Genomic DNA, 114,007 nt, shown 5'->3' on the forward strand with positions numbered 1-114,007 from the left:
GTGTGGCAAGCGCCTGCTGCTCCTTCGACAGCGTGACGCCGAGAACCTCGACATCTTCGAGCTGGGCGAGATAGAGCGCCAGATCGCCCCAGCCGCAGCCGATGTCGAGCACCTTCATGCCCGGGCGCAGGCAGAGTTTGGAGGCCAGCAGCCGTAGCTTGTTGCGCTGCGCCTGTTCCAGCGTCTCGTCCGGATCGCGGAAATAGGCGCAGGAATAGAGCATGTTGTCATCGAGAAACAGCTTATAGAATTCGTTGCCGAGATCGTAGTGGTGGGCGACGTTGCGCTGCGCCTCGCCCTTGACGTTGGACTGCTGGCGGTTGCGAAAGCGCATCTTGATGGCGCGCAGCACCTTCTGGATCGGATAGGAGCCGAGCGACAGACGGTTGATCGAGAACAGCGTCAGGAAATCCTTGAGCGTCGAGCCGTTCTCGAACAGCAGCGTGCCGTCCATATAGGCCTCTCCGGCGGCCAGTTCGGAATTGAAGACGAGCGTGCGGTAGAGTTTAGGGTCCGTCAGCCGCATGGTGACTTCCGGGCCGGGTTCGCCGGAGAAGACATGCGATTTGCCATCCGCGTCAATGACCGTCAGTTGGCCCTTGCGGATGAAGGCTTTCATCATATGCGACAGTGGAAACATGCACACCTCGAATTGAAAAGCGACGCTTGCGAAGCGGCACTCTATCACCGGGTTTTCAAAATGCGCGTCCCAATTTCGTGAAAGTTCAACGACCGGTGGCAGTCGCTCCGGCACTCGCCGCGACCACGAGCAGGGTGCCGGCGACCTGCAGCGCCGTCATCGGCTGGCTGAGCACAATGAAGCCGGCAAGGGCGCCGAGCGCGGGCTCGAGGCTCATCAGGATGCCGAAGGAGGACGTGCTCATGCGGCGCAGGGCGATCATCTCCAGGGCATACGGAATGAGCGGCACAAGCAGCGCCAGCCAGGCAACGGTGAAGACGCCTTCGATCGTCATGCGTTGGACGTCGAAAAGCCCGAAGGGCGTGGCGACGATGGCGGCGACGATCAGTGACATCGACAGGCCCTGCAGCCCCTCGAAGGCGCTGCCAGCCTTCTTCATAAGGATGATATAGAGGCCCCAGCCGGTCGCCGCGCCAAAGGCGAAGAGAATGCCGGTGGGATCACCGATCCAGCCATTGCCGTCATGGGCGAGCAACAGGACGCCAGCCCCGGCGATCAGCGGCCAGACGAGCCGCCAGCCGAGGCCGAAGGCGAAGGTGGCAACAGTGAGCGGACCGAGAAAATCGATGGCCACGGCAAGGCCGAGCGGAATGCGCTCGATGGCCGCGAAAAAACACAGCGTCATGCCGGCCATTGATGCCCCGAGCACGCCGGCGGTCTGCCACTGCGCTCGCGTATAGCGCAGGATCGGCGGTCGCACGACGATGGCAAGCAGCGCCGCCGCCCACAACAGCCGCAACCAGGTGGTGCCGGATGGTCCATAGGCGGCGATCGCCGGCGCCGAGAAGGCTGAGCCGAACTGCACGCTGGACATGGACAGAAGACACATCAGGCCGCCGCTCAGCGCCGCAGCTGTTCCCGTCGTCAAAGGCGCCGTTGCCGCCGGCACCGTCGTGTTTGCTGACTGATCCATGATGTCGTCCTCCGGGCAGCGATGTGCGTCGCTTCCTTGGCTCTAGCGAACAGCGGCCAGCCGTTCAAATTCATATTTATGGGGTGAGCATAAGGTCATTTGATGCTGGAACGCTCGTGGACCGGAGCAGGCACCGGGAACATTCCGCCCTTCCGCTCGTTATGCATGCCAACAAAGGTGAAATTTCAAGCGAGGACAAGACATGGACGTGAATGGCGTTGGCTGGATTGCAGCGATCATCATCGGCGGGTTAGCCGGATGGCTGGCGGAACAGTTCATGAAGTCCAATATGGGCGTGTTCATGAACATCATTCTCGGCATTATCGGCGCGGTCGTGCTCAATGCCATCCTCGCATTTGCCGGCATGGGCTTCACCGGCTGGCTCGCCTACCTGATCATCGGCTTCATCGGAGCCTGTATCCTGATCGCCATCGGGCGCGCGGTGCGCCGTTAGCCCTTGAAGGAGAGAACCGATGCTGACATTCGCAGCCGAAGGCAATGGACAGGGGCAGTTGGAGATCAACGGCCAGTCGCAGCCGGTGTCCTACGAGTTGGTTGAAGCGCGCGAGGAGGATGACAGCCGGCAGGTTCGCATTCGTCTTCATGCGCCGCGCGACTGGCTGATGAAGCAGGGTTTCAACGGTGAAGCGGTGCTGGTACGCAACAATGGTTCAAGGATCGCCGTGCGTCGTGAAGGCGGGGTCGGTGTTGACGACACGGTCGCGGTGACGCTGGAAGGATATGACGACAGCCGTCTGGATGCGGACGACGTGGCCGACGCCTACCCGGAATTGAAACACTAGCTTTTAAAGTTTGCGGCGGAAACGGAAACGGGCGCGATGCGAGGTCGCGCCCGTTTTCATGTATCCGGAGAAACCATCCCCAAGGGACGAAATCAATCCTTGGCGCGTTCGACGTAGGACGCGTCTTCCGTCAGGATGACGATACGGGTACCAGCGCCGATATGCGGCGGTACCATGGTGCGCACGCCATTCGTCAAGATGGCCGGCTTGTAGGACGACGACGCCGTCTGGCCCTTGACGACCGGCTCGGTTTCGGCGACTTCCAGCGTCATGCGGGTCGGAAGCTCGATGGCAAGGCAAATGCCCTCGAACATCTTCAGCTGAACGGACATGCCTTCCTGGAGGTAAGCCTTATCGTCACCGATGACGTCGGGCGAAACCGCGACCTGATCGTAGCTTTCCGGGTTCATGAAATGGAAGCCTTCGCCATCTTCGTAGAGGAAGGTATGGTCGCGATCCTCAACGAAAGCGCGCTCGACCTGTTCCGTCGTGCGCCAACGCTCCGACACCTTGACGCCGTCGGAAATGCGGCGCATGTCGACCTGGGTGACAGGCGTGCCCTTGCCGGGGTGGAAGTTCGCGGCGGTCAGAACGGCATAGAGCTTGCCGTCGACTTCGAGGACGTTGCCCTTGCGGACGGAGGAGGCGATTACCTTGACCATAAGTCTTCCTTGTAACTGAGCTTGATGCGTCGTAGAGGAGCGCGGAAATGCGCGTCAAAGACGCCAGAATGCGTTTTCGGGCCGCACCTATCCTATATCCGGGCAAATTGCCAGTGTGACGGTGGATCGAGCCGGAAGAAACCGTACAATTGCCGTAAAAATCAAGCCTGACCGAGAAGATGGAACCACTCTCCATGCCAGCCGCATCCCCCTGGTGGACGCCCGATGTTCATGCCGATCGGCGCGGCTTTCTTCTCGGCCGCAACCGGATTCAGGCGGCGTTGCGCGGATTTTTCGCCGCGCGCGACTTCGTCGAAGTCGATACGGCGACCCTGCAGGTCTCGCCCGGCAATGAGGCGCATCTACACGCCTTCGCCACGTCCGCCATCAATCATGATGGCAGCACGGCGCCGCTCTATCTGCACACCTCGCCGGAATTTGCCTGCAAGAAGCTGCTGGCGGCCGGCGAAGAGCGCATTGCCTGTTTCGCCCATGTCTACCGCAACCGCGAACGCGGACCGTTGCACCATCCAGAATTCACCATGCTCGAATGGTACCGGGCAGGCGAAAATTACGAGACACTAATGGCCGACTGCGCCGCGATCCTGGCGCTTGCGGCCGAGACGGGCGGCGCGAAACAGCTGACTTATCGCGACCGGCAGGCTGATCCGTTCGCGGAGCCTGAGCGCATCACGGTCGCGGAAGCCTTCGACCGCTTTGCCGGCATCGATCTTCTGGCCTCGATCGACAGGACGGGGGACACCGACCGCGACCGGTTGGCCGACGCACTGCGTTCCGCCGGGTTGCGGGTGGCGGAGGACGACACCTGGGCGGATCTGTTCAGCCGGGTTATCGTCGAAAAGGTCGAGCCCAATCTCGGCCATGGCCGCGCGACGATCCTCTATGAATATCCCATTGCCGAGGCAGCACTGGCGCGCCCCACACGACATGATCCGCGCGTTGCCGAGCGGTTCGAACTCTATGCCTGCGGTGTCGAGCTTGCCAATGCCTTCGGCGAACTCACCGATCCCACCGAGCAGCGCCGCCGTTTTCAGATGGAAATGACCGAGAAGACCCGCGTCTATGGCGAAACCTATCCGCTCGACGAGGATTTCCTCGCCGCACTTGCCATCATGCCGCAGGCGAGTGGCAGTGCGCTGGGCTTCGACCGGCTGGTGATGCTGGCAACGGGCGCACCGCGTATCGACCACGTCATCTGGGCGCCGGTCGCCGAGACGGACCCTCATGATGGAGGGCGTGCATGACGGCGCTTCGCTCGCTGAAAACCATTGCCGACCTGGAAGAGGCAGGACTGGTTTCCGCCGAACAACGGCCCGGGCTGGAGGCTGTTGCCGAGCACTATGCCGTCGCCGTGACGCCGGCCATCGCCGCGCTGATCGATCGGAACGATGAGAACGACCCCATCGCCCGCCAGTTCGTGCCCGACGCCGCCGAACTTCTGCGCCTGCCGGAAGAGCGCGAGGACCCGATCGGCGACGCGGCCCACAGCCCGGTCGAAGGCATCGTGCATCGTTATCCGGATCGCGTTTTGCTGAAAGCCGTGCATGTCTGCCCGGTCTATTGCCGCTTCTGCTTCCGCCGCGAAATGGTCGGTCCGCAAGGGCTCGGCACACTTGCATCGCAGGCGATGGATACGGCCTTCGCCTATATCGCTGCCCATCCGGAAATCTGGGAAGTCATCCTGACGGGTGGCGACCCGCTGGTGCTTTCACCCCGGCGGCTGGCAGCGATCATGGAACGGCTGGCGTCGATCGATCACGTCAAGATCGTTCGCTTCCACACCCGCGTGCCGGTGGTCGAGCCGGAGCGGGTCGATGCAGCGCTAATCGATGCATTGAAAGCCAGCAGCAAGACGACCTATCTCGCCCTGCACGCCAATCATCCCCGTGAACTGACAGCGTCGGCGAAGGCCGCCTGCGCACGTCTGGTGGACAGTGGCGTGGTGATGGTCAGCCAGTCGGTGCTATTGAAGGGCGTCAACGACGATGCCGAGACGTTGGCTTCACTGATGCGGACCTTTGTCGAAAACCGGATCAAGCCCTATTACCTGCATCATCCGGATTTGGCGCCCGGCACGAGCCATTTCCGCCTGTCGATCGAAGAAGGCCAGGCGCTCGTCGCAGCATTGCGTGGCCGCGTCTCCGGCCTTTGCCAGCCGACCTATATCCTTGACATCCCCGGCGGCCACGGCAAGGCCGTGATCAGTGCCTCGACAATCGAAGATAATGGCGGCGGGTGCTTCTCCGTGACCGATTTCAGGGGCGAGGGACACGATTACGTGTCGAAGTGATTGGGCCGCCTCTTCTTCCCAGCGGGGAGAAGTGCCGAGCGGATACGAGGCGATGAGGGGGCGACGGCGTTAGCCGGCGCGAGCGGCACACTCAAATGGTGGCCTTCGGCCCCCTCATCCGGCCCTTCGGGCCACCTTCTCCCCGCTGGGGAGAAGAGGGAATGCGCCGCTGGGTCGCGCCATTACATACTCAAAACCGCGATCAGCCTTCCTTGATCGGGGCGATCGAGATTTCGACGCGGCGGTTCTGGGCGCGGCCAGCCGGGCTGGCATTCGATGCGATCGGACGATCCGGGCCATAGCCAACGGCGGACATGCGACGCTGGTCGACGCCGCGCGAACCGAGATAGTTGGCGACCGTGATGGCGCGGCGTTCCGAAAGGCCCTGGTTGTGGCTGGCACTGCCGGTCGAATCGGTGTGGCCGTCTACGTCGATCAGAGTCTTGTTGAACTTGCGCAGGACGATGGCGACGGAATCGAGCGTCGGATAGGCATTCGGATTCAACTGGTCCTGGTCGGTGCCGAAGGTGATGTTTTCCGGCATGTTAAGGACGATGCGATCGCCGACGCGGGTGACCGAGACGCCGGTGCTCTGCAGTTGGGCGCGCAGTTCGGATTCCTGGCTGTCCATGTAATTGCCGATCAGGCCGCCGCCGAGTGCGCCGATACCGGCGCCAACCAGCGCCGCATCACGCCGGCCGGCCGCACTGCCGCCAACCAAAAGGCCGGTCGCGGCGCCAAGGCCCGCGCCGATCAGCGCGCCGCCAGCGGTGTTCGACATCTTCTGCTGGCCCGTATACGGGTCGGTGGTGGTGCAGCCGGACAAATAAACCGCGGCAATGGCCAGGACGGCGAATTTCTTGATCATGGAATCAGAGGTCCCCAATGGTGTTGTTCCGTTTCATACTAACGATTGCGGCAGGAAGATGAAGAGGGCGTGTCGGTTTGCTGCACTTTCAGAGGCTGGCATGTCTCCGAATATCTGTCAGGTATGTTTCAAGGCTCTACAAACAGGTCCGGGATGACGGGCTTCCGTGATTTTCCATACCAGAATGCGCACAATTTCGAAGGAGACCCGCGCCTCCTCACCACTTATCGATGCAAATGGTATAGCTTGTTGACGATTACCCAGCGGCCGTCGATCTTGAGCAATGACAGGTAATCGGTGAACCGCATGCCGGCGAACTCATCGGCGACCTTCACGAAGGCGGCGTCGCCTTCGATGTCGGTGATTTCGATGTCCATCAGCGGCTGGGTTCCGGGCGGTGCCGGCGGTTCGGCGAGGATGGCAGCGATGAAATCGTCGCGCGACATCCATTCGACGGCACCCTCGTAATTGCCGATGATCTTGGCATCGGGATGAAAGGCTTTGCGCAGCGCCGCCTCGTTGCAGAACGCCATGCCATCGACATAGAGATGGACGACCGCGCCAATGGACTGAATGTCGGACATTCGCGAACCTCTCTTGCTGTGCCGGGAAGTCTATCATGGTAGCGAGAGGTAGCAAGGATCGAGCGCCCGAAGAATGTTCACGAAACGGGTGGCGTGGACGGCTGCCGGGACCTAATCTTCCTGAAAAAGGAGGAGCCTGATGAAGAAGCCGGGATCGATGCGGGCGCTGGAGGATATGGGGCGGGCGCGGCTGTCGGAGAGTTTCTTCCTGCGCGATTTCCTGCATTCGGAAATCGCCGACTTCTACGGCATGCCGAACATTCCCGACGATCCGGAGCTTGCGATCGAGGCCGGCACGAAGCTCTGCGGCGAACTGCTGGAGCCCCTGCAGCGCACGTTCGGGCGGCTACATATCCGCTCCGGCTATCGATCGCGCTCGGTCAACGATTTCGGCAACAGGAACAAACTGAACTGCTCGACCAATGGGGCAACCGCCGCCGACCATATCTGGGACATGCGCGACGCCGACGGTTGCATGGGGGCGACCGCCTGCATCGTCGTTCCCTGGATCTGGGACCGGCGCGAGACCCTTGTGGGCTGGCAGTCGCTTGCCTGGTGGATTCATGACCACCTGCCCTATGCCTCGCTCTGCTTCTTTCCGAAACTCTGGGCGTTCAACATCCAGTGGCATGAGCGACCGCTGCGGCGCATCAGCAGCTATGTCGCGCCAGGCGGCGTGCTGACCAAGGCCGGCATGGCCAACCAGACCGGCAGCCATGCGGAATTTTACCAGAGCCTTCCTGATCCGAAACCTTAAAAGCTCATGCGGTAGCGGACGTGACCGTCGGCCTCGGTATATTGGTCATACAGCTTGCGGGCGGTCTCGTTGCCCTCGTCGGTATGCCAGTAGAGCCGCGCCCAGCCGCTTGTCCTGGCCTTCTCGACGAGATCGTCCAGCAGCGCCTTGCCGATACCCCTGCCGCGCGCCGCCTCGTCGAGGAACAGGTCTTCCAGGTAGCACACCGGCTCCTTCACCCAGGTCGCCTCGTGCAGCAGGCAGATGGCAAAGCCGACGACATCGCCATCGAGCACCGCGACGCGCATGAACAACGGCGTGGTTGGATCGATGATCCGCGCCCAGGTGGTCGATGTCACCTCGAGCGACACCGCCACGCGGTAGAAGGCGACATAACCGGCCCAGAGGCGCCGCCAGTCTGCTTCGTCTCCCGGCTGAGCGTCACGAATTTCAACGGTCATTCCCGATCCTCCCGCCACTCATTCGCTGGCTTCGTTGAGCAGCCGGCATGCCTCATCCGACAGGTTGACAGTGGCGGATTTCACCAGGCTTTCAAGCTGGGTGAGGCTGGTGGCGCTGGCGATCGGCGCCGTCACGCCCTTGCGCGCCATGACCCAAGCGAGTGCGATCTCGGCCTGCGTATTGCCGGTCGCCGCCGCCACCTCGTCCAGCGCGCCGAGGATGCGCATGCCGCGCCCATCGAGATACTTGCCGACGCCACCGCCACGCACCGAGCCCTCAAGATCCTTGTGCGACCGGTACTTGCCCGACAGGAAGCCGGAGGCGAGGCTGTAGTAGGTAATGACGCCGATCTCCTCGGCGATGCAGAGATTGCGCAGCGCACCGTCGAAGGAGGCGCGGTCGTAGAGATTATATTCCGGTTGCAGCACGTCGTAGCGCGACAGGCCGTTGGCGGCCGACACATCCAGTGCCGCGCGCAGTTGCGATGCATTGAGGTTGGAGGCGCCGACATGGCGGACCTTGCCCTGGCTCAGCAGCTTGTCATAGGCACCGAGCGTCTCGTCATACGGCGTGTCCGCATCCGGCCAGTGCGACAGGTAGAGATCGATGTGATCGGTCTCAAGCCGCCGCAGCGAATCCTCTACCGCCTGCAGGATCCAGCGCTCCGACAGGCCTTTGCGCCCCTCGCCCATGTCCGAGCCGACCTTGGTGATGATGACCACCTCGTCGCGGGCACGGCCCGACTGTTTCAGCCATTTGCCGACGATGGTCTCGGATTCGCCGCCCGAATTGTCCGGCGCCCAGGAAGAATAGACATCCGCGGTATCGATGGCATTGAAACCCGCGCCGACGAAACCGTCGAGCAACTGGAAAGAGGTCTTCTCATCCGCGGTCCAGCCGAAGACATTGCCGCCGAAAACCAGTGGCGCGATGGACAGGCCGGTGCGGCCGAGGGTTCGCTTTTCCATGGGGTCGCTCCAAGATGGTGGGAGATTGCTGCAAAGGGAGGGTAAAGTCTGCCCCATCGACATAGGCGCCGTACAGCGTTTTTACATGGTCGCGGAAACTTTATTCGCGAGCCGCGGCTTGATGGGCACGTACCTCATCGCTAGTGTGCGGCCAGCAAAACGGGAGGACACATCATGTTGCGTTTCGGTATTCTGTCGACGGCCAAGATCGGCCGCGAACTTGTCGTTCCCGCCATTCAGGACGCGGAAAACTGCGTCGTGACGGCGATTGCCAGCCGCGATCTCGACAAGGCCCGCGCCATGGCCGACCGTTTCTCGGTACCGCATGCCTTCGGCTCCTACGAGGACATGCTGGCCTCCGACGTCATCGACGCCGTCTATATTCCGCTGCCGACCTCGCAGCATGTGGAATGGACCATCAAGGCCGCCAATGCCGGCAAGCATGTGCTCTGCGAAAAACCGATTGCGTTGAAGGCGTCGGAAATCGGAGCGTTGATCGAGGCGCGCGATCGCAACAAGGTGCTGGTGTCGGAAGCCTATATGGTCACCTACAGCCCTGTCTGGCGGAAAGTCCGCTCGCTGCTGCAGGAAGGCGCGATCGGCAAGCTGCGCCATGTGCAGGGCGCCTTCACCTATTACAACCGCGACGCCGGCAATATGCGCAACATGCCGGAACTCGGCGGCGGCGGCCTGCCCGATATCGGCGTCTATCCGACGATCTCGACCCGTTTCGTCACCGGCAAGGAGCCGATCCGCGTCCAGGCCAATACTGATCGCGACCCGGAATTCGGCACCGACATCTATTCGAGCGTCCGCGCGGATTTCGGCGATTTCGAACTGAGCTTCTATATCTCCACCCAGCTTGCCGCCCGACAGGTTATGGTCTTCCACGGCGAACAGGGCTTCATCGAGGTCAAGTCTCCGTTCAACGCCGATCGATATGGCGCGGAGGAACTGGAACTGACCAACCAGAACCATTCACAATCGCAACTCTTCCGCTTCCAGGACGCGCGCCAGTACAAGCTGGAGGCAGAGGCGTTTTCACGCGCGGCAAAGGGCGAGGCGGAAGAAGTCGTGACGCTGGAAAGCTCGGTGAACAACCAGAAACTGATCGATGCGATCTACCGCGCCAGCGAGAAGGACGGCTGGGAACCGGTCTGAACCGGTTCAAGCCAAAGGAACCCGCCGGTTAACCTCGGCGGGTTGCAATCTGCGGAAAACTCCAGCGGATTACATGGATCGGCGCGCTGTTGTCGCGAGGGCCGCGACCATGGTCGCCGCGATGCCGGCATTATAACCAAGCAAAGCCAGACCAAGTGCGGTCAACGACACCGAGCCGACCAGCGCCGCCAGCGCAAAGGCTGCGATGATCAGGCAGCCCGCCAAGACATAACACGCCACCGACCGTGCGGCGCTCGACAGAAGCCCGATTGCAAATGCGGTCAAGATAATCATCCGACCCCTTTCAGTGATCAACCTAATACCGAAATATTGCACCAGGCTCGCTAAATTTCGTTTAATCCTCTGGAAATTTAAAATGGAGACAACCCGCGAAAAGTTGCATGCATCGATCTCACATTCGCGTGAGATGAGATCAACTTGGTTCTCCGCCCGTCAGGTGTAGACGATCGCCCTCGCCTGGATCGATGCGTTCGTGGCACGAAACGGCCAGATCACCAGGCTGTCGTAACGGCCGGATGCGGCAAAGCCTGCCTGATTGCGCCCGAGATAGACCTGCCCCGTTACGGTCGGAACAATCGCATCGGAATTGACAGCCGCGCCGTTATAACTGCCGCTTCGTCCCGTGCCGCTCCATCCCAGACCGGTACCGCAGGCCGGTAAGGGTGTCGTGACCGCCGCCAGGACCAGCGTGTTGCCGCTCAGAATGCTCGTCTGCGCCGTGTTGAGCCGGATCAGCTCATCACCGGAACCGGCACCGACCAGACGGCCAAGAGATCCTGAAAGCCCCTGCGTCTTCACGACGAGTGTCGCGGCACTGCGCTGGACCAGTGCCTCGCCGATGGCGGAAAGCCGGCAGCTGTCGGCGCTTCGCGTCGCCGCCGCCCCGGCTGTCTGCACGAAGGAACTGGCGACCGCGCCGGTTTCCACCTGCGCGCGGCTGAGCGTGCCGGAGGCGGTCAGCGTCAGGCTGGTCGTCGATGCGGTGAAGGTCAATGCCGAGGCCTGCGTCACCGTTCCCGTCGCGGCACCCGACAAAGCCAGCGAACCACTGCCACGGCAGGAGACAGTGTACTGGCTGCCATTGGTGACCGCGACGGTCTGGGTTGCCGGAGCGAAGGAATTGAGAAACAGGTTCGTCGCCGCGCCTTCCAGCAGAAGCTGCCGCTGGCCGTTTCGATAGTCGAAGCGCGGCGTATCGACTGCCGCCTGCTGCGCCATGCCCGCCGCGTCGAGATATTCTGCCACGGAAGCCCGCGTGAAGGAAAACAGGTCGGTGAAAGCCACCGACTGCGGCACGATCAGGGCATCGACCGTTGCGGCCGCGATATTGCCCAGCGCGACGGGGGTCAGGGCATACCGATCCCGGCGAAAATCCGCGATGAAGGCCGGCGCTTTCGACACGCTGTCGGTAGCATCCACAATAGTGAAGACAGAGCCGGAGAACCACGCATTCGCGGACGCCGCGAGACCGATGCCGGAATTGAAGCCGAACGATCCCATCAGACGAGCCCCACGATGCTGCCGGCGGTGGTGCCGGTGGCCAGAACCCGATCTGCGCGCAGTGGCAGGATGCTGCCGGCCGAAACGCCGGCGAAGGTCACCGTCTGGCCGGACAGCAGCCGTACGGCGAGCGTCCCGCCCGCGCCGACATAGATTGCCCGTGTTACCTCGGAGAGATCGAGCGTGTCGTTGGGCGTGACGGAAAAACCATGCGTGGCAGGGCTGGTCAGGGAGGGAATGTTGCTGGCGAAACGGTCGGGCATCGGCTTGTCCTGTGCGTTGGTTGACGTTGCCGACATGATGCGCACGGTTTGGCGTGGCGGGGACGAACGGGGATGATGAAAGGCCTGTTGAGGGCCGATACGACGTCTGGCCATTCGCGGCGCGGCGCTGCAAAATGACCTCATGAGCTCGTTCTTCGAATCCGATTCGCCTTCCAATCTCGCCGAATATTCGGTCTCGGAACTGTCCGGCTCCATCAAGCGGACGGTCGAGCAGGCTTTCGACCAGGTGCGCGTGCGCGGTGAAATTTCCGGTTATCGCGGCCCGCATTCCTCGGGCCATGCCTATTTTTCCCTCAAGGACGACAAGGCGCGGATCGACGCGGTCATCTGGAAGGGGACGATGGGCAGGCTGAAGTTTCGCCCTGAGGAAGGCATGGAGGTCATCGCCACCGGCAAGGTGACGACTTTCCCCGGGTCCTCCAAATACCAGATCGTCATCGAGACGCTGGAACCGGCCGGCGCCGGGGCGCTGATGGCGCTAATGGAGGAGCGCAAGCGCAAGCTGGCGGCCGAGGGCTTGTTCGATCAGGCACGCAAGCGCCCCCTGCCCTACATGCCGCGCGTGATTGGCGTCGTCACCTCGCCGACCGGCGCCGTCATCCGCGATATTTTGCACCGGATTTCCGATCGCTTCCCCGTCCATGTCATCGTCTGGCCCGTACGGGTGCAGGGCGAGGGATCAGGCAACGAGGTCGCGGCGGCCATCGAAGGTTTCAACGCGTTTCCCGCCGGCGGGCCGATCGCCCGGCCGGACGTGCTGATCGTTGCGCGCGGCGGCGGCAGTCTGGAGGATCTCTGGAGCTTCAACGACGAGGCCGTGGTGCGGGCCGCCGCGAATTCACAAATCCCGCTGATCTCCGCCGTTGGCCATGAAACCGACTGGACGCTGATCGACCATGCCAGCGACCAGCGTGCACCCACCCCGACCGGCGCCGCCGAAATGGCCGTGCCGGTGAAGGCCGATCTCGAAGCCAGCATTGCCACCCTTTCCGCCCGGTTGAAATCCGCGGTGGGACGGCAGATGGACAACCGGCGCCAGAGCGTGCGCGCCCTCACACGCGCCTTGCCCTCGCTCGACCAGCTTCTCGCACTGCCACGCCGCCGTTTCGACGAAGCGGCCGGCGGATTGGGACGCGGACTGCAGATGAACACCGCCAACAAGCGCCGCCTATTCGAGCGCGCGGCGGCACATCTTCGACCGGACGTACTATCGAACCGCATCAACGAGCGGCGGCAGAAGCTTTCCGAGCGCATGATCCGCGCCGAGCGCATCGTCGAGCGGTTGATCCAGCGCTCTGGATCTCGCGTCTCTTCCGCCGACGCCGCCCTGCGCACGCTGCCGGCGCGATTGCTGAGCCAGATTCACCGTTCGCAGGACCGGCTGAGCGGCCTTGCGGGCCGGGCCGATAGCGCGCTGATAGCCGATCTCAGGCGTCGACGCAGTACGGTCGCAGCGCAGGATCGTATTCTTCAATCGCTGTCTTATCGCAATGTGCTGAAGCGCGGCTATGCACTGGTTCGCGACGATGCCGGCCTGCCGGTCAAATCCGCCGCCGCCCTGTCGCTAAACCAGACAATCGCGCTCGAATTCGCCGATGGGTCGATCAATGCGGTAACGACCGAGGGCGGGGCTTCCCCACTTCCTCAGCCCGCGAAGAAACGGCCCGAGAAACCCGCTCCGGCAACTCCGCCCCGACAGGGCAGTCTGTTCTAGGATGCGCATCCTCCTCGTTCTCGCCCATCCCCTTTCCGACAGTTTCGCGGCAGCCGTCGCCGACACGGCCAAGGCCGCGCTGGAAGCGAACGGCCATGCCGTCGATCTGCTCGACCTCTACCACGAGGATTTCGATCCTCGCCTGAGCGAAGCCGAGCGGCGCGGCTATTTCGACACGCCCTATGACACGAGTGCCGTCGAGGATATCGTTGCGCGGCTCAGGGCCGCCGACGGACTGATCCTCGTCTTTCCGCAATGGTGGTTCAATTTCCCGGCGATCCTCAAAGGTTTCTTCGACCGGGTCTTCGCGCCCGGCGTCGCCTTCGATCACGACAAGGCCGGCGGACGCATCATCCCGCGCCTGACGAATATCAAGCTCCTCTGGGCGCTGACCACAACGGGTTCGCCCTGGTGGATCGTCAGGCTTTACATGGGTAATCCAGTCCAGCGCCTCCTCAAACGCGGCATCGCCGCCTTCTGCGCCAAGGACGTCAAATTCCGTATGCTGTCCCTGCACGACATGGACCGTGCGACACCGACCCGGCGCACGGCACATCTGGAGCGCGTGAAAAAGGCTGTCTCCAGGATTTGAGGCTGCACCGAAAGAAACGGTTCCGTAACAATCTCGGCGCTAAAATGCGCTTGGATTGAACCGAGGGCCTCCGATGCCGGTCGAACTATCAGCGTCGCAAGCCTTGAGCCTCTGGCACAGCGTCTCGCTCGAACAGGTGCGGATCGACAACCGCGACCTGACGCTTCGTCAGATTTCCATTCTGCTGCATATCTACCTCGTGCCTCCGCCGCACACCGTGCGCGGACTGGCCGCCATCCTCGGAGTGACAAAGCCCGTCATCACCCGCGCACTGGACACGATGGGCGATATCGGCCTCGTCAACAGGACGCGCGACGAGCGTGATCGGCGCAACGTGATCATCAAACGCACCGTCGAGGGTGCGCTTTATCTTGAAAAACTTGGCGATCTGATCATTGATCAGGGGCGCAAACTATCTATCTGAGAACCGATGTCTGATCTTCCCGACCGCCGGCTGAATGCCTATCGTCCCGATCTCGCCGAAGAGCGCCTGCGCGGCTTCGTTGAAGCGCCGCATTATGTCTCAGGCTCCGCGGGCGTGATCTGCGTGCCCGTCGTGCAGATGCGCGCGCGCCCCGAACTCGAATGCGGCACCGATACCGAGCTTCTTTTGGGCGAGACCGTGCGCGTGCTCGACACTAGCGGCGGTTGGGCCTGGGTGAAGGCGGATTTCGATGGCTATGTAGGTTATATCCCCGACTATGCGGTATCGCCGGTGCTGCGCAGCCTGACCCATATCGTCACCGCGCCGCGCACCTTCATTTATACCGGACCCGACCTGAAATTTCCGACCGTCCAGGCCCTATCGATGGGCAACCGTATCGCCGTCATCGACGAACGCGAAACACGGGGAACGCGCTATTTCCTGCTGGAGGGCGGACAGGCCGTCATTGCCGGTCATTGTGCCGAAGTCGGAAAGCCGCTTTCCGGCGATTATGTGGATATTGCCGCGCGGTTTCTCGAAACACCCTACCTCTGGGGCGGACGCTCCGGGTTCGGGATCGATTGCTCTGGCCTGGTGCAACTGTCGATGATGATGACCGGTCGGACCGCGCCGCGTGATACCGACATGCAGGCGAAACAGCTCGGCACCGAGATCGCGCGCGAGGAGCTGCGCCGGGGCGACCTCGTCTTCTGGAAGGGTCATGTAGCGATCATGGAAGACGACAGGACCCTGTTGCACGCCAACGGTCATACGATGACCGTGTCGCACGAGGGGCTGGAAGAATCGATCCAACGGATCGGCTGGCTCTACAACAGACCGACGGGCTATCGCCGGCCCTGATCAGTAGCCGGCTGTGCGATCGACCGTATGCTCAAGCGGCAGGCCGTTTTCGAAGCGTTCGATCTGGCGTTCGACAGCGACGAACAGGGCCTTGACGTCCGAGGATGCCGCCACGTGCGGCGTCACATAGACGTTTTCCATACCCCAGAACGGGCTGTCCTTGGCGAGCGGCTCCTGCTCGAACACATCGAGCGAGGCGCCGCCGAGGGTGCCGGACCTAAGCGCCGTCAGCACATCGGCCTCGACCTGGCTGCCGCCACGTCCGCCATTGATGAAGACCGGCGCGCCGATCACGCCTTTGCGGCTGAGCCTCGAAAACAGAGAGGCATTGAAGATGCCCTTCGTTTCCGGCGTCAGCGGTAGCAGGCCGACCAGAAAATCGGTCTTGCCGAGGAAGGCATCAAGTTGAGCTTCATCGAAAGTTTCGACGCCGTCGGTCACCTTCTTCGAGCGCGACCAGCCGATCGTCTTGAAGCCCATGACGCGCAACTTGGCGATCGCATCCTGGCCGAGCACGCCGAGACCCATGACGCCGACGGTGATCTCGGCGGCTTCCGGCTGGCTGAGGTCTTCCCAGACATGTGCTTTCGCACGCGCCTCATAGGCATGGTGCTGGCGCAGGTGCAGGAGGCAGTTCATCACCACCCATTCGCTCATCCGCGTCGTCAGACTGCGATCGACGAAACGGACCAGCGGCACATTGGGCAACCCCGGAAGCTTCAGCACATGATCGACACCGGCGCCGCCGGAAAACACGACCTTCAGGTCGGTGGCGCGCGAAAACAGGTCCGGATCGGACTTCCAGACGACGGCATAATCGATGCCGCTGAGATCGCGGCCCTCGTGAATGGGATCGGCGAGATTGATGACTTCGCGGCCGGAGAACGCCCCCTTCAGCCCGTCCTCTACTTCTTTCGGGATGAATTTCAGGTCGACGATGACGGGGCTCTTGGTGGGCATGATCGAAACTCTACTGGTGAACGGCGGGCACGTTGACGGCCTTCATGTCGAAAGCGGCAGCCATCAGCGCCTTGGTATAATCTTGCTGCGGCGCGGTGAAGATGCGTTCCGACGGTCCCTGCTCCACCACCTTGCCCTGGCGCATGACGATCATGTCATTGGCAAGCGCCCGGACAACCTTGAGGTCATGGCTGATGAAGAGATAGGCGAGCGCATGTTTCGCCTGCAGGTCACGCAGCAGATCGACCACCTGCGCCTGCACGCTCATATCCAGAGCGGACGTTGGCTCGTCCAGCATGACGAATTGCGGCTTCAGCACCATGGCACGCGCAATGGCGATGCGCTGGCGCTGGCCACCGGAAAATTCATGCGGATACCGCCAGCGGGTAGAAGCATCCAGCCCGACCTCCTCGAGCGCTGCCGCTACGCGGGCATCGCGTTCCTTTTCGGACAGCGACGGCTCGTGAACCTTCAATCCCTCCGCGACGATGTCGCTGACGGCCATGCGGGGGCTGAGAGAGCCGAACGGATCCTGGAAGACGATCTGCATCCGGTTGCGCAACGGGCGCATCTGCTTGAACGAATAGTCCTCTATGTGATTGCCGATGAAGCTGACGCGGCCCTGGGACGAGATCAGCCGGGTGAGCGCCAGGCCGAGCGTCGTCTTGCCCGAGCCCGACTCGCCGACGACGCCGAGCGTCTGGCCAGCCCTGAGCGTCAGGTCGATGCCATCGACGGCTTTGACATGATCAACGACCTTGCGCAGGAAACCCGCCTTGATCGGGAACCAGACCTTCATGTCCTTGGCCTCGATCACCACCGGCTTCGACGGATCGGAAACGGGTGGGGCGCCCCTGGGCTCGGACGCCAGCAGATGACGCGTATACTCGTGCTGCGGATTGGCGAAAATCTCGGATGTCGGTCCGGTCTCTACGATCTTGCCTTTGGTCATGACGCAGACCCTGTCGGCGATCTTGCGGACGATGCCGAGGTCATGGGTGATGAACAGCATCGACATGCCGTGCTCGTCCTTGAGCGTCTTCAAAAGCTCGAGGATCTGCGCCTGGACGGTGACGTCGAGCGCCGTCGTCGGTTCGTCGGCGATGAGCAGTTCCGGCCGGTTGGCAAGCGCCATGGCGATCATCACGCGCTGGCGCTGGCCGCCGGACAGTTCGTGCGGATAGGCGGCGAGACGCTTTTCCGGCTCGCGAATGCCGACCTGATTGAGCAGTTCGAGCACACGGGCTCGGGCAGCGGCCCCGGTGATGCCCTGATGCAGATCGAGAATTTCGGCGATCTGCCGCTCGATCGAATGCAGCGGGTTGAGCGATGTCATCGGCTCCTGGAAGATCATCGTGATGTCGTTGCCGCGCACATGGCGCAGTTCCGCGTCCGACGCCTTCATCAGGTCCTTGCCGTTGAAGACGATCTCGCCGCCGGGATGACTAGCGGCCGGATAGGGCAAGAGCTTCAGGATGGAATTGGCCGATACCGATTTTCCCGAGCCGGACTCGCCAACCAGCGCGACGACCTCGCCGCGCTTGATATCGAAGGAGATACTATCCACCGCCATCGATGTCTTGCCCCCCTGATGGAAGGCGACGGAGAGGTTGCGCACGGAGAGGAGTGTGTCTGTCATGAGGTCAGGCTTTGTAGGAGAGAGGTGAGTGTCGGCTCATCGGGCCGGATGACGTGAATGGATGGAGCTTTTCTTGCTGATGCGGGTCGCCAATTAATGATCTCGATCTGGCCGGACAATCCCTCGTCTGCGGTGAGAAAATGCGAACATCCTGCCGCCATCGCTGCCGAAAGGTGGATGGCGTCCGGCAGCTTGAGGTTCCTGTAGCGTGCCCGCAGTTCGGCGGCATTCAAGAGGACAAGTCGCGAAATCGCCAGAACGTCGAGCCACTCGCTCGTCACGACGAAGCTTTCATATTGCTCGATGGCGATATCATCGGCATGCCTGTAGGGCTTCACAAGAAGCTCCGAAAGGACGAGTTCGCTGGTAACAAGCCATGAATTAGCAGCAGATGCGCCGGCGAAGATCGCCGAAAGGAGATCGCTTCGAGGCCCCTTCTCCTCAAAAGCATAGATGAAGATGTTCGTATCGAGATAAATCCTCGCAAACGACGTCATTCATCGTCCCATTCGTCACGCAATTTTCGAATTCGCGATACGGCCTCATCGGGATCGACGGAGGGGCGGCCCAGCGCCTTGTAGCGCCGTATTGCTTCGACCGCTTCCTGTGCGGTCATAGGCACCCGCTCCGGCAACTCGAAACCAACGAAACCCGAAAAGTGCTCTTTGTCCTGCTCCGGTTCTGCCACTTCAATGACGATGCGAACCTCGGCGTCCAGGGACAAGCCTTCCCGCAAATCATCTGGAAGACTTGAGACCGGATAATGTTCGCGCACGATCTTGTTCATGGCCGCAGTTCCTGTTCACGGTCGCCTTCGCCGCGACTGTAATGCAGACCGGCCCGAATTGCGAGTTCAGCGCACCTCACCGGAACGTCTTCCTTGGATCGAACGCGTCGCGGGCCGCTTCGCCGATGAAGATCAGGAGGGACAGCATGACCGACATGACGACGAAGGCGGTGAGGCCGAGCCAGGGCGCCTGCAGGTTGGACTTGCCCTGGGCGATCAGTTCGCCGAGCGAGGCGGAGCCCGGCGGCATGCCGAAGCCGAGAAAATCCAGCGAAGTCAGCGTGGTGATCGAGCCCGACAGGATGAATGGCAGGAAGGTCAGCGTCGCCACCATGGCATTGGGCAGGAGATGGCGGAACATGATCGTCCGGTTGTTGACGCCGAGAGCCCGGGCCGCGCGCACATATTCGAAATTCCGGGCACGCAGGAATTCGGCCCGCACGATACCGACGAAGCCGACCCAGGAGAACAAAAGCATGATGCCGAGCAGCACGAAGAAGCCCGGCGGCAGGATCGCCGCGATGATCAGCAGAATGTAGAGAACCGGCATGGATGACCAGATTTCGATGAAGCGCTGCATAAGCAGATCCGTCCAGCCACCAAAATAACCCTGAACGGCGCCGGCGCTCACACCGACGATCGCCGATGCGATGGTGAGCGCCAGACCGAACAGGACGGAGATACGGAAACCGTAGATCATGCGCGCAGTCACGTCGCGGGCTTGGTCGTCAGTCCCCAGCCAGTTGAGATTGCCCAGTGTACAGGCGGGATCGTCGGCCCCTTGCGGATAACCGGAGCAGCGCTCCTGGCTGTCCATCAGCCAGAAGGGCGCCGTCGGCGCGGAATGCGGGATGTTGGAATTGGCCGTCTGGTAGGAATAGCGGATCGGTGGCCAGATCATCCAGCCATTGGCCTCGATCTCGTCACGGATGAAATCGGACCTATAGTCGGTCTGGGCCAGGAAGCCGCCGAATTTTTCCTCCGGATAATCAATCAGCACCGGCACGAGGATTTCGCCCTTGTAAGACGCAAGAACCGGCTTGTCGTTGGCGATGAATTCCGCGCAAAGGCTCAGGCCGAACAGCACCAGGAAGATCCAGAAGGACCAGTAGCCCCGGCGGTTGGCCTTGAAGTTTTCCCAGCGGCGGCGGTTGACCGGAGATAGACGGCCGGGCGTACCGGTGACGATGGCCGGGTTGGCGGTCATGTCGGCCATCAGACATCCCTCCGGTCGAAATCGATGCGCGGATCGACCCAGGTATAGATCAGATCCGACAGGAGACCGACCAGCAGGCCCATCAGCGAAAAGATGTAGAGGGTCGCGAACACGATTGGATAGTCCCGCTTGACAATGGCGTCATAACCGAGCCGGCCGAGGCCATCGAGCGAGAAGATATATTCGGTCAACAGCGACCCGGTGAAGAAGGCGGTAATGAAGGCTGCCGGAAAGCCGGCAATGATGATCAGCATGGCATTGCGGAACACATGGCCGTAAAGCACCTGCCGTTCATTCAGGCCCTTGGCCCTTGCCGTCGTGACATATTGCTTCTTGATCTCGTCGATAAAGGAATTCTTGGTCAAAAGCGTCGTGGTCGCGAAGGCCGACAACAGCAGCGTGATCAGCGGCAGCGTCATGTGCCAGAAATAATCGAGGATCTTCTGCCACCAGTTCAGCTGGTAGAAATTGTCGGAAACGATGCCGCGCAACGGAAACCAGTCGAAGAAGGAACCGCCGGCGAACAGCACGATCAAGAGGATCCCGAACAGGAAACCCGGCACTGCATAGCCGACGATGATGATGCCCGAGGTCCAGACATCGAAGGTCGAGCCGTCCGATATGGCCTTCTTGATGCCGAGCGGAATGGAAATGGCGTAGGAGAACAATAGTATCCAGAGTCCGAGCGAAATCGACACCGGCAGCTTGTCGAGGATGAGATCGACGACCGAGGTATTACGGAAGAAGCTTTCACCGAAATCAAAGCGGATATAGTTCCACATCATCTGGCCGAAGCGCTCCAGCGGCGGCTTGTCGAAGCCGAACTGCTTTTCCAGCTTCTTGATGAAATCCGGATCGAGACCCTGGGCACCGCGATATTTTCCCGACGATTCCTCGCCACCGAACTGCTGTCCGGCCAGATCGCTGCCGCCGCCTGAGAGACGGTCGCCACCCTGGTTCTGGCCCGTCAGATCGGCGATCACCTGCTCGACCGGGCCGCCGGGCGCGAACTGGATGACGGCGAAGGAAATGGCCATGATCCCGACGATCGTCGGGATCATCAGCAGCAGCCGGCGCAGGATATAGGCGCCCATCAGATTTGCTCCCCGGTCTGCCCTGTCATCCGATCCGATCCGCTGTTAGCGGCAACCCGCCTCATCGTCGTCAATCCGCTGATCTCCTTCAGGGCGCCAGCTGAAACCGGCACCCGCATTGATTCGCATAACCGCATTTGGAGTACGCAGTGAGCCCTGTGCAAGGCTTTCATTGCGCCGCAGCGTCTTTCGACCACCAGATGGTTGGGAAACCGACCGCATATTTCGGCAAGTCGGCAGGGCGGATGAGATTGGCCGAATAGGCAATTCTGGAATATCGGCCGGTGTAGCTAGGGATGACATAATGATGCGCCAGAAGCACTCGGTCGAGCACCTTGGTGGTCGCAATCAGTTCGTCCCGATCCTTGGCGAAGATGATCCGGCGAATAAGCGCGTCAATGCCCGGATCGCTGATACCCGCATAATTCTGCGAACCGTCACGCTTAGCTGAATCCGACCCCCAATATTCCGCCTGCTCGTTGCCGGGATTGAGCGATTGCCCCCAGCCTAGGTAGATCATGTCGAAATCGCGCGAGCGCCAGCGGTTGGTGTATTGCGAGGAATCGACCGTCCGCACGGTCGCGGTGACGCCGATCTTCTTCAGGTTCTGCGCGAAGGGCAGTGCAACGATCTCGATCGTCGGGCCATCCAGCAGGATTTCGAAGCTGAACGGCTCGCCGGTCTTCGAATTGACCATGCGATTGCCCTTGAGTTCGTAACCGGCTTCCTTGAACAGGACGATGGCCTTGCGCAAATTGTCGCGCTGCTTCGTCTGGTCGCCGCCAACCGGATTCTTGTATTCGGTGGTAAAGACCGCCGACGGCACCTGGTCTTTCAGTTCATTGAGGATTTCGAGTTCTCGACCCTGCGGCAAGCCGCTGGAAGCAAGCTCCGACCCGAAGAAGTAGCTGTTGATGCGGTCATACTGATTGTAGAAAATCGTCCGCTTCAACTCCTCGAAATCGAATGCATAATTCAGGGCTTCGCGGACCCGCTCGTCCTGAAATTTCTCGCGTCGGAGGTTGGGAATGAAGCCAACCAGGATCCCGCTGTTGCGATAGTCGTTGTCGAGCACTTCCCGCTTGATGCGGCCATCATTGACCGCCGGGAAATCATAGGACGTCGCCCAGCGCTTGGCGGAATTCTCCCACCAGTAATCGGCATTGCCGGAACGGAACGCCTCGAAGGACACGCCGAGGTCGGCATAATAGGCGTAATTGATCGACACGAAATTGTTCTGGCCGATGTTTACGTTGAGGTTCTTGCCCCAATAATCATCCCGCAACTCATAACGGATGGTCGCGCCAGGCGTCATGGACGTGATCTTGTAGGGACCTGATCCCATTGGAATTTCCAACGAGGTTTTCGAAATATCGCGCTGGACGCCCTTGGGGTCCTTGCCTTCCCACCAATGCTTCGGGACGATCACCAGCTCTCCGACGATCTTGGGGAGTTCGCGATTGTTCTTCTCGTCGAAGGAAAAGGTTACCTCCCGATCACCGGTCTTCTCGGCCTTTGTGACTTGCTTGTAATAGAATTCCTTCTGGGGATCGTTGGCTTTCACCTTGTCGAAACTGAAGACGACGTCCTCTGGCGTGACAGGCTGGCCATCCTCCCATTTCGCCTCCGGCCGCAGCCGGAATTTGACATAGGCAAAATCATCTGGATAGGCGATGGATTCGGCGAGGAGGCCGTAATCGGAGGCGATCTCGTCCATGGACGGTTTCATCAGTGTTTCGAACGCCAATGCCGCCACGCCTGCGCCCTGCTCTCCCTTGGCAAGGAGCGGGTTAAGCGTATCGAATGTCCCGGATGCAGTCAGATTGATATTGCCGCCCTTGGGCGCATCCGGATTGACGTAATCGAAGCGGGAAAAGCCGTCCTTGTATTTCAGTTCGCCCACCGTTGCCGTGCCCTGATGCCATACCAGTTGCTCCTGTGCGATCGACGGCAGTGGAGACAATGACGCAAGCGCCAATGTCGCCATGGCCAGCGCGTTTCTGAAATTCATGCCAATACCCCGCATACCGTTTTCGCTTTTGTCTTGCTTGGCGGACAGAATAGGCAAAATCCGGGCAATTGACAGAAGCGGCCTCAAATCGGGCATTTTTTTTGAATCACGGTCGCGTGTCCCACAAGGCTGACACAAAGAGAGTGTGTCAATGCCGAGGGTACCCGGTGTTTCGGCTTTGCCGCAGGCCCGGCATGCTTTGATCATCGGGAATGGACGGATAATGGCGGGAATGCAGGCAGGTTTCATTCGGCATCTGGGAACGATGGCGCTTGCCGCGCTCTGTGGCTTCAGCCTCATCGCCGGCGACGCGGCAGCGGCCGACGCCACCCCCGCCAAGCAGATTTTCGGCAAGGTCAAGCTGCCGAGCCTCGCAGCCGCCAGCCCCTTCGGATTCTATGCCAAGGGCTGCATGGCCGGCGCCGTGGCGATCCCGACCGATGGGCCGACATGGCAGGCGATGCGCCTGTCGCGCAACCGCCGCTGGGGCAACCCGGCCATGATCCAGCTTCTGGAAACATTTTCACACGATGCCGTCCGTCTAGGCTGGGGCTCCGGCATCCTCATCGGCGATATTTCGCAACCACGCGGCGGACCGATGCTGACAGGTCACGCCTCCCACCAGATCGGGCTCGACGCGGATATCTGGTTCCAGTCGAAGCCTTCGCAACCGTTGACCGCACAGGCCCGCGAGGACATGCCGTTCGTGTCCATGCTCGACAAGAGCAAGTTCCTGACGGTCAATCCGGCCCGCTGGACGCCCACCCATGCGAACCTCGTTATGCAGGCGGCGAGCTATCCTGAGGTCGAGCGCGTCTTCGTCAATCCGGCGATCAAGAAGAAGCTGTGCGACACCTGGACCGGCGACCGCGACCTGCTCGGCAAGGTGCGCCCGGTCTATGGCCATGACGAACATTTCCACATCCGCATGCATTGCCCGCCGGGCGCTGCCGGCTGCAAGGCGCAGGCACCGGTGGCAAGGGGCGACGGCTGCGATAAGTCACTCGCCTGGTGGTTCACCAAGGAGCCTTGGGCGAAGCCGAAGAAGGACCCGAACGCCAAGCCCGTGAAGCCGAAATTCACCATGCTGTCTGATCTGCCCAAGGCCTGCACGGCCGTTCTGGCTGCTCCCGCGAATTCGGAGCAATCGGCGACCTATGGCAACGCCTATGTCGCGCCCGAGCAGCAACCCGGCAATACGGCGATCGAACAGGTGATCAATGCCGCCGGCGAACTGCCCGACAGTGAAATACCCGTGCCGCTGGCCCGCCCGGTCCAATAACGCGTCACGCCTCGCGTCCCGCCGGTCTTTTCAAGTGTCGGCCTCTCCTGTAGAGGAAATCAAATCGATTTAAAATCGACGCTGACCGAGGCGGGGTGGGACGAATGGCGAAATGCGTGGCGCTGATTGCGCATGACCAGAAGAAAGACGATCTGGCGACTTTTGCGCAGGCCAATGAGGCCGTGCTTGCCAACTGGAAGATCGTCGCGACCGGAACCACTGGCGGTCGGGTTCAGGAGGCCTGTCCGAGCCTCGACGTCATTCGCCTGAAGAGCGGACCGCTCGGCGGAGACCAGCAGATCGGCGCGATGATCGCCACCGGCGATGTCCACATGCTCATCTTTTTTACAGACCCCCTGACCGCCATGCCGCACGATGTCGATGTCAAGGCACTGATGCGGCTTGCCACCGTCTACGATATTCCGATGGCACTCAACCGGGCGACCGCTGAACGGTTGATCGATTTCAACCATCCCTGATAAAGCTTTCCCATCAAGCCTCACGTCCGCGCGATCACAACGGAACATCCCATGCCCTCGTTCACCGATACCGACAGCAACCTGACGTTCCCGATCCTGATCGGCGATATCGGCGGAACCAATGCGCGCTTCGGCCTGCTGACCGACGCCTTCGCCGAGCCGAAGATGTTTCCGATCATCCCGACGACGCGCTATGCCAGCATCGAGGAGGCGTTGCAGACCAGCATCCTCGACAAGACTTCGGTGCAGCCGCGCTCCGCCATCATCGCGGTCGCAGGCCCCGTCAAGGGTGACGACATTCCGCTCACCAATGCCGGCTGGGTGATCAAGCCGAAAGACATGCTGAAGGCGCTGTCGCTGGAAGACGTGATCATCATCAACGATTTCGAGGCGCAGGCGCTCGCCATCGCCTCGATCGGCGAAGAAGGCCGTGAACAGATCGGCCCCGGTTCCATTCTCGAATCCGCCTCCTGCGCCGTTCTCGGCCCCGGCACCGGCCTTGGCGTTGCCGGGCTCGTCCATGCCCAGCACGCCTGGATTCCGGTTCCCGGCGAAGGCGGTCATGTCGATGTCGGCCCGCGCTCCGAGCGCGACTATGAAATCTGGCCTTTCCTCGAGCCGATCGAAGGGCGCATTTCCGCCGAACAATTGCTCTGCGGCCGCGGCATCATGAACATCTACCGCGCCGTTTGCGAATCGAAGGCCCGGGATGCGCATCTGGCCGATCCGGCGGCGGTGACGACCTCAGCACTTGCCGGCAGCGACGAGGCCGCCGTCGAGACCGTTTCGCTGTTTTCGACCTATCTCGGCCGCGTTGCCGGCGACATGGCGATGATCTTCATGGCGCGTGGCGGGGTGTTCCTCGCCGGCGGCATTTCGCAGAAGATCCTGCCGGCGCTGAAAAAGCCGGAATTCCGCCAGGCCTTCGAGGACAAGGCCCCGCATTCCGCATTGCTGAAAACGATTCCGACCTTCGTGGTCACCCATCCGACGGCTGCTCTCTCCGGTCTCGCCGCCTATTCTCGCACGCCGTCCCGATTCGGTGTGGCAACTGAGGGACGGCGCTGGAGAACTTGAGGCGGGGCCAGCCGCTTGGACTCGCCAAACGGGGAGCAAGGGACTATAGAGCGCGGGAAAACGGGGTGCCCGGAGGGCATGCGCCGGGCTTTAAGGAAACACGCTTGAAACAAGCCAAGACAAAGCTGCCACCCGTTGACCGCGAGACGATTACCAGCGTGCTCAAGCGGGTCATCGCCGAAAACGGCCGTGCGCATTTGCGTGGCTATATCTTCGCCATCGCCTGCCTCGGCGTCATTGCGGCATCGACGGCCTTTACCGCCTGGATCATGGAATCGGTGGTCAACGAGGCTTTCGCCAACAAGCGGGCCGATGTCGTCGTCTATATCTGCGGAGCCATCTTCATCGCTTTCGTGCTGCGCGGTTTCGCCACCTACGGCCAGGCCGTGGCCTTGTCGAAGATCGGCAACAGCATCGTCGCCAGCTACCAGCGCCGGCTCTATTCGCACCTGATGGCGCTCAGCGTCGGCTATTTCAGCGACACCCGTTCGGCGCGGATCTCGGCGCAGATCAGCCAGAACGTCTCGGGCATCCGTGACGTCCTCAACATGACCGTCACCTCGCTTGCGCGCGATTTCCTGACTCTCATCGCCCTGATCGGGGTGATGATCAGCAAGGACTGGCTGCTGACAGTGATCGTCTTCGTCATCGCGCCGCCGCTTTTGATCGGCCTGCGCTACATTTCACGCCGGCTGAAGCAGGCGACGCGCGAGTCCGTCGAGATCAACAGCCATGTTCTCGGCGCCATGCAGGAAACCATCCAGGGCATCACCATCGTCAAGGCCTTCACGATGGAAAAGCAGCTGAAGTCCAAGGTCGAAAACATTATCGATCGGGCCGAAAACCGCGCCAACCGCATTGCCAGACTCAGCGAACGCACCGCCCCGATGACAGAAACCTTTGCCGGTTTCGCCATTTCCAGCGTGCTTGCCTATGCCGCCTTCCGTTCGATCTACAACGGCGTGCAGCCCGGCGCATTCTTCGCCTTCGTCACTGCACTGCTGATGGCCTACGACCCGGCGCGACGCCTTGCCAAGCTGCAGATTTCGCTCGAGCGCGCCGTTGTCAACGCCCGCATGATCTACGAGATCCTCGATATGGTTCCACACCAGCGCGATCTGCAGGATGCCTCCGATCTGAAGCTGAACCAGGCATCGATCGAGTTCCGCAACGTGCGCTTCGGCTATAACCAGAACGACGAAATCCTGAAGGGCGTGAGCTTCGTCGCCGAGGGCGGCAAGACGACGGCGCTGGTCGGCCCTTCCGGCGCCGGCAAGTCGACCGTCATCAGCCTCATTCCACGCTTCTACGATCCATCCGGCGGGGAAATCCTGATCGACGGGCAGGACATCGCCCATATCACCAAGCAGTCACTGCGCAACGGCCTCGCCTATGTCTCGCAGCAGCCGTACCTCTTCGAAGGCTCGATCCGCGACAATATCCGCTACGGCCGCCCGGAAGCGACCGATGCCGAGGTCGAGGAAGCGGCAAAGCTCGCCTATGCCCATGACTTCATCCGCATGCAGCCGCAGGGTTACGACACGGCGGTCGGCGAAAACGGCGTGACGCTATCTGGCGGCCAGCGCCAGCGCCTGTCGATCGCCCGCGCACTGGTACGCCAAGCGCCGATCCTGTTGCTCGACGAAGCCACCTCGGCGCTCGACACCGAATCGGAAGCGGCCGTGCAGAAGGCGCTCGATCACGCGATGAGCGGTCGCACCGTGGTCGTCATCGCCCATCGCCTGTCGACCGTCGTCAACGCCGACAAGATCATCGTCATGAAGGATGGCCTGGTGGTCGAGGAAGGCACGCATGAGGCGCTTGCGCAGCGCAGCGACGGTCTTTACGCTCGCCTGCACAATCTGCAAGGCACGACTGCGACGCAACCGGCGGCGGAAGCCGAACCATTGATCTGATGGGAATGAGACTGAAATGAGTGGGGTGGGCATGAGCGGGACGGACATGAAACTCGTGGTGGTTGGCGCCGCCGGCCGGATGGGACAGACACTGATCCGCACAATCCATGCGATGCCGGGCACGACCGTATTCGCCGCCATCGAACGTCCCGGCTCTCCCTTCATCGGCCGTGATGCCGGCGAGATCGCTGGCCTTGGCCCGACCGGTGTCACCATCAGCGACAAGCCGCTCGAAGCTTTTGTCGAAGCCGAAGGCGTGCTCGATTTCACCTCGCCCGCGGCCTCGGTCGAGTTTTCCATTCTCTCCGCCCAGGCCCGGATCGTCCATGTCATCGGCACGACGGGCTGCTCGACCGAAGAAGAGAACAAGTTCAGGGCGGCGGCGCGTCATGCCCGCGTCGTCAAGTCCGGCAATATGAGCCTCGGCGTCAACCTGCTCGGCGTTCTCACGCAGCAGGCGGCCCGTGCGCTCGGCCCGGCGAACTGGGATATCGAAATCCTCGAAATGCACCACAAGCACAAGGTTGATGCGCCGTCCGGCACTGCGCTGCTTCTCGGCGAGGCCGCTGCAAAGGGTCGCGAGATCGGTCTTGCCGACCATTCCGTGCGGGTGCGCGATGGCCATACCGGCGCCCGCATTGCCGGCACGATCGGTTTTGCGACGCTTCGCGGCGGCTCGGTGATCGGCGAACATTCCGTCATTCTCGCCGGTGAAGGCGAGCAGGTGACGCTGTCGCACAGTGCCACCGACCGCTCGATCTTTGCCCGCGGCGCCGTCACGGCGGCGCTCTGGGCCCGCGATCAGAAACCCGGCTTTTATTCCATGCTCGACGTGCTCGGGCTGTCCTGAACCTTTCAATCCCCCGGAGGAATATCATCATGAGCGGCACCCTCGTCCTTGTGCGTCACGGCCAGAGCGACTGGAACCTGAAAAACCTGTTCACCGGCTGGAAGGACCCCGACCTCACGCCACTCGGCATCGAGGAAGCCAATACCGGCGGCAAGGCGCTTGCCGAATACGGCATCAAATACGATATCGCCTTCACTTCGGTCCTGACACGCGCCCAGCACACGCTGAAGCTCATCCTCGACAATATCGGCCAGCCCGGTCTGGAAACCATCAAGGATCAGGCACTGAACGAACGCGACTATGGCGACCTTTCCGGCCTCAACAAGGATGACGCCCGCGCCAAGTGGGGCGAAGAACAGGTGCATATCTGGCGCCGCTCCTACGACGTCCCCCCGCCGGGCGGCGAAAGCCTGCGCGACACCGGCGCCCGCGTCTGGCCGTATTACCTGACGGAAATCCTGCCACGCGTTCTTCGCGGCGAAAACGTCCTCGTCGCCGCCCACGGCAATTCGCTGCGCTCGCTGGTCATGGTGCTCGATCGCCTGACCAAGGAGCAGATCCTGGCGCTCAACCTGGCGACCGGTGTGCCGATGGTCTACAAGCTCAACGCAGATTCCACCGTGGCTTCGAAGAAAGTACTCGGCGACATGTCCGGGGCGCATTGAGCGCTGGATATTGCCAGTCGTAAGCGAAGGCGTTCCTCATTCTCCGTCATGCCTGTGCTTGTCACAGGCATCCAGCGACCCGACGTCGGTCGGGTTAAAAGACTGTTTGAAAATTGACTGGCTCTCTCACCGCGCAGACGCGCGGTGACCTGTGACAAGCACAGGCATGACGAAGTAAGAGAAAAACCTCCCCCCAAAATCAAACCTTGCCTGCCTCCCAGCCAAGCATCGCCCGTTTGCGGGTCAGGCCCCAGTGATACCCCGTCAACGCCCCGCTCTTGCCAAGGGCCCGGTGGCATGGGACCACGAAGGAGATCGGATTGCGACCGACGGCGGCGCCGACGGCGCGGGACGCGGTGGGCTGGCCGATATCAGAGGCGATGTCGGAATAGGTAACGGCCCTGCCCATCGGGATCTTCAACAGCGATTCCCAGACCCGTATCTGGAAGTCCGAGCCGATCAGGACGACACGCAAAGGCTCCTCCACACTCCACTGGCGCGAATCGAAGATGCGGGCCGCATAACCGGCCGTAGCGGCGCTGTCCTCGATGAACTGCGCATTCGGCCAGCGGCTCGCCATATCCTCGAAATTGGCCTCCTCGGCACCGGCATCGTTAAAGGCGAGGCCGGCGAGGCCGCGATCGGTGACCATGACCAGCGCCACGCCGAACGGGCACGGATGAAAAGCATAGCGGATCGTCAGGCCGCCACCGCGCAGCTTCCATTCACCTGGAGACATGGCCTCATGGGTGACGAACAGGTCGTGCAAGCGCCCCGGTCCGGACAGCCCGAGTTCGTAGCTGGTTTCGAGCAGGGGCAGTTCTTCCTGGCGCAGCAGCCGCTTGGCGTGATCGAGCGTGACAGCCTGCAGGAAGGCCTTTGGCGACAGGCCGGCCCAGCGCGTAAATGTCTTCTGCAACTGCGTCGGCGACTGGCCAAGCTCGCCCGCAATGCTTTCAAGCGACGGCTGGTCGCGATAGGTCTCGGTCAGCAGTTCGACAACGCGGCTGACGGTCTCGTAATCACTGCCGTGCGGCGTGATATCCGCCGGAATGGATGTGGTGATATTCATCGCTTATCTCCTTGGACAGAGAGATAATCACTCGCACCGGGTGTTCGCCACCCGATTCTTGTTTACCGCCGTTTCACCGTGGCCAGCGCCCCGGAAAAGGCCGTGGCGAACGTTTCGCGGTCGTCCCGGTTCAGGAACGAGCCGATATCGGTTGCCCGGCGCTGGTCGCTGATCTGCATCGAGACGATGCCGATCTCCTCGTGGCGGGCGATGTTGAACCGCGCCCAGAAGGGATTGAACCGGTGCTCCGTCATCCGCCCAGTCGGCGTGAATTTGCGCACCGACACGTCCATGCGCGAAACGCTGATTTCCTCACGTGCGCGGGCCGCCCGGTTGTTCAGCCAGAAGGCGCCGAACAGCAGCAGGAAATCCAGCCCGAAGAAGAAGACGATCGGCCAGGCGCCGATCACCATGAAGACGAAGATATGAACGAGGCTCATCAGGCCGGCGATCGCGAAGAAGACCTTGAGGCCCTTCACGCCCAGCGAACGATACGGTGTCAGCTCGGCGGAAAAGACCGGCTGATCGAGACCCGACATCTCGGCGTTGCCATCATTCATGGCGAATGACTATAGATGCAGGATGAAAAACGTGAAGCTAAAATCGGCGGTGAACCCGGCGAAGGCAAAATCCGCGACAACCGGCCGCGCCAAAACAAAGTCGAAATCCATCTACACCCCTGCGGAGATCGAGGAGATCTTTCGCCGCTTCTCGATCCAGCGGCCGGAGCCGAAGGGCGAGCTGGAACACGTCAATCCGTTCACGCTGGTGGTCGCGGTGGCGCTGTCGGCGCAGGCGACGGATGCCGGTGTCAACAAGGCGACGCGGGCGCTGTTTGCGGTGGCGGATACGCCGGAAAAGATGGTTGCGCTCGGCGAAGATCGGGTCCGCGACTACATCAAGACGATCGGGCTCTATCGCAACAAGGCAAAGAACGTCATCGCGCTCAGCGAAAAGCTGATCGCCGAATTCGGCAGCGAAGTGCCCCGTACGCGCGAAGAGCTGATCACCCTGCCCGGCGTCGGTCGCAAGACCGCCAATGTCGTGCTCTCCATGGCCTTCGGGCAATCGACCATGGCAGTGGACACCCATATCTTCCGCATCGCCAACCGGCTCTGTCTGGCACCGGGCAAGACCCCGGACGAGGTGGAAGACCAGCTGATGCGGATCATTCCCGACCACTATCTCTATCACGCACATCACTGGCTGATCCTGCATGGGCGCTATTGCTGCAAATCGCGCAGGCCGGAATGCGAACACTGTGTGATCGCCGACATCTGCAAGGCGGCGGAAAAGACCAACACGATTCCCGCGCCGCTGGTCGAATTGCCCGCGCAGATCGTCTGATCCGGATTACCGGACGATACCCTCGATCAGCGCGGCGATCGCCTGTTCGTAACCCTTCCGGTCGGCGCCATCAGCGATGGCAAGCGCGGCCCTGTCGAAGGCGGCGCCGAGAAGATCGGTATAGACGTCCAGCAGGTTTTCCGACTTTCCGCTTTCGGCAAAAAGCTCTTTCAGTCCAGCCTTGAGGCTGGCTTCCGAGGTTTCCCCGTTCAGCCGTTGCATGGCATCCATGCCGAGTACGGATGGACCATCCAGCAGCAGCAGCCGGATGCGTCCCGGCACGGCCAAAGCATCGAAATAGGTGCGCGTGCCATCGAGAAGTCCTTGGCGCGGCGTTGCCGAATCGACCGTCGCGCTTTCGATCTGCGCGCTCACTGCCCGCGCCTCTTCGGCAACCACGGCGGCAAACAGCGCCTTCTTGTCCTCGAAGTGATGATAGAGCGCGCCGCGCGTCACGCCGGCCGCCGCGACGATCTCCGGCGTTGCCGTCTCGGCGTAACCTTTTTCCACGAAAAGCCGACGCGCGGCGGCAATCAGGGCCGCCCGCATGATTTCCGTTCGTTCGCTGTTGCTGCGTCTCACAAATCCACCTTTACATACAATCTGTATGCATGTTATTTAGCGGTTACATACAAACTGTATCTAAGTTGGAATGGAGACAAAAGCCATGAAAATCACCAGTTACTATCCGGTCATCATGACGGACGCCGTGGAAGCGACAGCCGAATTCTACAAGCGCCACTTTCGTTTCGAAGCATTGTTCAGCAGCGACTGGTATGTGCATCTGCAATCGACGCTGGACGAACGGGTGACGCTCGCCATTCTCGACGGCAGCCACCACACCATTCCGCAAAGCGGGCGCGGCAAGGCTTCGGGGCTGCTCTTGAATTTCGAGGTTGAGGATCCCGACGCGCTTTATGCGGAATTTCAAGCCGCCGGCCTGCCGATCCTGCTGCCGCTGCGGGATGAGGATTTCGGCCAGCGGCATTTCATCACCGCCGACCCGAACGGCGTCCTGATCGACGTGATCAAGCCGATCCCGCCGACCGGGGATTTTGCCGCGCAGTACGATGCCGCGGCGCTGCCGGCCTGAAGGGATCAGGCCCGCCGGCGCTCGGTCAGCGCGTCGAGCAGAGCTGGCAGAAGGGCGAGATCGAGCACGCGGTCGACGTCGAATTCTCGGGGACGGCCGCGCATGCGCGGCTCTTGCGGCAGGTCGGCTATGTTTTCCATGTCGACCATAGGAGAAACGCCCATTTCCCATGGAAGTAAAATCGGCGTGCAGCGGCTTCTTTTTCGCTTGCCTCTTCCAAACTGGCCGGAATCCGCTATTACCGGACTGCAGCGCCGCGCGTCGGATATGACGCGCAAAGGTCGCTGCAACACTTGAAAGATGCTGCATGGTTTTATCCTTGAATCGATTCCGATTCATGCAGCGGGCAAACATTCCAGGCGGTTCCGGATGACGAAATTCGATGTGCTCACAATCGGCAATGCGATCGTGGATATCATTGCGCGGTGTGACGACGCGTTTCTCGTTCACAATGGCATCATCAAGAGTGCGATGAACCTGATCGACGCGAACCGCGCCGAACTGCTCTATTCGCGCATGGGACCGGCTCTCGAAGCCTCCGGCGGCAGTGCCGGCAATACGGCGGCTGGCGTCGCCAGCCTCGGCGGCCGTGCCGCCTATTTCGGCAAGGTCGCCAACGATCAGCTCGGCGAGATATTCGCCCACGACATTCGCGCCCAGGGCGTTCATTTCGAAACCAGGCCGCTCGAAAAGGAGCCGCCGACCGCACGCTCCATGATCTTCGTGACCGAAGATGGCGAGCGCTCGATGAATACCTATCTCGGCGCCTGCGTCGAGCTCGGCCCCGACGATGTGGAGCCGGCCGTCGTCGCCGATGCGACCGTGACCTATTTCGAAGGTTATCTCTGGGATCCGCCGCTTGCCAAGGATGCGATCCGCGAATGCGCCCGCATCGCACACGAGAACGGTCGCGAAGTGGCGATGACGCTCTCCGACAGTTTCTGCGTCAACCGCTACCGTGCCGAATTCCTCGACCTGATGCGTTCCGGCACGGTCGATATCGTTTTCGCCAACCGTGCCGAGGCGCTTGCGCTCTACGAGACCGAGGATTTCGAACAGGCGCTGTCGAAGATCGCACAGGATTGCAAGCTGGCTGCGGTGACACTCAGCGAAGAAGGCTCGATCATCGTCAGGGGCAAAGAGCGGGTGAAGGTCGAGGCGACCACGATCAGCCGCGTCGTCGATACGACGGGCGCCGGCGATCTCTATGCCGCCGGCTTCCTGCATGGCTATACGACGGGCAGGACGCTCGCCGATTGCGGCAAGCTCGGCAGCCTTGCCGCCGGCATCGTCATCGAGCAGGTCGGGCCGCGCCCGATGATCTCGTTGAAGACCGCCGCGACGGAAGCAGGTCTTCTCTGACCGTTTCCGAAGGCAAAAAGCTTACTTGAAGGCTTCGCCGGGATAGGCCCCCCAGATTTCGCCCTGCGAGATCCATCCGTCTGTTCCCTGCGCATCGGCGCGGCACCACTCGCCATTGCATTCGCCGACATGAACGACGACACCCGGCTCGATGCGGGCGACAATGCCGGCATTCGCCTGCGGATCGCGGCGCATGTTGACGAAGACGCCATCGCCCTTGCCGCGCATCCAGGGTGCGGTCAGCGCGGTGCGTTCGCCGGACAGGAGCGCCTGGTTGACCCATCCCTCCGTGCCGTCGGCATCGCGAATCTTGCGCCAGTTGTCATATTCCTGTGTGATCTCGACCGGCACGCCGGCCCTCAGATAGCGCCAGGCGATCGCGTAGTCGACGCTTGGCCCGACGCGCAGGTTGATGCTCTTGGACTTGAGGCTGACGAAACGCGGCAGCGGCAAGCCGCTCGCGCCTTTGGCTGCCTGCGCATGGGCCGGCATTACATCGGTGGCTGCGATGGACATTGTCGCCGCGACGACGAAAGCGAGCCTGGAAAGGAACTGACGCATGACGAAATCCGTTTTCCGAGACAATTCAACATCTTGCAGGGCAACCTCTCACCGGTCCCGCTGAAGCGAGGCAAATCGTCTGGGAACATCTAGAGTTTTGTTTGTCTTCCACACCGGGTCTGGTAGAAAATGGAACTGCAGGGAGAACGATCACTCATCTTGGTTAAAAACCCGTCAACAAGGGCAAGTAGGCAGCATGACCGCGAAGAAAAAACCCAAGGTCTACATCACCCGCAAACTGCCTGATGTGGTTGAGACGCGCATGCGGGAACTCTTCGATGCGGAGCTCAACATCGACGATACGCCGCGCACGCAGCCGGAACTCGTGGCCGCCGTCAAGCGCGCCGATGTGCTGGTGCCGACCGTCACCGACAGGATCGACGCGGCGCTGATCGAGCAGGCCGGACCGCAGCTGAAGTTGATTGCCAGTTTTTCCAACGGCACCGACAATATCGATATCGACGCTGCCGCGCGCCACGGCATCACCGTCACCAACACGCCGAACGTGCTGACCGAAGACACCGCCGACATGACCATGGCGCTGATTCTAGCGGTACCGCGCCGCCTCGCCGAAGGCGCCAAGATCCTGACCGACCGCAAGGACGAATGGGCCGGCTGGTCGCCGACATGGATGCTGGGGCGCCGCATCTCCGGAAAGCGCATCGGCATTGTCGGCATGGGGCGGATCGGCACCGCCGTCGCCCGCCGCGCCAAGGCTTTCGGCTTGTCGATCCACTATCACAACCGGCACCGCGTCAGCACCGAGACCGAGGAAAAGCTGGAGGCGACCTATTGGGACAGCCTCGATCAGATGCTCGCACGCGTCGATATCGTTTCGGTCAACTGCCCGTCGACACCCGCCACCTATCACCTTCTATCAGCCCGTCGGCTCGCGCTGATGCAGCCGACCAGCTATATCGTCAATACGGCGCGCGGCGGCATCATTGACGAGGTCGCGTTGATCAAGTGCCTGCGCGAAGGCAAGATCGCCGGCGCCGGCCTCGACGTGTTCGAGAACGAACCTGCGGTCAATCCAAAGCTCGTCAAGCTCGCCAGCGAAGGCCGGGTCGTGCTTCTGCCGCACATGAGTTCCGCCACGCTCGAAGGCCGCATCGACATGGGCGACAAGGTGGTAATCAACATCCGCACCTTCTTCGACGGCCACCGCCCGCCGGACCGTGTCCTGCCCGGCCGGGCTTGAGCGGTCAGATCGGCTTGCGCATCTCAATGAAAGTCGTGCGCGAAAAGCCGGGATGCACGCCGTCGGCGGAACGGACAAAGCCCCAGCGCGCGAAGACACCGTGGTTTTCGGTGAGTTCGATCCGCGTTTCCAGCCGCAGGCATGGCAATTGCTGCCTCACCGCATAATCCGTCGCGATTTCGAGCAAGAACCGACCGACGCCCTTGCCTTGCGCCTGCGGCGTGACGGCGAGCTTGCCGATATAGAGGCAATCCGGCGACTCCGGCTTGCAGAAGATACAGCCGAGCAGGTGGCCATCCTCGATTGCCGCATAGCCCTTCTCGGTTCTGGCCTTTTCCTTCAGAAAACCCAGCGTCAGCCGCAAGGCCGATGACGGCGGATCGATGCGCGGATGCATATAAGCGAAGGCATCGAGGATCAGCGCCAGCAGCGCTTCCCAATCCGCAAAGGACTCATCGATCGCCAGGAACTGCATCGGGCGTCTTCCTGCGGCTGTATTTGATCGTCTCGAACCGCGCGGCGAGCGCGTCATACATCAGCAGGCGCCCGATCAGCGGCTCGCCGGCGCCGGTGATGACCTTGATGACTTCCATAGCCTGCAATGTTCCGAGCACGCCGGTCAGCGCCCCGACAATGCCGGCCTCGGCGCAGCTGGGAACAACGCCCGGCGGCGGTGGGGCGGGAAAGAGGTCGCGGTAGCGCGGATTCTGCCGCCCGTCCTGCGCGGTCTTCCAGGGCTGCAGCACGGTCAAGGATCCATCGAAACGGCCGACGGCGGCGCTGACCAGCGTCACCTCGAGCCGCTCGGCCGCATCGGCGGCGAGATAGCGGGTCTCGAAATTGTCGGAACCATCGACGACGATCTCGTAACCGGCGAACAGTTTTTCGACATTACCCGCATTCAGCCGTTCGGCGTGGCGGATGACGGTCACATGCGGGTTGATCCGCTCGATCGTATCCGCCGCGCTGTCGATCTTCGGCCGGCCGATATCCGGCGTGCCGTGGATCACCTGGCGCTGCAGGTTGGAGAGCGAAACCGTATCGTCATCGACAATGCCCAGCGTACCGATGCCGGCGGCGGCGAGATACTGCAGCACCGGCGCGCCGAGGCCGCCGGCCCCGATGACCAGAACGCGCGCCGCCTTCAGCGCCTGCTGGCCGGTGCCGCCGATTTCCGGCAGCATGATATGGCGCGCATAGCGTTCGATTTCTTCGGAATTGAGTGTGCTCATGTTGGAATGTCACCCCGCAACGCTGCCATTGGCAACCGTCAGATAACGCGCCCGCTCCCCGAGCGCCGAGAACATCGATTGATCCGTGCCGGTCATGAAGGCCTGCCCACCGAGATCATCGACCAGATCGAACAAAGCGGCGCGACGGCCCTCATCGAGATGGGCGGCGATTTCATCGAGCAGCAGGATCGGCGCATGGCCGGTCATGTTGCCGACAAGGCGGGCATGGGCGAGCACCAGACCGACGAGAAGCGCCTTCTGCTCGCCGGTCGAACAGCGCGCAGCCTCCATGTCCTTGGCCCGATGACGGATCAGGAGATCGCTGCGATGCGGGCCATCGAGCGTGCGCCCGGCCGCGGCGTCCCGGTAGCGGCCGGCCTTCATCATCTCCAGATATTCCTCTTCCAGATCGAAGGCCGGTCGGTGCCATTCGCCATCGAGGAAGCCGGACAGCGCGAGATCGGCGGCAGGGAACACGCCGCCCTCATGATTGCGGTCCACCAGACCGACCAGCAGACCCAGCATTTCCTGCCGCGCCAGCGCCATGGAAATCCCAAGCTCGGCCATCTGGCGTTCCAGTCCGGCTAGCCAGACAGGATCGGGCCGCCCTTCGGACAGGAGCTTGTTGCGACTGCGCATGGCGCGCTCGTAATCGGTGGCACGGCGGCCGTGTTCGGGATCGAGCGACAGGACGAGCCGGTCGAGAAAGCGGCGGCGATCGCTCGATCCGCCGGTGAACAGGCCGTCCATGGCCGGTGTCAACCAGAGTACGCGGACATGATCGAGCAGTTCGTCCACGGTTTTCGCCGTGGTGCCGTTCAGCCGCAGGCGACGCGCCTGTCCATCTTCCGCACCGGCCGTTCCCGTGCCGATTTCCACCGGGCCATCCATGCCTTCAAGTTCGGCAAAGACGGAAAACCCCGTATCGGCGCCGACGCGCGCCACATCGGCATAGGCGGCGCGGCGCAGGCCCCGGCCGGGAGACAGGAACGAGACGGCCTCCATCAGATTGGTCTTTCCGGCGCCGTTGTCTCCGGTCAGCACGACATGGCGCGCATCGAGGTCCAGCGAAAGCGCCGCGTAATTGCGGAAATCGCTCAGCTTCAGACGGGAGAGGGAAACCTTGTGCGGCATGGAGAATCCGGTTGCGTGTCGCCCCGAGAGCTAAGCGCGCGGAGCGCCAATGGCAAGGTGGAACATGACCTTTTCAAGGAACAAAGCCGGACGCTGCGGCGGTTGCGCAAAGATTGCCGCAATGCGCGCGCCTTGTTGCGCCGCTGCGAGAATTAAAATAAGAATGCTTATCTTATGCATGCTTACTATATGGCGCCCTCCCGATGAACCTTGCCCCCACCGTTGGCTTCCTGCTGCACGACGTTGCGCGCCTGCTGCGCAAGCGCTTCGAACAGCGGGCAAAGCATATGGGCTTGACCCGCTCGCAATGGCAGACGATCGCCTATCTCGCACGGAACGAAGGCATCCATCAGAGCGGTCTGGCGGAGCTTCTGGAAATCGAGCCGATCACCTTGATGCGTGTTCTCGACAAGCTGGCCGAGCGCGGCTTCATCGAGCGCCGGCGGCACGAGACCGACCGCCGCATTTCGCTTCTCTATACGACCGAACTGGCGCGCGGGCTCCTGTCCGACATGCGCGCCATCGGCGACGCCACCCGCAGCGAGGCGCTGCAGGGCATTTCCGACGACGACCGGGAACGGTTGCTCGCCATTCTCGACCTGATGAAATCCAACCTCCTGCAGGCCTGCCGCGCGCCGGCCGACAAAGAAACACACCATGGCTGACACATCCTCCCTTCGCGTCCCCGCAAATGCCAATGTCACCGCGCTCGAACCCGCCGAAGCCCCGACGGCGGAAGCCAAGATCAACGCTGTCCCCGCTGCGGAGCCCGCGCCCACCACCAAACGTCGCCGCAGCCTCAAGCGGCCGATCCTCTTCGCCCTGCTGCCAATCGCTCTCGTTGTCGGCGGCTACTACTATGTCACCGGCGGCCAGATCATGGAGACGGACAATGCCTATCTGCAGGCAGACATGGTGGGCGTGACCACCGATGTCGCCGGTATCGTTGCCTCCGTCGACGTGCATGAAAACGAGGCGGTGAAAGCAGGGCAGGTGCTGTTCCGGCTGAAGCAGGATTCGTTCCGCATCGCGCTCGAGGGCGCGCAGGCAAAGCTTGCCGCTGCCCGTAACCAGCTTTTGAACCTCAAGGCAAGCTATGCGCAGACACTCGCCCAGATCGCGCAGGTCGAGGCCGATATCCCCTATTATCAGACCGTTTTCGACCGGCAGCAGACATTGATCTCGAACGCCGCGGCGTCGCATGCGACCTATGACGACGCCAAGCACAATCTGGAAGCAGCCAGGCAGAAGGTCTCGGTCGCTCAAGCCCAGGCGGCAACCACGCTTGCCGAACTCGGTGGAGATGCCAATCAGCCGATCGAGAAGAATCCGCTTTATCTCGAAGCCAAATCGGCGGTGGACGATGCCCAGCGCGAACTTGACCACGCAACGGTTCGTGCGCCGTTCGACGGCGTCGTCACCAATGTGAACGCCCTTCAGACCGGTTCCTATCTCGACGCAGCCCAGCAGGCCTTCTCGCTGGTCTCCACCAAGAACATGTGGATCGCTGCGAACCCGAAGGAAACGGAGCTGACCTATGTGAAGCCCGGCCAGCCGGTGAGCATCACCATCGACACCTATCCGGGCGTCGAATGGAAGGGCAGGGTCGAAAGCGTCAGCCCGGCCTCCGGCTCCAGCTTCGCGCTGCTTCCGGCACAGAACACATCCGGCAACTGGGTAAAGGTGGTGCAGCGGATTCCGATGCGCGTCAGCATCGACGATACGAAGGGCAAGCCGCCGCTGCGCGTCGGCATGAGCACGCTGATCGCCGTCGATACCGGCCATGCCCGCGGCCTACCGGATTCGATCCGCAATCTGCTCGACCATTCGATCGCGCAGGCACACGAGTAAGCACTGTCATGAGCAGCACCCCGTCCGCGGCCACGACGCCGGTCGCCAATCGCGGCGCGATCACGGCCTGCATCATCCTGGCCGTCATCATGCAGGCGCTCGACACGACGATTGCCAATGTGGCACTTCCCTATATCCAGGGCAGTGTCGCGGCGAGCGCTGACCAGATCAACTGGGTGCTGACCTCCTATATCGTCGCGGCCGCGATCATGACGCCGCCCTCCGGATTTCTGTCGCAGAAATTTGGCCGCAAGCGCGTGTTGCTGGTGGCGATCGTCGGCTTCGTGGTCGCGTCGGTTCTCTGCGGCCTTGCCCAGTCCTTGACCCAGATCGTCGGTTTCCGGCTGTTGCAGGGCCTGTTCGGCGCAGCGCTCGTACCGCTGTCGCAAGGCATCCTGCTCGACATCTATTCGGTCGAGGAGCGCGGCTCGGCCATGGCGCTGTTCGGTGTCTCGGTCATGGTCGGGCCGGTGCTCGGGCCGGTGATCGGCGGCTGGCTGACGGAGAATATCAGCTGGCGCTGGGTGTTCTACATCAACGTGCCGATCGGTGTACTCGCCTTTGCCGGCATCAGTATCTTCGTCAAGGAAACCAGGATCGACGCCCAGGCGAAACTCGACTGGTTCGGCTTCGGCATGCTCAGCCTCGGCATCGCCTCGCTGCAGCTGTTTCTCGACCGCGGCGGCCAGCTCGACTGGTTTTCCTCCGGCGAGATCATCATCGAGGCGATTGTCTGCGCCAGCGCCTTCTATTTGTTGTTGATCCATACGCTGACGACGGAAAAGTCCTTCATCAACCCGCGCCTGTTTCTCGATCAGAATTTCACGGTGAGCATGCTGTTCATCTTCGTTGTCGGCGTCACCTATTTGGCCTCGCTGGCGCTGATGACGCCCTATCTCCAGTCGCTGATGGGTTATCCGGTCATCACCGCCGGCATCGTCATGGGCCCGCGCGGCCTCGGTACCATGGTCTGCATGTTCGTCGTCGGCCGGTTGATCGGCAAGATCGACACACGCATCCTGCTGTTCACCGGGCTGGCGATCACCGCCTGGGCGATGTACGACATGACGGGCTGGACGCCGGATGTCTCGCAATGGACGATCATATCGGTCGGTTTCGTCCAGGGCGCCGGCCTCGGCTTCCTGTTCGTGCCGTTGACGACAATCGCATTCGCCACCCTGCCTGCGGATATGCGCGGCGACGGCACCGGGCTCTACAACCTGTCCCGCAATGTCGGCTCCAGCGTCGGTATCGCCGTCGTCGCCGCCCTTCTGGTAGAGAACACACAGGCCAACCATGAAGCGATCGCCAGCTATGTGACACCGTTCAACCACGCTTTCCAGGCACCGGCGGCAGCCGGTCTCGATCCGATGACCGCCGTTGGCCGCGCCTCGCTCGACAGCATCGTCACGCTGCAGGCAACGATCATTGCCTATATGGACGATTTCAAGCTCCTGATGCTGATGTCGCTCGCCGTCATGCCGCTGGTCTTCCTGTTGCGCAAGCCGAAGGCACCCCCCGCGATCGACCACAGCGCGGTGATGGAGTAGTGAACTATGCTCGGTCCAGCTCGGGATAATGACGGAAAATACCCTGTTCGTTGAAGGCGAGCCGGCGGCCGGATGCCAGATAGGCCTTGATGTTCGGCAGCGCCTTGACCTGTGCATGGAGGCCGACGAGCATCGGATAGTCCGGCTCGGCCGCCGCTATCGCCTTCGGGAAGGCATAATGCAGGCCTTCCACAACATGGAATAGCGACAGGTCCACATAGGTCAGCGTTTCACCGACGGCGTGGATTTCGCCCTTTGCGTTCTTGCCAAGCTGTCCTTCGTAATAGCCGAGAAATTTCGGCAGGCGCTCGTCGCGGAAATCCTCCGCCCGCCGCAACGCCTCCTCCTTCTGGTCCTCGTAATAGAGCGATACGCCGATCGGATGATGCACGTCGTGGATCTCCGCGACGAAATCGGTGATGCTGAGCTGCAAGCTGTTTGCCTCGAGCCGGCCTGCCTCATCCTTCGGGGCAAGGCCGAGCTTGCCGCCAAGGTGAAGCAGGATGTTGGCGACATGGGAGATCAGGAGGTCGCCATCTTTCAGGAACGGCGGCGCGAACGGCACGAAGCCCTTGGTCCTGCCCTTCAGCACCGCCATCATCCGCGCCGTGCCGCCTTCCTCACGAACGACATCGACATAATCGGCGCCGGCCTGCTCCAGCGCCAGTCGGACGAATTCGCCACGGCCGGGAATCCCGTCCCAGTAATAGAGCTCATAGGTCATGAAGCACCTCTCTCGCTGTCGGGTTCGGCTCGGCCGCCGCGGCCATGGGCGGACCGCGGAAAATGAAAGGCCGGAAGCATTGCTGCTTCCGGCCCGGATATATGGCCGATTGTCGGTTCGGCCAGTCGCGCGCTGCGACGATCATTCGATATCGAAGAAATCCTTCATGCGGGAGAAGAAGCCCGCCGATTCCGGATTGTTCTCCTTGGAGGACAGTTCCTCGAACTCCTTGAGGAGTTCGCGCTGGCGCTTGGTCAGCTTCTGCGGCGTCTCGATCTGAATCTGGATATAGAGATCGCCGACCTGGCTGGAGCGTAGCACCGGCATGCCCTTGCCCTTGAGGCGGAACTGCTTGCCGGCCTGGGTGCCTTCCGGCACCGACACGCGCGACTTGGTGCCGTCGAGCGTCGCCACGTCGAACTTGCCGCCGAGCGCCGCCGTGGTCATCGAGATCGGCACGCTGCAATAGAGATCCGCACCATCTCGCTGGTAGAATTCGTGCGGCTTGACCGACAGGAAGATATAGAGATCGCCCGCCGGGCCACCGCGTACGCCGGCCTCGCCCTCACCCGACAGGCGGATGCGGGTGCCGTCCTCGATGCCGGCCGGGATGTTGACGGAGAGCGAGCGCTCCTCGGTGATCCGGCCATGGCCGTGGCACTTGGTGCAGGGATCGGCGATCGTCTGGCCGCGGCCCTGGCAGGTCGGGCACGTCCGTTCGATCGAGAAGAAGCCCTGTGCGGCGCGCACGCGACCAGAGCCCTGACAGGTGGCGCAGGTCGTCGGTTTGGTGCCTGGCTTGGCGCCCGTGCCGGTGCAGACGTCGCAGGTAATCGACGTCGGCACGCGGATTTGCGCGGTCTTGCCGGTATAGGCCTCTTCCAGCGTGATTTCCATGTTGTAGCGCAGATCGCCACCGCGTTCGCGGCCTCCGGAAGACCGCCGCTGGCGGCCGCCGCCCATCATCTCACCGAAGATGTCCTCGAAGATATCGGAGAAACCACCGGCACCACCCATGCCCGCGCCGGCACCGCCCATGCCGCCCTGCTCGAAGGCCGCATGGCCATAACGATCGTAGGCCGCCCGCTTCTGCGGATCCTTCAGCGTCTCATAGGCCTGGTTGATTTCCTTGAAGGTCTTTTCCGATTCCGCATCGCCGGGATTCTTGTCCGGATGATACTTCATTGCCAGTTTGCGGAAAGCGCCTTTCAGCTCCTTGTCATCCGCTGTTTTCGCAACGCCGAGCGTTTCGTAAAGATCACGTTTCATACTTTGAGGTTGTCCCATTGAATAGGCGCGTCAAAACCGGCTGCCCGGTGGTCGCCAAATTTCCTTGCACAGGATTTAGTGAACCTTCACCCGCGATACCATAGGCAATACAGCATCACTGCCGTTTTTTGTTGGAAAAGACCGGTTTCCTGCGGCTTTCAGGTCGCCGCCGCCTCCGCATGCGGCTTGCGCGCATTGCGGTCCCAGCCGAACAGGCGATTGATCCGCTCGCTCACCGGTTTTTCGAAGTAGCGATCAGAGCCCATGGCGACGAGAACGGCGATGATCATCGGCACGATCAGGAACTGATAGAAGCTGATGATACCGAGCGGCTCGATGCCGTGGCGCCAGATGAGGGCGAGCACGATCGTCTCCACCACAGGATGCCAGAGATAGATGCCGAACGAGACCTTGCCGGCCGGCGACAGAACCGACAGGGCCTTGGCGCCATCCGGATTGTTGCGCTCCACCACGGCGGCGGCGAACATGGCGATGCCGAGCAGCCCGACGATGACATAGGCAGGCCACAGCATCATCATGCTCGCCATGGCAAAGGCAAAGAGACCCCAGGCGAGTGCATGAGAACGCCATTTGAGGCGGCTGTCGCGCGCGAGCAGCATGACCACGCCGCCAATGGCGAAGTCGGCAAAGGCGCGATAGGCGCCCCAGGTATCGGCCAACAGCCAGCTCTTGAACGGGATCACCCCGGCCCGTGTCGCGACTTCCAGCAAGATGACGCTGGCCACGGCAAGTGCCGCCAGCCCTTTCACGCCGGCACGGCGGATGACGAAGACGTAGACCGGCAGCAGCAGGTAGCAGAACCATTCGGCCGACAGCGACCAGGACACGTAGTTGAAGCTCAATTCCTTCGTCGTCCCCCAGGCCTGCAAAAGCAGAATATTCTGCAGCAGGATGCTATAATCGTAGCGTTCCGGCACCGTCGATGACACCAGCCCGAGATGCAGCATCACGCCAACGAGGATGAAGAAGGTCAACGTAACAAGGTAAAGCGGATAGAAGCGTGCGAGGCGGCGGACGATGAACGACTTGTAGCTCGGCCAGTCCTTCAGCTTGTCGCCATAGCGCAGCAGGATGAGGAAGCCGGAGATCATGAAGAACATGTCCATCAACGGCAGCAGACGTTCGAGCACATGGCTCAGATCAAACTGGAAGGCATCGCCGGGTCCGAACCGCAGGAAATGATAGGTCATCACCAGAATAGCTGCCATGAGCCGCCAGGATTCGAAAATTCTGAAATGCATGACCGAAATTCCTGCCGCACTTTCACGACGCCGTTCGCATGAATCTTATATCAGCGTCTTCCAAATCATCCGTTAAGGTGAATCCGTAAGCTCAAACAAAAAGAACCCGGGATGCCAGAGAGCAACCCGGGTTCGATATTCAGGTCCCAGAGAAAGACTTATGCGGACTTTTTGCGATCGTCCTCGTCGTTGACTTCCTCGTAGTCGGCATCGACGATGTCGCCATCGCGGGCCGCATCCGCCTGCGCATCGGCATTGGCGGCGTCGGCCTGCTGCGATTCGTACATCGCCTGACCCAGCTTCATCGAGGCTTCGAGAAGCGTCTGGGTCTTGGTCTTGATGTCCTCGGCATCCGGATCGGAGGCTTCGACGGCGGTCTTCAATGCGGCGATCGCATCCGAGATCGCCGTGCGCTCGACTTCTGTCACCTTGTCACCGAATTCGTTCAGCGACTTCTCCGACGAATGGATCAGGCTTTCGGCCTGGTTCTTGGCTTCGACACCTTCGCGGCGCTTCTTGTCGGCTTCAGCGTTTGCTTCAGCGTCCTTGACCATCTTCTCGATATCCGCGTCGGACAGACCGCCCGATGCCTGGATCCGGATCTGATGTTCCTTGCCGGTGCCCTTGTCCTTGGCCGAAACCTGCACGATGCCGTTGGCGTCGATATCGAAAGTCACTTCGATCTGCGGAATGCCACGCGGTGCCGGCGGAATGCCGACCAGGTCGAACTGGCCAAGCAGCTTGTTGTCCTGCGCCATTTCGCGCTCGCCTTGGCTGACGCGGATGGTTACGGCGTTCTGGCTGTCTTCGGCCGTCGAGAAGGTCTGGCTCTTCTTCGTCGGGATCGTCGTGTTGCGTTCGATCAGGCGGGTGAACACACCACCGAGCGTTTCGATGCCGAGCGACAGCGGGGTCACGTCGAGCAACAGGACATCCTTGACGTCACCCTGTAGAACGCCGGCCTGGATGGCGGCGCCGAGAGCAACGACTTCATCCGGGTTGACGCCCTTGTGCGGCTCCTTGCCGAACAGCTGCTTGACGACTTCCTGCACCTTCGGCATGCGGCTCATGCCGCCGACGAGAACGACCTCATCGATCTCGGCCGCAGTGACGCCGGCATCCTTGAGGGCCGCTTTGCAAGGGGCAACGGTGCGCTGGACGAGATCGTCGACCAGGCTTTCGAACTTGGCGCGCGACAGCTTCATCGTCAGGTGCTTCGGACCGGACGCGTCAGCCGTGATGAACGGCAGGTTGATTTCGGTCTGCTGCGAGGACGACAGTTCGATCTTGGCCTTTTCGGCAGCTTCCTTGAGGCGCTGCAGGGCGAGCTTGTCGTTCTTCAAGTCGATGCCCTGGTCCTTCTTGAACTCGGCCGCGAGATATTCGACCAGACGCATGTCGAAGTCTTCACCACCCAGGAAAGTGTCGCCGTTGGTCGACTTCACTTCGAAGACGCCGTCGCCGATTTCAAGGACCGAGATATCGAAGGTACCGCCACCCAGGTCGTAAACGGCGATGGTCCTGCCGTCCTTCTTGTCGAGGCCGTAAGCCAGAGCAGCCGCGGTCGGCTCGTTGATGATGCGCAGGACTTCGAGACCGGCAATGCGGCCGGCATCCTTGGTTGCCTGGCGCTGGGCGTCGTTGAAATAGGCGGGAACAGTGATAACGGCCTGCGTGACCTTTTCGCCGAGATAGGATTCAGCGGTTTCCTTCATCTTCTGAAGGATCATGGCGGAGACCTGCGACGGCGAATATTTTTCGCTGTGCGCTTCGACCCATGCGTCGCCATTGTCGCCCTTGACGATCTTGTAGGGAACGAGGCCCTTGTCCTTTTCCACGAGCTTGTCGTCGTAGCGGCGGCCGATCAGGCGCTTGACGGCGAACAACGTGTTTTCCGGGTTGGTGACGGCCTGACGCTTGGCCGGCTGACCGATCAGACGCTCGCCGTCGTCGTTGAACGCAACGATCGAAGGGGTCGTGCGCGCACCTTCCGCATTTTCGATGACCTTCGCGTCCTTGCCGTCCATGACGGCGACGCAGGAATTGGTCGTTCCCAAGTCGATACCGATTACTTTAGCCATGTCATTCTCTCCTTGAAGCGGACTGTCAGAACCCGGTCAGGCATTCATGTGACAGCCCCTAACGGGATGGGTCTGTGAAATATTCGCAGCGATAGCCACGGTGATGGGGCGTATATAAGGACCAGTGTTTCGGACTGCAAGACATCTCGGAAAGGCAAAGCGTGCGAAATCAGCGTGTTTCGTAAAGGAAATTCGTGTCCCGTCTTCGTCGCCCGCATCCAACGCTACCATCCTGTATGATTCGACCGAATGTCTTTGTACATCCCCTTTATCCCCGCCGCTGCCAGCCCACGCGTAATTGCCCCGCTGAAATGAAAGCGGGTAGCGGCGGCAATGAATTCGACAGACCGAACTGAAGCAAGCATCCTACGATCCAGCTACAGGTTTGCGGCGATTGCCCTGGAGCTGCGCACCCTGACATTATTCCTTCATTTGAAGGCCGGCTTCCGCCCGGAACAGCCACGCGTGCCGGCAGGCAACCCTGACGGTGGCCGGTGGGTCGGAGACGGTTCAGAAACCCGCCCGATCCGCGTCAGCCGCCGCAGACCGCGCGGAGGAGGACAGGTCCGCATCCTTTGACGATGGCAGGCCATCACGCCCGCACAAGAGGCGCGGCTGGCGGTGAGTATGGGCCGCATGCAGGAGGCGATACGCGCCGTTCAAAGACGCGAGCCGAACTGGAAACCAACACCACAAGCCTATGAGACAGTCGAAGGGCTGATACGCGCCAACGAGTCGGTAGCCCAGGAGGCGATGCTTCGCGCGCTCCAATTGCGACTACCGCGCACCGGGATCGGACCATATGCAAGAGAGTGGATTGCCGCGCCGACGACCAACAGGCGTCTGACCAGGACCGAACAGGCGCAAATCGATCGCATCGGCCGTACCTACGGATGCCATTGGTGTGGTATAAGGACATCGGGGACACCGACAGGGCACTTTGTCGGGGATCATCAAGTACCAAAATCACTCGGCAGACCAAGCAGAATTTATCCCCATTGCTGGTGGCGCAGCAAATCGCAAGGTGGATTGATATCTAAAGGGAGGCATTAAATCAGTGTCTGTTGAAACGCTTACGATCACACCTGAATATCTCAGCATATATGTTGCGGGGCACCGAAAAGTAACAATTCCATTACACATGGACGAACAGGGGATATTTTCATCTCCAGACTGCATCAATATTCCAGCGCTGTATTGGAATGATGGAGATACGCATGTTACATTCGGGCCAGCTTCTGATATTGTCGAAGCAGGTCAGCCCGATTTCGACGGGATTTTGAATACCGTCAATAAAGAGATTATCCTCTTCGATGCACTTGAGCCTCAATTTGCGATCGCACAAGTACCTTCAGAAAGAACACGTATTCGAATCTGGATAAACCATCCCACCAGCCCCGATCGGGTGACTATCGCGTGGGGTTAGGTGTAGGCAGCAAGGCGAAAAACGTGGTTTGCTGAACTGCAATCCCAAGGCGAACTTTTGTCTAAAAACGGATTTGACGCCATGATCGTACAGCGAATGTCTATAGCTCCAGAATATGTAAGCTTCTATGCAGCCGGCCGCCGGAATGTGCGTATTCCGACTCATATGGATCGACGAGGCCTGCTCTCTTCAGAGGATTGCATTCTCATACCGGCTTATTACTGGAGCGACGGCGACACGCACGTTACAATTGGACCGGCCTCCGAGATCTCGGAGACAAGAAATCCGGATTTCGACGGCATTCTGAACACCTCGAACAACGAGATTATTCTATTCGATGCGAATAATCCTCAATTTGCGATTGCCCATGTGCCATCTGCAAAAACCCGTATCCGCGTTTGGATAGATCACCCGATCGAGCCGCAGAACGTGATTATCGCCTGGGACTAGGTAATAGCGGCGCTGCAATCGCTTCAACCGCCCGTCAGAATGTCGAACAGGGTCGTGCGTCGGGTGGCGCCGGTGGTTTCGCCGACATCGGCTGGTGGCAGGAGGCCGGAATTGGCTGTGTCGGCCGGCTGCTGCATGCCTTGGTCCGCCGCTACCTGGCCATCGGAGACCGGCGCCTGCGGGAACTCATCCAGCGAGCCGCCTGAAATGACGTTTTCGATGCTCTCGGGAGATGCCTGACCGCCATCGAAGGTTGGCTGGATTCCCCCCAGGCCGAAGATAGGCGCAGGTGACAGGCCCTCATGGGCGGCGGTCATGTAATCGTGCCAGGCCTTGGCCGGCAGGCCGCCACCCGTCACCTTCTTCATCGACTTGCCGTCGTCGTTTCCGAACCAGATCCCGGTTGTCAGATTGTTGGTGAAGCCGACGAACAGTGCGTCGCGGAAGGACTGCGTGGTGCCGGACTTGCCGGCCGCCTGCCAGCCCTTCAGCCGGGCAGCCTTGCCGGTGCCGTGATCGATGACGCCGACCATCATCCGGTTCATTTCGCTGACGACAGCGGGATCGAGGACGCGCGGCGGGCTGTCATAGGTGTTTTCGTAAAGCACCGTGCCATCGGCCGTCGAAATGCGCTTGATCACATGCGGCGTTGCCTTGAAGCCGCCGTTCATGAACGGCGCATAGGCCGATGTCAGCTCGACGAGGCTGACCTCGGAGGTTCCAAGCGCGATCGAGGCGTTGGACTGCATCTGCGATTCGATGCCGAGCCGGTGGGCGAGCTTGATGACGTTCTGCGGCCCGACCTCCATCACCAGCTGGGCGGCGATGGTGTTGAGCGAATTGGCGAGCGCGGTCGCCAGCGAGACCTCGCCGCGATATTTCTGGTCGTAGTTTTCCGGCGTCCAGTTGCCGATGCGCACCGGCCCGTCATTGCGGATCGACATCGGCGTGCGGCCGATTTCCATGGCCGCGGCATAAACGAACGGTTTGAAAGCGGAGCCCGGCTGGCGCTTGGCCTTGACGGCGCGGTCGAACTGGCTGTCGGCATAGTCACGACCACCGACCAGCGCACGGATGGCGCCCGTGCCATCGATCGAGACCAGCGCCGCCTGGCTCACATTCAGCTTCTGTCCTGATTCGTCCAGGCTTGCGGCCAGCGTCTCTTCGGCCTTCTTTTCGAGATCGAGGTCGAGCGTCGTGTCGACGATCAGATCCTGGCTGATCTCGCCGACCATGCCCGGCAGTTGGTCCATGACCATGTCGGCGACATAATACTGCGCGCCGGACCAGAAGCTCTTGGCCTTGGTCGGCGGCTGCGACATGGCCGTCTTGATCTCGGAATCGGTGATGAAACCTTCCTCGCGCATGGCGCCGAGGACAACTTGCGCCCGCTCTTCCGCCGCCTTCGGATCGCGCGCCGGCGACAGGCGCGAGGGCGCCTTGAGCAGACCGGCCAGAAGCGCCGCCTCACCGAGGTTTACGTCACGCGCGGATTTGTTGAAATAGCGACGCGACGCCGCTTCGACGCCATAGGCGTTCGAGCCGAAGAACACGCGGTTCAGATACATGGCAAGGATCTGGTCCTTGGTATATTTCTGCTCCAGCCAGACCGACAGAAGCACTTCCTGCACCTTGCGCTCCAGCGTGCGCTCCGGCGACAGGAACAGGTTCTTGGCCAATTGCTGGGTCAGCGTCGAGCCGCCCTGCACCATACGGCCGCTGGTGATGTTGGTCAGCATGGCGCGCGCCAGGCCGAACGGATCGACGCCGAAATGCGAATAGAAGCGACGATCCTCGATGGCGATGACCGCCTGCGGGATATAGGGCGACATGTTTTCGAGCGACAGCGCCTCGCCGCCGGTGGCGCCGCGATTGGCGATGATCTCGCCATTGACGGACAGGATCTTGACGTTCGGCGGCCGGTCCGGGATTGCCCAGCTGGTGGCGCTCGGCATGCGGGCACCGTAGTAGAGCACCAATCCGCCGATGCCGATGGCGCCCCAGATGCCTAGAACCACGCACCAGTAGACCAGCGAGCGAATCAGTCCGGTGATGCCGCCGCCGCCACGCGAGCCGCGGCGGTTGCTCCTGGATTTGGCTTTTCGCGCCGGCCGCTTCGATTTACTCGAACCACCCGGCTTCTTGCCCCCGCCGCCAACACGATCGCGGGCATCCGCGCGCAATTCCCCATCATCACGCCCCTCACGTCCGCCTTCGAAGGACGGCTCGATCCTTTGCGATGATGTGCGATTTCCTGCCATGTCGGGACGGGGTGGCTCCGGATGAGCGTTTCAGGAGCGCAGGCCAGAGCCGCGCCGATTTCAATCGGTGCGATGAAGTGTAAATGCGGCGATTTAAGGGGGAGTTAAATTCAGGCGGGAGAAAACACTGGCCGTTCATGGGCTTGCACGTCGATCACGCTCCTGTGGGTCGCGCGGTCGTATGGACAAAATTCTGCGCCATGCGGAAAGGCATTCGATTTCGAAGCGGTCTCAACCTCAACGAAAATCCTGCGGCACCATTGCCGGCAAAATCAGTGTTCCGGCCACAATTTAAAAATGAGTAATGCATAATTGAAGAATCGTCTAATCAATTGCAAAGGTTGAGAAAATTGCTGAAATTAACGGAATGTTAACCAATAAGGCAGTCTATTCTCTGCAACTCACCCGCCCATGATGGGCAATCAATCCATTTTTCAGTGTGCCATTTTGACCAGCATCCATACGAATGCGGGCGCTATTGCTGCGCTCCAGACTCTGCGCTCGATCGACAGCGACGTAACCGCCACTCAAGGGCGGATCTCCTCCGGGCTGCGCGTACAGACAGCGGCCGACAATGCGGCTTATTGGTCCATCTCGACAACGATGCGCTCTGACAACCGGGCGCTTTCCACGGTCCACGATGCCCTGGGACTCGGTGCCGCCACAGTCGACACAGCCTATTCCGGAATGGAAGCGGTGGCCGATGTGCTGTCGGAAATCAAGGCCAAGATCATCGCCGCTCGGGAGCCCGGGATCGACAAGGCGAAAATCCAGAAGGAACTCGACCAACTCAAGGACGGGATCGTCAGCATCGCGACATCGGCGAGCTTCGGTGGCGTCAACTGGTTAAGCACCGATATCGCCGACGATCTCGCCAATGTCTCAACATTCAGGGCCGAACTCGTTTCATCCTTCGTACGATCTTCTTCAGGCAATGTTTCCGTCAACACCATTGATATCGATCTTGCAGGCATCAGTTTGCTGAATGCCGGCGGCGGTGGCGCGTTGCAGACCGATATTCGCAGCCTGGGCACGATCGGCGGATTCCGCGGGACAGCATTGGCGCCCGCCGGCTACGGTGGCTACGAGCAATATGGCTTTACCGGTCCGGTGACGTTCAACAGTTCCGACTACATCACCTTTGATGTCATTCTCGATGCCGGCGCGCATTCATCAGGCACGACCTACAGCGTGACCATCGATAAATCCGTTATCGACGCCGCGCTCGGCACGACGACCGGCATTATCCCCGGCCCCGAGGAAATGGCCGACGTCCTCCGTCAGGCCTTTACGTTCTCAGGCGTTCCCGCAAGCGCGGGCTTCAATCCCAACCCTTCCTGGACCGTCTTTTCGATTCACACCCAAGAGGCAACAGGACACCCAGGATCGAGCGTGGATATCGGCACGATCGCGACGAGCTTTGCCGCCGGTTTTGCACTGGGGCTCGAAAACACACCCTGGCAGATCAACAGCAATGACTATGCCCAGGGCTCGTTCTCCTTCACAGGCCCCTTTCGCGTCCACAACGACGTCACGTTCAGTTTCGATATCCAGGTTGATGGCGACATTCCGCTGACGATCACGGTCGACCGCAGCCTTGTCGATTCGGCTCTCGGCACGACCGACGGCGTCGTCGGATCCGCGGCCGCCATGGCGACCGTGCTCGACGCCGCACTGCAGAACCATGGCTTGAACGCCAGTTCGTCCGGCTCTAGCGTCTATTTCGACGTCGATCAGACCCTGTATCCAGACGCCGGTTCCCGGTCCTATTTCCGATTGTCGAACATTCAGGACAATATCGGCACGCTTCCAGATTTCGACCTGCTTGATATCGATATCACCAATCCGACAAACGATCTCGATCGGTATCTCTACGGAATTGAAGGGATGATGGAAAAGGTCGTCACACGCGCGGCGGACCTGGGCGCCATCAAGAGCCGCATCGACATGCAGACGGAGTTCGCATCATCGATGATCGGTACGATCAACAAAGGCATCGGCCGCCTCGTTGATGCCGATTTGAACGAGGAATCGACCCGTCTGAAGGCATTGCAGACGCAGGAACAACTCAGCGTCCAGGCGCTGCAGATCGCCAATTCGAATTCCGAAAATATCATGGCGCTCTTCCGCTGAGACCGGAGCGATATAGCGCCTGCTCCCCGTCAACCGAAGCGCGCCACACCTCAATTGGCGTTCGCGCGGGCAATCCGGTGCGTTGCGTCATCCAGGGCATGGCTGGTCTGGGCGCCGTCCTTCTGCATTCCACGGACGGTATTGCCGCAGCCGGACAGGGTGAGCACGGAGAGGCAGGCCAAGGCGATCATGATTTTCAACATCGTCATTCCTCCAACACATGCCGGTTGACCGGCAGAATCGGAAATGATGCAGGAGCGGAACAAATCAACGCGACGGGTGCACAATCAGCCTGCATTGGCCGACATTTTCAGGACATTAGGTTCGCGTCGAGTGCCGCGGCACAAAAACAAATCCGAAAATTTCCGTCACGTCTGACGCAAAATCCAATGAAAACAACGGCGATGACGAAATAAAAATAATAAAACTTGACTGCACCGCCCCGGTAACCTATCTGAGCTTTGGTCGATATTTGTTAGATGACTTTGGTTTTTGCGACTTTGTGCGCAATTGGACGAACTTTCCTTCAGATTCGAACATCAAGCCTCGCTGTAATACCACGGCTTGGTTCACTATAATTTGCTAGAGAAAGGGATCGTTATGGCCACTGGCACAGTAAAATGGTTTAACTCGACAAAGGGCTTCGGCTTCATTCAGCCGGACGACGGCAGCCAGGACGTTTTCGTCCACATTTCGGCTGTAGAGCGCGCTGGCATGCGCGGCCTCAACGACGGTCAGAAGATCAGCTTCGAGCTGGTCAAGGACCGCAAGTCGGGCAAGATGTCTGCTGACAACCTGCAGGCTGCCTAATACCAAATCTGGCGCGATTATCCGCGCCGGGGAAATGCGCTTCCGCGGTTGACCACGGATGTACTGGCAAGTGCGTCGAAGCGCATTGTGAAAGGTCGGGATTTCCCGGCCTTTTTGTTTTTTACGGGATAATTTCCCCGAAGCCATCTCTCGATCTTCAAATCGCCCCATCGGCGTTGAACGGTGCGCTCTCAACATGGGAGCGACACGCATGAAGACGATTTTGATTTCCACCGCATTTCTGGCAGCAGTTTGCGCAGCCGCCCTTCCAGTTCATGCGCAAGACATTCCCTATATCGACGATCGCTCCGATGGTGCGGCACTGGTCAAGTCGCTCTACAATGCCATCAACCGCAAGGAATTCTCCCGCGCCTACAGTTATTTCAGCAAGCCGTTCGACGATTACCAGTCCTTCGTGCAGGGCTACGCCAAGACCGCCGGCGTCGATGTGCTGACCGGCAAGGTAACGACCGAAGGGGCTGCCGGCAGCATCTATGCGCCGGTGCCGGTGGCGATCAAATCCATTGAAGAAGGCGGCAAGGAGCACTTTTTCGCCGGCTGTTATATCACCCGCATCGTCAATGCCGCGATCCAGGAGCCGCCTTTTTCACCGCTCCACATCGAAAGCGCCGAGCTCGAAGAAGTCGACGGACCACTGGAGAAAGCCCTGCCGAAGGTCTGCCACTCGCCTTCGTGATGGCGATTACCGCAGATTCTTGACACCTGCCTGCTCGGCTTTACGCCCGGCAAGGAACTGCCCACGCTCGAAGATGACGACGACAATCAGCGCCATGGCGAAGGGGATGACGAGATAGAACAGCCGGAAGATCACCAGCCCGGCCAGCACCCCGGCCGGGTCCATCTCCGGCAGGCCGGCGATGAACATCAGCTCCAGAACACCGAGCCCGCCCGGCGCATGCGACAGGAGGGCGGCCGAAAACGAGGCGAGGAAGACGCCGAGGACTACCAGGTAACCCGGGTTTCCGGCCTCAGGCAGCGCGAAATAGATGATGGCCGCCGCCGCGATCAGTTCGACCGGCGCGATCAGCAATTGCCGCAAGGCCAGCGACGGTTTGGGATATTCCAGCTTGAACCACCGGGTCTTCAGCGGCCTGAAGCCGACGAGGCTACCGACGACATAAAGAGCGATCAGGCCGAGAATGATCAGCCCGGTCGAAATCGACGCGCCGACCGGCAGGAACTTGGCGAAACGGGCGGTAATATCCGGCTCGACCAGAAGAACGATAGCCGACAGCATCAGCGTGCCGAGGACGAATGTGAAGGAACAGAAGGCGACGAGAACGCCCGTCTCGGCGGCCGTCAACCCTTTTGATCCATAGGCCCGATAACGAACCACAGCACCCGAAAACACCGAGGCGCCAACCGTATGCGACAGGGCATAGGCGGTAAAGGAACAGATGGTGATGAACCAAAGGGAAATCCGGTGCCCGAGATGCTCCAGTGCCAGATGGTCATAGGCTGCAAGCGCGGCATAGGCGCCCAACGTCGCGCATCCGGCCAGCAGCCAAGCCTTCAGTGACACCGCCTCGACGCTCGACAGGAAATCATCGGCCGAGAGCCCGTGCAGTTCGTGATACAGGCCGTAGAGCGAAAACACGATGGCGGCCAACCCGATGACCGGCCAGGCAAATTTGCGGACCGTTTTCATGAGGCGCGGCTTCTGGGAAAATTTAGGCAAAATGTCATCTTGGCGATGAGAACACCCCCGACCGGCAGGGTCAAGGGTGCTAACCGTTAACAGCTGAAGCATGTCGCGCAAAGTATGCAGCGGTTTTGCGAAAACGACATGCGAAACAGAAGAGGCAAAAGCATGCCCGCGAATCTGAAAGATCCGCGACATGCTTTTGGCGTCAGGCAGCCAGCGCGTCGAGAATGCGGATCCAGGAGCGAATGCCCTTGTGGAAGGACTGCAATTCGTATTTCTCGTTCGGCGAATGGATGCGGTCATCGGACAGTCCGAAGCCGACCAGCAGCGATTCCATGCCGAGCATCTTCTGGAAATCGCCGACGATCGGGATCGAGCCGCCCATGCCGATGACCACGGCGGGCTTTGGCCATTCGTCCGACAGGGCAGACTTCGCGGTGTTGAGCAGCGGCGAATCATAGGGCAGCTGGATGGCCGGCGAGCCGCCATGCTTGTGGAACTCGATCGAGCAATCCGCTGGGATTTGCGACGTGACATAGGCGCGGAAAGCCTCGCGGACCTTGTCCGGGTTCTGCGCGCCGACAAGGCGAAAAGACACTTTCGCGGAGGCCTGCGCGGCGATCACGGTCTTGAAGCCTTCGCCGGTATATCCACCCCAGATGCCGTTGACCTCCGCCGTCGGGCGCGCCCAGGTCAGTTCCAGCACCGAGCGGCCCTTTTCACCCGAAGGGATGGACAGGCCGATTTCACCGAGGAATTTTTCGGCCGTCTGGCCCAGCGTTTCCCAGGCAGCCTTGATCTGGGTCGGGGTTTCCTCGACGCCCTCGTAGAAGCCGTCAAGTGTGACACGACCGGTCTCGTCGTGGAGACCGGCAAGAATTTTCGTCAGAATATGAATGGGATTGGCCGCAGCCCCTCCGAAATAACCGGAATGCAGATCGCGGTCGGCCGCCGTGACGACGATCTCCTCGCCGACGAGGCCGCGCAGGCCGGCCGAGATCGCCGGTGTATCGCGGTCCCACATGCTGGTGTCGCAGACCAGGGCGTAATCGGCCTTCAATTCCTTGGCATTGGCTTCCAGGAACGGCTTCAGCGATGGCGATCCGGATTCCTCCTCGCCTTCGAACAGGATGGTCACCTCGCAGGGCAGCGCACCCTCGGTTTCCTTGTAGGCCCGGCAGGCTTCGACAAAGGTCATCAGCTGGCCCTTGTCGTCGGCCGTGCCGCGCCCGGTGATGACCTTGCGGCCGCCTTCCAGCTCCTTGATCGACGGCTCGAACGGCGCCGTGTCCCACAGGTTGAGCGGATCGACCGGCTGGACGTCGTAATGACCGTAGAACAGGACATGCGGAGCGCCGGCCTTTCCGGCGGCATGATGGGCGACGACCATCGGGTGGCCGGGCGTATCGCGCACGGAAGCTTCGAAGCCGAGGCTCGTCAGTTCGGCCACCAGCCACTCCGCCGCCTTGCGGCACTCGGCCTTGTAGGCCGGGTCGGTGGAGATCGACTGGATGCGCACGAGATCGAAAAGCCTGTTGAGGCTCTTGGGGAGGTTTTCATCCGCGCGGGCGAGAGTGCTGGCCGTCTCTGTCATGTCCGAATCCTTCGTGTTTCGGGCGAAACCTAGAGCGTTTCACATCCAAACGGAAGCAATTCTGTTGGCTCAGTTGCGCGTACCGTTGGCAATCGCCATGCGCATATATTCGAGCAGGAGTTCGCGCTCGAAGCGACGGAAGCCGGAAAACAGCGATTGATCGGCCGCCGACGCTGCCTCCTTCGCTTCCGTTTCCATCTGTTTTGCCCTGTCGGTGAGGAATATCTGCTGGGCGCGCTTGTCGGTCGGATGCTTGCGCCGCACGATCAGGCCGTCGCGTTCCATGCGCGCCAACGTGTTGGCCATGGTCGCCTGTTCGATATCCATGCGGTCGAGAAGCTGTTTCTGGGTCAGCCCTTCCTCGGTCCAGAGTTCCAAGAGGATGGGAAACTGCCCCGGCGCAAAGCCGAGTTTCTGACCTCTCTCCTGTAAGGCGCGGGAGAAACTCTTCGCCAGGAGGCTCGCCAGGTATGTCGCAGAATCCATACGATCGAAGGCCATGTCCATGGGTACCCCCGCCCTGCCCCGAAGACAAGTTGCATTGCAGGCGATGGACCGTCCGGAAACGAACTTCACGCTGTTGTGATGGCATCGACCTTTGAGCGTCATTTGACGGGCGGCGCTGTAGACAAACAAAAACCGCCATGGCGGAGGCGGAGCCACGGCGGTCTTGTTGGATTTGGACAAAGGCCCGGAGAGGGGGGATAGGCCTTTGTCCTTACATCTGGCTTCGGCGGGGGACAGGCCTTTGACCAGATGACGGCGTGTTCAGGTGCCGTTGGTCATGATTTGTGGCTCCAAATGTGGCTTTTCAAGGGAGCACGACAGGAAGCTCGCATTACAAATTGGTAACATTCCCGTGAGGGCCCTCAGTTCTTTTGAACTCTCATAAAAGTGACCGCGCCTTGAATGAAATATGGACGCCCATCGCGGCCCGCGCTATCCCTTGTCGCCATGAAAAAAGGTGATCATCTCTTCCTCGTCGACGGCTCCGGATTCATCTTCCGGGCGTTTCATGCCATCCCGCCGCTGAACCGCAAATCGGACGGCCTGCCGGTCAATGCCGTCTCCGGTTTCTGCAACATGCTGTGGAAGCTGCTCACCGATGCGCGCGACACGTCCGTCGGAGTGACGCCGACCCATTTCGCGGTGATCTTCGACTACTCGTCCAAGACCTTCCGCAACGAGCTCTACGACCAGTACAAGGCCAACCGCACAGCACCGCCGGAAGACCTGATCCCGCAATTCGGGCTGATCCGGCATGCCACCCGCGCCTTCAACCTGCCCTGCGTCGAAAAGGAAGGATATGAGGCCGACGACCTGATCGCCACCTATGCCCGGATGGCGGAAGCCGCCGGCGCCGATGTGACGATCGTCTCGTCCGACAAGGACCTGATGCAGCTCGTGAGCGCCAGTGTCTCCATGTATGACAGCATGAAGGACAAGCAGATCTCGATCCCGGAAGTGATCGAGAAATGGGGCGTCCCGCCGGAAAAGATGATCGACCTGCAGGCGATGACGGGCGACAGCACCGACAACGTGCCGGGCATTCCCGGGATCGGCCCGAAGACGGCGGCCCAATTGCTGGAAGAATTCGGCGATCTGGAGACATTGCTTTCCCGCGCCGGCGAAATCAAGCAGGTCAAGCGTCGCGAGAACATCATCGCCAACACGGAGCTTGCCCGCCTGTCGCGGCAACTGGTGATGCTGAAGACCGACACGCCAATCGATGTGCCGCTCGAAGACTTCGAACTGCATCCGCAGGATGGACCGAAACTCGTCGCCTTCCTCAAGGCAATGGAATTCACCACGCTGACGCGCCGCGTTGCGGCGGCGACCGAGACCAATGCTGACGCGGTGGACGTGGCCAACGTTCCCGTCGAATGGGGTGCGGCCGCTCATGGACCGGACCTTGACAAGGGCGAGCTGTCGTCTCCGCCGCCACCCTCTGCCCTGTCCTCGGCAAAATCCGCGGCACTCGGCAGCGCCAAAGACGCAGCAGCGACACTTTCGGGTGCAGCCGACAGCGGACCGTCGGTGGCGACGCCCGGAAGTCTTGCCCAGACCCGCGCCGAAGCGTTCGCCAAGGTCAAGATCGACCGCAGCACCTATGTGACCATCCGTGACGTCGCGACGCTCGATTCCTGGATCGGCGCCGCCCGGGAAACCGGCCTTGTCGCTTTCGATACCGAAACGACCTCGCTCGACGCCATGCAGGCCGATCTCGTCGGCTTCTCGCTGGCGATCGCCGACAACAGCAAGAACCCGTCCGGCACCGACATCCGCGCGGCTTACGTGCCGCTGATCCACAAGACCGGCGGCAACGACCTGTTCAGCGATGGATTGAAGCTGGCGGAGAACCAGATTCCGGTCCCGGTTGCGCTTGAGCGGCTGAAGGACCTGCTGGAGGATTCGTCGGTCCTCAAGATCGCGCAGAACCTCAAGTACGACTATCTCGTCATGCGGCGCCACGGCATCACGATTGCCAGCTTCGATGATACGATGCTGATGTCCTATGTGGTCGATGCCGGCGCAGGTACGCACGGCATGGATTCGCTCTCGGAAAAATGGCTCAATCACCAGCCGATCCCCTACAAGGACGTCGCTGGCACCGGCAAATCCTCCGTTACCTTCGATTATGTCGATATCGACAAGGCGACCGCCTATGCAGCCGAGGATGCGGACGTGACGCTGCGGCTCTGGCAGGTGCTGAAACCGCGTCTCGCAGCCAAGAACCTCAATACGGTTTACGAGCGGCTGGAACGACCGCTGGTTCCGGTGCTGGCGCGCATGGAAGAGCGCGGCATCACCATCGACCGGCAGATCCTGTCGCGTCTGTCAGGCGAACTGGCGCAGGGTGCCGCAGCCCACGAGCACGAAATCTATGCGCTGGTCGGGGAAAGCTTCAACATCGGCTCGCCGAAACAGCTGGGCGACATCCTGTTCGGCCGCCTCGGTCTTCCCGGCGGCGCCAAGACCAAGACCGGCCAGTGGTCGACCTCAGCGCAGGTTCTGGAGGAACTGGCCGCCGAGGGCCATGAATTGCCGCGCAAGATCGTCGATTGGCGGCAGCTGACCAAGCTGAAATCCACCTATACCGACGCCCTTCCCGGCTTCGTCCACCCCGAGACGAAGCGCGTCCACACCTCTTATGCGCTGGCCGCCACGACGACGGGGCGCCTCTCTTCGTCCGATCCGAACCTGCAGAACATTCCGGTGCGCACCGCCGAAGGCCGCAAGATCCGCACGGCCTTCATCTCGACGCCGGGCCACAAGCTGGTTTCGGCCGACTACAGCCAGATCGAACTGCGCGTGCTTGCCCATGTGGCCGAAATTCCGCAGCTGAAACAGGCCTTTTCGGACGGCATCGACATTCACGCCATGACGGCGTCGGAAATGTTCGGCGTGCCGGTCGAGGGCATGCCGAGCGAAATCCGCCGCCGCGCCAAGGCGATCAACTTCGGCATCATCTACGGCATCTCGGCCTTCGGCCTTGCCAACCAGCTGTCGATCGAGCGCTCCGAGGCCGGTGACTACATCAAGAAGTATTTCGAACGCTTCCCAGGCATTCGCGACTACATGGAAAGCACCAAGGCGTTTGTGCGCGAGAACGGTTATGTCGAAACCATCTTCGGCCGGCGCGCCCACTATCCGGATATCCGCTCGTCCAACCCCTCACACCGGGCCTTCAACGAGCGCGCCGCCATCAACGCGCCGATCCAGGGCTCGGCCGCCGACATCATCCGCCGCGCCATGGTGAAGATGGAGCCGGCGCTGGAACAGGCCGGGCTTGCGCAACGCGCCCGCATGCTGCTGCAGGTGCATGACGAATTGATCTTCGAGGTCGAGGATGCCGACGTCGAGCGCTCTATTCCATTGATTGTCTCGGTCATGGAAAATGCCGCCATGCCGGCGCTCGACATGAAGGTGCCGCTTAAGGTGGATGCTCGGGCCGCCCATAACTGGGATGAGGCGCATTAGGGGGCGTTGATAACCCGGAAAGCTTGTTGTTTGACGAAAGCCCCACTCTCCGTCATACGCGCCCTTGTGGCGGGTATCCAGCGACCCGACGTCCGTCGGGTCAAAAGACTCTTTCAGCTCAAAGGCTTGAGCTGGCTGGATTCCTGTGACAAGCACAGGAATTGTCTGTCTGAATCATGCTTTAATGGGGTGAAGCTGGATCATGCCCGGGGTGGCCACCCCGGGCATGATGCGGTCACGCGCCCGAACAGGAATAGGTCTTGACGACCGGCCTCATCCTGGGCCGTGAGCGCACCAGCTTCGCATCGCTTGTTGACTTGAATGGGCCGGTTTTCACCGCGCCCGCAGACAATGCCAAGCATGGAGCCCCATCATGATCGCGAATGCCGATGAAATCCAGTCCACCCTCGGCTGTGATGTCGCCAAGGATACCGTCACCCTTTTCGACAGCCGCACCTTGAAAACTCTCACCGTCTCCAACACGACAGCTGCTCTGAAGGCGGCTCTGAAGCCCTATGCCGGACGCACCGGCATGCTTGCCATCTGCGAGGCGACCGGCGGTTACGAAGACGAACTGCTGCGCGTTCTGGAGAGCCTGGCCATCCCGGCCCACCGCGCCGATGCCGCGCGGGTGAAGGCCTTCATCCGCTCTTGCGGCACGATGGCCAAGACCGACCCGATCGATGCCCGCCATATCGCCGAATACGGCCTCCTGCGGGCAAAATCGCTGCCGCGCTTCCAGGCGCCGGAGCCACAGGACGCGCGCATGAAGCTTTTGGTCGCACGCCGGGCCGACCTCGTTGCCATGCGGGTGCAGGAAGAAAACCGGCTGAAGGCGCCGCGCAACAAGCCGATCGCGCGCGAAATCGCCGGGCATGTCGCCGAGATCAAGCGGCGCATCGATGCCATCGACCGGCAGATCGAGGCGACCGTCAGCGGCAACCGCCGGATGAAGGAGCGTCAGGCGATCCTGCGCGGTGTCCCAGGCATCGGAAAGGTGATCGCTCCCGTCCTGCTCGCCCTCATGCCCGAACTGGGCCAGATCGACCGCAGGCAGGCCGCAAGTCTCGCCGGCTGTGCGCCGCATCCCCGCGACAGCGGCACCTATAAAGGACGGCGATTTGCCACCGGCGGGCGCCGCCAGCTCCGCCCGCTGCTCTTCACCGCCGCCATGGCCGCAAGCCACAGCAAAAGCCACCTCGCCGTCATATACCGACGCCTCCTGGCCGCGGGAAAATCAAAGATGACAGCCCTCGGCGCCCTCATGCGACACATCGTCGTCATCGCAAATGCAAGGCTCAAGGAATATGAAGCCGCCGATGCACGACTGACTTGATGAGGGAGAGAATAGTGGCTGCGGAATGTTCCAAGCGCCCTTCGAGGGCGCCAGAAAATGACTTTATCTGCATCCGGAGCCTGCTTAATGACCGATCGTACCTTCCCCGTTTTCGACCTCGGCGCCTTCGAGACAGCCGACAACACCACGAAACGGATACTCGGCGACAGGGTCGATGCGATATGCCGAGAAACCGGCTTTCTCGCCATCTCCAATCATGGCGTGCCGCAGGCGGTGATCGATGCCGTCTGGCAGAAGGCGCACCAGTTCTTCGATCTTTCCCCGGACGAGAAACAGAAGGTCCGCGCGCCCTACAAGGGCTATCCCTACGGCTATCTCGGCCCGGAACTGGAAGCACTGGCGAAATCGCGCGATGTTGATAGCCCGCCCGATCTGAAGGAAAGCTTCAACGGCGGCCCGCTCCGGCAACCAGCCTCCATCACCGATCCGGAAGCTCTTGCCTTCTGCTACGCGCCGACGATCTGGCCGGATGAGCCCGATGGTTTCGTCGATGCCTGGAAAGCCTATTACGCCGCGCTGGAAGATCTTGCCGCCCGCGTCATGCGGCTTTTCGCCGTGGCGTTGCGGCTGCCGGAAGACTATTTCGAAAGTTTCATCAATGCACCGATCAGCGCGCTCAGGGCTCTCAACTATCCGGAACAGCATGTGCCGCCGAAGCCCGGCCAGTTGCGCGCCGGCGCCCATACCGATTACGGCAGCCTGACAATCCTGTTGCCGCAGGAAGGTTCGAAGGGACTGGAAATCATCACACCGGATGGTGGATGGACGGCTGTTCCGCCGGTGCCCGGTGCCTTCGTCATCAATATCGGCGACCTGATGGCACGTTGGACCAACGATCGCTGGGTTTCCACCCTCCACCGGGTAGTCAACCCCTCTCCGGAAGACGGCGGCATGGCACGCCGGCAATCACTCGCCTTTTTCCACCAGCCCAACTGGGATGCCAAAATCACAGTACTCGACGCCTGCCTCGTCGAAGGCGAAACGGCGAAATATGGCCCGGTCCTTTCTGGCCCCTACCTGATGAGCAAGTTCAAATCCACAGCCGCCTGATGTTTTCAGGGAACAGCGGCCATATCAGCGCCAGCAGGGATGGGGCGGAAACTATCGAACAGCCGCTTCAGCCCTTCCTTGCCTTCGGCCGCCAGATCGAAACGGCGGCCGAACAGCAGCCATTCGCTGCACAGCCCTTCCATCATCCAGCGCAGCGCCTTGGTCGCCGATTGCGGCGTCCAGTTGCCGCTGAGAAAGCCTTCGTTCTTCGCCCGGGCAAAGGCGTTGTCGAGCATGATCGTATGCCGGTCATCGACCTCGCGCTGTTTTTCGAGGACCGGCATGAGGTCCTCGCCATAGGGGCAACGTAGCAGGATGGTGAAGATGCGTTGGCGATGCTCGTCGGCTGCCAGTTCGTCGAGCCAACAGCCGGCCGACGTCTCGATGACGCAGAGGACGTCGGAGGCCGGCCGTTCCGTATCGCGGACGACCATGTCTTCCAAGGGGAGCGATACGGTGTTGTAAAGTTCGAGAAAAAGGTCGGTCTTGTTGGCGAAATGCCAGTAGATCGCACCGCGCGTCACGCCGGCAGCCTTGGCGACATCGTCGAGCGAGGTGTTGGAGACACCCTTTTTGAAGAAGACCCGCTCGGCGGCATGGAGAATGCTGCTGCGCGTCTCTTCCGCCTCGGCCTTTGTCCTGCGCATGGCGTGCCCCTCCTTTGAAAAAGGCCCGCCTGCCGGCGGGCCGCTTTCCTTATTCCGCCGGCGTCGTTACCGCTTCGTCGGAGCCGATCGGCTTCAGCGTCGTGCGGCGGAAGAGCTTCATGATGAAGACGAAGAACACCGGGACGAAGAAGATCGCCAGGATCGTCGCCGAGATCATGCCACCCATGACGCCCGTGCCGATGGCGCGCTGGCTGCCCGAGCTTGCACCCGTGGCGATGGCCAGCGGCAGAACGCCGAGGGTGAAGGCCAGCGAGGTCATCAGGATCGGCCGGAAGCGCAGATGCGCCGCCTCGATCGTCGCATCAAGAAGCGGCTTACCGGCCTCCATCTGCTCCTTGGCGAACTCGATGATCAGGATGGCGTTCTTGGCCGATAGACCGATGATCGCGATCAGGCCGACCTTGAAGTACACGTCATTCGGCATGTCCCGCAGTGTCACCGCCAGCACGGCGCCGATGACGCCGAGCGGCACCACCATCATCACCGCCACCGGAATGCTCCAGCTTTCATAGAGCGCGGCAAGGCACAGGAAGATCAGCAGGCAGGACAGCGCCACAAGAAGCGGTGCCTGCGTGCCCGAGGCGATTTCCTCGCGCGACTGGCCGGTCCACTCATAGCCGAAGCCGGGCGGCAGCTGCGAGAACAGACGCTCCATTTCGGAGATCGCTTCACCGGAGGAATAGCCGGCATTGGCCTGACCGCTGATCGGGACGGACGGATAGCCGTTATAGCCGACCGTCTGGGTCGGGCCGCTGGTCCACTCGATGCTGGCGAAAGCCGACAATGGAACCATGCCGCCATTCGAGTTGCGCACGTTGAGCTTCAGAAGATCGGCCGTCTGCATGCGCCGGTTCTCGTCGGCCTGAACCGTCACACGCTGAAGACGTCCGGCATTCGGGAAGTCGTTGACATAGGACGAACCGAGATTGGTCGAGATCGTCGAGTTGATATCAGTGAAGGCGACGCCGAACGTGTTGGCCTTTTCACGGTCGATGATCAGGTTGACCTGTGCCGCATCCGGCAGGCCGTCGACGCGAACACCCGAGATGATCTGGCTCTGTGCTGCAAGGCCCAGAAGCTGGTCACGCGCCCCCGCAAGCGCCGCGGAACCCTGGCCGCCGCGATCCTGCAGGCGGAATTCGAAGCCGTTCGAGGTGCCGAGACCTTGGATCGGTGGCGGCGACAGCGCAAAGCTGATCGCATCCTTGATCTGGGACATGGCCCCCGATGCACGGCCGGCGATGACGGCGGCGACATCGTTCGGTCCACGATCGGCCCAGTCCTTCAGGGTCACGAAGGCAAGGCCGGCGTTCTGGCCGGTGCCGGAGAAGGAGAAGCCGCTGATGGCGATGATACGCTCGACAGCCGGTTCCTTGCTGAAGATCGCTTCCGTCTGCTCGATAACCTCGGTCGTGCGGTTACCGGTCGCTTCCGACGGCAGTTGCATCGAGACAATGACGAAGCCCTGGTCTTCATCCGGAAGAAAGGACGACGGCAGTTGCATGAACAGGTAGGCGAGGCCGCCGAGCAGCACGACATAGATCAGCATGAAGCGCCAGGTGCGCGTCACCATGCTGGCGACCCAGCCGCTATAACCGTGCGACGCCTTGTCGAAACCCCGGTTGAACAGGCCGAAGAAGCCGCGCTTGGCGTGGTGATGCCCCTTCGGAACCTGCTTCAGGAAGCTGGCGCACAGCGCCGGCGTCAGCGTCAGCGCCAGAAGCGCCGAGAACAGGATCGACACGACCATGGTCAGCGAGAACTGCTGATAGATGACGCCGACGGCACCGGGGAAGAAGGCCATCGGAATGAACACGGCCGACAGGACGAGCGTAATGCCGATGACCGCGCCGGTGATCTGCTTCATCGCCTTGCGGGTCGCTTCCTTCGGCGTGATGCCCTCCTCGGACATGATGCGCTCGACGTTTTCGACGACGATGATGGCGTCATCGACGAGAATGCCGATGGCAAGCACCATGCCGAACATCGTCAACACGTTGATCGAGAAGCCCATGGCCAGCATGGCCGCACAGGTGCCGAGCAACGCCACGGGCACGACCAGCGTCGGGATGATCGTATAGCGGATGTTCTGCAGGAACAGGAACATCACCAGGAACACCAGCGCCACGGCTTCGAGCAGGGTATGGAGAACCTTTTCGATGGAAATCGCCACGAAGGGCGACGTGTCGTAGGGCACCGAATATTCGACGCCCGCCGGGAAGAAGGTCGCCAATTCATCCATGCGCGCCTTGATGGCCGTGGAGGTGGAAAGCGCATTGCCGGTCGGTGTCAGCTGCACGCCGATGGCGGCGGACGGCTTGCCGTTCAGGCGGGTCGAGAAGCTGTAGTCCTGGCCGCCGATTTCGATGCGCGCGACATCGCGCAGCCGCACCGTCGATCCGTCGAGATTGGCGCGCAGGATGATCGCCCCAAACTCCTCGGCAGATGTCAGTTGCCCTTTGATCAGGACGGGAGCGCTGATCTGCTGCGTGATCGGGTTGGGCTGCGCGCCGATGCTGCCCGAGGCGACCTGGGCATTCTGCGCCGTGATCGCGGCATTGATGTCGCCGGCCGTCAGGTTGAGGCCGCGCATCTTGTCCGGGTCCAGCCAGATGCGCATGGCGCGCTCGGTCGCAAACATCTGTGCCCGGCCGACGCCTTCGACGCGCTGGATTTCATTGAGCACGTTGCGGCTGAGATAGTCGCCCAGCGAAACCGCATCCATGGACCCGTCCGTGGAGGTCAGCGCGACAATCATCAGGAAGCCGGAGCCTGCTTCCTCGACCTCGATGCCCTGCTGTCGCACGGCATCGGGAAGACGCGCCTCGACGCGGCGAACGCGGTTCTGAACGTCGATCGACGCGTCGCCGGAATCGGTGCCCGGAGCGAATGTCACGTTGATCGATACACGTCCCGCCGCACTGGAGGTGGACGAGAAATACTGCATGCCTTCGATGCCGTTCAGCTCATTTTCGATGAGCCGGGTGACACTCTGGTAGGTTTCTTCCGAAGAGGCGCCGGGATAACTCGTATTGATCGAGATTTGCGGCGGCGCGACGTTCGGATATTGCGAAATCGGCAGCAAGGGCAGCGCGATGATGCCGGAAATCATGATGAAAAGTGCGACGACCCACGCAAAGATAGGCCGGTCGATAAAGAAACTGGGCATCGATCAGGTCCTCAATTCGCCTGTACGGCCGGCTTGGCGTCGGCAGGCTTGGCGTCAGCGGGTTTGGCATCCGCGCCGTCCGCAGGCTTCTTGTCGCCGGCCGCTTCCGTTGTCGGCTTCGCCTCGCCTTCCTTCGCTTCAGCGGGCTTTGCGTCGCTCGCTTTCCACTCGGCGGGAACGACGGGTGCGCCGGGACGCAGCTTCTGGAAGCCTTCAACGATGACCTTTTCGCCGGCCTTCAGACCGTCGCGGATAATCCAGCGGTCGCCCAGAACAGTACCTGCGGAGACCGTGCGCAATTCAGCCGTATTGTCGTCCTTGACGACATAGACCTGCGCAACGCCCGATGTATCGCGCTGCACGGCCTGCGTCGGCACGGCAATGGCGTCCTTCTCGACGCCCTGCTCGATCAGCACGCGCACATACATGCCCGGCAGAAGATCGCCGTCCGGATTGGGAAATTCACCGCGCAGGGTCACCTGACCTGTGGTCTCGTCGACGGCCGCTTCCGAAAACAGCAGTTTTCCGGCATGCGCGTAAGCACTGCCGTCATCCATCATCAGGGTGACCTTGGCTTCCTTCTTGCCATCCGCCAGTGCTCCGGCCTGCAGCGACTTGCGCAGCCGGATGAGATCGGTCGCAGACTGGGTGAAGTCGGCATAAACAGGGTCGAGCTGCTGGATCGTCGCCAGGTTTTCCGAGCCATTGGCGCTGACCAGCGCACCTTCGGTGATCAGCGCGCGACCGATGCGGCCGCTGATCGGCGCGGTCACATTGGTATATTGCAGATTGAGCTTGGCCGTTGCGAGACCGGCCTCGGCGATCGCGACATCGGCATCCGCCTGCGCCAATTGTGCGACGGCATCGTCAAAATTCTGGCCGGTCGCCACGCCGGACTTGCGAAGCTGTTCCTGCCGCTCGGCGGCCTGGCGCGCCTGAAGCTGAACCGCTTGCGCGCGGCGCAACGTACCTTCCGCACTTTCGACCTGGACCTGGAAGGAGGCGGGATCGATGCGGTAAAGCACATCACCTTCCTTCACGATCGAGCCCTGCTCGAACACGCGCTCGATGACGATACCGGTGGCGCGCGGACGAACTTCTGATATCCGCGTCGGGGCGATACGACCCGGCAGGTCATTGGTGATCGGCAGGTTTTCGGTCTTGGTGGTGATCACCGAGACTTGCGGCGGCGGATAGGAGGGCGCAGCCTGCTTTTCGCCCTCGCCTTCCTGGCAGCCGGAAATGATCAGCAGGGCGGCCACGGTTGCAGCCAGTATCGGTCGATTCATCCGCATTGTCGGTTCCACGCAAAAGGCCAGCCACACGGCCGACGGTCTTGGGAGAGACGTCAGCCGCAGCTGGATTTCAAAAAAATCAATATGATGCGTAAGGCCAAGTTTCCATTTGGCGAACGCGATCAATTATACAAACGCAGTCGTATGTTAATTTTTCCGTGCGTGCAAGCCGATGATGCGCCGCACAATAAAACGTTACCGAACGACAGTGGCCGTCAACATTCAGTTACAAAACAGGGTCCGCATCTATCGAAGGAGCCGGTCATCCGCGCCGAAGCGATGCATCGCTGCCGTGTTGGGCGTCGAATAGACGACGTCATCGACCTCGTATTTGTGCTCCCCGAACAGACGCACCGTCAGAAGGCCGGTGACTTCGGTTTCGAGATAGAGGATCGTGTCGGCACCCAGATGCTCGACATGGATGACCTTTCCCTTCCAGTCGCCGCTCTCGCGCGACAGGGTGATGTGCTCGGGCCGGATGCCCACGGTCTTGGCCTGGCTATCACCCAGCCGACCTGCCTCGATGAAGTTCATTTGCGGCGAACCGATAAAGCCGGCGACGAAAGTGTTGGCCGGCTTGTTGTAAAGCTCCATCGGCGAACCGACCTGTTCGATCTGGCCGGCATTCAAGACAACGATCTTGTCGGCCAGCGTCATCGCCTCGACCTGGTCATGCGTCACATAGATCATCGTTGCTTTCAGGCTGCGGTGCAGCCGGGCGATTTCCAGACGGGTGTTGACGCGCAGCGCCGCATCGAGGTTGGACAGCGGTTCGTCGAACAGGAACAGTTTCGGTTCGCGCACGATCGCCCGGCCGATGGCGACGCGCTGGCGCTGACCGCCCGACAGTTCCGCCGGACGGCGGACGAGATAGGGTTCCAGCGACAGCATGTTCGAAGCTTTGGCAACCTTGGCATCGACCTCGGCCTTCGGCGCACCCATCTGCTTCAAGCCCAAGCCCATATTGTCCTTGACCGTCAGGTGCGGGTAGAGCGCGTATGACTGGAAGACCATGGCGATGCCGCGCTTGGCAGGCGGCGTGTTGATGACTTCCTGCCCGTCGATCTGGACGCTGCCGGACGTGGCATCCTCAAGTCCGGCGATAACACGCAACAGCGTGGACTTGCCGCAGCCGGATGGTCCGACGAAGATGACGAACTCGCCATCGTTCACCTCGAGGTCGATGCCTTTCAGGACTTCGTGATTGCCGAAGGCCTTGCGGATGGATTTCAGATTCAGTGATCCCACGAGAGGCCCCTACTTGTCGTTGTCGTTGCATCCCTGCCCGGTCTGATTCTCCCGGCGGGCAGTCATCGGATTAAAGCTTGACCGGCCGGCCCGTCCGCACGCTCTCATCGGCCGCCAGGCAAATGCGTAGCGACTGGACGGCATCGTTCATATGCCGTTCGAGATCGAGATTTTCGGTAATCGCCTTCAACACATAGGCCTGCTCGAAATCGCAAAGTTCCTGATGGCCCGGCTCGCCGTCCATCTTCAGGTCTTCGTCCTCGTGCACGAACTTGCCGTCAGCGCCGGTTTCAGCCTTGTGCACGCGAATGACGGCCGTCTTGGTATGGGTGTCGATATCGTCGGATTTCGCGTTCGGATCCATGACGATCGAGACCGAGCCGTTGGGCGACATGACGTCCTTCACGAAGAAGGCGGTTTCCGAGATCATCGGCCCCCAGCCGGCCTCGTACCAGCCGACCGACCCGTCTTCGTAGATCACCTGCAGGTGACCGTAATTGTACATGCCTTCGGCAATTTCGTTCGACAGACGCAGGCCCATGCCGCGCACCTCGACAGGCTTGGCATCGGTGATCTGGCACATGACATCGACATAATGCACGCCGCAATCGACGATCGGCGGCGTCGTTTCCATCAGCGACTTGTGCGTCATCCAGGTCGGGCCGGAAGACTGCTGGTTGAGGTTCATGCGGAAGACATAGGGACCGCCGAGCTTGCGGGCTTCAGCGATCAACCGCACCCAGGACGGATGATGGCGCAGGATATAGCCGACGACCAGCTTCTTGCCGGCCTTCCTCGCCGCGGCGACGACCCGTTCTGCGTCGGCAACCGTCGTCGCCAGCGGCTTCTCGATGAACACGTCGCAGCCTGCCTCGAACGCCGTGACGGCATAATCGGCATGGCTGTCGGAATAGGTGCAGATCGAGCAAAGATCAGGCTTGAGCTCTTTCAGCGCCTTTTCGAAATCGGGAAGGATTTCATAATGGCTCAGTTCCGGCGCCAGTGTCGGCTTGGAACGGTTGACCAGGCCGACAATCTCGAAACCGGGATTGTTGTGATAGGCGAGCGCATGGCTGCGGCCCATATTTCCAAGGCCGGCGACGAGGACACGAACGGGCTTTTGCATTACTTGACTGCTCCTGCGGTGATGCCGCGGATCAGTTGCCGCGAGAAGATGACGTAGAGGATGAGAACCGGGAAGATCGCCAGCGACAGGGCGGCAAGGACCGCGTTCCAGTTGGTGACGAACTGGCCGATGAAGATTTGGGAGCCGAGCGTGACCGTCTTGGTGGCTTCGCCGGGTGCTAGGATCAGCGGGAACCAGAGGTCGTTCCAGATCGGAATCATGGTGAAGACGGCGACCGTCGCCATGGCCGGACGAACCAGCGGCAGGACAAGGCGGAAGAAGATGGCATATTCCGAAAGACCATCGATGCGGCCGGCATTCTTCAGGTCGTCGGAAACGGTGCGCATGAACTCCGACAGGATGAAGATCGCCAGCGGCAGGCCTTGCGCGGTATAGACGAGGATCAGCGCCGTCAGCGTATTGACGAGACCGGTCGCGACCATGCCCTGCAGGATGGCGACCGTGCCGAGCCGGATCGGGATCATGATGCCGATGGCGAGATAAAGTCCCATCAGCGTATTGCCGCGAAAACGATATTCCGACAGCGCGAAGGCGGCCATCGCACCGAACAGCAGCGCAAAGAAGATCGACACGACGGTGACGATCAGGCTGTTCTGGAAATAGCCGATGAAATCACCCTGCTTCAGCACGGTCGTGTAGCCGATCAGGCTGAAGGTCTCTGCCGTCGGCGGCTGCAGCGGCGTACGGAAGATCGCGTTCTTGTCCTTCAGTGAATTGAGGATCGTCAGGACCACCGGGAACAGCGCCACCACCGTATAGCCGGCAAGGGCCAGATGAACGAAGCTGGAGCGCAGCGGCGATATGCGTGCTTTTGACATGGTGCGTCCTCCCTTAAAACTGGTAGCGGCGGACGCGCCGCTGGATGCCGAAGAGATAAAGCGAGACGCCGGCGAGAATGATCAGGAACATCACGGTGGCGATGGTCGCGCCCATGGAGCGGTCGCCAAGCTGCAACTGGAAGCCGAAGAAGGTGCGGTAGAGAAGCGTGCCGAGAATATCGGTCGATCCGTCCGGGCCGGCGAGCGCGCCCTGCACCGTATAGATCAGGTCGAAAGCATTGAAATTGCCGACGAAGGTGAGGATCGAGACCATGCCGATGGCCGGCAGGACCAGCGGCAGCTTGATCTTCCAGAACTGGCTCCAGCCGGTGATCCCGTCGCATTCGGCCGCCTCGATCACCTCGTCGGGAATGTTGAGAAGGGCCGCATAGATCAGCATCATCGGGATGCCGACATTTTGCCAGACGGAAATCAGCGACACCGTGATCAAGGCCGAGCCGGGTTTGCCGAGCCAGGGACCGAACAGGGATTTCAGGCCGACGAGGTCCATGAAGAACGGCGTGATGCCCCAGATCGGCGACAGGATCAGCTTCCAGATGAAACCGACGATGACGAAAGACAGGATCGTCGGCATGAAGATTGCCGTGCGGTAAAACGCGGCGAGCCTCAGCCTTGGGATCGACAGCATGGCGGCAAGCGCGATGCCGAGTGGATTCTGCACCAGCATGTGGATGGCGAAGAAGATGAAATTGTTCTTCAGCGCCCGCCAGAAGTCGGCGGCCCAGCGCTCGTCGCCGAACAGGACCTGGAAATTCTGAAGGCCGACAAAGGTCGACTGTCCGTCCACCGTGTTGAACAGCGACAGGCGCAGCGTCTCGATCAGCGGCAGGATCATGACGGCGGAATAGACGATGAAGGCCGGCAACAGGAAGACAAGAATATGCCAGCGTCTCGGCCGCGCCGGAATCCCGATTGTGTCCTCAGACGATATGGCGCTGCTCATGGCTTCTGCCGCTCCGACCCGTTCTTCATCGATCGCCGCGATATGCGGCAAGGCTCTGCGCCGCCGGTCCCCGCCGCGCATGCCGTCGCCAGCAGGCCCAAAGGCGCTGGCAGGATGTGATTTCAGATTACATGTTTTTGCGGGAGATTCTGCTTTTTCGCGTCCGAACATTCAGTTCAGGCGTCGCCCCTCATCCGCCCTGTCGGCCACCTTCTCCCCGTAAAACGGGGAGAAGGGACAAGCCGCAAACTCCGTTATCCCCTCTCCCCGCAAGCGGGGAGAGGGCTAGGGTGAGGGGCAAAACCCATATGGCCGGCCCAAATTTACTTCGCCGGCTTGTACCAGCTGTCGAGGCCCTTCTGCAGCTTCTCGCCAGCGACTTCCGGCGTATCGGTGCCGTTGATCACGTTGGCCGATTCAACCCAGGTCTCGTTTTCGAGGTTCGGGGTGCCGCGCGACAGGATCTGGTAGGTCGAGCGGATCGTCGGCTTGCACTTTTCACGCCAGGACACGAATTCCTGCGCAAGCGGATCGGCCATCTTCACCGGTGTCGAATTCAGGCTGAAGAAGCCCGGCAGCGAATTGGCGTAGATGTCGGCGAATTCTGGTGAGGCGATCCAGGTGAGAAGCTTCTTGGCTTCTTCCGGATGGGCGCTCTTGGCATTCAAGCCGACGCCGATATCGTTGTGGTCCGAGATGTAGCAGGCGTCGCCAGCGGCTTTGACCGGCGGTGGGAAGGCACCCATCTTGAACTGGGCCTGCGTGTTGAACAGGCCGATTTCCCACGAGCCGGCAGGATAGATGGCAGCACGGCCGAGCGTGAAGAGGTTCTGGCTGTCCGGATAGGTCTGGGCTTCGAAGCCGTCGCCGAGGTAATCCTTCCACTTGGCGAGAACCTTGTAGGGCTCGACCCAGCCGGCGTCGGTCAGCTTCTGCTCGCCCTTGATCAGGGCAGCGCGGCCTTCCTCACCCTTCCAGTAGGTCGGGCCGATGTTCTGGTAGCCCATGGTGGCGGCTTCCCAGAGGTCCTTCGTGCCCATGGCGAGCGGGATGTAGTTGCCGTCGGCCTTGATCTTGTCGAGCGCGGCGAAGAAATCCGCTTCCGTCGCGGGAATAGCGATGCCGAGTTGATCGAAGGCATCCTTGTTGTAGATGAAGCCGTGGATGACCGAGGCCATCGGCACGCAGAAGGCGGTCGCGCCATCATCCGTCTGCCAGGCAGCCTTGGCGACCGGCGAGAAGTTTTCCATACCGGGCAGGTTGGTCAAGTCGGCCAGATGCTTCTTGTTGTAGAGTTCGAGAGACGCATCGAACGGACGGCAGGTGACGAGATCGCCTGCGGAGCCGGCGTCGAGCTTGGCGTTCAGCGCCGCATTGTATTCGGTCGGCGCGGTCGGTGCGAAGACGACCTTGATGCCCGGGTTCTTGGCTTCGAAGGCCGGGATCAGTTTTTCCTGCCAGATGGCCAGGTCGTCATTGCGCCAGCTTTCGATCGTCAGCGTGACGTCTTCCGCATGCGCCAGCCCGGCGGAGCCGAGGATGCTGGATGCAAGCAGCAAGCCTTTCAAGGTAGTGCGGGTCATTACGTTCTCCCTTTTATATGCGCCGGCTGGCGCGGTTTTGGAACCCTTGGAATCATTGTGTCGCGACTAGAGACAAGGCACGGCGCAAGCTTTGACCGGCCTCGGCAAGGGCGGCTTGCGCCGCCGCCACATCCCTTGCCCCAGCAGCAAGGAGGATGGCGATCTTGACCGAACCCGATGAAGTGTTGAGATAGCGGCCAGCCTCGGCGGCGCCAATCCCGGCAATATCCGAGACGATGCGCACAGCGCGGCCGCGCAGCTTGGCATTGTCGGCCTTCAGGTTGACCATATGTCCGTCATGGACATGGCCCAAATGAATGCCGACCAGCGTCGAAAACATGTTGAAGGCGATCTTCTGCGCCGTGGCGGCGCCCATGCGGGTCGATCCGGAGATGACCTCGGGCGGCGTTTGCAGCAGGATGGATACTTCGGCATTCTGGAAGAGCACCGCACCGGGGTTGTTGGCCATAGCGATCACCCTTGCGCCGCGCGCACGCGCCTCATCGGCGGCTGCAAGCGCATAGGGTGTTGAACCGCTGGCGGACACCGCGATCAGGCAGTCGCCCTTGCCAATGCCGGCGTCGCGCACATCCCTGCGCGCCAGTTCCATGTCGTCCTCATAACCGCCCGCGAGATCGGTCAGGCTTGCAGCACCGCCGGCCAGCAGAACCACCACCTTGTCGAGCGCAATGCCATAGGTGCCCGGCAATTCCAACGCATCGGTCATGGCCATCAAGCCGGAGCTGCCGGCACCCGCATAGGCAAGACGACCGCCTTTCCCAAGGGATTCGGCGGCGATCGCGGCGGCAGCGGACAAAGGCTCGATCGCCGCATCGACGACCTTTGCAGCAGCTTGCTGGCCGGATGCGAGCAGACGAAGCGCGAGCGCCGGATGCATCACATCCAGTCCCATTGCCTTGTCATGACGCTCTTCGGTCTTTACTGACGGCATCCGCTCAATCTCCCTCGCCGCAAATTAATGCCAAAAAAATACCAATTGTCCAGAAAAAATTAACTTCCGAACAGAGAAAAATTTCAGTTTCTAAAATATCTCTGTTATATCAGCACATTAAACGATAATTCCAATTAAAGACCAAATCCCCCTTGGTTAATGGTATTTTTTTGGTATCATTTTTCCTGGAGGTATCCATGCCACATTACATTCTGGGAATCGATGGCGGCGGCACGAGTTGCCGCGCCGCAGTTGCGGACGCGACCGGGCGTATCCTCGGGCGTGGCAAGAGCGGTGCAGCCAATATCCTCAGCGACCCTGACAATGCATTGATCCATATCGTCGGCGCGTCGAAGGCCGCATTCGAGGAAGCAGGTCTTGAACCCTCGCGAATCAGTTCGGCTGCGGCGCTCGTCGGCGTGGCGGGCAGCAATGTCGGCGATGCCGTTCATTATGTGAAGGAGCGCCTGCCCTTCGCCAAGGCCGATATCGAATCTGACGGCCTTATCGCGTTGCAAGGCGCGCTTGGCGATAGCGACGGCGCGGTGGCGATCCTCGGAACCGGCTCGATCTATATTTCCCGTCGGGGCGAGGAGATCAGCTATATCGGCGGCTGGGGCTTCCAGATCGGCGATCTCGGCAGCGGCGCCCGTCTTGGCCATGCCCTTCTGCAGGAAAGCGTGCTCGCCTTCGACCATATTCGCCCGTCCTCACCGCTGACCGATGCGGTCATGGCGGAGTTCAATTCCGATCCGCGCGCGGTGGTTGAATTTGCCCGCGCCGCCCATCCCGGCGAATATGGTCGTTATGCGCCGAAAGTGTTCGACTATGCCGACCGGAAGGATCCGGTCGCGATCGCGTTGCTGAAAGCGTCGGCACAGATGATCAACGAAGCGCTCGATGTCGTCGTCGCACGCGGCAGCGCCAAGCTCTGCCTGCTGGGAGGTCTTGCGCCGCTCTATCGCACCTGGCTGGCCGAGCGGCACCAGCCGCTGTTCGTCGAAAGCGCGGCCGACGCCCTGACCGGCTCGGTGGCGCTCGCCGCCAAACGGTTCGGTGTGCGGACGGGGGGGCAGATATGACCCAACATCTCGAAGCCATCCTGCCGCTCGACGGCCTGCAGGCGGGAGGGTCCGGGCCGCTCTATCTCAAGCTTCGTCAATCGCTGGAAGACGCCATCCTCTCGGGCAAGCTCAATCACGGCGATGCCCTGCCGCCGGAACGGGATCTGGCCGACTATGCCAGCATCAGCCGCGTGACGGTGCGCAAGGCGGTCGACGATCTTGTCAGGGACGGGCTGCTGGTACGCCGACATGGATCCGGCACCTTCGTCGTCAAGCCCGTCCATAAGGTACAGCAGTCGCTGTCGCGGCTGACGTCTTTTACCGAAGACATGCAACGGCGGGGGCTGACCACCACGGCGCAATGGATCGAGCGCGGCCTTTTCCATCCCTCTCCAGACGAGATGATGGTGCTTGGCTTGCAGGCCGATTCCCTGGTTGCCCGCCTCGGTCGCCTGCGTATCGCCGACGACATGCCGCTGGCCATCGAGCGGGCGAGCATATCGGCCGAATTCCTGCCCGATCCTGTTCGCATCGGCTCTTCGCTCTATGCCGAACTCGACAAGACCAAATCGCGGCCGGTGCGCGCCGTGCAGCGAATTTCCGCCTGCAGCCTGAAGGATCCCGATGCGGCCATGCTCGGCGTCAAGGCAGGGGCGGCGAGCCTTTCCATCGAACGCATTTCCTACCTCGCCTCCGGGCGCGTGGTGGAATTCACCCGCTCGCTCTACCGGGGCGATGCCTATGACTTTGTCGCGGAACTGACCCTGTCGGATTCCTGAGAAACGTCCAGAAGAAAGACTAAGACCATGCAGACGAATATGCGCCGCGAAATCGATGAAATTCCGGAAGCGGCGGCCCGCCTCCTCGAACAGTCGCGCGAAGCCGTGAGAGAAACCGGCGCGGCGCTGCGCGAAAAGGACCCGGCCTTCTTCGTGACCATCGCCCGTGGCTCGTCCGACCACGCGGCACTCTTTCTGAAATATGCGATCGAACTGACCACCGGTCGCCCGGTCGCTTCGCTCGGACCGTCGCTCGCTTCGATCTATGGCGCCAAGATGCATCTGCAGGGTGCCGCCTCCATCGCCGTCTCGCAGTCCGGCAAGAGCCCGGACATTGTCGCGATGGCGGAAGCCGCGACCAAGGCCGGCGCCGTGACCATCGCGCTCACCAACACGCTGCCCTCGCCGATCGCCGAGGCAAGCACCCATCCGCTCGATATCCATGCCGGTCCTGAAATTGCCGTCGCGGCCACCAAGTCCTACGTCAATTCCATCGTCGCCGGTCTCGCCGTCCTCGGTGAGTGGACGGGGGACACCGCTCTCCAGCGTGCCGTGGCGGACCTGCCGACGCAGTTTTCCAAGGCTGTGAAGCTGGATTGGCAGATGCTGGCCGACGAACTCGGCGATGCGGAATCCCTGTTCGTGCTCGGCCGTGGCCCGGCACTGGCGATCGCCAGCGAGGCCGCGCTGAAGTTCAAGGAAACCTCGGGCATGCATGCCGAAGCCTATTCGGCTGCCGAAGTGCTGCACGGCCCGGTGGCCCTAGTCGAGAAGCGCTTTCCGGTGATCGGCCTTGCTGCCCGCGATGCGGCGCAGTCGTCCGTCACCGGCGTCCTCGATGGGCTCAGCGCCAAGGGCGCGCTCGCCTTCGTCACCTCGTCGGAAGCAAAATCGGCCAAGGTCCTGCCCTTCGTCGAGACCGGGCATCCGATCACCGACGCGCTGACGCTGATCCTGCCCTTTTACGGCTTCGTCGAATCCTGGTCACGGTCGCGCGGCCTCAATCCCGATGCGCCCGTCGCCCTCAAGAAGGTCACGGAAACACGATGAGCACACGCACAGCAATCACCGGCGCCCGAATCTTCGACGGCCAGTTCTGGTACGATGACCAGACCATGCTATTGGATGGCGGCACCGTGACCGGCATCCTGCCGGAAAAGGACCTGCCATCCGGCACGACGCTGATCGAGGCTGATGGGCGGTTGCTCGTCCCGGGCTTCATCGACCTGCAGGTGAATGGCGGCGGCGGCGTGATGCTCAACCACCATCAGACCGTCGACGGCATCCGCACGATCTGCGCCGCGCATGCCAAGTTCGGCACCACGGCAGTCCTGCCGACGCTGATCACCGATACGTTCGAGATTCGTCGCAAGACGATCGAGGCCGGCATCCAGGCGAAGGCCGAGGGCGTGCCCGGTTTCCTCGGCCTCCATATCGAAGGCCCGCATCTTTCCGTTGCCCGCAAGGGCGCCCATGACCCGGCATTGATCCGGCCCATGGACAGTGCCGATCTCGACGCGATGCTCATCTGCGCCGGCGTTTTCGATGCGATGATGGTCACCGTCGCGCCGGAAAACACCACGGTCGATCAGGTGAGGGCGATGGCTGAAGCCGGGCTGATCGTCAGTATCGGGCATACCGATAGCGGCTATGCAACGGTTGCAGCCTACGCCGAGGCCGGTGCCCGTACCGTGACGCATCTGTTCAACGCCATGAGCCCGCTTGGCCACCGCGAACCGGGCGTGGTCGGCGCAGCACTCGATATCGGCAGCCTGCATGCGGGGCTGATCGTCGATGGCTTCCATGTCGATCCGGTGTCGATGCGGCTGGCACTGCGGGCGAAGAACGGTCCAGGCCGGATTTTCATCGTCACCGACGCCATGTCGACGATCGGCTCAGACCAGACGGGTTTCCTGCTCAATGGCCGGGAAATCTTCCGCAAGGATGGCCGCCTGACACTGGCCGATGGAACCTTGGCCGGCGCGGATATCGACATGCTGTCCTCGGTGCGCTTCGCCCACGAAAAGCTCGACCTGCCGCTCGACGAGGCGATCCGCATGGCCTCCGCCTATCCCGCCGATGCCGCCGGGGTTTCCACCCGCAAGGGCCGGCTGATACCGGGGCTCGATGCAGATTTCGTGCTGCTGACGAAAAATCTCGACATGGTCTCGACCTGGATCGGCGGACAGCGCGTCTTCCAGGCCTGACCTTGCCTACCGCGCGGCATCAAGCCGCGCTTTCAAGGCCCGGACCAGACCGGCATTTGTCATTCGTGCACTCGACGCAACGAAGCCGAGCGAGACGAGCCTGTCATCCTTCGCCGGCTCACTGCGCGAGCAGGATGAGTGTACTTCGTTCACCGCCAGCCGCTCCAGCATACCGCCGACAGTGTCGATCGTCACGCCGGAGCCCGGCATGATCGAAAGACGGCCATTCACCAGCCGGATGATCTCGGCGAGTGCCTCGATGCCCTCGGCCGCGGTCCTGGCTCCACCCGAGGTCAGGATGCGCTCGAAACCGAGCGTCACGGCGATCTCCACTGCCTCCGCAAAATCCGGCACAAGATCGAAGGCCCTGTGCAGGGTTATGCCCAGCCCATTGGCACGGCGCGACAGATGCTCCAGGGCCGCCACATCAAGGCGACCATCCGCAAGGCTGGCGCCCAGCACCACGCCGGCCAGTCCGGCCGACCGCGCGGCATCGATATCACCGCACATGATATCCAGATCGTCTGCTCTGAACACGAAATCACCGGCATGCGGGCGGATCATCGCGTAGACGGGAATAGCGACCTTTGCCGCCAAGGCCATCAGGCCGGCTGATGGCGTGAGCCCGCCGACAGACAATGCCGAGCAGAGTTCGATGCGGTCCGCACCGCCGGCAACCGCCGCAGCCAGCCCCGCCGCGTCCTCGACACAGACTTCCAGCAGAATATCGGTCATCTGCTCTCCTCGCCAAGGCCAAGGATGGCGGCACCGATCAGGCCCGGCTCGACATGGCATTCACCGGGTACGACCAGCGGCCGGTCGAATTTCCGCAGGATACGGGACCGCACGGCCTTGTCGATCGCTGAGATCAGCGGCGTCACGTTCGACAGCCCGCCACCGACCGGCACGATCGTTGCGCCGGTGATGTTGATGGTCAGCGCCAGGGGTGAACTGACGAGATCGACCAGAACATCGATCGTGCGCGCCGCCTCGGCATCGCCCTCTTGCCAGAGCGTGGTGATCTCGTGGCTCGGCAGGTTTTTGCCGTGCAATGTCAGGTGCAGCCGCTCCATGCCGCGCGCGCCACCAATCGTATCGACACAGCCACGCTGGCCGCAGCCGCAGTCGAAAAGCGGGATGGCGACGGGTGGTGTTCCGGCCATGGTGGCGACGGCGGGACCATGGCCCCATTCACCGGCAAACCCGCCTTCCGCATTGATGAGCCGGCCATCGACCACAAGACCACCGCCCACACCCGTGCCGATGATGGCGCCAAGCACGATCCGGTAACCCCGCCCTGCACCGGCACCGGCCTCAGCGAGCGCAAAGCAATCGGCGTCGTTGGCGATCAGTACCGGCAAACCGAGACGATCGGTCAGCTCCGCACCGAGTTTGCGGCCGTCGATACAGGGAATATTGGCGCATTTGATCGCCTGGGTTTCCGGATCGACGACACCGGTAATGGAGATGGCGATGCGATCGGGCTTCGCGCTGGCTTCCGCGATGGCATTGCGGAGCGTGTCGACAAAGGCGTCGAAATCATCCAGCGGCGTGGCACGCCGTTCCATCGGCTCGATCCGATCGACCGAATAGGCAATCGCGCCCTTGATCGCCGAGCCGCCGATATCGAAACAGACGATCATGCCTCACCCCGAATGACGGATTCGAGGCTGAGCGCCGCCGAAAGCAGCCGCTCGTCTTCGCCGGCCTGGCCCGACAGCAGCAGGCCGACCGGCATGCCGGCATCGCCGGTGCCGCAGGGAATGGAAACGCCGCAGCCATCGAGGAAATTGCCGATCAGCGTATTGCGCAGGGTCTTGCCGTTGATCTTGAAGAACAGGTCGTCATCGGCGACGAGCGGCGCGATCGGCGGCGCCACATGCGGCAGGGTGGGATGCACGATCAATTCGCCGGGATTGAGGCTCGCCTTGAACTGTCCGACCAGACGGCGACGGGCCTCCAGAAGCGCGATGTAATCCGTCATGCCGATCTTTTCGCCGAGCCGGGCGCGGGCGACGACACGCTGGTCCATGCGCGCGGCGGCGTCACCGTGGAGCCGCTCCTTGTGAAGCGCATAGGCCTCGGCGGTCACAAGCGCGCCGTGCCGGGTCATAAGTTCGAACACTTCGGCAAAAGCCGGAAAGCTGCGCCGTTCGACCCTGACACCGGCGGCTTGCAGTCTATTGATCGCCTGCTCGAACGCGGTGACGACGCCGGCTTCCGCGTCATCGAAAACGATCGTTTCGGCGATGACGAGCTTAATGTCTCCGATATCGGTTCGAGCGATGTCCGGGGCAGCACGGCCGCGCATGGCGGCATCGACCCAGATCGCGTCCTGCACGCTGCGGCAGAGCGGCCCCAGCGAATCGAGGCTGCTTGCCAGCGGAAAAACGCCATCCATCGCGTAACGACCGCGCGTCGCCTTGTAGCCGACGATGCCGTTGAAGGCGGCGGGAATGCGGATGGAACCGCCGGTATCCGTGCCCATCGCCACCGGCACCAGGCCGGCTGCAACCGCGACCGCCGACCCCGACGATGAGCCGCCGGGAATTCGCGGCACATCCCGCGACGCCGGATTGCGCGGCGTGCCGTAATGCGGATTGATGCCGAGGCCGGAAAAGGCGAACTCGCTCAGATTGGTGCGCCCGACACTGACCATGCCGGCATCGGCCAGGGCCTTGACCACGGACGCATCCTGTTTCGCCGGCGCATGGTCCGACAGGACAACGGAGCCGGCCTTTGTTACCGAGCCTTCGGTGTCAAACAGGTCCTTCCACGCGATCGGTATACCGTCGAGCAGGCCGAGCGAGCGGCCGGAACGGATACGAACGGAAGCGGCCCTCGCATCAGCCAAGGCGCGGTCCCCGAGAATCTCGGTGAAAATCGACTGATCCTTGTAGCCGGCTATGTTGTCGAGCATCGCCTCGGCCAGCATGACCGGATCGAGCGCGCCGGATTGCAACAGGACCGACAGGCCCGCAACCGACATGTTTCCGTCCACTCCAGCCATTATCCCGCCTCTCCAAAATCATCTCTTGTTTTGCCGGTAGCATATCGGCGCGGTCGCCGCCATGGCAGCATCCTGCCGCGCATATGCAGTTGATATTCGCCCAACCCGAGGTGACCGCCGCCCTTGCTCACTCGGCACGGTTTGCCTACATGCGAATTCAGCGGCGAGCTGTCGCGGCAGGGAGACCAGAATGATATTCGATGCAGCGCGGCTTGCCTTTGCCAATCTCTTTGCGCCGGAAACGCGCTCGGTCTTCTGGAAAGTGTTGGGACTGACAATCCTGGCACTGGTCGGGCTGTGGCTGGCACTGCGCGAAGTGTTTGTCTACCTCGCATTGCCGTGGCTCGATGCGCTCATTCCCGGCACGACGGGCTGGGAAGGCTGGCTGACCTTCGTCATCGGCATTTTCGCAAGTTTCGGCCTTGCCCTCGCGCTTGCTTTGCTGCTCGCCCCCGTCACCGCCCTGATCGCAGGTCTCTTCCTCGATGATGTCGCCGAGGTCGTCGAACGGCGCGACTACCCACAAGAACCGGCGGGTCGCCCTTTGCCGCTTGGCGAAGCGATTGCCGGCACGCTGAAATTCCTCGGCGTCATCATCGTCGGCAACATCATCGCGCTGCTCCTGCTGCTCATTCCCGGCATCAACCTGATCGCTTTCTTCCTGGTCAACGGCTATCTTCTCGGCCGGGAATTCTTCGAATTCGCCGCCATGCGCCATCGCCCGCCGGCCGAGGCGCGGCTGTTTCGGGCCAAGCACGCCGGTACCGTCTTTCTCGCCGGCCTCATCCTTGCCGCCTTCCTCGCCGTACCTCTGCTCAACCTGCTGACGCCACTCTTTGCCGCCGGCATGATGGTGCATCTTCACAAGAAATTGTCGCACCGCGACCCGGCCTTCAGCCAGCAACTGGGCACCGCTCCGGCCCGCTGAATTTTCTATTTGTCCATATTGACAAATTGTCTAAATCAAAGGAAAAGGCGGCATGCCTCATCCATTGACCCCTTTCATTCCCGTTTGCGACGCCATCGCCACGCTGTTTTCACCGTATGTGGAAGCGGTCCTGCATGATCTCGAAACCGGCCTGATCTTCCATCTATCCAACGCTTTTTCCAAACGTCGGCCGGGCGACAATTCGTTCAACGAGGCTGGTTTGGCGTCGTCGCTCGATACAGACGTGATCGGTCCTTATGCCAAATCCAACTGGGACGGCCGCAGGCTGAAGGCGATCACCGCGGTATTGCGCGACGACAGCGGCAAACCGATCGGTCTTCTCTGCATCAATCATGACATCCAGGCCTTCGCCGGTCTCTTCGACCAGCTGAAATCGATGATGGACTTCGTGGAGACGGCGCCCAGGACATCCGCCCTGATGGCTGACGACTGGCGCGAGGCGGTCAATGCCGTCATCGGTGACTTTCTCGCCGAGAGCAGGACGACGCTCGCCGGCCTGACGGGATCCGACATGGATGGCCTGATCGGCATGCTCGATGCGCGCGGCGTCTTCGCCATCCGCAAGGCCGTTCCCTACGTCGCCGAAATCCTCAAGCTGTCGCGCGCGACGATCTATAACCGGCTTGGCGCCATCCGACAAAGACAGGACTCCGAGGGAGACAACAGATGACGGATCCAATGCGCCCGATGCGGGATTTTGCCCTTGAGACCTTCATGTCGAAGTGGGAGTTCGTCGCGAAATACAACATGACCGGCTCCGACGCCGAAAGCCTGCGGCTGCCGGCCCTGCTCAACATGGCTGATGATGCCGACCGGGCCGATTTCGAAAATCTCAGCCTCGGCTACACCGAGACCTTTGGTGCGCCGGCACTCCGGCAGGAGATCGCGGCGACCTATGACACGGTCACGCCGGAAAACCTGCTCTGCTTTGCCGGCGCCGAAGAGGCGATCTACATCGCCATGAAGGTGCTTCTGACGGCGGACGACCATGCCATCGTCGTCACGCCCAACTATCAGGCCGCCGAAACCATTCCGCTCAGCATCTGCTCCGTCACCGGCGTGGCGCTGGAGATCGACAATGACTGGAATCTCGATATCGGCAAAATCGAGGCCGCGATCCGGCCGAACACCAAGCTGATCTCGATCAACTTTCCCAACAATCCGACCGGCAAGATCATTTCGCACGCCACCTTCGATGGCCTCGTCGCACTCTGCCGCAAGCATGGCATCTGGCTGTTCAGCGACGAGGTCTATCGGCTGATCGAAAGGGACGAGGCGCTCAGGTTGCCGCAGGCGGTGGATGTCTATGAGCGCGGCATCTCGCTCAACGTCATGTCGAAGGCCTATGGCCTGCCCGGCCTGCGCATCGGCTGGCTCGCCAGCAAGGATCGCGATTTCCTCGTGCGCTGCGAGCGCTACAAGCATTTCCTGTCGATCTGCAATTCGGCGCCGTCTGAGGTGCTGGCGCGGATCGCGCTAAAGAACCGCGACCAGATCCTGTCCCGTACCCGCACGATCGTTCGCGACAATATCGGCCTGCTGAATACCTTCTTCGCTGAATTCCCGCATCTCTTCGACTGGCGCGGACCCGATGGCGGCTGCGTCGCCTTCATCCGCTACAAGGGCGCGGAGGGTGTCGAGGCCTTCACGCAGCGACTGGTCGAGGAAGCCGGCGTCTTCTTCCTGCCCTCCAGCGTCTATCGGTCCGACCTAACGCCCGTACCGCAAAACTGCCTGCGCGTCGGCTTCGGCCGCCTGCATGTGCCGAAGGGCATCACCGCGCTGCGCAACTGGTTGAGGCGCAACGGCGCTTAAGGGAAGCCGGCTAAAGATCCGCCTCGCGCAGGCGATACCCGACGCCGGTTTCAGTCGTAATGTATTGCGGCTGATCCGGCGTCAGCTCGATCTTCTGACGCAACTGGCGGACATAGACGCGCAGGTATTGCACGTCGTCGGCATTGCCCCAGACCTGCTTCAGCAGAAATTGGTGTGTCAGCACCTTTCCGGCATATTGCACGAGGATGCGCAGGATATCGTATTCCTTGGGGGACAGCTTCACCTCGCGGCCATCGACCCTGACGATGCGCTTGACCAGATCGACGGAGAGGCCGCCTGTCTGGAACAGGGGCTTTTCGCCCTGCTGCTGTAGCCGGTGGCGCAGCGCGACGCGGATGCGCGCAACAAGCTCGTTCATGCCGAACGGTTTCGTCACATAGTCGTCGGCGCCAAGCTCGAGCGCCTTGACGATGCCCGCCTCGTCGGTGCGGCTCGACAGGATGACGATGGGTACCGTCAGGCCCTCCGCCCGCCAGCCTTGCAGCAGCTCATGGCCCGGCACGTCCGGCAGGCCGAGATCGAGCAGGATGAGATCCGGCGGGTCATCCTTGGCCATGGCGCGTGCGACCTTGCCGTTTCCCGCCTCGACGACGGCATAATCCTGCGTCGCCAGCCCGACACGCAGCAGCCGGCGGATCGGCGGTTCGTCGTCGACAACGAGAATTTTGACGGACGACTGGGTCATGTCATGTCCTTCATATTGGGCGCGTCCGGCAAGATGGGCAGGCTGATGGTAAAAACCGCGCCGGAACGATCCCGGCGGTTTTCGGCCGCGATCGTTCCGCCCATCGCCTCGATGAAACCCCGGCAGATCGACAGGCCGAGCCCGGTTCCCGCCCGCACGTGATCCCCCTTGCGCACCCGGTAGAACGTATCGAAGACCCGCTCCAGGTCACCGGCCGGAATGCCCGGCCCCTCGTCGACGAACCACAGCAACACATGCCCGCCATCCTGTTCGGCCCGCAGATTGACGGTCGATCCCTCCGGCGCGTATTTGGCGGCATTGTCGAGCAGGTTAAACAGGACCTGCTCGAACAGAACAGGATCGACCTTGACCATCGGCAGGTCGTTGGGAACGCGCACGTCAATATGATGGTGGATCATGATCTTGCGCGCGCGCCTGAGCGCGCTGCCGACGATATCGCCGATATAGTGGAAGCCCGTGTTGGGTTCCATCGCGCCGGCCTCGATCCGCGTCATGTCGAGCAGGTTGGCGATGAAGCGGTTCAGCCGTTCGGACTCGTCCGTCACCGTGGTCAAAAGCTCGGCGCGATCCTCTTCCGGCAGCGCCGAATGGTAATCCCGCAGCGTGCCCGCCGCGCCCATGATGGCAGCGAGCGGCGTCTTCAGGTCATGCGAAATCGAGGTCAGGAGCGCCGAACGCAGCCGCCCCGCCTCTTCGGCCAGCCGCGCCGCATCCACATCGGCCACCAATTGCACCCGCTCTATTGCCAGCGCCGCCTGGTCGGCTAGGGCATCGAGAAGACGCTGCTGTTCCGGGGTCAGCAACGGCCCCGACCGGTCACTGTCCAAGCCGATGACGCCGATAGCGGCGCGGCCGGTGCGTAGCGGCACGTATAGGCGTTTCGCCCCCGGCAACGTGTCGGCGCCACGCCCTGCGGCGCGGTTATGCTCCCAGGCCCAGCGGGCGGCGGCGATATCGGCATCGTCGAGTGTATCATCCGGCGGATAACCGGCCTTGACCGCGATCGTGCCATCCTCCGGCAGGAGCAGCACGACACGCAGTTTCAGCATGGAGGCGAGCTGAAAGGCCGTGGCCCAGAGCACATCGTCCAGCGTGCCGGTGCCGGCAAGCTTCTTGCTGAACAGGTAGAGATCTTCCGTGGTGCGGGTACGCCGGCGGGCGGCGGCGGCCTGCCGCTGGACGCTGGCCGTCAGGTTGCTGGCGATAACAGCCACGACGAAGAACAGGATGAAGGCGACGACGCTGTCGGGATCGCTGATATCGAGCGTATAGAGCGGCTGCAGGAAGAAGAAATTCAGCGAAAACGCACTGATGACGCTGGCAAAGAGCGCCGGCTTCAAGCCTTCGGTCACCGCCGTGATCAGCACGGCCATCAGGAAGACGAGCGCGATATTGCGGACATCCAGCGACTGGTCGAGCAGGAAGCCGGCGACCAGCGCGCAGCCGACATAGAGCATCGACAGGATATAGGGCCGGACGCTGAACGGCGCCGATACCGGTGCCGTCTTCACGCCGGTCGCCACGGACGCTGCATCGCGCTCGTCGCCGGCAATCACATTCACGCTGATCGCACCCGCGCGGCGGATCAGGTCCGCCGTGACCGAGCCTTGCAGTTGCTCGCGCCACCACGTTTTTCGTGGGCTGCCGACGACGATATGGGTGATATTGCCGGATGCCGCATGACGCAGGATTTCCTCGGCGGCATCCGAGCCCGGCAGACTCAGTGCCTCGCCGCCAAGGTGCTCCGCCAACCGCAGCGCGGCCGCCACCCGGTCGCGCGCGGCCTCGGATATATGCACGGATCGGGCCGTCTCAACATGCAGCGCGACGAGTGGCGCGCGCAGGCGATCGGCGAGACGGACGGCGTGGCGCACCAGCGAGGCGCTGCGAGCATCATCATCGATACAGACGAGCACACGATCCCCCGCCGCCCAGGGACCGGAAATCGCATGCGCCTGCATATGGGTCAGCAATTGCGCATCGACGCGCTGCGCCGTACGCCTGAGCGCGAGTTCGCGCAGCGCCGTCAGGTTTCCCGGCGAAAAATAGTTTTCCAGCGCCCGGTGCGCGGTCTTGCGGACATAGACCTTGCCGTCGTGCAACCGCTTGATCAGGTCGTCCGGCGTCAGGTCGATGATCTCTATATCGTCGGCACGGTCGATGATCGAGTCCGGCACCGTTTCGCGCACCCGGATCCGGGTGATCTGCGCGACGACGTCGTTGAGGCTTTCGACATGCTGGATGTTAAGCGTCGTGTAGACATCAATGCCGCGCGACAAAAGTTCCTGGACATCAAGATAGCGCTTGGGATGGCGGCTGCCGGGGGCATTGGTATGGGCAAGCTCGTCGACAAGGACGAGGCCGGGGCGACGCGCGAGAATGGCGTCCAAATCCATCTCGTCGAGCTGACGCCCCTTGTAGTCGATAACGGCGCGAGCGATGACCTCCAGCCCGGCGGAGAGCGCCTCGGTTTCCCGTCGGCCGTGGGTTTCGACGACCCCTATAACGACATCGACGCCCTCTGCCTTTCGGGCATGGGCGGATGTCAGCATCTCATAGGTCTTGCCGACGCCGGGCGCGGCGCCGAGGAATATCTTCAACCGGCCGCGCGTTTCCCGCTCGGCCCGCTGCAGCAGGGCATCGGGGGACGGCCTTGCGTCCGAATCGCGATTATCGTCTCGCATGGATATTTTGGTCTTCCTCCGTCATAGACGGAAAGCGCGGGTGCCACCTTCCGTCTCGGGCGCGATCGGCTTCAGACAGCTTTATCAAGCGCCATGTTGAGCGCCAAGACATTGACGACCGGTTCGCCGAAAATGCCGAGTTCGCGCGGCTCGATCGCCCGATCAACAAAGTCGCGCACCTTGGCTTCGTCCATGCCACGGGCCTTGGCGACGCGCGGCACCTGGAAATAGGCCGCATCCGGCGAGATATGCGGATCAAGCCCGCTTCCCGATGTGGTCACCAAGTCCATCGGCACGGCCGCACCCGGGTTTTCCGCTTTCAAAGCCTCGGCTTCCGCCTTGATCCGGTCCAGCAGCTTCGGGTTCGTCGGGCCAAGGTTGGAGCCGCTGGACGCGGCGGCATTGTAGCCGTCGCCGGCAGCCGAGGGGCGGCCATGGAAATAGGTGTCGCCGGTAAAGGCCTGACCGATCAGCGCGGAGCCGACGATCGCTCCGTCCTTCTCGACGAGGCTGCCATTGGCCTGGTGCGGGAACAGGGCCTGGGCGATGCCGGTCATACCCAGCGGATAGGCGAGGCCGGTGATGAGCGTGATGGCTACAATCATGACCAGCGCGGGTCTGAGTTGTTTCAACATGTCGAAAACTCCTTAAACGAGGCCAAGGGCGGAAATGGCCATGTCGATGGCCTTGATGCCGACGAAGGGCACGATCACGCCGCCAAGGCCGTAGATCAAAAGATTGCGCGACAGCAGCGCACCGGCGCCGACGGCACGGTAAGTGACGCCCTTCAACGACAGCGGGATCAGCGCGACGATGACCAGCGCGTTGAAGATGATGGCCGACAGGATGGCGCTTTGTGGCGAGGCAAGCCCCATGATGTTCAGCGCCGAGAGCTGCGGATAGAAGGCTAGGAACATCGCGGGGATGATGGCGAAATACTTGGCGATGTCGTTGGCGATCGAAAAGGTCGTCAGCGCGCCGCGTGTCATCAGCAGCTGCTTGCCGATCTCGACGATCTCGATGAGCTTGGTCGGGTCCGAGTCGAGATCGACCATGTTGCCGGCCTCGCGGGCGGCGACCGTGCCGGTGTTCATCGCGACGCCGACATCGGCCTGGGCAAGGGCCGGCGCATCGTTGGTACCATCGCCGCACATGGCCACCAGCTTGCCCCTGGCCTGTTCCTCGCGGATCAGCGACAGCTTGTTTTCCGGTGTCGCCTGGGCAAGGAAATCATCGACGCCGGCTTCGGCGGCGATCGCCGCCGCCGTCATCGGATTGTCGCCGGTAATCATCACCGTGCGGATGCCCATGCGGCGCAGTTCGGCGAAGCGCTCGCGGATGCCGCCCTTGACGATATCCTTGAGGTGGACGACGCCCATCAGCCTGTTATCGCGCACCACTGCCAGCGGCGTGCCGCCCGACTTGGCAATCGCGTCGGCAATGGCTTGGACTTCCCGCACGGTTTCCGGACGGGCCGAAGAGCCGAGCCCTGCGACATAAGTCAGAACCGCGTCCACGGCACCCTTGCGGATGGACGAACCTTCCAGATCGACACCGCTCATGCGGCTCTGCGCCGTGAATGGCACGAAGGTCGCGTGCAATTGCGCCATGTCGCGCGCGCGGATTCCGTATTTCTCCTTGGCAAGCACGACGATGGAACGGCCTTCCGGGGTCTCGTCGGCGAGCGAGGCAAGCTGTGCCGCATCGGCCAGTTCCTGTTGCGATACGCCGGAGACGGGGCGAAGCTCGGTCGCCTGGCGATTGCCGAGCGTGATCGTGCCGGTCTTGTCGAGAAGCAGCGTATCGATATCGCCGGCGGCCTCGACGGCGCGGCCGGACATGGCGAGCACGTTGAAACGCACCAGGCGGTCCATGCCGGCAATGCCGATCGCCGAGAGCAGCGCGCCGATCGTGGTCGGGATGAGCGTCACGAACAGGGCGACAAGCACGATGACGGGAATGGAGCCGCCGGCATAGGCGGCAAAGCTCGGAATGGTCGCAACAGCCAGCACGAAGATCAGCGTCATGCCTGCGAGCAGGATATTCAGCGCGATCTCGTTCGGTGTCTTCTGGCGCTCGGCGCCTTCGACCAGCGAAATCATCCGATCGATGAAGGTGGAGCCGGCGGCTGCGCTGATGCGAACGCGGATCCAGTCCGACAGAACCTGCGTGCCGCCGGTGACGGCCGAACGGTCACCGCCGGATTCGCGGATGACCGGCGCCGATTCACCGGTAATGGCGGCTTCGTTCACAGACGCGACGCCTTCGATCACCTCGCCATCGGATGGAATGATCTCGCCGGCCTCGACCAGCACGATATCGCCGACCTTGAGGCTGGCGCCCGAAACCATCCTGAAGTTTTTCAGGTCCGGGCCGGTGAGCAGCTTGGCCTGTGTTTCGGTGCGGGTCTTGCGCAGCGATTCCGCCTGCGCCTTGCCCCGACCTTCCGCCACGGCTTCGGCGAAATTGGCAAACAGTACCGTGAACCACAGCCAGATATTCAGCTGCAGCGAAAAGCCGAGGCCTTCGCCGCCGGTGACGAGATCGCGCAGGAACAGGATCGTGGTGAGCGACGAGACCACGGCGACGACGAACATCACCGGATTGCGGGCCAGCGTGCGCGGATCGAGCTTGGTGAAAGCCGAGCCGATGGCGGGAAGCAGGATGCGAGAGTCCAGAAGATTTGCGGATTTGGACTGGCTCATGAAGAACTCCAGTTTCTTTTGTTTTGCGACAGCCAGGCGGGAAGCGCCTCAGCCGTTGAACAATGCGGTGAAAACATGGGCGAGACCGCCGACCACCAGCAGCACGATCATCAGCGCGATGACGATGCTGGTGGCTTGAGGTCTGACCTGGGGTGCTGCCCCGCGCGGCGGATCATCGTCACGCGGATTGAGGAGCTTTCCGAATTTCTGTCGAAACAGGCTGCTCATGACGCCACCTAGAATGTTTGACCTGATATCATCGCCAGGTGCTCGACGATCGGACCGAGCGCCAGCGCCGGGAAGAAGGTGAGGCCGCCGACGATGAGGATGACCCCGCAGAGCAGCCCGACGAACAGCGGACCATGAGTTGGGAAGGTTCCGGCCGAGGCGGGTACAGTCTTCTTCATTACCAGCGAACCGGCAATGGCGAGCGCCGGGATGATCACCAGGAAACGGCCCATCAGCATGGCGATACCGAGCGTGATATTGTACCAGGGCGTGTTGCCGGTGAGCCCGCCGAAAGCCGAGCCATTGTTGGCGGCAGCCGACGTATAGGCATAGAGGATTTCCGAGAAGCCATGCGGTCCGGCATTGCCGACGGATGCGACACCGGTGGGCAGGATGACAGCAACGGCGGTGAAGCCGAGCATCGCCGCCGGCAGGATGAGGATCGCGAGAACGGCCATCTTCACTTCCTTGGCCTCGATCTTCTTGCCGAGATATTCCGGCGTGCGCCCGACCATCAGGCCGGCGACGAACACCGTCAGGATGACGAACATCAGGATGCCGTAGAATCCGGCACCGACGCCACCGACGATGACTTCGCCAAGCTCCATGTTGATCATCGGGATCAGCCCGCCAAGCGCCGTGAACGAGCCATGCATGGCATTGACCGCGCCGCAGGAGGCAGCCGTGGTAATGACGGCGAACAGCGACGACAGGACGATGCCGAAGCGGACCTCCTTGCCTTCCATGTTGCCGCCATCAATGCCCATGGCATGGACCAGCGGATTACCGGCCGCTTCCGCCCAATAGGTGAAGACGACACCGGCCAGGAACAGCACGCCCATGGTCGCGAAGATCGCCCAGCCCTGGCGCTGGTTGCCGACCATGCGGCCGAAGACATTGGTGAGGCCTGCGCCGATGGCAAAGATCGCCACCATCTGGATGAGATTGGAGATGGCATTCGGATTTTCGAACGGATGGGCGGAGTTGGCGTTGAAGAAACCGCCACCATTGGTGCCGAGCATCTTGATGGCCAGCTGCGAAGCGACCGGGCCGAGCGCGATCACCTGCTGGGCTCCTTCGATCGTCGTTGCCGTGACATAGTTGCCCAAGGTCTGGGGCACGCCGAGGGCGACGAAGACGAGGGTGAGGATGATGCAGATCGGCAGCAGGATGTAGAGCGTGGCGCGGGTCATATCGACCCAGAAATTGCCGATCGATTTGCCCGAGGCACGGGCAAAGCCGCGGATCAGGGCGATGCCGATGGCCATGCCGGTGGCGGCGGAGGCGAAGTTCTGCACCGTCAGGCCGGCCATCTGCACGAGATAGGACATCGTGCTTTCGCCGCCGTAATTCTGCCAATTGGTATTGGTCACGAAGCTCACGGCGGTGTTGAACGAAAGCTCTGGCCCGACGGCGGTCATGCCGGCCGGATTATAGGGCAGATCCCCTTGGAACCGCTGCAAAAGATAAAGGACGAGGAAGCCGGCAAGATTGAACAGGAGCAGCGCGAACACATAGTTCGTCCAGTGCTGCTCCTCCTTTTCACTGGTGCCGGAGAGCGCGTAGAGGCCGCGCTCAACCGGACGAAGCAGGGGCGATAGCGGCGTGCGCTCGCCCGAAAAGACGCGGGTCATGTAGCAGCCGAGCGGCTTGACCAGCAGAATGACGATCCCGCAGAAGATGAGGATCTGGATCCATCCGTTGAGTGTCATGGTTATAACTTTCCAACCCCGCTGCAGCTAGAAGCGCTCGGGGCGAACGAGGGCATAGGTCAGATAGACGAGGAGGAACACGGTGACCCCGCCTCCGAGCATGTAGTCGATCAGCATCGTTCCGATCCTTTGCTAGAGACGATCGCAGGCTCTCGTGTAGACAAACGAAAGCGCGAAGAACAAAACGCCGACCCCGACCAAGACAATGTCCAGCATCGATCAGGCTCCCTTGTATGATTACTGTTGGTTCCCGCCATGGCGGGAGGCGACGCGAACGAGGCCGCCGAACGCCGCAAGAGCGGAATGCGAGGCCTGAATTCCACACGCATTCTGTCGCCGAACCGCATTAAGGGTCGAGACGGGGGCCAAGGGAGAGATATAAAAATCCTATAGGGATTTTGGGGCATCGGACGCGATCTGACTCTCGCTGGTACGAGAACATATCGTTCGTCTAGCCGACGCGATCGAAACAGTCCCGATCGATTATGATGAATTTCTTATATATAAGCGCAAGTGTGCCCTCGGCTCGACTCCTGTATCAGCAGGAACAGCTACGCTTGAATTTCTGTGTTTCCGTATTATTACACCCTGACCGCAAAGCAACGCGGAGGGGGTTGTTCCGCTTGACTTTTCATGTGGTGAAATTCAGTGATCAGGCGTGCATTCGTTGGGGTTCTTGCATGAAATACGCATCCGCGGGGGTTGTGTATACATTGGCTGCGTTCTGCCTGGCTGTTCCGGCTCGGGCTGACCCTTTGCCGCGCCCATCGCCTGCCGCCGGCTCCGTGATTGCCCGCAAATCGGGTGAGGAAGTCCGCTTCGTCGATATTTCCGGCTGGCGCTATGTCGATCTGCAGCAGGACCTTCTAAGCGGCGACGTCTTGCGCACCAACGCCACCGGCCAGCTTGCCGTTCTCTTTTCCGACCGCACCCAGGTTCGTCTCGGCCGCAACACCTCGCTTCTGGTCAAGCAGATGGATGGCAGCGGCGATACCGGGCTCGAACTCCAGTCCGGCACGATCTGGGCGCGCGCCGAACGCGGCGGCCAAGGCGTGACCATCGACACCCCCGCCGCCGCCGCCGCCATTCGCGGTACCGACTGGACCATGACCGTCGCCGACGGAAAGACATCGCTGATCGTGCTGGAAGGTCTGGTCGAACTCAAGAACGAGTTCGGCAGCGTTCAGGTGGCGCAGGGCGAAGGGGCGGTCGCGGCGATCGGCAAGGCGCCGTCGAAGGTCATTATTGCCAAGCCCAAGGAACGCGAACAAATGCTGTTCAACTTGTCGCTTCGTGATTCCTTCCGATGGATGCCGCCGACCAGTCTCACGGCCCAAGCGCAACGCCGCCTTCGGGATGAGGTGGAAGCCAAGCCGGCACAGGACCGCACGGCGGAAGATTGGCTCGGGCTTGCCGAAAGCTCGGTGACGCTCGAGGGACGGCAGAAAACGCGCGCAGCCCTGGTGGCCGCACGGGCGTTGGGCCTTGACGGCCGCCAGAAGGCGCGGGCCACCCTTGTCGAGGCCATGCTCACCGGCACGGAAAACCGCTACGCCGAGGCGGCGAAGCTGTTCGCCGAGGCACAAAAGGGGCTCGATCCCAGCCGTGCCGGTGTCGCGCGGTATGGCGGCTATATCGCTCGTTCCCTTGCCGATCCAAACCATGTCGAAACGCCGCCGCAAGCGGTGGACAGCGTGTCGTCCGCGATCGGTGCGGCATGGGTGGCCGGCTTCCGTGAAGACGTGCGCGCCGCACTCGATATCGTCAAGAAGGCCGAGCGTTCGCATCCGGACGATGCCATGTTACCGGCCGCGCGGGCGCAGCTTGCCATTTTGCTTGCGGACGAAGCCGAAGCCAAGGATGCGATCGACCAGGCACTCAGCCTCGACCCCGACAATCCGGAGGCGCTGGATGCGCGCGCCACCTACAAGATGGGCATAGCCTTCGATCGCAAGGGCGCCGTGGATGACCTGCTGCGTGCCGTCACCGTCGCGCCGGGTGAAAGCAATATCTGGAATACGCTCGGCCTTGCCCATTCCGACCGCGACGACAACCGCAAGGCCGAGGAAGCATTCAAGAGAGCCATCGAACTCGATCCGCTCGACCCGCTTCCCCACGCCAATCTTGCCATCCTCTACCTCGACGAGATGCGCATGGAGGAAGCCAAGCGGGAAATCGATCTGGCAATGAAAGTCGATCCGAGCTTCGACATGGTTCTTCTGGCCCGCGGCCGATACCACATGCAGATGGGCGACACCGACAAGGCCATGCAGGACCTGCTGGCGGCTTCGGCATCCAATCCCGGCGTCTCGAATACGCAGCTTCTGCTGGCGGCGGCGCATTATGCGAAGAAGGAATCCGATCCGACGGCGCAGGCGCTCGATAACGCCCAGCGGCTTGATCCCTACGATCCCGTGGTCGCCGTCGTGCGCACGGCGATTGCCATCGATGAATACGATGCCGATACGGCGATCAAATATGCCCAGGAGATCATGCGCCTGACGCGGGCGCGCGGCGGCGATTATGCCTCCCTCGGCGCCAACCAGACGGCCGGTTCCACGCTGAATGACGCCTTCCGGCTACAAGGCCTGGATGCCTGGGGGCAATATTACGGGGATGCGGTCTTCGACCCGTTCACTGCGACGAGCTATTTCGACCAGGCCGTGCGCGGCAGTATCAGCCCGTTCCTCAACAGCTATTCCACGGCGTTGGCGCCATGGTCTCCGCTGGGTAACCAGGACAGCTATTCCGCCTATATCCAGGGCCTGCTTCTCGGACCACACATGCTGGCAAGCCGGGAGCGCGCGAACAACCTCCTCGACGAGCCATTCTTCGAAACGGAACTGACAGGTGGCTTCGTGACGGGCGGGCGGGAGACCACTTATACAGGCGGCGCCGAGGTCAGGGGCTTTACCTATAGTCCCTTCCCGATCAGCATTCAGGGCGACATCAACTGGAGCCAGCCCCGCAACGAGATCGAAAGGCCAGAGAACGGCAATGTCCTCCAGGATGCGGATATCGAGGCGGGTACCGGTTATATAACGATGTCGCCGACGCCGGATGATCGTATCGTTGCGTTTACGACCTACGCATCGTCGGACAGTTTTCGCAACGACGAGCCCCTGACGATCTTTGACGGCTCTGTTCTCGATCTGGACTCCTCGGAACTATCGAGTGGTTTGGCCTGGAGCCACACGTTCGGCTACAAGAATGTTCTGAATGCCGGGATCTTTTACAATGATCAGAAAGTAAAAAGCCAAACGGATGAAACCGGGCTGATCAATATTGAAGGAACAAATCTCCTCTATAATAGAGCCAGCGTCAGTGAAGTTCGGGTGCAAAGCTATACAGCCGCCTTGAGCCACATCATCGGCAATGATGACCTGACTTGGCGTTATGGCGTCGAAGGAAGTTTCGTAAAGAACGAATCAACCTCTCAGCAGGGCACACTCTACTATCTGTTTGACGGCAACAGCGATCCGGATTTCTTCAGCCTCCCGCCGGAAGAAGTCGTCGATACCAGAAATCGCCTCGCCCGCGCCTATCTCGACGCCCGCTATGAAATAACCCCGTCCCTGACCCTGGAGGCGGCAGCATTCGGTCGCTTCCTTGACGGCGACGACGAGAGCCTGACGCGCTTCGAGCCTCGCCTCGGCCTGGCCTGGAGCCCGATCGAAAACCATTGGCTGCGTTTCGGCTATCTGCGCGAAGGTGAAAACTTCCAGGCACCGACGCTTGCGCCCGTCGGTATCGTCGGATTGCAAAGCAACCAGATCAATCTCGATGACGACGGCTACACCGACACTTTCGCTTTCCGCTGGGATGCGCAATGGTCCGATCGCTTCTTCACGGCCTTCGATTACCAGCGGCAGGAGGCACACAAGGTTTCACTGGTCCAGCCGCTGGAAATTCCGACGCTCGACTTCGACAGGGCGCGCATCGACCGCGCGGCGATCACCGCGAACCTCGCTCTCGGTCATGGTTTCGGTCTCTCGGCCACCTATGCCCATCTCGATTCCAAGAATCTCGACCCGCTGACCGGTGGTTATGGCGGCTCACTGATCTTCGTGCCCGACCAGACCGGCCAGATCGCCGTGACCTGGGTCAATCCGGCCAATATCAAGCTGACGGTGGCCGCCAATTATGTCGGCGAACGCGTCGGAGACGATGGCGGCACCATATTGGACGACTACTGGACGCTTGATGCTGGCCTGACGTGGGAGCCTCTCGACAAGCAGGTCGAACTGGAGCTTTCCGCCTATAACCTGCTTGACGAGGATTTCGAGCTGGCGCCGGGCGTCAAGGGCTGGGGACCGACCGTCAAGGGCACGCTCTCGGTACGTTTCTGATGCAGCCGGGAAAAAAGCCGAAATCGCCGGCCAGTCGATCGCCGCATCAGAAGGCGCGTTTTCGTCAGGTCCGCCTCGGCTTGCTGAGCCTGTTCGTGACAGTGGCTCTGACCCTCTTGTCGCTCACCTCCCCCTGGTCGCTGATCGAGCTACGCAGCTTCGATTATCTCTCGACGCTGTCTCCGCCCACAGTTCCGGCCGACAGTCCTATCGTGGTCGCCATCGATGAGCCGTCGATGGCGGAGATCGGCAGTCAGTGGCCATGGCCGCGGGCTCTGCATGCGCGGCTGACGGAAGCGCTGCGGGCGGCGGGCGCCAGGGCAATCGGGTTCGATGTGATCTTCGCCGAGCCGGCGGCGGACCCTGAAAACGACATGGCCTTGGCGGCGGCGCTGGGACCCGACGTGGTTCTGGCCGGCGACGAAACGCTGATCAGGACGCCGCAGGCCGATCAGTTGGTTCGCACAGAACCCTTGCCGGACTTCATCGCACGGGGTGCCCGCACCGGCATCGCCTCGGTGCAGCTGAGCGGCGACGGCACCTTGCGGCAGTTGCCGATCTATGACGATGGTTTTGCCGCGCAACTGGCGCGGACGGCTGGACGAACCGAGCCGAGCCCGACCGGGCCGGCGCTTCTCCAGATGATCGGCCCGGCGCGCACCTATCCAACGGTTTCCTATTACCAGGCGCTTGATCCTGCCCAGTTTCTGCCGCCCGGCTTCTTCCGCGACCGGGTGGTGATCGTCGGGCTCAGCCTGCAAAATGCGCCGACACTTGCTGCCGGCGGGGCCGACGCCTTTGCGACCGCCTTTACCGTCCATACCGGCCATCTGGTGGCCGGCGCCGAAATCCAGGCGACGATTTACGACAATATCGCCCATGGTCTGTTCATCGACCGGGCCGGCCGGCCGGCCGTCATCGCCGCGATCGTGCTCGGCGCCCTGCTCGCCGCGGCGCTGGTCTTTCGCGCGACGGGCTGGCAGACGGCGGCGCTGGGCTTGCCCGCGCTCGTGATCTTCGCGCTGGCGAGCTATGCACTGCTGCGCTTCGGGCAGGTCTTCATCTCGCCTGTTGGCCCGGCCCTTTCCTTCCTGTTCGTCGTCTCGGGCCAAGTGGCGCTCGATTATTCCGCCGAACGCCGCAGCCGGCGCGACATTACCCGCGCCTTCTCGCGTTATCTTTCGCCGGCTCTGGTCGAGCGTCTGGCCCATGACCCGTCGCAACTGAAGCTCGGCGGCGAGCGGCGGACGCTGACGATCCTGTTCTGCGACGTGCGTGGCTTTACCACCATTTCCGAAGCGCTGAAGGACGACCCGGAGCAGCTGACGACGCTGATCAACCGGCTTCTGACGCCGCTGTCGGAAATCGTGCTCGAAAGCGGCGGCACGATCGACAAATATATCGGCGACTGCCTGATGGCCTTCTGGAACGCGCCGCTCGACGACAAGAAGCATGCAAGCCATGCCGTCGGCGCGGCGCTGAAAATGCTGGAGGCGATGGACGTTCTCAATGCCGAACTGCGCGAGGAGGCGAAGGCGCGCTCGACCAAGCCGCAAACCCTGCGCATCGGTATCGGCATCAACACCGGCGATTGCGTCGTCGGCAATATGGGCTCGTCCCGCCGGTTCGACTATTCGGTGCTGGGCGATTCGGTCAATCTCGCCTCGCGTCTCGAGGGCGAATCGAAGAATTACGGCGTGCCGCTGCTGATCGGCGAACAGACCGCGCGGCTGAGTGCCGAGGATTTCACCGTCGCCGAACTCGACAGCATCACCGTCAAGGGCCGCACCACGCTGTCGCCGATCTTCACGGTGTTGCAGCCGGTGCCGGCGGATGCGCTCACCCGCCATGCTGCCGTCGTCCAGGCCAAATATGCCGGTGATCTCACGGCCGGAAGCCCAGAATTTGCCGCGCTCGAGAGCGAAATTCCGCAGCTTCAGCCCTACTACCAGATGATGCGATCCCGCATGCACTGAGCCGGGTAAGCATCTCGGGCCGACTTTCTGCTCGCGAAACCGCCTTGACGCTCCGGCAGAAACTGTGCCTAACTTGGCGCATTCACCAGGGGGGTCCCGACAAGGGGCTGAGATTCTGCTGGCGTGAAAGGTGGCCCTGCCATCCTCAAGCAGCGCAGTGACCCGTTGAACCTGATCCAGTTCATACTGGCGTAGGGACGGTGCAAGCGCTGCCACGACTCGGATTCCGTTTGCGGAGCCGCGTCAGCGTCTTTTCATCATTCCGGCTCTGTTGACTGGGTCTCCAACCTTTGGAGCCTCAACCATGACGATTGCCGCAAAACCTCTCACTCCGACCGTTACCACCGGGCCGCTGCCCGCCTCCCGCAAAATCCATATTCCGGGTGAACTGCACCCCGAGGTCCGCGTGCCGATGCGCGAGATTGCCGTGCATCCGACATCGGGCGAGCCGCCCGTCACCGTCTACGATCCCTCCGGCCCCTACACCGATCCCGCCCATATCGTCTCGATCGACACCGGCCTGCCACGCCACCGCGCGCAGTGGCTGGCGGCCTACAACGATGTCGAGGCCTATGGCGGACGGCACGTCAAGCCGGAGGACAACGGCTTTGCCAGCGGCGACAAGCTGACGCCGGAATTTCCTATCCGCAACCGGCCGCTGAAGGCGCGTGATGGCAAGGCGGTGACCCAGCTTGCCTATGCCCGCGCCGGCATCATCACGCCGGAAATGGAATATATCGCCATCCGCGAAAACCTCGGTCGCAAGGCGGCGAGGGAAGCGCTGGTGCGCGACGGCGAGAGTTTTGGCGCCCGCATACCGGATCATGTCACCGCCGAATTCGTTCGCCAGGAGGTCGCGCGCGGCCGAGCGGTCATCCCCGCCAATATCAACCATCCTGAATCCGAACCGATGATTATCGGTCGGAATTTCCTGGTGAAGATCAACGCCAATATCGGCAATTCCGCCGTCACCTCGTCGATGGCCGAAGAGGTCGAGAAGATGGTCTGGGCGACGCGCTGGGGCGCCGACACCGTCATGGACCTCTCCACCGGCCGCAACATCCACAATATCCGCGAATGGATCATCCGCAATTCACCCGTCCCGATCGGCACCGTACCGCTCTACCAGGCGCTGGAAAAGGTCAATGGCATCGCCGAGGACCTGACCTGGGAGGTCTATCGCGACACGCTGATCGAGCAGGCGGAACAAGGCGTCGATTATTTCACCATTCATGCCGGCGTCCGGCTCGCCTATATCCCGCTCACCGTCAACCGCGTCACCGGCATCGTCTCGCGCGGCGGCTCGATCATGGCAAAGTGGTGTCTGCATCATCACAAGGAGAGCTTTCTCTACGAGCATTTCGACGAAATCTGCGATATCGCCCGCGCCTATGACGTCACCTTCTCGCTCGGCGACGGCCTGCGTCCGGGCTCGATCGCCGATGCCAATGATGCGGCACAATTCGCCGAACTGGAAACGCTGGGCGAACTGACCCAGATCGCCTGGGCCAAGGACTGCCAGGTCATGATCGAAGGCCCCGGCCATGTGCCGATGCACAAGATCAAGGAGAACATGGACAAGCAACTCGAGGTCTGCGGCGAAGCACCCTTCTACACGCTCGGGCCGCTGACGACCGATATCGCGCCGGGTTACGATCACATCACCTCGGGCATCGGCGCCGCGATGATCGGCTGGTTCGGCACGGCCATGCTCTGCTATGTCACGCCGAAGGAGCATCTCGGCCTGCCCGACCGCAACGACGTCAAGGTCGGCGTCATCACCTACAAGATCGCCGCCCATGCCGCCGATCTCGCCAAGGGACATCCAGCGGCGCAGCTGCGCGATGACGCATTGTCGCGCGCCCGTTTCGAGTTCCGCTGGGAAGACCAGTTCAACCTGTCGCTCGATCCGGAAACGGCGCGTTCCTTCCACGACGAAACCCTGCCGAAGGAAGCCCATAAGGTGGCGCATTTCTGCTCCATGTGCGGCCCGAAATTCTGCTCGATGCGGATCTCCCACGATATCCGGGCCGAGGCGCAGAAGGAGGGACTTGAGGCGATGGCCGCGAAATTCCAGGCGGGCGGCGATCTCTACATGCCGCTCGGCCCCGACGGAACCATCGCACCGGCAGGAGAGTGACCATGCGCGTGTTGATCCGGGGGGCCGGCGTTGCCGGCCTCACGCTCGCTCATGAGCTTGCCTCGAAAGGCGTCGAAGTCAAGGTCGCGGAAAAAGCAGCGCGGCCCGGCGGCGGTGCATCCTGGTTTGCCGGCGGTATGCTGGCGCCTTGGTGCGAGCGCGAAAATGCACCGGAGGAGGTCTTGCAACTCGGGCGCTCGGCGGTCGACTGGTGGGATGCAGCCCTGCCTGGCCATGTCAAGCGCAAGGGAACGCTGGTCGTCGCACCACCGCGCGACGCGGCCCACCTCGTCTGCTTTGCCGGCCGAACCTCTGGTTTCGGCTGGCTGGGTGCCGGGGAAATCGACACCCTCGAGCCCTCACTTGCCGGCCGGTTCGGCAAGGCACTGTATTTCGCAGACGAGGCGCATCTCGATCCTCGCCGCGCCATCAATGCCCTGCATGAAAAGCTTGTCGGCATGGGTGTGCGCTTTCACTTCGACGCACCCGCTTTCCCCGAAAAGGGTTTCGGCCGTGTCATCGACTGTACCGGGGCGCGGGCTATCGGCGACGATCCGAGCCTGCGGGGCGTGCGCGGCGAAATGCTGATTCTGGAAACGCCGGAGGTGCAGCTCTCGCGCCCCGTCCGGCTGCTGCATCCGCGCATTCCGCTCTACATCGTGCCTCGCACGAACAACCGCTTCATGATCGGCGCGACGATGATCGAAAGCGAGGATGCAGGCCCCGCCAGCGCCCGCTCGCTGATGGAACTGCTGAACGCCGCCTATGCGCTGCATCCGGCTTTCGGCGAGGCGCGGGTGATCGAGACCGGCGCCGGCGTGCGGCCGGCTTATCCGGATAATCTTCCGGCCTTCTCCGACGTTGGCGGAACTTTGCGCGTCAACGGCTTCTATCGCCACGGCTTCCTGCTCGCCCCCGCGATTGCCGCACACGCGGCGGGTCACATTTTTTCGGCCCTCTCCGGAAAATCCGGCGGGCGGACATACCCGCCGCCCATCCATGGACATTCAAACTCACCCTGCATTGGAGCAAGCCAATGAACCTGACGATCAACGGCGAGGATCACCAGACGGACATTTCCGTGCTGTCGGACCTGCTGATCTCCCTCGAATACGAAGGCGACTGGCTGGCGACGGCCGTCAACGGCGAACTGGTGCATCGCGAGGAGCGCGCAGGCTTCAGCCTGTCCGACCGCGACCGCATCGAAATCCTCTCGCCGATGCAGGGAGGCTGACCATGCTGACGCTCTATGGAACATCGATCGCCTCGCGCCTGCTGCTCGGCACCTCGCGTTATCCATCGCCATCCATCCTTGGCGAAGCCATCCGGCGTTCGCAAACGGAAATCGTCACCGTGTCCCTTCGCCGCGAGACGGGGGGCGGCAAGAGCGGTGGGGCGTTCTTCGAGCTGATCCGCTCGCTTAGCGTCCGGGTCCTGCCCAACACCGCCGGCTGCCACACCGCGCGCGAAGCCGTGCTGACGGCGAAGATGGCGCGCGAGGTCTTTGCCACCAACTGGATCAAGCTCGAGGTCATCGGCAATCACGACACGCTGCAGCCGGATGTCTTTGCATTGGTCGAGGCGGCCAAAATCCTCACAGAGGACGGCTTCGAGGTCTTTCCCTATACGACCGATGACCTCGTCGTGGCCGAGCGGCTGCTGGATGCTGGGTGCAAGGTGTTGATGCCCTGGTGCGCGCCGATCGGTTCGGCCATGGGGCCGATCAACTCCATGGCGCTTCGCAGCATGCGCGGCCATTTTCCGGATATTCCGCTGATCGTCGATGCCGGGATCGGCCGACCGTCGCATGCCGCGACAGTGATGGAGCTCGGCTTTGATGCCGTGCTCTTGAATACGGCAGTAGCCGGCGCAGATGACCCCGCCGCGATGGCGCAAGCCTTTGCCGGCGCCATCAATGCAGGCCACATGGCCCATGCGGCGGGCATGCTGGAGCCGCGCGACATGGCCGTTCCCTCGACGCCGGTGATCGGCAAGGCGGTTTTTTCATGAAGCTCGACCCCTTCTACCTGATCGTTGACAGCGCCGGCTGGATCGAACGGCTGGTGCCGCTCGGCGTCAAGCTGGTGCAACTGCGCAAGAAGGATGGCGGCGATGCGGAACTGCGCGCCGAGATTCGCCGCGCCAAGGCGACCTGCGCCGCCCATGATTGCCAGCTTGTTATCAACGATCACTGGCGGCTGGCGATCGACGAGAGGTGCGACTTCGTCCATCTCGGCCAGGAAGATCTGGCTGTTGCCGATTTCAAGGCGATCCGCGCCGCAGGGTTGAAGCTCGGGCTTTCGACCCATGACGAGGCGGAGCTTGAGACAGCACTCTCCGCCTCCCCCGATTATGTGGCGCTCGGGCCGGTCTGGCCGACCATCCTGAAAAAGATGAAATGGACGCCGCAGGGGCTGGACCGGCTGCGGGACTGGAGGGCCCGGATCGGCGAATTGCCACTCGTTGCGATTGGCGGCCTCAATATCGACCGGATCGATTGCGTTTTCGCGCATGATGCAAACTCGGCGGCCGTCGTCACCGACATCACGCTGAATGCCGATCCGGAGGCCCGTACCCGGCAATGGATCGAGAAGACGGCGCCATGGCGCTGATACCGCATGTCCTGGTCGTCGCCGGCTCGGATTCTTCCGGTGGCGCCGGGATCGTTCGCGACATCGAGACACTCGCGGCTTTTGGAGTAAAGGCTTCCGCGGCGATTACCGCTGTTACTGTCCAGACCCATGCCAGCGTTGGCCATGTCGACACGGTCGCGCCGGATATCGTCGCGGCACAGATGCGGGCGTCGCTTGCCGCCAATACCGTCGCGGCGATCAAGATCGGCATGCTGGCGACATCCGATACGGTATCGGCCGTCGCCGAAGTCGTTGCCGGTCATCCGGATATTCCGGTGGTGATCGATCCCGTTCTGGTTTCGACGTCAGGCGTCGCTCTGCTGCCCCCCGATGCCAGACCCGGGCTACTCGCCTTGTTCCGCCAGTGTACGGTGGTCACGCCGAACCTCCCGGAACTGTCCTGGCTGGCCTCTGGTCCGTCGGACGATGCGACCACGCAGGCCGGGAATCTGATTCGGTCCGGCGCGCGGGCAGTACTTGTCAAGGGCGGTCATGGCACGGGCGAGCAATCGATCGATGTCCTGCTCCGCCCCGGCCATCAAGACCACCCTTTTGCAACGCGCCGTCTCGCAATCACAATGCGCGGCACCGGCTGCATGCTGGCAAGCGCCATCGCCGCGCGCCTTGCCCATGGCGACGAACTTGCTGCCGCGATTGATGCCGCCAAGGCCTATGTTCACGGCAAACTCGTAGACAAGATGCCCCACGGAACGTAGGTCAAGCACAGTGAAATTCTGTCAGCGGCCCGGTGCCCAACAGATCGGCCAGCCAATCTCGATTTTTTTTGCGCCACGCGTATATCAATATCGGGTCTCGTGCGTTTACCGGCACCCACCAGGATAAAAACATGCGATCAGATCAATGGCTCTCCCTCATCATCATCGCCCTGATGATGGCGGCTTTCGTATGGGGCCGCTACCGGTACGATATCGTTGCCGCAGGTTCGCTGCTCGCGGCGGTCATCGTCGGCATCGTTCCGGCCAAGGAGGCATTCTCGGGTTTCTCGGATGACATCGTCATCATCGTGGGAAGCGCCCTTGTAGTCAGCGCGGCGATCTCCCGATCCGGCGTCATGGATATCGCACTGCGCCGTGTCTCACCGGAGAAACGCGGGCCAAGGATGCAGTTGATCATTCTTGTCGTCATCGTTGCGGTTCTCTCGGCGTTCATCAAGAATATTGGCGCATTGGCGATCATGATTCCCGTCGCCGTGCAGATGGCGCGCAAATCCAGTGTTTCTCCGTCCATGTTCCTCATGCCGATGTCGTTTGCCTCGCTGCTGGGTGGATTGATGACGCAGATCGGCACATCGCCGAACATCATCGTCTCGCGGGTGCGCGAGGAAATCACCGGCACGCCCTTCACGATGTTCGACTACACGCCGGTCGGCGCGGCCCTGACGGCGATCGGCATCCTGTTTCTCGGCGCCTGCTACAGGCTCTTGCCGGAGCGGCGGAAAGACGAAGCCTCGATGCACGAGGCGGTCAAGATCAAGAACTACACCACCGAGGCAAGCCTCACCGCACAGTCCACCGCCGTCGGCCAATCGATCGCGTGGCTGCAGAAGCCGGCTCAGGGCGACGCCATGGTCACGGCCATCATCAGCGACAACGGGACAAGGCGCACGCCCCTGCCGGACACGATCCTCAAGGATGGCGATGTCCTGATCATCGAGGGGGAACAGGGTGCGCTCGACAAGATCGTCAGCGAGGGAAAGCTGCAACTGTCCGACCGCAAGCATGCAAAGGATGCGGTCAAGGACGTCAGTTCGGTCGAGGCGATCGTCGGCGAACATTCCCGCCTGATCGGGCTGAGCGCCAAGGACCTGTCACTGTTCGAAAATACCGGCCTGAACCTTCTCGCCGTCAGCCGCCGCGACAAGCGGTTTGTCGAACGCCTGGGCGAGATCAAGATCCGCAACGGCGACGTTCTGGTCCTGCAAGGCGATTTGCAGCGCCTGCCGGACATGTTGCGCGAATGGGACTGCCTGCCCCTGGTCGAACGCGATCTGAAGCTGGGGAGCGTCCGCAACGGCCTCATCCCGGTGTTGATCCTGATGGCAACGATGGGAGCCACCGCGTTCGGTGGCGTGCCGATTGCAACCGCATTCTTCGCGGCTGCCTTCCTGATGATCGTCTCCGGATCCGTGCCGCTGCGCAGCCTTTACAGTCATCTCGACGCCCCTATCCTGATCATGCTGGCGGCGTTGATCCCCATCAGCGATTCACTCAGGACCACGGGCACCACCGACGTCATCGCCGATCTGCTTTCGAGGACCGCGGCGATCCTGCCGCCCTATGGCGCTCTCGCGCTGATCCTGGCGGCGGCGATGGCGGTCACGCCGTTCCTCAACAATGCAGCGACTGTCCTGGTCATGGCCCCGATCGCAGCGACTTTCGCGGAAAAACTGGGGTTCGCACCCGACGCGTTCCTGATGGCTGTCGCGATTGGCGCCGGCTGCGATTTTCTGACGCCGATCGGGCATCAGTGCAATACGCTCGTCATGGGTCCGGGCGGCTACCGCTTTGGAGACTATGCGCGGCTGGGCCTGCCGCTATCGATCCTCGTGCTGATCGTCAGCGTGCCCCTGCTGCTAATCGCCTGGCCGATATGAATGTCACCACTGCATGAAAGATGCTAGGGACTCTCGCTTGACGCAGGCGGGCGGCGCGCCAGCTTTCCCTCCTCGGCCTTGTAGAAATATTGGCTTGCGACAAGCCAACCCTTCAACGGTCGCAGAGGTGGAATGCAGGTCGCCAGCATGAACGGACCGGTGACGAGAAGGTGCACCCACAAAGGCGCGTTATACTGAACCTCAAGCCAGACGCCGAGCAGTGCGCTTGGAACACAGCCGAAGCAGATGACGAAGAAGGCCGGACCATCGGCCGGATCGGCGAAGCCATAATCGAGGCCGCACACCTCGCATTCGGGCCGCAGCTTGAGGAAACCACTGAAGATGTGGCCCTGGCCGCAGCGCGGGCAGCGACCTTTTAGGCCTGTCCTGGTCGGCGGGATCGGCGGCCATTCCGTGTGCATGACGAATGCTCCTGTGATCTACAATCAATTGTTATTGACTGCATTCAATATATCATCATTATTTGGATTGAACCTATACGGCATAGTGACGCATAGCGTCGCTCAGGAAATGAGACATGACGATGCAGCAGGCAGTTTGACCTAGAAGAAGGATGCCGAGCGCTCGGGCGGGCCTTCGAGGGCATGCCCCATGAACTCCAACGCGCCTTGAAGTTTCTCGCGGTCGATCGGGCCGCCGAGGCAGACACGCACCGCTTCCGGTGCGATACCCTCGACGGTGAAGGCATCGCTGGCAACGACGCCGATGCCGGCCAAGCGCATATGGCTGGCAAAGATGGAGCGCGTCCAGCCATTGACCAGCGGCAGCCATATGTTGAAGCTGATCGGATCGCTGCGATAGCTTCCGGCAGGCAGGACGGCGGCCACCATGTCCTGCCGTGCCGATGCCTCCTCGCGCAGGAATCGCAGGATCGCATCGGCCGTTCCGTCTTCGATCCAGCGCGTCGCAAGCGCCATGGTGAGCGGCGAGGCCATGACATTTACGGCCCGCATCGCGCCGGCGAACGGCCAGATCGCCTTGCTATCCGGGGCGACGACATAGGCCAGTCGCAGGCCGGCGCCGAGACATTTAGCCAAGCCACCGATATGCCACGTCAGATCCGGCGCGAGGGCGGCGAAGGGCGTCGGCGCCTGTTGCGGAATGAACCCGTAGGCATCGTCTTCGATGATCGGCACGCGATATTTCCGGGCGACCATGCAGATGTCACGCCGACGCTGCTCGGGAATTGTCAGCGTCAGCGGGTTCTGCAGGGTCGGATTGAGATAAAGCGCCTTCGGCTGCAACCGTTCGCAGGCCTCCGCGAAAGCATCCGGCAGAATACCGTCTTCGTCCATCGGCAAGCCGGACAAGGCAAGACCGAGTTGCGCGGCGATCGCGCGAATACCGGGATAGGTGATGTTTTCTGAGAGGATGCGTTCACCCGACCTGGCCAGCAGGCCGCAAATCGCCAGCAGCGCCGGATGCGCGCCCGGCGTCACGAAGATTCGTTCCTGCGACGGCACAAGACCCCGTCGGGCGAGCCAGCCAGCCGCGGCCTCCTTGTCCATTGGCGAACCGCCAAAACCCTGATAGCGCAGCAGCGGAACGAGGTTCGCCGCCACCGTCGCCATGCCTTCGCGCATGCGGGAGATGAGGTCCGGATCGGAAGGTTCCGGCGGCAGGTTCATGGAAAGATCCATAGCCGCTTCCCGGTAAAGATCGGGGGCAAGATTGGAGACCGAACCGCCGCTCGCCTTGTTTGGTCCGCCCGTCACGAACGTGCCGCGCCCCACATGCGAATCCACCAAACCACGCTTCTGCGCCTCGGCATAACCGCGGGCGACGGTGGTGAAATCGATATCGAGACGCTTGGCGAGTTCCCGCTGCGGCGGCAAGCGGTCGCCAACGTCAAGCACACCGCTGCGCAAATCCATCTCGATCAGATCGGCAATCGCCATGTAGCGCGGGCTGCTGCTCAAGCTGATATCCGGTCGCCAGTCTTTCATGCGGTTTGCCAATATTTTTAACGTCGACATTGACTGTATATTGTTGCAAATGCGCCCTGTCACCAACAAATGCAAACCGGCCGAAAGGTCACAGCTCCGAAGGAAATCCCGGTGCGCGCAGGTCGGTGCCGACGGCGTCTTCCAGCAGCTTTACCACCTTGGACGACCAGGCATCGCCGCCATAGGTGGAACGGGCGCGGATAAAGGTTTGTAGGGTATGGGAGGCAAGATCGAGCGGCACGCCGAAAGTCTTGCCGAAGCCGAGCGCAAAACCGAGATCCTTGCAGGCAAGATCCATGGTAAAGTTGATATTGTAGCTGCCGTTCAGGATGACCTGACCTTCGGTCTCGTGGACGAAACTATTGCCCGAACTGGCCTTGATGATGTTGAACGCATCGGTCAGATCGATGCCGCCCATCTTCGCCAGCATCAGCGCCTCGCCGGTGGCGAGCAGGTGGATGAAGGCCAGCATATTGGTGATGACCTTGATGACCGCCGCCTTGCCGAGCGGCCCGGCATGAAAGATCTGGCCGCCCATCGCCTGCAAGGCCGGCAGGTGGATGTCGAACAGGTCACGGTCGCCACCGGCAATCACGGTGATATCACCGGCCGCCGCCCGATGAACGCCCCCGGTCACCGGCGCTTCCAGCATGCGGATACCTTTTTCGGCAGCGATTGCGGCAAGGCGCTCGATATCGGTCTGGTCGAGCGTACTCATCTCGATCCAGGTGCCGCCGGGCTTTAATCCGGACAGAACACCTTCCGGACCGGTCAGCACGGCTTGCGAAATCGCCGGTGACGGCAGGCAGGTGATGACGGCATCGACCTCGTGTGCCAGCGCCTGTACGCTTTCCGCCCACGTGGCGCCGCGCTCGACAAGCGGCTCCGCGCGGGATTTGTCACGGTCATGGATGATGACGGAAAATCCCGCGCGCACCAGGCTGCCCGCCAGGTGCTGGCCGAGATGGCCAAGTCCGATAAAGCCGTAGCGCATATCCATTCCCCCATTCCGTTGGGCCGGCAGGCCGGTCAAAACCGGTATCTGTCCGGCCGAGGTCATCAGGCTCTCATTTCGCATCCTCGAGGATCATCGCTGCCCCCTTTTCCGCGACCATCATCGTCGGTGCATTGATATTCCCCGCCGTGACATTCGGAAAGACCGACGCATCGACGATGCGCAGGCCCTCGACACCATGGACCCTGAGCCGGATATCGACCACGGACGTCCGCGCATCCGGCCCCATCATGCAGCTGCCGCAGAGATGATAGATCGAGCTGGCATTGGAGCGGAAATAATCGAGCAGAGCCTCGTCGCTGGCAGCTTTCGGCGAGGGCGAAACCTCGGCCTCGATGATGGCGGCGAGCGATGGCGCCGACGCGATTCGGCGAACCAGACGGCTGCCTTGGATGACCTCGTCGATATCCCGGTGGGTGGACAGATAATTCGGCTGGATCAGCGCGGCATCGGACGGATTGGGCGAGGAGAGCGAAATGCGACCACGGCTGGTCGGGCGGCAGGAATTGAAGGCGATCAGGAATCCGGCATAGGGCTCCGGCACCATGGAGGCGCTCTTGTTGACGGGGATGCGGTAGGACAGCGGATTGAAATAGAGCTGGATATTCGGCCGCGCTTCGTCCGGCCGGCCGCGAAAGAAACCGCCAGCCTGATTGACGCTCATGGCGAACGGTCCCTTGCGGGTGAGCATATATTGCAGCCCCAGCCGCGCTTGGCCGAAGAGACTGCCGAATGTGCCGTTCAATGTCGGCCGGTTGGCGCGGTAGTAGAAGCTGGCGGCGAGATGGTCCTGCAGGTTTTCGCCGACGGCCGGTCGATGGACGCGGGTCTCGATGCCCTTCTGGGCCAGTGCTTCACCATGACCGATACCGGACAGTTGCAGCAGTTTCGGCGTATCGACAGCGCCGGCCGCAAGGATCACCTCGCGCCGCGCCAGGAAGGTTCGGCGCTGCCCTTCCTGCAGCACCTCGACGCCGGTCACGCGCCCGTCGTCGGCAAACACCAGCTTTTCCGCCACCGCGTGCCGCTCGATCGCGAGATTGGCCCGCTTCAGCGCCGGGCGCAGATATTCGGCACTGGAATGCGAGCGCCGGCCATGGCGCGTGTTGATGTCGTAGACCCCTGCCCCTTCGATCGAAGCACCGTTGAAATCCGGTGTCGAGGGCAGTTGCAGTTCTTCACAGCCCTTCAGATAGGCGTCGGTGACCGGATGCGTCATGCCGCGCATCGGCGTCACATGGATCGGACCCTTGTCGCCATGCCAATGCGAGGCGCCCTTCTCATGGGTTTCCAGCTTGCGGAAATAGGGCAGGACATCGGTCGCTCCCCAGCCGGGATTTCCAGCAGCCGCCCAATCGTCGAAATCGTCGGAGGCACCGCGCACGAAGACCATGGCGTTGATCGATCCGGATCCGCCCTGGACCTTGCCGCGCGGCACATAGATGCGTCGGCTGTCGAGCCCGATTTCCGGCTCGGTCGAATACATCCAGTTGACCTTCGGATTGTAGTAGCTCTTGGCGTAGCCGATCGGGATCTTGAACCAAAAGGAATTGTCCGGTCCGCCCGCCTCGAGCAGCAGGACGCTGTAGCGGCCGTTCTCGCTGAGCCGGCTTGCCAGGATGCAGCCAGCCGAACCTGCGCCGACGATCACGAAGTCGTGGATCATGAAAGGTCTCTGTTACGCTCAGCCCTTGGCGGGCATGAACTCCTTGACGTCGGCGGGAGTGGCGGCCATCTGCAGATGCAGGCGCTCGCCAGTATAGGGTGAATGTTTCGCGACGACGTCGAGGTTCAATTCGATGCCGAGGCCCGGTTCGCGCGAGGGAATGAGATAGCCGTCCTCGAACTGCAGCTTGGTTTTCAGCACTTCGCCGTGGAAGCCGCCGAAATCCATGATCGCCTCGTGGATGAGGAAATTCGGAGTCGCGGCCGACAACTGGATGCTGGCGGCGGCACCGACGGGACCGTTATAGAGATGCGGTGCGATCTGCGCGTAGAAGGCTTCCGCCATGCCGGCGATCTTCTTGGCTTCGAGCAGGCCGCCGACGCGGGCGACGTTCATCTGCAGGATGGCGGCAGCACCCAGTTGCAGCACGCGCTGGAATTCATACTTTGTCGTCAGCCGTTCGCCGGTCGAGACCGGAATGGAGGTGGCGCGCGCCACCTCGGCCATGGCCGCTTCCTGTCCCGGCGGCACCGGCTCCTCGAACCAGAGCGGATCGTATTTTTCCAGCCGTTTTGCCAGTCGAATGGCGGACGATGGCACCATCTGCCCATGTGTTCCGAACAGAATATCGGCGCGGCTACCGATCGCCTCGCGGATCTTGGCGCAGAACAGTTCGCAGCGATCGAGGACACCCAAGGACAACTGGTGCCCGGAATAATTGGTATACGGACCGGCGGGGTCGAACTTGACGGCGGTAAAACCCATTTCAACCACGCGAATGGCTTCTTCCGCCGCGAGGTCCGGATCGTTGTAGTCATATTCGCCAGCGGCATTCTTCGGGTAGAGATAGGTATAGGCGCGCAGCTTCTCGTTGACAGTGCCACCGAGCAGGTCGGAGACCGGCCGGCCCGCCGCCTTGCCGATAATGTCCCAGCAGGCGATTTCGAGCCCGGAGACAATGCCCATCATCGTCGTATCGGGACGCTGGGTGAACCCGCTCGAATAGGCCGCCCGCCAGAAGCGCTCGATCTGATAGGGATCATGATCCAGCAGATAGCGCTGGAAAACGTCGTCGATCAACGGAACCATGGCCGAGGGATGAAACGACGTCGCGTAGATTTCGCCCACACCGGTGATACCGCAGGCCGTCTCCAGCTCGACGAAAATCCAGTACATGCCGCCCACATGCGGCGGGGGGACGGCAACCACATGGGTTTTCAGTGAGGCGATCTTCATGGGCGGGTTCCTCCGGTATTGCAGTCATGTTGTTCTTTGTTCCCGCAAAGCCCCTCATCCGCCCTGTCGGGCACCTTCTCCCCGTTTTGACGGGGAGAAGGGACCAGCGGCTGGCTCTGTCATCCCCTCTCCCCGCTCGCGGGGAGAGGGCCAGGGTGAGGGGCAATCACAAACGCCCAAATCAATGCTTCAAGATCACAAGCCGGGTCTGCGTGAATTCCAGCATGCCGTGCTTCCCGTCATCGCCGCCGAGCCCGGATTTCTTCCAGCCGGCGTGATAGCCCTGGTAGGGGTCGGCCGGAAAACGGTTGATGTAGAGTTCGCCAGCCTCGATCTCGTTCGCAGCCTGCATGACCTTCCGGTAATTTTCCGAAAACAGCACCGACGCCAGCCCGAACTGATGATCGCTGGCGAACGCCAGGGCCTGTTCGAACGTGTCGTAGGGAATGACCGCCAAAACCGGGCCGAACACTTCCTCGCGCACGATTTCCATGTCCTGTCGACAGCTGGACAGAAGCGTCGGTGGATAGAAGTAGCCGGGTCCCTCCGGCACCGCGCCGCCCGCCTCGACCGTCGCGCCCTCGGCCTTCGCGCGTTCGACCATCGCGTGGATCCGGTCACGCGCAGCGGCATTGGCAAGTGGCCCCATTAAGTCAGGATCACCAGCGCGATCGCCAAAG

General features: G+C 61.6%; 106 protein-coding genes and 1 riboswitch (2 of these 107 only partly in view). Of the genes, 47 read left to right on the top strand and 59 right to left on the bottom strand.

Annotation, left to right across the window (positions count from 1 at the left end; translation table 11 throughout):
• On the bottom strand, positions 1-640 hold the 5' portion of the coding sequence (locus ACST81_RS00860; RefSeq protein WP_438750916.1) for a class I SAM-dependent methyltransferase. 602 nt of this gene lie to the left of the window's left edge; 640 of the gene's 1,242 nt are visible here — the first part of the coding sequence; its start codon is at positions 638-640; its stop codon lies off the left edge, out of view.
• A gap of 85 nt (positions 641-725) precedes the next feature.
• On the bottom strand, positions 726-1,613 hold the full coding sequence (locus tag ACST81_RS00865) for an EamA family transporter (RefSeq protein WP_438750917.1): 888 nt from the start codon (positions 1,611-1,613) through the stop codon (positions 726-728).
• Between the two features lie 202 nt (positions 1,614-1,815).
• On the opposite strand from ACST81_RS00865, the gene ACST81_RS00870 reads away from it, so the two are divergent.
• A complete protein-coding gene (locus tag ACST81_RS00870; protein ID WP_438750918.1) occupies positions 1,816-2,067 on the top strand; it encodes a GlsB/YeaQ/YmgE family stress response membrane protein in 252 nt (83 codons plus the stop codon).
• A 19-nt stretch (positions 2,068-2,086) separates the two neighbouring features.
• Positions 2,087-2,416, top strand: a complete 330-nt coding sequence (locus ACST81_RS00875; RefSeq protein WP_438750919.1) for a hypothetical protein — start codon at positions 2,087-2,089, stop codon at positions 2,414-2,416.
• A gap of 92 nt (positions 2,417-2,508) precedes the next feature.
• Here the strand turns inward: ACST81_RS00875 and efp are convergent, their stop codons facing one another.
• Positions 2,509-3,078, bottom strand: a complete 570-nt coding sequence (gene efp, locus ACST81_RS00880; RefSeq protein ID WP_438750920.1) for an elongation factor P — start codon at positions 3,076-3,078, stop codon at positions 2,509-2,511.
• Between the two features lie 194 nt (positions 3,079-3,272).
• Here efp and epmA point away from each other — a divergent pair, with 194 nt between their 5' ends.
• Both epmA and ACST81_RS00890 read left to right on the top strand, forming a co-directional pair.
• A complete protein-coding gene (gene epmA / locus ACST81_RS00885) occupies positions 3,273-4,343 on the top strand; it encodes an EF-P lysine aminoacylase EpmA (RefSeq protein ID WP_438750921.1) in 1,071 nt (356 codons plus the stop codon).
• On the top strand, positions 4,340-5,389 hold the full coding sequence (locus ACST81_RS00890; protein ID WP_438750922.1) for a lysine-2,3-aminomutase-like protein: 1,050 nt from the start codon (positions 4,340-4,342) through the stop codon (positions 5,387-5,389). Before epmA ends, ACST81_RS00890 begins: the two co-directional genes overlap by 4 nt.
• 202 nt (positions 5,390-5,591) lie before the next feature.
• Here the strand turns inward: ACST81_RS00890 and ACST81_RS00895 are convergent, their stop codons facing one another.
• Together ACST81_RS00895 and ACST81_RS00900 are read right to left on the bottom strand one after the other, a co-directional pair.
• Positions 5,592-6,257, bottom strand: coding sequence for an OmpA family protein (locus tag ACST81_RS00895; protein WP_438750923.1), 666 nt, complete (start codon positions 6,255-6,257; stop codon positions 5,592-5,594).
• Positions 6,258-6,481: 224 nt separating this feature from the next.
• Positions 6,482-6,841, bottom strand: a complete 360-nt coding sequence (locus ACST81_RS00900) for a nuclear transport factor 2 family protein (RefSeq protein ID WP_438750924.1) — start codon at positions 6,839-6,841, stop codon at positions 6,482-6,484.
• A 139-nt stretch (positions 6,842-6,980) separates the two neighbouring features.
• On the opposite strand from ACST81_RS00900, the gene ACST81_RS00905 reads away from it, so the two are divergent.
• Positions 6,981-7,598 (top strand): hypothetical protein, encoded by a 618-nt coding sequence (locus tag ACST81_RS00905; protein WP_438750925.1) that lies wholly within the window; start codon positions 6,981-6,983, stop codon positions 7,596-7,598.
• On the opposite strand, the gene ACST81_RS00910 is transcribed toward ACST81_RS00905, so the two are convergent.
• Positions 7,595-8,038, bottom strand: a complete 444-nt coding sequence (locus ACST81_RS00910) for a GNAT family N-acetyltransferase (RefSeq protein ID WP_438750926.1) — start codon at positions 8,036-8,038, stop codon at positions 7,595-7,597. The genes ACST81_RS00905 and ACST81_RS00910 overlap by 4 nt on opposite strands.
• 18 nt (positions 8,039-8,056) lie before the next feature.
• Entirely contained in the window at positions 8,057-9,007 is a 951-nt protein-coding gene (locus tag ACST81_RS00915; protein ID WP_438750927.1) for an aldo/keto reductase, read from the bottom strand.
• Between the two features lie 174 nt (positions 9,008-9,181).
• Here ACST81_RS00915 and ACST81_RS00920 point away from each other — a divergent pair, with 174 nt between their 5' ends.
• Entirely contained in the window at positions 9,182-10,168 is a 987-nt protein-coding gene (locus tag ACST81_RS00920; protein WP_438750928.1) for a Gfo/Idh/MocA family protein, read from the top strand.
• Positions 10,169-10,237: 69 nt separating this feature from the next.
• On the opposite strand, the gene ACST81_RS00925 is transcribed toward ACST81_RS00920, so the two are convergent.
• The 3 genes from ACST81_RS00925 to ACST81_RS00935 all read right to left on the bottom strand — a co-directional run bounded on the left by ACST81_RS00925 (position 10,238) and on the right by ACST81_RS00935 (position 11,952).
• On the bottom strand, positions 10,238-10,453 hold the full coding sequence (locus ACST81_RS00925) for a hypothetical protein (RefSeq protein ID WP_438750929.1): 216 nt from the start codon (positions 10,451-10,453) through the stop codon (positions 10,238-10,240).
• Between the two features lie 168 nt (positions 10,454-10,621).
• The gene (locus ACST81_RS00930; protein WP_438750930.1) at positions 10,622-11,689 is read right to left on the bottom strand and encodes a hypothetical protein; all 1,068 of its coding nucleotides are present in this window, start codon (positions 11,687-11,689) and stop codon (positions 10,622-10,624) included.
• Entirely contained in the window at positions 11,689-11,952 is a 264-nt protein-coding gene (locus ACST81_RS00935) for a spike base protein, RCAP_Rcc01079 family (protein ID WP_438750931.1), read from the bottom strand. Before ACST81_RS00935 ends, ACST81_RS00930 begins: the two co-directional genes overlap by 1 nt.
• Positions 11,953-12,094: 142 nt before the next feature.
• Between ACST81_RS00935 and xseA the strand changes: the two genes are divergently transcribed.
• The 4 genes from xseA to ACST81_RS00955 all read left to right on the top strand — a co-directional run bounded on the left by xseA (position 12,095) and on the right by ACST81_RS00955 (position 15,564).
• On the top strand, positions 12,095-13,687 hold the full coding sequence (xseA, locus tag ACST81_RS00940; RefSeq protein WP_438750933.1) for an exodeoxyribonuclease VII large subunit: 1,593 nt from the start codon (positions 12,095-12,097) through the stop codon (positions 13,685-13,687).
• Between the two features lies 1 nt (position 13,688).
• Positions 13,689-14,279 carry an NAD(P)H-dependent oxidoreductase gene (locus tag ACST81_RS00945; RefSeq protein WP_438750934.1) on the top strand — a complete coding sequence of 197 codons (591 nt, stop codon included), beginning with the start codon at positions 13,689-13,691 and terminating at the stop codon, positions 14,277-14,279.
• A 73-nt stretch (positions 14,280-14,352) separates the two neighbouring features.
• On the top strand, positions 14,353-14,703 hold the full coding sequence (locus tag ACST81_RS00950) for a MarR family transcriptional regulator (protein ID WP_438750935.1): 351 nt from the start codon (positions 14,353-14,355) through the stop codon (positions 14,701-14,703).
• A gap of 6 nt (positions 14,704-14,709) precedes the next feature.
• The gene (locus ACST81_RS00955) at positions 14,710-15,564 is read left to right on the top strand and encodes a C40 family peptidase (RefSeq protein ID WP_438750936.1); all 855 of its coding nucleotides are present in this window, start codon (positions 14,710-14,712) and stop codon (positions 15,562-15,564) included.
• On the opposite strand, the gene ACST81_RS00960 is transcribed toward ACST81_RS00955, so the two are convergent.
• The 7 genes from ACST81_RS00960 to ACST81_RS00990 all read right to left on the bottom strand — a co-directional run bounded on the left by ACST81_RS00960 (position 15,565) and on the right by ACST81_RS00990 (position 23,286).
• Positions 15,565-16,524: a 2-hydroxyacid dehydrogenase gene (locus tag ACST81_RS00960; RefSeq protein ID WP_438750937.1), complete on the bottom strand. Its 960-nt coding sequence runs from the start codon at positions 16,522-16,524 to the stop codon at positions 15,565-15,567.
• Positions 16,525-16,534: 10 nt separating this feature from the next.
• Positions 16,535-18,163 (bottom strand): ABC transporter ATP-binding protein, encoded by a 1,629-nt coding sequence (locus ACST81_RS00965; RefSeq protein ID WP_438750938.1) that lies wholly within the window; start codon positions 18,161-18,163, stop codon positions 16,535-16,537.
• A complete protein-coding gene (locus tag ACST81_RS00970) occupies positions 18,160-18,660 on the bottom strand; it encodes a type II toxin-antitoxin system VapC family toxin (RefSeq protein WP_438750939.1) in 501 nt (166 codons plus the stop codon). Before ACST81_RS00970 ends, ACST81_RS00965 begins: the two co-directional genes overlap by 4 nt.
• On the bottom strand, positions 18,657-18,950 hold the full coding sequence (locus tag ACST81_RS00975) for a hypothetical protein (RefSeq protein ID WP_438750940.1): 294 nt from the start codon (positions 18,948-18,950) through the stop codon (positions 18,657-18,659). The genes ACST81_RS00970 and ACST81_RS00975 overlap by 4 nt, the downstream gene beginning before the upstream one ends.
• A 76-nt stretch (positions 18,951-19,026) precedes the next feature.
• Positions 19,027-20,166, bottom strand: coding sequence for an ABC transporter permease (locus ACST81_RS00980; RefSeq protein ID WP_438750941.1), 1,140 nt, complete (start codon positions 20,164-20,166; stop codon positions 19,027-19,029).
• Positions 20,166-21,260, bottom strand: coding sequence for a microcin C ABC transporter permease YejB (locus ACST81_RS00985; protein ID WP_438750942.1), 1,095 nt, complete (start codon positions 21,258-21,260; stop codon positions 20,166-20,168). The genes ACST81_RS00980 and ACST81_RS00985 overlap by 1 nt, the downstream gene beginning before the upstream one ends.
• A gap of 169 nt (positions 21,261-21,429) precedes the next feature.
• Positions 21,430-23,286: an extracellular solute-binding protein gene (locus ACST81_RS00990; RefSeq protein WP_438750943.1), complete on the bottom strand. Its 1,857-nt coding sequence runs from the start codon at positions 23,284-23,286 to the stop codon at positions 21,430-21,432.
• A 217-nt stretch (positions 23,287-23,503) separates the two neighbouring features.
• Here ACST81_RS00990 and mepA point away from each other — a divergent pair, with 217 nt between their 5' ends.
• From mepA to ACST81_RS01020, 6 genes are all read left to right on the top strand, one after another.
• Positions 23,504-24,553: a penicillin-insensitive murein endopeptidase gene (gene mepA / locus ACST81_RS00995; protein WP_438750944.1), complete on the top strand. Its 1,050-nt coding sequence runs from the start codon at positions 23,504-23,506 to the stop codon at positions 24,551-24,553.
• A 104-nt stretch (positions 24,554-24,657) separates the two neighbouring features.
• Entirely contained in the window at positions 24,658-25,032 is a 375-nt protein-coding gene (locus ACST81_RS01000) for a methylglyoxal synthase (protein WP_438750945.1), read from the top strand.
• A 51-nt stretch (positions 25,033-25,083) separates the two neighbouring features.
• Positions 25,084-26,109 (top strand): glucokinase, encoded by a 1,026-nt coding sequence (locus tag ACST81_RS01005; protein WP_438750946.1) that lies wholly within the window; start codon positions 25,084-25,086, stop codon positions 26,107-26,109.
• A 104-nt stretch (positions 26,110-26,213) separates the two neighbouring features.
• Positions 26,214-28,025, top strand: coding sequence for an ABC transporter ATP-binding protein (locus ACST81_RS01010; RefSeq protein ID WP_438750947.1), 1,812 nt, complete (start codon positions 26,214-26,216; stop codon positions 28,023-28,025).
• Between the two features lie 31 nt (positions 28,026-28,056).
• Positions 28,057-28,875, top strand: coding sequence for a 4-hydroxy-tetrahydrodipicolinate reductase (gene dapB / locus ACST81_RS01015; RefSeq protein ID WP_438750948.1), 819 nt, complete (start codon positions 28,057-28,059; stop codon positions 28,873-28,875).
• 29 nt (positions 28,876-28,904) lie between these two features.
• The gene (locus ACST81_RS01020; RefSeq protein WP_438750949.1) at positions 28,905-29,540 is read left to right on the top strand and encodes a 2,3-bisphosphoglycerate-dependent phosphoglycerate mutase; all 636 of its coding nucleotides are present in this window, start codon (positions 28,905-28,907) and stop codon (positions 29,538-29,540) included.
• 199 nt (positions 29,541-29,739) lie between these two features.
• Here ACST81_RS01020 and ACST81_RS01025 read toward each other — a convergent pair whose 3' ends face one another.
• Together ACST81_RS01025 and ACST81_RS01030 are read right to left on the bottom strand one after the other, a co-directional pair.
• Positions 29,740-30,612: a methylated-DNA--[protein]-cysteine S-methyltransferase gene (locus tag ACST81_RS01025; protein WP_438750950.1), complete on the bottom strand. Its 873-nt coding sequence runs from the start codon at positions 30,610-30,612 to the stop codon at positions 29,740-29,742.
• Between the two features lie 62 nt (positions 30,613-30,674).
• Positions 30,675-31,172 (bottom strand): DUF2244 domain-containing protein, encoded by a 498-nt coding sequence (locus tag ACST81_RS01030; RefSeq protein WP_438750951.1) that lies wholly within the window; start codon positions 31,170-31,172, stop codon positions 30,675-30,677.
• Positions 31,173-31,194: 22 nt separating this feature from the next.
• Here ACST81_RS01030 and nth point away from each other — a divergent pair, with 22 nt between their 5' ends.
• Complete coding sequence (nth, locus tag ACST81_RS01035) at positions 31,195-31,959, top strand: endonuclease III (RefSeq protein WP_438750952.1); 765 nt, start codon at positions 31,195-31,197, stop codon at positions 31,957-31,959.
• Positions 31,960-31,965: 6 nt separating this feature from the next.
• Here the strand turns inward: nth and ACST81_RS01040 are convergent, their stop codons facing one another.
• Positions 31,966-32,541, bottom strand: a complete 576-nt coding sequence (locus ACST81_RS01040; protein WP_438750953.1) for a TetR/AcrR family transcriptional regulator — start codon at positions 32,539-32,541, stop codon at positions 31,966-31,968.
• An 85-nt stretch (positions 32,542-32,626) separates the two neighbouring features.
• On the opposite strand from ACST81_RS01040, the gene ACST81_RS01045 reads away from it, so the two are divergent.
• Positions 32,627-33,052, top strand: coding sequence for a VOC family protein (locus tag ACST81_RS01045; protein ID WP_438750954.1), 426 nt, complete (start codon positions 32,627-32,629; stop codon positions 33,050-33,052).
• Between the two features lie 5 nt (positions 33,053-33,057).
• On the opposite strand, the gene ACST81_RS01050 is transcribed toward ACST81_RS01045, so the two are convergent.
• Positions 33,058-33,201 carry a hypothetical protein gene (locus ACST81_RS01050; protein ID WP_438750955.1) on the bottom strand — a complete coding sequence of 48 codons (144 nt, stop codon included), beginning with the start codon at positions 33,199-33,201 and terminating at the stop codon, positions 33,058-33,060.
• A 220-nt stretch (positions 33,202-33,421) separates the two neighbouring features.
• Here ACST81_RS01050 and ACST81_RS01055 point away from each other — a divergent pair, with 220 nt between their 5' ends.
• Positions 33,422-34,414, top strand: coding sequence for an adenosine kinase (locus ACST81_RS01055; protein WP_438750956.1), 993 nt, complete (start codon positions 33,422-33,424; stop codon positions 34,412-34,414).
• A 21-nt stretch (positions 34,415-34,435) separates the two neighbouring features.
• On the opposite strand, the gene ACST81_RS01060 is transcribed toward ACST81_RS01055, so the two are convergent.
• Complete coding sequence (locus tag ACST81_RS01060; RefSeq protein ID WP_438750957.1) at positions 34,436-34,975, bottom strand: SH3 domain-containing protein; 540 nt, start codon at positions 34,973-34,975, stop codon at positions 34,436-34,438.
• A gap of 196 nt (positions 34,976-35,171) precedes the next feature.
• Between ACST81_RS01060 and ACST81_RS01065 the strand changes: the two genes are divergently transcribed.
• Entirely contained in the window at positions 35,172-36,176 is a 1,005-nt protein-coding gene (locus ACST81_RS01065) for a 2-hydroxyacid dehydrogenase (protein ID WP_438750958.1), read from the top strand.
• 4 nt (positions 36,177-36,180) lie between these two features.
• Here ACST81_RS01065 and ACST81_RS01070 read toward each other — a convergent pair whose 3' ends face one another.
• Genes ACST81_RS01070 through recF form a run of 3 tightly spaced genes read right to left on the bottom strand, consistent with a single transcriptional unit; the run spans position 36,181 to position 38,542 of the window.
• On the bottom strand, positions 36,181-36,651 hold the full coding sequence (locus ACST81_RS01070) for a GNAT family N-acetyltransferase (RefSeq protein WP_438750959.1): 471 nt from the start codon (positions 36,649-36,651) through the stop codon (positions 36,181-36,183).
• Positions 36,629-37,408: a molybdopterin-synthase adenylyltransferase MoeB gene (locus tag ACST81_RS01075; RefSeq protein ID WP_438750960.1), complete on the bottom strand. Its 780-nt coding sequence runs from the start codon at positions 37,406-37,408 to the stop codon at positions 36,629-36,631. The genes ACST81_RS01070 and ACST81_RS01075 overlap by 23 nt, the downstream gene beginning before the upstream one ends.
• 9 nt (positions 37,409-37,417) lie before the next feature.
• Positions 37,418-38,542 (bottom strand): DNA replication/repair protein RecF, encoded by a 1,125-nt coding sequence (gene recF, locus ACST81_RS01080; protein ID WP_438750961.1) that lies wholly within the window; start codon positions 38,540-38,542, stop codon positions 37,418-37,420.
• A 203-nt stretch (positions 38,543-38,745) separates the two neighbouring features.
• On the opposite strand from recF, the gene ACST81_RS01085 reads away from it, so the two are divergent.
• Genes ACST81_RS01085 through ACST81_RS01095 form a run of 3 tightly spaced genes read left to right on the top strand, consistent with a single transcriptional unit; the run spans position 38,746 to position 41,943 of the window.
• Entirely contained in the window at positions 38,746-39,207 is a 462-nt protein-coding gene (locus ACST81_RS01085) for a MarR family winged helix-turn-helix transcriptional regulator (protein WP_438750962.1), read from the top strand.
• Positions 39,200-40,393, top strand: a complete 1,194-nt coding sequence (locus ACST81_RS01090) for an HlyD family secretion protein (RefSeq protein WP_438750963.1) — start codon at positions 39,200-39,202, stop codon at positions 40,391-40,393. Before ACST81_RS01085 ends, ACST81_RS01090 begins: the two co-directional genes overlap by 8 nt.
• A gap of 8 nt (positions 40,394-40,401) precedes the next feature.
• Positions 40,402-41,943, top strand: a complete 1,542-nt coding sequence (locus ACST81_RS01095; protein ID WP_438750964.1) for a DHA2 family efflux MFS transporter permease subunit — start codon at positions 40,402-40,404, stop codon at positions 41,941-41,943.
• 4 nt (positions 41,944-41,947) lie between these two features.
• On the opposite strand, the gene ACST81_RS01100 is transcribed toward ACST81_RS01095, so the two are convergent.
• The 4 genes from ACST81_RS01100 to dnaK all read right to left on the bottom strand — a co-directional run bounded on the left by ACST81_RS01100 (position 41,948) and on the right by dnaK (position 47,279).
• Positions 41,948-42,667, bottom strand: a complete 720-nt coding sequence (locus ACST81_RS01100; RefSeq protein WP_438750965.1) for a glutathione S-transferase — start codon at positions 42,665-42,667, stop codon at positions 41,948-41,950.
• Positions 42,668-42,808: 141 nt separating this feature from the next.
• Positions 42,809-43,936 carry a molecular chaperone DnaJ gene (gene dnaJ, locus ACST81_RS01105; protein ID WP_438750966.1) on the bottom strand — a complete coding sequence of 376 codons (1,128 nt, stop codon included), beginning with the start codon at positions 43,934-43,936 and terminating at the stop codon, positions 42,809-42,811.
• 158 nt (positions 43,937-44,094) lie between these two features.
• Positions 44,095-45,198, bottom strand: a complete 1,104-nt coding sequence (locus tag ACST81_RS01110; protein ID WP_438750967.1) for an acyltransferase family protein — start codon at positions 45,196-45,198, stop codon at positions 44,095-44,097.
• Between the two features lie 158 nt (positions 45,199-45,356).
• A complete protein-coding gene (gene dnaK, locus ACST81_RS01115; protein ID WP_438750968.1) occupies positions 45,357-47,279 on the bottom strand; it encodes a molecular chaperone DnaK in 1,923 nt (640 codons plus the stop codon).
• Between the two features lie 1,057 nt (positions 47,280-48,336).
• On the opposite strand from dnaK, the gene ACST81_RS01120 reads away from it, so the two are divergent.
• Both ACST81_RS01120 and ACST81_RS01125 read left to right on the top strand, forming a co-directional pair.
• Positions 48,337-48,705 carry a hypothetical protein gene (locus ACST81_RS01120; protein WP_438750969.1) on the top strand — a complete coding sequence of 123 codons (369 nt, stop codon included), beginning with the start codon at positions 48,337-48,339 and terminating at the stop codon, positions 48,703-48,705.
• An 81-nt stretch (positions 48,706-48,786) separates the two neighbouring features.
• On the top strand, positions 48,787-49,155 hold the full coding sequence (locus ACST81_RS01125; protein WP_438750970.1) for a hypothetical protein: 369 nt from the start codon (positions 48,787-48,789) through the stop codon (positions 49,153-49,155).
• A 23-nt stretch (positions 49,156-49,178) separates the two neighbouring features.
• On the opposite strand, the gene ACST81_RS01130 is transcribed toward ACST81_RS01125, so the two are convergent.
• The gene (locus ACST81_RS01130; protein ID WP_438750971.1) at positions 49,179-51,416 is read right to left on the bottom strand and encodes a transglycosylase domain-containing protein; all 2,238 of its coding nucleotides are present in this window, start codon (positions 51,414-51,416) and stop codon (positions 49,179-49,181) included.
• A gap of 447 nt (positions 51,417-51,863) precedes the next feature.
• Here ACST81_RS01130 and ACST81_RS01135 point away from each other — a divergent pair, with 447 nt between their 5' ends.
• Entirely contained in the window at positions 51,864-53,549 is a 1,686-nt protein-coding gene (locus ACST81_RS01135; protein WP_438750972.1) for a flagellin, read from the top strand.
• 50 nt (positions 53,550-53,599) lie between these two features.
• Here the strand turns inward: ACST81_RS01135 and ACST81_RS01140 are convergent, their stop codons facing one another.
• Positions 53,600-53,752: an entericidin gene (locus ACST81_RS01140; protein WP_438750973.1), complete on the bottom strand. Its 153-nt coding sequence runs from the start codon at positions 53,750-53,752 to the stop codon at positions 53,600-53,602.
• A gap of 397 nt (positions 53,753-54,149) precedes the next feature.
• Between ACST81_RS01140 and ACST81_RS01145 the strand changes: the two genes are divergently transcribed.
• Both ACST81_RS01145 and ACST81_RS01150 read left to right on the top strand, forming a co-directional pair.
• Positions 54,150-54,359, top strand: a complete 210-nt coding sequence (locus tag ACST81_RS01145; RefSeq protein ID WP_037103743.1) for a cold-shock protein — start codon at positions 54,150-54,152, stop codon at positions 54,357-54,359.
• 211 nt (positions 54,360-54,570) lie between these two features.
• A complete protein-coding gene (locus tag ACST81_RS01150) occupies positions 54,571-55,056 on the top strand; it encodes a hypothetical protein (protein ID WP_438750974.1) in 486 nt (161 codons plus the stop codon).
• A 6-nt stretch (positions 55,057-55,062) separates the two neighbouring features.
• Here ACST81_RS01150 and ACST81_RS01155 read toward each other — a convergent pair whose 3' ends face one another.
• From ACST81_RS01155 to ACST81_RS01165, 3 genes are all read right to left on the bottom strand, one after another.
• Positions 55,063-56,028, bottom strand: coding sequence for a lysylphosphatidylglycerol synthase domain-containing protein (locus tag ACST81_RS01155; RefSeq protein ID WP_438750975.1), 966 nt, complete (start codon positions 56,026-56,028; stop codon positions 55,063-55,065).
• Between the two features lie 202 nt (positions 56,029-56,230).
• Positions 56,231-57,619 (bottom strand): dipeptidase, encoded by a 1,389-nt coding sequence (locus ACST81_RS01160; RefSeq protein WP_438750976.1) that lies wholly within the window; start codon positions 57,617-57,619, stop codon positions 56,231-56,233.
• Between the two features lie 69 nt (positions 57,620-57,688).
• A complete protein-coding gene (locus tag ACST81_RS01165) occupies positions 57,689-58,120 on the bottom strand; it encodes a MarR family winged helix-turn-helix transcriptional regulator (RefSeq protein ID WP_438753313.1) in 432 nt (143 codons plus the stop codon).
• Positions 58,121-58,573: 453 nt separating this feature from the next.
• Between ACST81_RS01165 and polA the strand changes: the two genes are divergently transcribed.
• The 3 genes from polA (at position 58,574) to ACST81_RS01180 (ending at position 64,007) form a co-directional block, all read left to right on the top strand.
• Positions 58,574-61,600: a DNA polymerase I gene (polA, locus tag ACST81_RS01170; protein WP_438750977.1), complete on the top strand. Its 3,027-nt coding sequence runs from the start codon at positions 58,574-58,576 to the stop codon at positions 61,598-61,600.
• Positions 61,601-61,973: 373 nt separating this feature from the next.
• Positions 61,974-62,936, top strand: coding sequence for an IS110 family transposase (locus tag ACST81_RS01175; protein WP_438750411.1), 963 nt, complete (start codon positions 61,974-61,976; stop codon positions 62,934-62,936).
• Positions 62,937-63,023: 87 nt separating this feature from the next.
• Positions 63,024-64,007, top strand: coding sequence for an isopenicillin N synthase family dioxygenase (locus tag ACST81_RS01180; RefSeq protein WP_438750979.1), 984 nt, complete (start codon positions 63,024-63,026; stop codon positions 64,005-64,007).
• A 5-nt stretch (positions 64,008-64,012) separates the two neighbouring features.
• Here the strand turns inward: ACST81_RS01180 and ACST81_RS01185 are convergent, their stop codons facing one another.
• The 9 genes from ACST81_RS01185 to ACST81_RS01225 form a co-directional block, all read right to left on the bottom strand.
• On the bottom strand, positions 64,013-64,654 hold the full coding sequence (locus ACST81_RS01185) for a TetR family transcriptional regulator (protein WP_438750980.1): 642 nt from the start codon (positions 64,652-64,654) through the stop codon (positions 64,013-64,015).
• Between the two features lie 49 nt (positions 64,655-64,703).
• Positions 64,704-67,844 carry a multidrug efflux RND transporter permease subunit gene (locus ACST81_RS01190; RefSeq protein WP_438750981.1) on the bottom strand — a complete coding sequence of 1,047 codons (3,141 nt, stop codon included), beginning with the start codon at positions 67,842-67,844 and terminating at the stop codon, positions 64,704-64,706.
• Between the two features lie 11 nt (positions 67,845-67,855).
• Positions 67,856-69,139 (bottom strand): efflux RND transporter periplasmic adaptor subunit, encoded by a 1,284-nt coding sequence (locus tag ACST81_RS01195; protein ID WP_438750982.1) that lies wholly within the window; start codon positions 69,137-69,139, stop codon positions 67,856-67,858.
• Between the two features lie 246 nt (positions 69,140-69,385).
• The gene (locus ACST81_RS01200) at positions 69,386-70,387 is read right to left on the bottom strand and encodes an ABC transporter ATP-binding protein (RefSeq protein ID WP_438750983.1); all 1,002 of its coding nucleotides are present in this window, start codon (positions 70,385-70,387) and stop codon (positions 69,386-69,388) included.
• A 70-nt stretch (positions 70,388-70,457) separates the two neighbouring features.
• Entirely contained in the window at positions 70,458-71,513 is a 1,056-nt protein-coding gene (locus ACST81_RS01205; protein ID WP_438750984.1) for a Gfo/Idh/MocA family protein, read from the bottom strand.
• Complete coding sequence (locus ACST81_RS01210) at positions 71,513-72,352, bottom strand: carbohydrate ABC transporter permease (protein WP_438750985.1); 840 nt, start codon at positions 72,350-72,352, stop codon at positions 71,513-71,515. The genes ACST81_RS01205 and ACST81_RS01210 overlap by 1 nt, the downstream gene beginning before the upstream one ends.
• Before the next feature lie 13 nt (positions 72,353-72,365).
• A complete protein-coding gene (locus tag ACST81_RS01215) occupies positions 72,366-73,316 on the bottom strand; it encodes a carbohydrate ABC transporter permease (RefSeq protein WP_438753314.1) in 951 nt (316 codons plus the stop codon).
• Positions 73,317-73,639: 323 nt separating this feature from the next.
• Positions 73,640-74,899 (bottom strand): ABC transporter substrate-binding protein, encoded by a 1,260-nt coding sequence (locus tag ACST81_RS01220; protein ID WP_438750986.1) that lies wholly within the window; start codon positions 74,897-74,899, stop codon positions 73,640-73,642.
• 52 nt (positions 74,900-74,951) lie between these two features.
• A complete protein-coding gene (locus ACST81_RS01225) occupies positions 74,952-75,851 on the bottom strand; it encodes an N-acetylmuramic acid 6-phosphate etherase (protein WP_438750987.1) in 900 nt (299 codons plus the stop codon).
• A gap of 197 nt (positions 75,852-76,048) precedes the next feature.
• On the opposite strand from ACST81_RS01225, the gene ACST81_RS01230 reads away from it, so the two are divergent.
• From ACST81_RS01230 to nagA, 4 genes are read left to right on the top strand one after another with little or no spacing between them, the layout of a single operon-like run.
• Positions 76,049-76,933, top strand: coding sequence for a BadF/BadG/BcrA/BcrD ATPase family protein (locus ACST81_RS01230; protein ID WP_438750988.1), 885 nt, complete (start codon positions 76,049-76,051; stop codon positions 76,931-76,933).
• Positions 76,930-77,694 (top strand): GntR family transcriptional regulator, encoded by a 765-nt coding sequence (locus ACST81_RS01235; RefSeq protein WP_438750989.1) that lies wholly within the window; start codon positions 76,930-76,932, stop codon positions 77,692-77,694. Before ACST81_RS01230 ends, ACST81_RS01235 begins: the two co-directional genes overlap by 4 nt.
• A gap of 27 nt (positions 77,695-77,721) precedes the next feature.
• A complete protein-coding gene (locus tag ACST81_RS01240; RefSeq protein WP_438750990.1) occupies positions 77,722-78,744 on the top strand; it encodes an SIS domain-containing protein in 1,023 nt (340 codons plus the stop codon).
• The gene (gene nagA / locus ACST81_RS01245) at positions 78,741-79,901 is read left to right on the top strand and encodes an N-acetylglucosamine-6-phosphate deacetylase (protein WP_438750992.1); all 1,161 of its coding nucleotides are present in this window, start codon (positions 78,741-78,743) and stop codon (positions 79,899-79,901) included. The genes ACST81_RS01240 and nagA overlap by 4 nt, the downstream gene beginning before the upstream one ends.
• Positions 79,902-79,907: 6 nt before the next feature.
• Here nagA and ACST81_RS01250 read toward each other — a convergent pair whose 3' ends face one another.
• From ACST81_RS01250 to ACST81_RS01260, 3 genes are read right to left on the bottom strand one after another with little or no spacing between them, the layout of a single operon-like run.
• A complete protein-coding gene (locus ACST81_RS01250; protein WP_438750993.1) occupies positions 79,908-80,636 on the bottom strand; it encodes a copper homeostasis protein CutC in 729 nt (242 codons plus the stop codon).
• Complete coding sequence (locus tag ACST81_RS01255) at positions 80,633-81,544, bottom strand: ROK family protein (RefSeq protein ID WP_438750994.1); 912 nt, start codon at positions 81,542-81,544, stop codon at positions 80,633-80,635. Before ACST81_RS01255 ends, ACST81_RS01250 begins: the two co-directional genes overlap by 4 nt.
• Positions 81,541-82,902, bottom strand: coding sequence for an amidase (locus ACST81_RS01260; protein ID WP_438753317.1), 1,362 nt, complete (start codon positions 82,900-82,902; stop codon positions 81,541-81,543). The genes ACST81_RS01255 and ACST81_RS01260 overlap by 4 nt, the downstream gene beginning before the upstream one ends.
• A gap of 199 nt (positions 82,903-83,101) precedes the next feature.
• Here ACST81_RS01260 and ACST81_RS01265 point away from each other — a divergent pair, with 199 nt between their 5' ends.
• The 3 genes from ACST81_RS01265 to ACST81_RS01275 are packed head-to-tail and all read left to right on the top strand — an operon-like array spanning position 83,102 to position 85,675.
• The gene (locus ACST81_RS01265) at positions 83,102-83,839 is read left to right on the top strand and encodes a sulfate transporter family protein (protein ID WP_438750995.1); all 738 of its coding nucleotides are present in this window, start codon (positions 83,102-83,104) and stop codon (positions 83,837-83,839) included.
• Between the two features lie 52 nt (positions 83,840-83,891).
• Positions 83,892-84,530: a helix-turn-helix transcriptional regulator gene (locus ACST81_RS01270; protein ID WP_438750996.1), complete on the top strand. Its 639-nt coding sequence runs from the start codon at positions 83,892-83,894 to the stop codon at positions 84,528-84,530.
• Between the two features lie 8 nt (positions 84,531-84,538).
• On the top strand, positions 84,539-85,675 hold the full coding sequence (locus tag ACST81_RS01275; RefSeq protein WP_438753320.1) for an aminotransferase class I/II-fold pyridoxal phosphate-dependent enzyme: 1,137 nt from the start codon (positions 84,539-84,541) through the stop codon (positions 85,673-85,675).
• 10 nt (positions 85,676-85,685) lie between these two features.
• Here ACST81_RS01275 and ACST81_RS01280 read toward each other — a convergent pair whose 3' ends face one another.
• The 7 genes from ACST81_RS01280 to ACST81_RS01310 all read right to left on the bottom strand — a co-directional run bounded on the left by ACST81_RS01280 (position 85,686) and on the right by ACST81_RS01310 (position 93,848).
• On the bottom strand, positions 85,686-86,381 hold the full coding sequence (locus ACST81_RS01280) for a response regulator transcription factor (protein WP_438750997.1): 696 nt from the start codon (positions 86,379-86,381) through the stop codon (positions 85,686-85,688).
• The gene (locus ACST81_RS01285) at positions 86,378-89,086 is read right to left on the bottom strand and encodes a DUF4118 domain-containing protein (RefSeq protein WP_438750998.1); all 2,709 of its coding nucleotides are present in this window, start codon (positions 89,084-89,086) and stop codon (positions 86,378-86,380) included. Before ACST81_RS01285 ends, ACST81_RS01280 begins: the two co-directional genes overlap by 4 nt.
• Before the next feature lie 71 nt (positions 89,087-89,157).
• Positions 89,158-89,721 carry a potassium-transporting ATPase subunit KdpC gene (gene kdpC, locus ACST81_RS01290; RefSeq protein WP_438750999.1) on the bottom strand — a complete coding sequence of 188 codons (564 nt, stop codon included), beginning with the start codon at positions 89,719-89,721 and terminating at the stop codon, positions 89,158-89,160.
• A 12-nt stretch (positions 89,722-89,733) separates the two neighbouring features.
• Positions 89,734-91,791 (bottom strand): potassium-transporting ATPase subunit KdpB, encoded by a 2,058-nt coding sequence (kdpB, locus tag ACST81_RS01295; RefSeq protein WP_438751000.1) that lies wholly within the window; start codon positions 91,789-91,791, stop codon positions 89,734-89,736.
• 48 nt (positions 91,792-91,839) lie between these two features.
• Positions 91,840-92,019: a hypothetical protein gene (locus ACST81_RS01300; protein WP_438751002.1), complete on the bottom strand. Its 180-nt coding sequence runs from the start codon at positions 92,017-92,019 to the stop codon at positions 91,840-91,842.
• An 8-nt stretch (positions 92,020-92,027) separates the two neighbouring features.
• Positions 92,028-93,731 carry a potassium-transporting ATPase subunit KdpA gene (kdpA, locus tag ACST81_RS01305; protein ID WP_438751003.1) on the bottom strand — a complete coding sequence of 568 codons (1,704 nt, stop codon included), beginning with the start codon at positions 93,729-93,731 and terminating at the stop codon, positions 92,028-92,030.
• 27 nt (positions 93,732-93,758) lie between these two features.
• Entirely contained in the window at positions 93,759-93,848 is a 90-nt protein-coding gene (locus tag ACST81_RS01310; RefSeq protein WP_438751004.1) for a K(+)-transporting ATPase subunit F, read from the bottom strand.
• 563 nt (positions 93,849-94,411) lie between these two features.
• Here ACST81_RS01310 and ACST81_RS01315 point away from each other — a divergent pair.
• From ACST81_RS01315 to ACST81_RS01355, 9 genes are all read left to right on the top strand, one after another.
• Positions 94,412-98,080 carry a FecR domain-containing protein gene (locus ACST81_RS01315; protein ID WP_438751005.1) on the top strand — a complete coding sequence of 1,223 codons (3,669 nt, stop codon included), beginning with the start codon at positions 94,412-94,414 and terminating at the stop codon, positions 98,078-98,080.
• On the top strand, positions 98,080-100,056 hold the full coding sequence (locus ACST81_RS01320; RefSeq protein WP_438751006.1) for a CHASE2 domain-containing protein: 1,977 nt from the start codon (positions 98,080-98,082) through the stop codon (positions 100,054-100,056). Before ACST81_RS01315 ends, ACST81_RS01320 begins: the two co-directional genes overlap by 1 nt.
• Positions 100,057-100,133: 77 nt before the next feature.
• Positions 100,134-100,272: riboswitch (TPP riboswitch) on the top strand.
• An 88-nt stretch (positions 100,273-100,360) separates the two neighbouring features.
• Positions 100,361-102,196, top strand: a complete 1,836-nt coding sequence (thiC, locus tag ACST81_RS01325) for a phosphomethylpyrimidine synthase ThiC (RefSeq protein WP_438751007.1) — start codon at positions 100,361-100,363, stop codon at positions 102,194-102,196.
• Between the two features lie 2 nt (positions 102,197-102,198).
• Positions 102,199-103,236, top strand: coding sequence for a glycine oxidase ThiO (thiO, locus tag ACST81_RS01330; protein WP_438751008.1), 1,038 nt, complete (start codon positions 102,199-102,201; stop codon positions 103,234-103,236).
• Positions 103,233-103,430: a sulfur carrier protein ThiS gene (gene thiS / locus ACST81_RS01335; RefSeq protein WP_438751009.1), complete on the top strand. Its 198-nt coding sequence runs from the start codon at positions 103,233-103,235 to the stop codon at positions 103,428-103,430. The genes thiO and thiS overlap by 4 nt, the downstream gene beginning before the upstream one ends.
• 2 nt (positions 103,431-103,432) lie before the next feature.
• A complete protein-coding gene (locus tag ACST81_RS01340; protein WP_438751010.1) occupies positions 103,433-104,206 on the top strand; it encodes a thiazole synthase in 774 nt (257 codons plus the stop codon).
• Positions 104,203-104,808 (top strand): thiamine phosphate synthase, encoded by a 606-nt coding sequence (locus tag ACST81_RS01345; RefSeq protein WP_438751011.1) that lies wholly within the window; start codon positions 104,203-104,205, stop codon positions 104,806-104,808. Before ACST81_RS01340 ends, ACST81_RS01345 begins: the two co-directional genes overlap by 4 nt.
• Entirely contained in the window at positions 104,799-105,545 is a 747-nt protein-coding gene (locus ACST81_RS01350) for a hydroxymethylpyrimidine/phosphomethylpyrimidine kinase (RefSeq protein WP_438751012.1), read from the top strand. Before ACST81_RS01345 ends, ACST81_RS01350 begins: the two co-directional genes overlap by 10 nt.
• A gap of 131 nt (positions 105,546-105,676) precedes the next feature.
• Positions 105,677-107,443 carry an SLC13 family permease gene (locus ACST81_RS01355; protein WP_438751013.1) on the top strand — a complete coding sequence of 589 codons (1,767 nt, stop codon included), beginning with the start codon at positions 105,677-105,679 and terminating at the stop codon, positions 107,441-107,443.
• A gap of 23 nt (positions 107,444-107,466) precedes the next feature.
• Here the strand turns inward: ACST81_RS01355 and ACST81_RS01360 are convergent, their stop codons facing one another.
• The 6 genes from ACST81_RS01360 to aldA form a co-directional block, all read right to left on the bottom strand.
• Entirely contained in the window at positions 107,467-107,865 is a 399-nt protein-coding gene (locus tag ACST81_RS01360; RefSeq protein WP_438751014.1) for a DUF983 domain-containing protein, read from the bottom strand.
• Positions 107,866-108,006: 141 nt separating this feature from the next.
• On the bottom strand, positions 108,007-109,410 hold the full coding sequence (locus ACST81_RS01365; RefSeq protein ID WP_438751015.1) for a PLP-dependent aminotransferase family protein: 1,404 nt from the start codon (positions 109,408-109,410) through the stop codon (positions 108,007-108,009).
• Positions 109,411-109,498: 88 nt separating this feature from the next.
• Positions 109,499-110,410, bottom strand: a complete 912-nt coding sequence (locus tag ACST81_RS01370; protein ID WP_438751016.1) for an NAD(P)-dependent oxidoreductase — start codon at positions 110,408-110,410, stop codon at positions 109,499-109,501.
• A 67-nt stretch (positions 110,411-110,477) separates the two neighbouring features.
• On the bottom strand, positions 110,478-112,091 hold the full coding sequence (locus ACST81_RS01375; RefSeq protein WP_438751017.1) for a GMC family oxidoreductase: 1,614 nt from the start codon (positions 112,089-112,091) through the stop codon (positions 110,478-110,480).
• Between the two features lie 18 nt (positions 112,092-112,109).
• Positions 112,110-113,327 carry a mandelate racemase/muconate lactonizing enzyme family protein gene (locus ACST81_RS01380; RefSeq protein ID WP_438751018.1) on the bottom strand — a complete coding sequence of 406 codons (1,218 nt, stop codon included), beginning with the start codon at positions 113,325-113,327 and terminating at the stop codon, positions 112,110-112,112.
• 181 nt (positions 113,328-113,508) lie between these two features.
• Positions 113,509-114,007 carry the 3' end of an aldehyde dehydrogenase gene (gene aldA / locus ACST81_RS01385; RefSeq protein ID WP_438751019.1) on the bottom strand. The gene runs 926 nt beyond the window's last position, so the window shows 499 of its 1,425 coding nt (coding positions 927-1,425); its start codon lies beyond the right edge, outside the window; its stop codon occupies positions 113,509-113,511.

This window comes from Pararhizobium sp. O133 (assembly GCF_051669845.1).
Classification (GTDB): domain Bacteria; phylum Pseudomonadota; class Alphaproteobacteria; order Rhizobiales; family Rhizobiaceae; genus Pararhizobium.

Excerpts from the sequence above, each read along its gene's own strand:
- ACST81_RS00920 (WP_438750928.1), top strand. The coding sequence starts at position 9,182 with ATGTTGCGTTTCGGTATTCTGTCGACGGCCAAGATCGGCCGCGAACTT.
- ACST81_RS01350 (WP_438751012.1), top strand. The coding sequence starts at position 104,799 with ATGGCGCTGATACCGCATGTCCTGGTCGTCGCCGGCTCGGATTCTTCC.
- thiS (WP_438751009.1), top strand. The coding sequence starts at position 103,233 with ATGAACCTGACGATCAACGGCGAGGATCACCAGACGGACATTTCCGTG.
- nth (WP_438750952.1), top strand. The coding sequence starts at position 31,195 with ATGAAAAACGTGAAGCTAAAATCGGCGGTGAACCCGGCGAAGGCAAAA.
- ACST81_RS01165 (WP_438753313.1), bottom strand. The coding sequence starts at position 58,120 with ATGGCCTTCGATCGTATGGATTCTGCGACATACCTGGCGAGCCTCCTG.
- ACST81_RS01370 (WP_438751016.1), bottom strand. The coding sequence starts at position 110,410 with ATGGATATGCGCTACGGCTTTATCGGACTTGGCCATCTCGGCCAGCAC.
- ACST81_RS00985 (WP_438750942.1), bottom strand. The coding sequence starts at position 21,260 with ATGGGCGCCTATATCCTGCGCCGGCTGCTGCTGATGATCCCGACGATC.
- ACST81_RS01195 (WP_438750982.1), bottom strand. The coding sequence starts at position 69,139 with ATGCGGATGAATCGACCGATACTGGCTGCAACCGTGGCCGCCCTGCTG.
- ACST81_RS01090 (WP_438750963.1), top strand. The coding sequence starts at position 39,200 with ATGGCTGACACATCCTCCCTTCGCGTCCCCGCAAATGCCAATGTCACC.
- nagA (WP_438750992.1), top strand. The coding sequence starts at position 78,741 with ATGAGCACACGCACAGCAATCACCGGCGCCCGAATCTTCGACGGCCAG.
- ACST81_RS01340 (WP_438751010.1), top strand. The coding sequence starts at position 103,433 with ATGCTGACGCTCTATGGAACATCGATCGCCTCGCGCCTGCTGCTCGGC.
- ACST81_RS01250 (WP_438750993.1), bottom strand. The coding sequence starts at position 80,636 with ATGACCGATATTCTGCTGGAAGTCTGTGTCGAGGACGCGGCGGGGCTG.
- ACST81_RS00975 (WP_438750940.1), bottom strand. The coding sequence starts at position 18,950 with ATGAACAAGATCGTGCGCGAACATTATCCGGTCTCAAGTCTTCCAGAT.
- ACST81_RS01240 (WP_438750990.1), top strand. The coding sequence starts at position 77,722 with ATGCAGACGAATATGCGCCGCGAAATCGATGAAATTCCGGAAGCGGCG.
- ACST81_RS01235 (WP_438750989.1), top strand. The coding sequence starts at position 76,930 with ATGACCCAACATCTCGAAGCCATCCTGCCGCTCGACGGCCTGCAGGCG.
- ACST81_RS01300 (WP_438751002.1), bottom strand. The coding sequence starts at position 92,019 with ATGAGCAGCCTGTTTCGACAGAAATTCGGAAAGCTCCTCAATCCGCGT.
- kdpA (WP_438751003.1), bottom strand. The coding sequence starts at position 93,731 with ATGACACTCAACGGATGGATCCAGATCCTCATCTTCTGCGGGATCGTC.
- ACST81_RS01205 (WP_438750984.1), bottom strand. The coding sequence starts at position 71,513 with ATGCAAAAGCCCGTTCGTGTCCTCGTCGCCGGCCTTGGAAATATGGGC.
- ACST81_RS01320 (WP_438751006.1), top strand. The coding sequence starts at position 98,080 with ATGCAGCCGGGAAAAAAGCCGAAATCGCCGGCCAGTCGATCGCCGCAT.
- ACST81_RS01050 (WP_438750955.1), bottom strand. The coding sequence starts at position 33,201 with ATGGTCGACATGGAAAACATAGCCGACCTGCCGCAAGAGCCGCGCATG.
- recF (WP_438750961.1), bottom strand. The coding sequence starts at position 38,542 with ATGCCGCACAAGGTTTCCCTCTCCCGTCTGAAGCTGAGCGATTTCCGC.
- thiO (WP_438751008.1), top strand. The coding sequence starts at position 102,199 with ATGCGCGTGTTGATCCGGGGGGCCGGCGTTGCCGGCCTCACGCTCGCT.
- ACST81_RS01020 (WP_438750949.1), top strand. The coding sequence starts at position 28,905 with ATGAGCGGCACCCTCGTCCTTGTGCGTCACGGCCAGAGCGACTGGAAC.
- ACST81_RS01095 (WP_438750964.1), top strand. The coding sequence starts at position 40,402 with ATGAGCAGCACCCCGTCCGCGGCCACGACGCCGGTCGCCAATCGCGGC.
- ACST81_RS01045 (WP_438750954.1), top strand. The coding sequence starts at position 32,627 with ATGAAAATCACCAGTTACTATCCGGTCATCATGACGGACGCCGTGGAA.
- mepA (WP_438750944.1), top strand. The coding sequence starts at position 23,504 with ATGCAGGCAGGTTTCATTCGGCATCTGGGAACGATGGCGCTTGCCGCG.
- ACST81_RS01355 (WP_438751013.1), top strand. The coding sequence starts at position 105,677 with ATGCGATCAGATCAATGGCTCTCCCTCATCATCATCGCCCTGATGATG.
- epmA (WP_438750921.1), top strand. The coding sequence starts at position 3,273 with ATGCCAGCCGCATCCCCCTGGTGGACGCCCGATGTTCATGCCGATCGG.
- ACST81_RS01190 (WP_438750981.1), bottom strand. The coding sequence starts at position 67,844 with ATGCCCAGTTTCTTTATCGACCGGCCTATCTTTGCGTGGGTCGTCGCA.
- ACST81_RS00915 (WP_438750927.1), bottom strand. The coding sequence starts at position 9,007 with ATGGAAAAGCGAACCCTCGGCCGCACCGGCCTGTCCATCGCGCCACTG.
- ACST81_RS01265 (WP_438750995.1), top strand. The coding sequence starts at position 83,102 with ATGATATTCGATGCAGCGCGGCTTGCCTTTGCCAATCTCTTTGCGCCG.
- dnaJ (WP_438750966.1), bottom strand. The coding sequence starts at position 43,936 with ATGAAACGTGATCTTTACGAAACGCTCGGCGTTGCGAAAACAGCGGAT.
- kdpB (WP_438751000.1), bottom strand. The coding sequence starts at position 91,791 with ATGAGCCAGTCCAAATCCGCAAATCTTCTGGACTCTCGCATCCTGCTT.
- ACST81_RS01220 (WP_438750986.1), bottom strand. The coding sequence starts at position 74,899 with ATGACCCGCACTACCTTGAAAGGCTTGCTGCTTGCATCCAGCATCCTC.
- ACST81_RS00910 (WP_438750926.1), bottom strand. The coding sequence starts at position 8,038 with ATGACCGTTGAAATTCGTGACGCTCAGCCGGGAGACGAAGCAGACTGG.
- ACST81_RS01140 (WP_438750973.1), bottom strand. The coding sequence starts at position 53,752 with ATGTTGAAAATCATGATCGCCTTGGCCTGCCTCTCCGTGCTCACCCTG.
- ACST81_RS01275 (WP_438753320.1), top strand. The coding sequence starts at position 84,539 with ATGCGCCCGATGCGGGATTTTGCCCTTGAGACCTTCATGTCGAAGTGG.
- ACST81_RS00965 (WP_438750938.1), bottom strand. The coding sequence starts at position 18,163 with ATGACAGACACACTCCTCTCCGTGCGCAACCTCTCCGTCGCCTTCCAT.
- ACST81_RS01210 (WP_438750985.1), bottom strand. The coding sequence starts at position 72,352 with ATGTCAAAAGCACGCATATCGCCGCTGCGCTCCAGCTTCGTTCATCTG.
- ACST81_RS01085 (WP_438750962.1), top strand. The coding sequence starts at position 38,746 with ATGAACCTTGCCCCCACCGTTGGCTTCCTGCTGCACGACGTTGCGCGC.
- ACST81_RS01215 (WP_438753314.1), bottom strand. The coding sequence starts at position 73,316 with ATGAGCAGCGCCATATCGTCTGAGGACACAATCGGGATTCCGGCGCGG.
- dapB (WP_438750948.1), top strand. The coding sequence starts at position 28,057 with ATGAGCGGGACGGACATGAAACTCGTGGTGGTTGGCGCCGCCGGCCGG.
- ACST81_RS01270 (WP_438750996.1), top strand. The coding sequence starts at position 83,892 with ATGCCTCATCCATTGACCCCTTTCATTCCCGTTTGCGACGCCATCGCC.
- efp (WP_438750920.1), bottom strand. The coding sequence starts at position 3,078 with ATGGTCAAGGTAATCGCCTCCTCCGTCCGCAAGGGCAACGTCCTCGAA.
- ACST81_RS01070 (WP_438750959.1), bottom strand. The coding sequence starts at position 36,651 with ATGCAGTTCCTGGCGATCGATGAGTCCTTTGCGGATTGGGAAGCGCTG.
- ACST81_RS00980 (WP_438750941.1), bottom strand. The coding sequence starts at position 20,166 with ATGGCCGACATGACCGCCAACCCGGCCATCGTCACCGGTACGCCCGGC.
- ACST81_RS00865 (WP_438750917.1), bottom strand. The coding sequence starts at position 1,613 with ATGGATCAGTCAGCAAACACGACGGTGCCGGCGGCAACGGCGCCTTTG.
- ACST81_RS00900 (WP_438750924.1), bottom strand. The coding sequence starts at position 6,841 with ATGTCCGACATTCAGTCCATTGGCGCGGTCGTCCATCTCTATGTCGAT.
- ACST81_RS01345 (WP_438751011.1), top strand. The coding sequence starts at position 104,203 with ATGAAGCTCGACCCCTTCTACCTGATCGTTGACAGCGCCGGCTGGATC.
- ACST81_RS00960 (WP_438750937.1), bottom strand. The coding sequence starts at position 16,524 with ATGCCCACCAAGAGCCCCGTCATCGTCGACCTGAAATTCATCCCGAAA.
- thiC (WP_438751007.1), top strand. The coding sequence starts at position 100,361 with ATGACGATTGCCGCAAAACCTCTCACTCCGACCGTTACCACCGGGCCG.
- ACST81_RS01100 (WP_438750965.1), bottom strand. The coding sequence starts at position 42,667 with ATGACCTATGAGCTCTATTACTGGGACGGGATTCCCGGCCGTGGCGAA.
- ACST81_RS01280 (WP_438750997.1), bottom strand. The coding sequence starts at position 86,381 with ATGACCCAGTCGTCCGTCAAAATTCTCGTTGTCGACGACGAACCGCCG.
- ACST81_RS01060 (WP_438750957.1), bottom strand. The coding sequence starts at position 34,975 with ATGCGTCAGTTCCTTTCCAGGCTCGCTTTCGTCGTCGCGGCGACAATG.
- ACST81_RS00890 (WP_438750922.1), top strand. The coding sequence starts at position 4,340 with ATGACGGCGCTTCGCTCGCTGAAAACCATTGCCGACCTGGAAGAGGCA.
- xseA (WP_438750933.1), top strand. The coding sequence starts at position 12,095 with ATGAGCTCGTTCTTCGAATCCGATTCGCCTTCCAATCTCGCCGAATAT.
- ACST81_RS01155 (WP_438750975.1), bottom strand. The coding sequence starts at position 56,028 with ATGAAAACGGTCCGCAAATTTGCCTGGCCGGTCATCGGGTTGGCCGCC.
- ACST81_RS00905 (WP_438750925.1), top strand. The coding sequence starts at position 6,981 with ATGAAGAAGCCGGGATCGATGCGGGCGCTGGAGGATATGGGGCGGGCG.
- ACST81_RS01180 (WP_438750979.1), top strand. The coding sequence starts at position 63,024 with ATGACCGATCGTACCTTCCCCGTTTTCGACCTCGGCGCCTTCGAGACA.
- ACST81_RS01145 (WP_037103743.1), top strand. The coding sequence starts at position 54,150 with ATGGCCACTGGCACAGTAAAATGGTTTAACTCGACAAAGGGCTTCGGC.
- ACST81_RS01025 (WP_438750950.1), bottom strand. The coding sequence starts at position 30,612 with ATGAATATCACCACATCCATTCCGGCGGATATCACGCCGCACGGCAGT.
- ACST81_RS01065 (WP_438750958.1), top strand. The coding sequence starts at position 35,172 with ATGACCGCGAAGAAAAAACCCAAGGTCTACATCACCCGCAAACTGCCT.
- ACST81_RS01030 (WP_438750951.1), bottom strand. The coding sequence starts at position 31,172 with ATGAATGATGGCAACGCCGAGATGTCGGGTCTCGATCAGCCGGTCTTT.
- ACST81_RS01225 (WP_438750987.1), bottom strand. The coding sequence starts at position 75,851 with ATGCCGTCAGTAAAGACCGAAGAGCGTCATGACAAGGCAATGGGACTG.
- ACST81_RS01005 (WP_438750946.1), top strand. The coding sequence starts at position 25,084 with ATGCCCTCGTTCACCGATACCGACAGCAACCTGACGTTCCCGATCCTG.
- ACST81_RS01230 (WP_438750988.1), top strand. The coding sequence starts at position 76,049 with ATGCCACATTACATTCTGGGAATCGATGGCGGCGGCACGAGTTGCCGC.
- ACST81_RS01310 (WP_438751004.1), bottom strand. The coding sequence starts at position 93,848 with ATGCTGATCGACTACATGCTCGGAGGCGGGGTCACCGTGTTCCTCCTC.
- ACST81_RS00950 (WP_438750935.1), top strand. The coding sequence starts at position 14,353 with ATGCCGGTCGAACTATCAGCGTCGCAAGCCTTGAGCCTCTGGCACAGC.
- ACST81_RS01285 (WP_438750998.1), bottom strand. The coding sequence starts at position 89,086 with ATGCGAGACGATAATCGCGATTCGGACGCAAGGCCGTCCCCCGATGCC.
- ACST81_RS01175 (WP_438750411.1), top strand. The coding sequence starts at position 61,974 with ATGATCGCGAATGCCGATGAAATCCAGTCCACCCTCGGCTGTGATGTC.
- ACST81_RS00875 (WP_438750919.1), top strand. The coding sequence starts at position 2,087 with ATGCTGACATTCGCAGCCGAAGGCAATGGACAGGGGCAGTTGGAGATC.
- ACST81_RS00895 (WP_438750923.1), bottom strand. The coding sequence starts at position 6,257 with ATGATCAAGAAATTCGCCGTCCTGGCCATTGCCGCGGTTTATTTGTCC.
- ACST81_RS01315 (WP_438751005.1), top strand. The coding sequence starts at position 94,412 with ATGAAATACGCATCCGCGGGGGTTGTGTATACATTGGCTGCGTTCTGC.
- ACST81_RS01150 (WP_438750974.1), top strand. The coding sequence starts at position 54,571 with ATGAAGACGATTTTGATTTCCACCGCATTTCTGGCAGCAGTTTGCGCA.
- ACST81_RS00970 (WP_438750939.1), bottom strand. The coding sequence starts at position 18,660 with ATGACGTCGTTTGCGAGGATTTATCTCGATACGAACATCTTCATCTAT.
- ACST81_RS01380 (WP_438751018.1), bottom strand. The coding sequence starts at position 113,327 with ATGAAGATCGCCTCACTGAAAACCCATGTGGTTGCCGTCCCCCCGCCG.
- ACST81_RS01125 (WP_438750970.1), top strand. The coding sequence starts at position 48,787 with ATGATCGTACAGCGAATGTCTATAGCTCCAGAATATGTAAGCTTCTAT.
- ACST81_RS01160 (WP_438750976.1), bottom strand. The coding sequence starts at position 57,619 with ATGACAGAGACGGCCAGCACTCTCGCCCGCGCGGATGAAAACCTCCCC.
- ACST81_RS01075 (WP_438750960.1), bottom strand. The coding sequence starts at position 37,408 with ATGAGCACACTCAATTCCGAAGAAATCGAACGCTATGCGCGCCATATC.
- ACST81_RS00955 (WP_438750936.1), top strand. The coding sequence starts at position 14,710 with ATGTCTGATCTTCCCGACCGCCGGCTGAATGCCTATCGTCCCGATCTC.
- dnaK (WP_438750968.1), bottom strand. The coding sequence starts at position 47,279 with ATGGCTAAAGTAATCGGTATCGACTTGGGAACGACCAATTCCTGCGTC.
- ACST81_RS00930 (WP_438750930.1), bottom strand. The coding sequence starts at position 11,689 with ATGGGATCGTTCGGCTTCAATTCCGGCATCGGTCTCGCGGCGTCCGCG.
- ACST81_RS00870 (WP_438750918.1), top strand. The coding sequence starts at position 1,816 with ATGGACGTGAATGGCGTTGGCTGGATTGCAGCGATCATCATCGGCGGG.
- ACST81_RS01000 (WP_438750945.1), top strand. The coding sequence starts at position 24,658 with ATGGCGAAATGCGTGGCGCTGATTGCGCATGACCAGAAGAAAGACGAT.
- ACST81_RS01255 (WP_438750994.1), bottom strand. The coding sequence starts at position 81,544 with ATGATCGTCTGTTTCGATATCGGCGGCTCGGCGATCAAGGGCGCGATT.
- polA (WP_438750977.1), top strand. The coding sequence starts at position 58,574 with ATGAAAAAAGGTGATCATCTCTTCCTCGTCGACGGCTCCGGATTCATC.
- ACST81_RS01055 (WP_438750956.1), top strand. The coding sequence starts at position 33,422 with ATGACGAAATTCGATGTGCTCACAATCGGCAATGCGATCGTGGATATC.
- ACST81_RS00935 (WP_438750931.1), bottom strand. The coding sequence starts at position 11,952 with ATGCCCGACCGTTTCGCCAGCAACATTCCCTCCCTGACCAGCCCTGCC.
- ACST81_RS01365 (WP_438751015.1), bottom strand. The coding sequence starts at position 109,410 with ATGAAAGACTGGCGACCGGATATCAGCTTGAGCAGCAGCCCGCGCTAC.
- ACST81_RS01185 (WP_438750980.1), bottom strand. The coding sequence starts at position 64,654 with ATGCGCAGGACAAAGGCCGAGGCGGAAGAGACGCGCAGCAGCATTCTC.
- ACST81_RS01360 (WP_438751014.1), bottom strand. The coding sequence starts at position 107,865 with ATGCACACGGAATGGCCGCCGATCCCGCCGACCAGGACAGGCCTAAAA.
- ACST81_RS01375 (WP_438751017.1), bottom strand. The coding sequence starts at position 112,091 with ATGATCCACGACTTCGTGATCGTCGGCGCAGGTTCGGCTGGCTGCATC.
- ACST81_RS01130 (WP_438750971.1), bottom strand. The coding sequence starts at position 51,416 with ATGGCAGGAAATCGCACATCATCGCAAAGGATCGAGCCGTCCTTCGAA.
- ACST81_RS00945 (WP_438750934.1), top strand. The coding sequence starts at position 13,689 with ATGCGCATCCTCCTCGTTCTCGCCCATCCCCTTTCCGACAGTTTCGCG.
- kdpC (WP_438750999.1), bottom strand. The coding sequence starts at position 89,721 with ATGTTGAAACAACTCAGACCCGCGCTGGTCATGATTGTAGCCATCACG.
- ACST81_RS00990 (WP_438750943.1), bottom strand. The coding sequence starts at position 23,286 with ATGCGGGGTATTGGCATGAATTTCAGAAACGCGCTGGCCATGGCGACA.
- ACST81_RS01110 (WP_438750967.1), bottom strand. The coding sequence starts at position 45,198 with ATGCATTTCAGAATTTTCGAATCCTGGCGGCTCATGGCAGCTATTCTG.